The organism is Leptothoe sp. ISB3NOV94-8A, from assembly GCF_043421595.1.
Taxonomy (GTDB): domain Bacteria; phylum Cyanobacteriota; class Cyanobacteriia; order Phormidesmidales; family Phormidesmidaceae; genus Leptothoe; species Leptothoe turfae.
The window spans coordinates 1-115343 of record NZ_JAXSQW010000001.1 but is presented as its reverse complement, the minus strand read 5'-3'; the positions used below and the strand labels follow the sequence as shown (position 1 = coordinate 115343).

The window sequence follows — 115343 nt, the reverse complement described above, 5'->3', positions numbered from 1 at the left end:
CATAGGGCAAAATCAAACGGATCACGTTTCTTCTGGTCTGGAGCATCAGCGGCAACTCGTCCCCCTGCCCCCGCCTGCAGTTGATCCAGATTTCGTCCAGAGAGCTTGCCATACTCCGCAAACTGCCGCACGCTGTAGTACACATCGCCATCGACTGCATAGGCGTATCCTTTCTGTTCTAGCGCCTGGATCAATTGATGAATGGCAGGGATATGCTCCGTCACACGGGGATAGTCATCGGCATCGAGAATATTGAGTCGGCGAATATCTCGAAAATAGGCGGCAATGTTGCGATCGCTCACCTCCTGCATCGTTACCCCTTCCACACTGGCACGATGGAGAATCTTGTCGTCAATATCTGTAAAATTTTGCACATAGCGCACTGTGTACCCACACCAATGCAAATAGCGTCGCAGCACATCCCAAACCATGTACGAACGAGCATGCCCTAGGTGGCAATGGTCATATACTGTCACACCACAGCAATACATCACCACTCGTCCGGGATGAATAGAGATAAATGGCTCTTTTCCACATGTCAGAGTGTTGTGAAGGGTGAGGTTCATAGAGAGTGTTGCTAACTAAAAATTGTGATGGGGCCGCAGGGGGTGAATCAGGATAGATCTCCAGTTTTATGATAATGATTATCGTTCTCATTTTATCATAAACGGTCAAAACATTCCCGCCCCTTACTCTCTGGGTGCGGAAACTTGTCGAACCCGACATTAACCCTGATGACAGTTATCGAGTCATACAGTTATTCAGCTTTTGCATCAACGAGATCACATCTAACTGACGGCCAATCCACACCATTTCCGTTTTCGGAGGTGTTTTCCAGTCGCTGTCATCTATCGTAAATCGGCTCCCACTGAGTTGGAATAGATGGCGCTTTTCACTCTCTGCAAACCAGACAATTCCTTTAGCCCGGAATACATTATTAGGAAGCTGATAGTCGAGAAATTGCTGAAACTTTTTGAGGGCAAAGGGGCGATCGCCTTTAAATGAAACAGACATAAACCCATCATTTTGAAGATGCTGGGTAGAAGAATCGGCAGCCGACGCATTCCCTTGGACCAGAGCAGCATCTGTTAGTTGAACATTTAGAATCAACGATAGTGGAACCTGACCATGGGTTGCTTCTAATACCCTGGCTCTATCCTTAATGGAAAGAACGTGATGTTTTAACTTCTGAACTCGAGGTTCAGGCACTCGATCGATTTTATTCAAAAGAATAATATCACCATAGAGAATTTGACTCATCGCCGCGTTGCTTTCATAGTGATCATCTGGGTCAAAGGTTTCTACATCGATTAAGGTGATTACGGCATCCAACTGGGTCAAGTCTCTCAGTTCTGTGCCAAGAAACGTGAGCATGATAGGTAACGGATCGGCGACGCCCGTGGTTTCTAGCACCAGGTAATCAATGCGATCCCTCCGTTCTAATACACGATAGACCGCATCCGTTAGATTGTCGTTAATGGTGCAACAAATACAGCCATTGGTGAGTTCTATCATGTCCTCTTCCACCGCAATCAAGAACTGACTGTCGATGTTAATGTCCCCAAACTCATTCACGAGAACTGCTACCTTAAAATCCTCAAAGTTTTGGAGAATATGATTCAGTAACGTTGTTTTCCCACTACCTAAAAAGCCAGTGATGACCGTCACGGGAAGCTTCTGAAAATCAAGAGTGGGAGCCATAACGCTCATAATATAGATGTGTCTGTATAAAGGGGAAGAAGTGGAATGCTACTGGAAAACGATTGACCTGTTGTTCTACTTAAACCCTTTTCCTTTAGTCGTTTCAGTCCATACAAACAGCTCGCCTCCACTACCACCAGCGGCTAACATTGTGCCCTGCCCAGACCAGGCCAGACACGAAAATCCGCTGGAAGCACCCTCCAACTTTTGAGCAATCCGACGGGCCTTCTGCCACAAATACAAACAACCATCCTCAGCGGCAGTGGCCAATAATAGGGTATCGGGCTGAAACGAAATGGCCCGCACCATTCCCTCATGGGCATCCAACACCTGAGGATTCCAACCCTCCGATGGATCAGCTGCTTTTGTCCACACAACGATTCCTTCAACACTTATTGATGCCAGCAACGGCGCATCCCGTACCGCCGGTTTCGACCAAGCCAACTGTCGCACCTTGCCAGGAAATCCCTGCATCCGCCAGGGAGCGGGATGATCTTTTGCCCACACCAAAACCGACCGATCATTGTTGCCCGAAGCCAGGTAATTACCATCCGGCGACCAGGCAACTGCCACACTAGCCCCGCCTACTTCTCTCACCGCTGGGTCCTCATCCCAATCCTGATACTGCCAGGTTTTAATACTCTGGTTACCCCCCAGCGATAGCCTGGTTCCCTGGGGGTTCCAGGCGAGGTCTAATACTGAAGACTCTTCAAAATTCAAGGTGGTGACAACCGTTTGCTCAACCGCATGCCACACCTGCACATAACGGCCAAAACTAAAGGCCAGTTCTGGAGAACTCGGGTGCCATTGCAGCCGATCAATCCAGGTACGGGCATGTTCCAAAGTTGTTAACAGTGTGGGTGAATCACGGTCAATTTGCCAGATCCAGACTGTGCCGGCCTGTCCGCCAGCGGCTAGAAATTGACCATCGGCGGAGATGGCCAAAGCATCCACAGATTCGCCCTGGGAGCTTTGTAAGCAGGTGGATTCACCCGTTGCAGGGGTGTAGAGTGCTATTTCTCCTGCGCCAGAGCTGACAGTGAGTTGAGTGCCGTCGGGTGACCAGGCAATGGCGGTTACATAGTCGGAAAGACGGGTGTCCCACAGCGGTTTCAGTACAGTTTGTTTATGCTTTTTTACTTTCAGCATGTTTCTGGGTATTAGTGGCTAGAGAGGCTGTTTAGGACACTTAGCGTAAAATGTTGGTGGAGAGTTTCAAGATGTTGCTTGGGGTCCCTCCGAGTTCCCCAAACCCCCTGGCTAGGGCCAGGAAGCTGCCCTAGGACCCAACGTACTAGGTTGTTCTTAATGGCATTAAGTTTGAGGGTTACGGCGGGGTCGATTATAAATGTTCTGGATCGATTCCTGCGGCAAATTTAGTGCATGAAATTCAAATGATGAAGTTGTTGCCTAACGACTCGTTACCAAACAATCGCGAAAGCGCTCGCTTAGATTTAGCTGCTCCAGGTTACGACCGATAAACACCAGTTCATTTTTACGGGATTCGTCTGGTTTCCAGGGGCGGTCCTGGCGACCATCGAACAACATGTGCACCCCCTGAAAAACAAAGCGATTGTCTTCTCCAGCCATGTTGAGAATGCCCTTCATGCGAAAAATGTCGGGTCCGTGGTCGCGCAATAGTTCTCCTATCCAGGCGTCAAGTTTGTCGCCATCGAGTTCTCCTGACTCCACCAGGGCAATGGAGCCGACGGTTTCGTCGTGCTCATGGGCGGTTTCATCAAGGAAATCGGGGTCGATTTTTAGGGCGTTATTGAGGTCAAAGGCGCTGACGCCGAGGAGGGCATCCATTTCTATTTGGGCATCACGGGTGCGATGGATTTTGGCCAGGGCATTCATTCCTCGAATGCGCTGTTCTAGTTGGGTTAATTGGTCTTCTGTAACCAGGTCAATTTTATTGAGCAAGATTACATCGGCAAAGGCAATTTGCTCTACGGCTTCCTCTGCTTCCCAATGTTGCCAGATATGGCGCGCATCCACTACCGTCACCACCGCATCCAGACGGGTTTGTAGCTGCACTTCGTCATCCACAAAGAAGGTTTGGATCACTGGGGCCGGGTCTGCCAGCCCTGTGGTTTCAATGACTAGATGGTCAAACTTGTCGCGACGCTTCATCAGGTTGCCAATGATGCGAATCAGGTCGCCCCGCACGGTGCAACAGATACAACCGTTGTTCATTTCAAACACTTCTTCATCGGCATCCACCACCAGTTGATTATCGATGCCCACTTCGCCAAATTCGTTGACGATTACTGCAACCTTTTTGCCATGTTCATGGGTGAGAATGCGATTTAGCAGAGTGGTTTTGCCCGCGCCTAAATAGCCAGTTAAAACGGTTACGGGTACGGTGTTGTAAATGTCGTTGATTACCATGAATAGTCTCCTTGAGTGGTGTTTGCCTAGGCTTGAAAGTGGGCAAGCGCGATCGCACCCACCTCAGCGCCATATTCTTCGTATAGCCCCAGCGAACCAGGTAGATGGTCGGTCTGGATGCCAGGGAGTTCTGACAGCGCCTGCATTTCAGCTTTAGACTGGGGTGGTGCCTGGTCCGCCAGGATCACTCGCACAGAATTATTGGGGTCCGCTGTGACCGCCGTTGCGATCTGGAGCCACTCGGTGCGATCGCCCATTGGATCTAGGGCCGCTGTCACAAAGGCAGCAGGAGCAAATCGGGCTCCCGGTTGCTGGGTAATGCGGTGACGTTGCTGAATAAATGTGGGAGTGAGCCGCGTCTGATCCACAAACACATGGCGCTGATACATCCATTTAAGAAAGGCTGGATGGGTATTTGCGCCATAGAGAGCAGACCCAACGATCGGCAACCCCACCAGACTGCGCAGGCTGGCCGCTAACCAACCGGGTGCACCCATGGCCCGCAGGGGACCTTTCCAGGTGGGTGCCACCAGCAGCAGTCGGGTGCTTATCTGGTTCTGGGTCAGGTGGTTCTGAGCCAGATGGAGCGCATACCCCGCCCCATGGCCTGCTGCCAAAATCCCCACCGGCCCTGGACAGCAGTTTTGTACAAAGTCCTTGAGCAATGCCTGATACAGCGATCGCTTGTAGGTGAAAGCAGGTCGCTCAGATTCACCAAACCCTAACCAGTCCAGGGCTATAACCTGAAATTGAGACGCCAGCACCTGAGCAATTTGGGCCAGCTCTGCCCGAGTTGAAACGGTACTAAACGCGGGTAGCAGCAACACCATTGGCCCTGCCCCCGACGTTTCGTAGGCGAGGGTTACCGTTTGCCCCTGATAGGTCCAGTCATAGTGCTGCACCTGTCCGCCTAGGGTAGGGTGGGTTAATTCTTGATAGGGACTGACTGTCATCGCGCTTCGCCTTTTATCTGGGGACGCTGCCAGGGTGCTCACCTGGTTATAATTACATAAGAATGATAATCATTCTTGCTACTAAAACGTTGAGTCGTTACCCTTTATTAACGTTTAGGAGCGTTTAGGAGCGATGGAGATTTGAGTGTGGCCAGTCATAGATCAGTAGAATGAACCCATAGCACCTGATGACCCCTGCAAAATCTGTGACCAAACCTAGTGATGTCTGCCAAGTCCGCTGCTTCAACGAAGAGTTAGTTCATCAGATCGGCCAGGTGCTCCCCGGCGACGACCTGTTGGAATCTGCCCAAGTTTTGTTTGGTGCCCTGGCCGATCGGTCTCGGCTAAAAATTTTGTACGCCCTGCGCAATGATGAGGAGCTATGCGTCTGTGATGTGGCTTCCCTATTGAACATCAAGGTGGCAACGGCATCTCACCACCTACGGAAGCTGCGCGACCTCAGTATTTTGAAGTATCGCAACGACGGTAAATTGGCCTACTACTCCCTAAAAGATCCACGGGTTGCTGACATTCTTTGCTATGCACTAAGGCAGCTGGTCGAGTAAGGGATCAGGATTTTATCAGATCCAAAAATGTTGTCTGCAGAGGCGCTCCATGGAACGCCTGGACGGTAAAAGATAGAACCTAATTGAATCCTCATTCTGAAGCCATCGGGGGCATTCTGCTGTCATTCTAATGATGGTTTGAATGACGTCTTTTTTCGTGATAACGTTCTAATACTTGCTTGAATGTTTGAATGACTGAATGTTGGAGGTTACCATGGCTGATGATTGTTGTCAGGCCAAAGCTTACGAAGTTTCCAAGCTAAAAGAGCGGCAGGCAAAGGTACTTTGGTCGGTGTTGTGGATCAATGCTGTGATGTTTGTTGTCGAATTTGGCGCGGGTATTCGAGCAGCTTCTCTGTCGTTAACTGGGGATTCGCTGGATATGCTGGGAGATGCCCTGGTGTATGCCAGCAGTTTGTATGTGATTCACAAAAGCACAAAAGCTCAGGCGGGAGCGGCTCTGCTTAAGGGTCTGATCATGTTTTTGTTTGCCATTGCCGTATTTGCCAGAGCCACCTATCAGCTATTTGCAGGGGCCAGTCCCGAAGGCTCCATCATGGGGGCAGTGGGCGTATTGGCGCTACTGGCCAACCTGTTGTGTTTATTGTTGTTGACACGGCATCGCAACGACAATCTAAACATGTCATCGGTATGGCTGTGTTCTCGCAATGACATCATTGCCAACACGTCTGTTCTGGCTGCGGCAGTCTTAGTTTTACTTACTCGCTCAATTTTGCCCGATCTGGCGGTTGGATTGTTGTTAACCGTTGTCTTTGCGAAATCGGCTGGAACCGTGCTTTCTCAGTCCTGGAGAGAGCTGCAACAGACGTAAGGGGATTATGTAAAAATTAAGCTCATTCTTTGACTATAACTGTTTGGCCTAACATGAACTAGATAACGTCTCTTTTTAGAATTTTGTCGTTCATCATTAGTGATTCGGGCGTAGTTGGGTTATGGCAAGGTCAGGGGTCAGGTTATCGCAAATCATGAAATAGGTTTTTACAGCCCCTGATATTATCTTTTTGTTGCACCAAACCCCTTCGCCTTCCCATAATTCACGGTTCTAAAAGAAAGCTGCCCTTTTTCAGGACTGAATAGTGTATACGTCGCCTTTCCAGACGTGCGACCCACCGAGCCAACACCCACAACCTGGCGGGGTGTTTTTCCATAATCCTGAGGCTCTTGCTCACCGTCCAGGGTGGTCACTGTCGAGCGTAGCCCCACCGGGGTAACCCAGCATTCAAAGGTAAGGCCAGAGCGGCCACAAAAGAGATGACGGGCATCGGCCCGAATTAAGCGATCGCACAGTTGAATTGCCGGGGTATCAGGGGTAAGTTCATCGGCATAGCTAACGGTGCTGCCGTGGATCAGTAAACAGTTGTGTTCATGGAAGCCAAAGTGTTGCGATCGCAACCACCGCACCGATTCCCGTGACACAGATTCCCACATAGTTTTTACCCCATCACCTCCAAATTTCTCCATCAGCTCCGGCGCATCCTGCAAGCCGCTCACCCCGTGCAAACTAAAACACTGCTCTTCCCACCAGCCCACACATACCTGGGGCACTAACTCACCAGTTCGAGGAGACTGCAACCGTTGAATCACCGCCTCATTATCTCCCTGCAGGCCCACTACATCCCCCAGGATATAGAGATCGCTCACCGACTGCCGCCGTACATCCTGCAACACCGCTTCATAGGCCGTTAGATTCCCTTCAATACCACTTAAGATCGCCCACTTCACTTAGTTATCTCCCCGTTATTTTAGTGTCTAACGCTCACACACATGGCTCGGATCGTCCGCCCGTTCCGCAAACTCCATGCCCCGTGCTAATCGCCATGCAAAAATAGCAGGCAATCCCTTTTCGAGGATGGCCAGACAGGTCTTGGTATAGTCATAGGCAACTTCCCGTAGGGTTACCTGGGTTGTCTCCGTGTCGTAGAGAACATAGGTGGCATTGGGTCGACCGTGGCGGGGTTCCCCCACAGAACCTGCATTAATAATGCGTTTCAGTTCTGCCTGAAACTGTTGAGAACCCTCAGTTTGAGCCGGACTTTTCACCGTGACCGACAGTTTGGTATCCGCTAACTCTCGCACATAGGGAACATGGGTATGACCACAGAACAACACATCGGCATCGGTAGAGAGAACTCGCTCCAACGCGGCAAAGCCATCCATGCTGGGCAACAGATACTCATGCTGACTGTTGGGACTGCCATGGACAAAACACAGATTGTCCCGTTTTAACGACAGGGGTAATGTGGCCAAATACTCCCGCACGTCGGGGCGAATCTCAGTATTAGTCCATTCATGGGCCAGTTTGCCCCGCTGCTCGGCAAGCTGTGAGGGGTAGCTGCATTCACAGGCATTTAACCCTTCCACAATGTCCTCATCCCAACATCCCTGGCAGGTGGGAATCTCCAACGAGCGAATCCGATCCACTACCTCATTAGGATAAGGGCCATAGCCCACCAGATCTCCGAGACAGTAAATCTGATCAGCTTTCTGGGCGTCAATGTCTGACAACACGGCATTCAGTGCCTCGTAGTTGCCGTGAATGCAAGAAATCACCGCGAGTTTCATGCCATCACCTCTTGCTCAGTCTCTTCTGCTACAGTCTCTTCTTCTAACTGCAATTGTTGGTACTGTCGCTGATATTGGAACAACACATCATCGGCTAAACAACATGCCAGCAATGTTTGAGCAATGGTCTTTTGCTCTAAATTACGACCCACGATTTCCACACCACTAAAGCGATCGGGATGGCCCTCTAGCCACCGGGGCAACTTGAGGTCAGTGTATTCAATGCCCGGTAACCCTTCGACAAAATCAATATAAAATGCCTGACCATCTGGCAGTTCAAAAATACCCTTTAAGCGCATTACCTGACCGTAAGCTCCCCCCGTCAGCTCAATTAACACTTCATCCAGGCTAGGGGGATCAAACACTTGCCCCGTCAACGGCGATCGCCATAGGGCCGGTAGCTTGCCAGCACTCGATAATTGGCTATGGTTACTGGGTATCACCTCGTCTGCCCAGTCGTGCCATTCAGACGTCTCCAGTCCGGGGGGCACAATGGCGATCCGCCGCCCAGGCAACGCTGCTAACAACGGTGATTCTAGATCCAGATGAAAACCTAATTCCATAAAAACCTGGGCCTGGTCGGGCAAGTCAGTCAGCACGGTCGCAGCCCGATCGTCCGCAATGATCGACACCCAGGGAAAGCAATAGCCAATCCGAGCCAAATCGACAGATTCCGCCTGTGACCCCGGATACAAATAAAACAGAGGACGTGAAACGTCTTTGAGAAACTGACTAATCCAGGTGGTTTTACCCACCCCAGGAGGACCAGCCACCAACGTCAGTTCGAGGGATTGCATAGGGCACTAACAGTCTTTAAGCTCAGGGGTTTGGTTCAAAATCTGACCGCGTACTGAGATAACGTCACGATACGCGTCAGAATCCAATGCATCACGGTGAAATGCTGCCAGCCTAGGGCAATTCTGCAAGGCTAGCTTGACGGTTTACAACTAGGTTTGCATTATAATACTAGAACGATAATCATTCTCATGTTTTGATTTTAGTTAGGGTTGATGCCGTTGCGCCACCCACGACTGTTGTTGTTCACGCGGCATCGCAACGACAATCTAAACATGGCATCGGTGGATGGTGTTCTCGCAATGACATATTTTTGCACAAACCCTTAACAGACAAGGGGATGCCCCGACGAAGGGTATCTATTGATTATTTTCCATGATCAATTAAATTAAATCTCTATCGTAATTTCGGAAATGGGTTCGCTGCAATAGATGGAAAGCTTGCAGGCCACTTCGACGGCTTCGCGGGGACTATGGCCAAGATGTAGTGCTGCTTTGGCAAAGTCTTCACCAGCGCCAACGGCTTCAAATTCGGGCACTTCGTAGATGTCTAGCCCACCGTAGGTACGGAATAATTTCTGATCGTAGGCAATCAAATAATCATTTTCTGGGGAATGACTAGAATCGCGCTTGTTGATCCATTCACGGAATTCAACAAAAAAGTCAATGACTGCTAAACGACTACCATCCACTGGCCGATGATTACGACTAAACAACTCCATCATGGTGCCTTCATAACCGGTACCTGTACTACCAATAACCATGTCATTTTGCTGGAATAGCTTGTTGTAAATCACTTCCTTATCGGTGGCTTTGAGATACCCAGCTACCAAAATGGAGTCAGACGCAAAGGTAATGACGTCTTTAGTTTTACGAGCAGCAATCACAGTCATATAGAGGTCAAGCAGTACGAACGATACTTTACCAGCTAGCCTGGGCCTATGACCTAAGACAATTGTCACAACAACTGTCACACATATACGATCTCGCCCTAGTTAAACAGCTTAAAATCCTGACAGCGTAGCTGTCGTAATTAAGATGACGCCGGAGTCCCTGGATCAGTTTTTTTCAAAATCACAGCAGCAGGAGTATGTGCACCATTTGTTGGGTCGTGTCGGCCTCACCAGACGGCGGGCAGATTGCTTTGTGCGGCTGTGGGCTTACTTACAATTAAAACAAGCGGACATTTCTGAACCTTTGCAGCAATTAAAGCCTATCGACAATTGGGTGGATTGCACCTGCCGTGAGGCAGCCGCACTGTTTTATGCCGAGTCTGAGCGGGGCAGTGAACGTTCGGCTGGGATGATGCTGGATAAGCTGATGGCGTTGGGGTTAATTCAAAAGCAGTTTGATGGTAATACCATTGCGATCGCAATTCCCAAACCGCCAGAACTTATCCAAACACAGCCTAAACCAGCCCATGTCATCGCCGACCAGTTTGACCCACGCTGCGACGCTATTCCCATCGCCAACCTGCTGGCCAGCCGCTATAACTGGATGAACAATAGCAACACCGCTGTGCCTTATCGCATTACTGAACTATTACGACAGTGGGCTGCAGGCTATAACCGTGGTATGCGCGTATTACGTCGCAGCGATAACCTCAATCCGGTAGGGTTCTGTCTGCTGTATCCCACCACTCGTGATTCCGAAATTCACTTTTTTGGTTCCCCTAACAAGGGCTTACATCTCAGCGGCATTTCTGATGAAGACCCGTTTACCCTAGCCAAACCAGGGGATGAATCCTGTCGTTCCATATTTATCCGTAGCTGGAATATTGCCCCTGAGTATGAAGACCAGGCACTGATACTGCTGCAAGATAGTCAAGTCATATTAAAGGCTATGCAGCAAGACTTTCCAAATCTGTGTGATCTCCACACTCTGATTATTCATCGCCATTATGAACCCCTGGCCACTGCCCTTGGTTTTCAAAAAACAGGGTTAGATAACCAGGCTGCCATTTATTGGATGTACTTGGCCTTGGATCGTTTTCTAGCCATTGACATGGAAGACTTGCCCCATGCATCTTTGCATCTCTCATAAAAAACCATCTAAACAACAACCGTGTAAGTCATTGTTATCCAGATACAAGAGAGAGTTTTTTATGCCAAATCTGACTTTTTACCCCAATTCAAACAAAAGGCTCCTGTAGGGGCTGTGCCTTGTGCCAGTCCCGTGATACCGGATGCTACCCGTCAAGATTCGTACAGGATTGGTGATCAGTTTTGATAGAAGTCTGCACCTTTATTAACAAACTCCAGAGTATATGCCTGGGTATAGTCAGTGTCGGCACTAAAGATACCTGCTGTAGCCATGTCTTCAAAGAACGTTTTCCAGCGCTCATCGGTCATAGCCCCAATGCCTTTGGCCTCCGAATCTCCAGATATGGCAATGCCATATTCCTGCATTTTCTCAAGGCTATAGGCCAGCTGTTCATCCGTCATTTCAGGGTTGTCTTGCTTGATCAGCTCATTGCCCAGGGAAGGATCTTCAAAGTAGCTATACCAGCCCTTGATGGACGCATCGACAAAACGCTGAACCAAATCAGGATCGCCATCAACAATCTCCTGACGGGTTTCAATCGTAGTTGCGTAGGCCGTGTAGCCATAGTCAGCTAGCAGGAACACCATGGGTTCAAAGCCGCCTTCTTTAGCAATGGCTAATGGCTCAGAACTTAAATATCCTTGCTGTACCGAGTTTTTATCAGCCAGAAACGGACCGGGGTTGAAGTTGTAGTTACGCTTCATATCGTCGGTAAAGCCATATTTAGCTGCTAAAAAGGGCCAATAGGTAACGTTGGCTGCCTTTGAAATGAAGATGGGTTTACCTTTGAGATCAACCAGGTCTTTAATTCCTTGGTCAGGGTGAGCGATCAGAATTTGAGGGTCTTTTTGGAAAATAGCCGCCACGGTAACTTTGGGTATGCCTTCTTCAACGGCTTTAATCGCATCCGAAGCGTAGCCCATAAAAAAGTCCACAGCGCCCCCCATCAGCAACTGGGTACCGTTGACCTGGGGACCCCCCATCTGAATGGTGACATCCAGACCATACTCCTTATAAATATCTGCTGCGATGGCCTGATAAAAACCACCATGTTCAGCCTGGGCGTACCAGTTGGTACCAAAGGTAACCTTTTGCAATTCCCCCGCTGCTGATGGTTCAGCCGGGGTGTCAGTAGTCGTTTCAGCTGTGTTGCCACAGGCAGCAAGCAGCCCAGTTCCAGCCGCTAAGGAACCGTACTGGATAAAGCGACGGCGATTGAATCTAGCCATTACAGATACCTCCGTATTGTTTAGGACGTTGTACCCCCAGAGAGCACTCCATCCAGCTACTTGGTCAGCCATTCTATGACTTGGTGTCCCAGTTTTACCGTATTCAGGCGATCAATTTCGCGAATTCCGGTGGGGCTGGTGACATTTACTTCGGTCAGGTAGCCGCCAATGATGTCAATGCCGACAAAATATAAGCCATCACGCTGTAGCGTGGGTGCCAGCTGTTTGCAGATTTCCAATTCTCGCTCGGTAATATCCACCTTGGCAGTGCGTCCACCAACCGCCATGTTGCCACGGAATTCTTTGCCGGTAGGAATACGGTTTACGGCCCCTTGCGGTTCGCCATTGAGCAAAATAATGCGCTTATCGCCGTCTTTGGCAGCGGGCAAGTAGGTTTGCACCATGACGGGCTCTTGCCCTTGTTTGGTGCTGATTTCAATCATGGAGTTAAAGTTGCGATCGCGACTACTCAGAAACAAAATTCCTTCACCAGCCTTACCACCTAAAGGCTTAAGCACAGCTTCCCCACCCCATTTTTCAACCGTCTCACGGATAACCGTTTTATCCTGGCTGACGATGGTCTCTGGAATCGCCCCAATAAATTGCAGAGCATACATTTTCTCATTGGCAGCCCGAATCCCCCGAGGCGAGTTAATTACCTTGGTTTTCACTGGATCGATGTAATCGAGGATGTAGGTAACGTAGAGATAGGGCACAGTGACCGGCGGGTCAAGGCGCATAAAGACGGCATCCATGGTGTCTAGAGGTTGCCACTGGGTATCGCCGAGGGTATACCAATCCGCCACAGCATCCCAACGATTGTCGCCGAGAGTAACAGGAACCAGGGTCACAGGATTCAAATAGGCCATAGCCTGACCCGCAACCACACCCATGTGCTGGGCCTCAGTAATGTAAACCTGGTGACCTAGCTCTTGAGCAGCTTCCATAATGGCAACACTGCTATCGTGGCCGGGGTCTAGCTTAGCAATGGGGTCAATGATAAACGCAAATTTCACGGGGTAGACAAACAAGTAGGTCAGTCTGATCTTGCCATGGGGTGGGACACAAGATAACAGGTAACGTAGGGCCAGTGTTCTGAATTCTGCTGCGAAGTCTAAGAATTTGTAGCGATCACTTACCTACAGAGCATTGACAGAGCATTGACAGAGCATTGTATGTACATAAATCTTGGCCAGAATTGCATTAGAATCCAGAAATTGTGATTTATGTGTCCAATGTCAAACGATCAAACTGCGGTTCTGGAAGCCAATCACGCGTTTTATCGCGCCTTTGAGAAAAAGGATATTGAGGCTATGGAGGCAGTTTGTTCTAAAGGCATTGGCAGCCTTTGTATTCATCCAGGTCGTAAGGCTATTAAAGGCTGGGAAACCATTCGACAATCCTGGATGCAAATATTTAAGGCGACTCGCTACCTGGAAATTGATCTGGATGTAATTTCCGTAGAAACCTCAGGCGATCTGGCCTATGTGGTTTTAGTAGAAAACGTGATGCAAGTTGCTGGTAGTCGACGGTTAGAAGCTAAATCGATGGCAACAAACACCTTTGAGCGTATGGGTGGCCAATGGTATCTGGTGCACCACCACGGTAGCCCGATTGCGGGATAACGTTTTGCCAGATTCCACAAAACTATGATCAAAGGTGTGATTTAGATGGCAGAAAACTGCAACACGGCCACCTTCAAGAAAGGCTAAACTTGGCCCCAATGTGAAAATTGCCAGCGTTCTACACCAGATGGTTGAGGACGAATCAGGCAGCACATTGAGCGTATCCAATGGGCTGATTTCCTGTGAATACCTTATGGTTAGGGGTAGCAATAATAACAATGCTCGGGTGGACAACCACCCTCTATTTTGCTAAGCAGCGACAGGCAAACCAGCAACAGGCATGGCTGTGGTGGCATGGGGCGCAAGCATCTCAACTGCATAACCAAGCAGAATCTATTCGAGACGATGTATTGCAACAAACATTCGCCTTTCGACGTTATTTGGAAAATACCCTCATAGGAAAGAACAGTAATCAGACCGATGCAGCGCAGGCTGAACAGTGGCTAGGGCGATTGCAAGCACTTTATCAAAGCTTAGAACAGCTCAGTAATCAACTATCGCCGCCATTTATAACAGATAGCCTGCCACTGGCGCTCCAGTTTATCGTGACTCACTGGCAACAAACCCATCCTGGGCTCATAGTCCAGCTAAAAAACTCCCCTAGCTGGACGGATTCATCCCTTAATAACAATCAAATAATTCTCTCAATCACCATCAGAATTCTAGAGCTGTTACCCAATGGCGACGACAGCGACGAACAACGACTAGACATAGCGCTAGACCATCAGCAAAATTCTCGCACCCTCACATTGACCCACAGGGGTGGCCAGCCTCAAAATGCAAAATCCTTAGATGTCAAAAAGATTACACACCTTAAAGAAATCTTTCATACTTTAACAAGTGGCAAACTAGACGTTAGCAACCAGGGAAATTCGGTCACTTGCCAGCTCAGCTGGCAGGATCAAGAGAACGGTTAATTGTTGAAAGCTCGCCAACTATAGCAACCTGCTAATGCATATCGCCCAAGGAAAGGCTACGCCAACAGCAGGCTGCTGCGCCCATAGCTTTTTCTATGTATAGCTTTCAGCAATACCTGGCACTGTGAACTACGGGCGCTAAGCTATATTTTGTAGATAAGATAAAACCTCATGCAGTGAGGAAACAGTGGCTAAGGCGTGCTTTTTTGAATAGTCCGTAGGCGTTTGCAAATCTGGCACCATAATGACCTCCATACCAGCGGTAATGGCAGCCTGCACCCCAGCGTTAGAATCTTCCAAAACCAGGCAGCGGGATGGCGGTATATTTAGCGACCTGGCTGCAGCCAAAAAGATATCTGGTTCTGGTTTGCCCACTCCAGCTTTATCTACGGTGACGATGGCATTAAATCTTGACCAAAGCCCTGTACTTTGCAAACTCAATTGGGCTTCACGGTCACTACTAGACGTACCGACGGCTTTTGGTAAGCCAATCTCATCTAGCCAGTTTAAGAGGGAGTCTAAACCTGGCTTAATCGGGATACCTTGGGCCGCAAGGATTTCCCATCGAGTCATCCAGCCAGTACGAAATTGATCAACAGGAAACTCAGTGCCCAATAGCTGTAGCAACATTTGCTCAGCTAAATCGTTACTACAGCCAACCAGCTGTAGATAAGCGGCCTCATCAATAGCGCCATAACCCAGGTGCATTAACTCATCCTGCCAAGCTTTATGGAAGATGATCTCGCTGTTCAACATGAGGCCATCCATATCAAAAATGATGGCGGCAGGAAAGGTAAATGCAGTACTCTCCATGGGAACCGAGTCAGACACACCGCCATCCAGTGTAGGCCTAACTGAGGCAACAAAACCGTACTGTCAAGGTTGACAGTACGGTTTTATTCCCCACGGAAATCAGTAATTAGGATTGTTTATCTTGAATATGAGTCTTTTTTTGACAGGGAACTAATTTAGCAGGCTAATAATTAGAGAGATAGGTCTCCAAAATATTGAACTGCTCAGGATTGAGACTATAGTACATCCAGCGGCCCTGCTGACGAGCGGTGACAAGTCCCGCCTGTTTAAGCGTTTTGAGGTGGAAAGACAGTTTCGACTGAGCGATACTGAGACGTTCACACATATCGCCAACACAAAACTCTCCTTCGCGTAGAAGCTCTAATACTTGAATGCGAATTGGTTCTGATAGCGCATGAAATCCTGAAAATACGTGTTCCTGATTAGCTGAACTATGCATGGTGATCGATTGAATAAACACTAAACCCCATATCCAAACGCAGGTAAAGTTGATAATACTCACCTAAATCGTTTGAATTTTTTTCCAAATTAGCCAAGGTTACGACAGCAGGCCATCCGGACAAATACGCGAGATTTGTTTATATCAACTGCTCTCTAACAGATGAGATAATCGCTAAGGCGGTAAGCGAAGCTGTTGTTGCGCGTAATATCCCGGATCCAAGAGAAACTTCTTGGTAGCCATGTGCGATCGCAACCGCGATCTCCTCAGACGTCCAGCCCCCCTCCGGACCAACCACCACTCGAATCGATTGCTGAGGAGAATCGGTCAAAAGTGTCCGCACACAAGGCAATAGCCCAGGTGCATTGACCCTAGCAGCACAGAAATAGTTCCCTACGGACACGGGTCCGGCTTTGATCCATTCAGCAAACTTGATAGGTGGCTCAAGCCTAGGTACATAGCCACGTTCGCATTGTTCAGAAGCTTCCTGAGCGATCCTCTGCCAACGCACCAGCTTTTTAGGACTGGGGTTAAGCAGGGTGCGATCGCTCAGTAGGGGTTGAATATCTGTTACACCTAACTCCGTGGCTTGACGCACCACATCATCAAACCCTGATTTGGGAAGAGCTGCCGCCAACTCTAGTGTTGAGGGTCGAGTCGCTGTCACCAGTGTGGAGAGAATTTGGGCCTCCCCTGAGATGTCCGTTAACTGACTCTGCCATTGTTGCCCCTCTCCATCCTGGGCAATAAACAGATCGCCAGACTTTAATCGCAGCACCCGCTGTAGATAATGAATTTGCTCATCGGTCAGTTGAAAAATATTAGTATTATCCACCCGTTGGGCTGAACTAATGGTAATGCGCTGCATTCGACAACTGTGGCTGATTCCAGCTCTTCTGACTGACAAAATTTGTAAGCTGGATAGGTCTTAACGTACAGGAACAAAGCCCGCCTGCTCAATCAATGTTTGCCCCTCAGACGATAGCAGCATATTCACGTAGGCACGCCCAGCGGTTTCATCGGTGCCACCATCAGCCTTAACAATCACAAATAGACGCCGGGTCAACGGGTAGTTGCCATTACGGAATCCTTCTTGATTAACTGTATTGGCACTATTTAGACAAGCCTTACCAGTTCGCCAGGGTGCGGCAAATGGCGGAATAAAATTATCAGGCTGCTCTTGGGATGCAACCGGAATGGCATAAATTGAACACTGGTTAACGATTTCAGGAGCTGAAGCATAGTAAATGCCCCCTCTATCACCCAGCACCTGGCGCAAACCTGCAGTGGTATCCCCCACAAAGACAACGTTCTCACCATAGGCATCTGCATTGATGACTGACTCTAAGAAATACTTGGCTGTCCCTGCCGCCTCTGGCGAGCGACTATAGGCCTTAATGGGTAGATCAGGACCGCCCACTTCCGACCAATTGGCCACGGCACCCGTGTAGATTGATTGAATTTGTTCAATTGTCAGTCCCTTCTCTAAGTTAAGGTCTGGGTGAACCGCCAGGGCAATTCCATCGATGGCAGCTGGAATTTGCTCCAGACTAAAACCGCGCTGTTGAGCTGCTTGGTACTCCTCTTCTTTTAATGGCCGAGACGATTCTGAAAAGGATAATTGGCCATCTAAAAGCATCTTGATGCCAGTGCCTGAGCCAGGTGCATCGGTAGACGGCAATGTATATCTCAACTGAAAATCTGGAAAAGCATTAGTAATGGCTGCATTGACGGATGCGTGCACTGGAATCCAGGTGGTACTGCCACCATAGCTATATAACCCCTGAGGTACATTCTCGGCACCGCCTAACTGACCTGAATCGGCAGCAGACACAGCACTGACATCACTGCCGTTATCGCTGGACCGGACCACCGGGCTAGAACCACTCCGACCGCCCACCATCCATGCGGCCAACCCAAATATCCCAGCTATCAGCCCAAGGCCAGCCAGGGTAATGACTATCAGCGTTCTATCTTGTTGCTGTTGCATAGCGAAAATAAACCTGTGCCTCAATGGCGATAAAAAATTCCGTATAAGAGCTGCAGATAATCATAAAAGCTCAACTGTGCCCAATTAATCAATAATTATCGAGAAATTATGATGATCGTTAAGAATTCAATACGAATTAAAATATTCACTGGGCTCAAATAGACTATCGATTCAGGGATCAGTGGCATAAATGTACGGAAAAACAACCGGAATAAAAAACCTCTTTGTGAAGAACTAGTTAAATGCACCCAGCAGCCCATGGGCTGCCGGAGTGAAGCTAAATTTAATATGAACTTATTGTATATGTCTGACTTCCGTAGCTCTATATCCCTGCCAGGACTGGCTCTCTCTCCATACCTAATCAATAAATTCTATTGAGTAGATGATTATTACGTGATTTTAATGAAACAGCTTAATCAAATTCCTGTTTTACTAATCTATAAAATTATCTCAAATCTATAAAATAACGACCGCGATAATTTTTGCGGGTGATAGTTTGGAATGGTCTCAGCAATGGGAATTTTCTCTGATGCTAGTTTTAAGCTGCTAGTCCATACAGATTCATTATTGAAACCACCGCCTATTGACTTAATTTCGTACACTTACCAGTCAGACACAATGATACAGCGCTTAGTCCATCAGGGTTTTAATCATGGCAGCAGTTTTGAAAATTGGTAAATCAGAACTTGATATTCGTACGCTGCTAGAGCAGTTACATCAACATCAGCTTTTGCCCAGACTAGTGCAGGAAGTAGTCGTAGACCAGGCGATAGAGGACATTGAATGTGAGCCCGAAGCAGCCTATAAAAAATTTTGTAGTCAACGGAACTTGCTCACTGAGGAGCAGCAACAAACATGGCAAGATCAAAATAACCTGACTCAAGAACAGGCTTATATGCTGGCTTTACGAGAGGCCAAAATTGCCAAATTTAAGGAAGATACCTGGGGGAATCAGACCGAGTCTTACTTTTTAGAGCGCAAGATTAATTTAGATCGGGTGCTCTATTCATTGATTCGCACTAAGGATCCCAGCCTTGCCCAAGAGCTCTACTTCCGCCTCAATGACGATGGGGGTTCCTTTGCGGATTTAGCTCGACATTATTCTGAAGGTCAAGAAGCTCAAACAGGAGGGTTAATTGGACCTGTTGAGCTGAGCGTGCCCCATCCAATGATTGGCCGGATGCTTTCTGTGAGCCATCCTGGACAGTTGTGGTCTCCCACCCCCATCGGCGAATGGTACGTGATTACTCGGCTAGAGAAGTTTGTACCTGCACAGTTTGATGAGTCCATGCGGCAGCGCCTCTTGGATGAGCTTTTTAAAAAATGGCTCCAAGAAACTACGCAGTCTACAGCCGTCGAACCCCTTTTAGATTGAGGCATCAGCTGCTTACGCACGCAGAGTTCGTATTAAATTATGACTTATACCGCTAGTCCTATCCATCAACAGCTAAGCGACACTAGGCCTTTTGACCAGTTGCCGGCAAAGGTGCTACAGGATTTGGCTGACAACAGCCAACTGTTGCGCTATCGCATGGGTCAGCCCATCCTCAGACGGGAAACTATGCCGCATCAGGTTGTCCTCATTAAAGAAGGACAGGTGCGCCTGCTGGGATACGACCCCTATACTAAAAATCCAATTACGCTAAAACTCTTGGGTCCAGGAGATATTTTGGGTCTGGCAGGCCCAGCTCGTGGGGTCGCCTGTGAGAGTGCGATCGCATCCACTGAAATTGTGGCCGTGGCGATCCCTGTGGCCGCTATTAAACAGCTGGTTCATGACCATCCCAACTTTGGCAACGCCATTCAAAATCATTGCTATTTGGCAGAGCTATTTGAAATCCTCAGCAAATACTTTGAGAAGCAGGCCCATAATGCCGGTGACATAGCTGAGCTTACGGCAAACATTCAAGCGTCAGGTGTTTCCGTTAAAGAAGTCCCCGCCGGTCCCTTAAAGCACAGCGACCTTGACAGCCACAATCTTTGGTTCATTAGTCGGGGCAACGTTGCCTTCCATGAGCAGGGTGGCCAGTTGAGCCCCACCATGGCCTCAACCGAAGTGCAAAGTGCCAATGGTGCTCGTCTGCTGGGGATTCCCCATGCCATGATTGCGGCCCAGGTTGAAACCAAGGCAGCAGAAATCGTCGAAGATGATCCCTGGGAGGCTGAAACAACGGCTACAGCGATTCCCTACGCCGATGCGCTCCCCCAAGACCTGGGTCCAGAAACAGAGCCCAGCCGCCGCAATCAGACCTATCCCCACATTCGCGCTCGTGGCGAAATCGACGCCTTAATTGCATGCTTTGAAATGTTGTCCAAACATTTTGGCATGCCCTTTAAAAAAGATGTGGTACGCCGAGTCCTGGTTAACCAAAAGGCTCGTTTGGGTCAGGTGTCACTAGCATCCTGCGGAGCCGTGGCTGACATGTTGGGCCTAAAACCCCAGTTGGCTAAGGTACCCGCCAGTGCCATTGGACGACTGCCAAAGTTAGCGCTGATCAAGTGGCGCGATAGCTACGCCCTGCTATATGAAACCTCAGCGAAGAAATACGTCATCGGCTGCCCTGAAGATCGGGAAATCGTCCACCATTCTCCCCAGGCCTTTGAGGAAATTTGGGGGCAAGAGGGTGAAGTTCTGCTGCTAGAAACCACGGCCCAAACACCCCAGCAGCGTTTTGGTCTGTCCTGGTTTGCCCCCTCCCTACAGAAGTACAAGTGGATTTTGATCGAGGTCCTAGCCGCCTCATTCTTCTATCAAATCTTTGGACTGGCTAATCCCCTGATGATTCAGGTGATTATTGACCGGGTTATTGTGCAGCAAAGTGTCGATACGCTCCATGTGCTGGGAATTTTCCTGGTGATTGTGGCAGTGTTCGAGGCGATTCTAGGCAGTCTGCGCACCTATCTGTTTGTCGATACCACTAACCGGATCGACATGACCCTGGCATCCCAAACCATTGATCACTTACTGAGGTTGCCACTCAAATACTTTGACCGGCGGCCTGTGGGTGAACTGTCCAGCCGTGTTAACGAGTTGGAAAATATCCGGCAGTTTCTCACCGGTACCGCCCTAACCGTAGTGTTGGATGCGGTTTTCTCCGTGGTCTACATCATCGTGATGCTGATCTACAGCATCAAGCTGACGGTGGTGTCCCTGGCGACCATTCCTCTATTTTTAGGTCTTACGTTTTTTGTTTCACCCATTGTGCGCCGTCAGCTACGGGCTAAGGCAGAGCAAAATGCTAAGACCCAATCGTTCTTGGTGGAGGCGCTATCGGGTATTCAAACGGTTAAGGCCCAAAACATTGAGCTCAACACCCGTTGGAAATGGCAGGATCGCTACAGCCGTTATGTCAGCGATGGCTTTAAGACGGTACTCACATCCACCACTGCCAGCTCAGCCAGTAACTTCCTCAATAAAATTTCGGGTTTGCTCGTCCTCTGGTTTGGTGCATTTTTGGTGCTCGAAGGTGATTTGACCCTGGGTGAATTAATCGCCTTCCGAATCATTGCAGGCTATGTAACCCAGCCCCTGCTCCGCCTGACTCAGCTATGGCAGAACTTCCAAGAAACTGCCTTGTCCCTGGAGCGTTTGAGCGACATTATCGATCATCCCCAGGAGCAAGAGGAAGAGCAGCGTAGCCAGATTCCCATGCCGGATATCAAAGGCCATGTTCGCTATGAGAATCTCTCCTTCCGATTCGGTGCATCGGGTCCGCTCCAGCTATCTAATATTAATGTGGAGTTTCCGGTGGGGCAGTTTGTCGGCTTAGTGGGTCAGAGTGGTTCGGGTAAAAGTACCATGATGAAACTACTGCCCAGACTTTATGAACCTAACTCAGGCCGGATCTTGATTGATAACTACGACATCAATAAGGTTGAGCTGTATTCGTTGCGTCGGCAGGTGGGTATTGTGCCCCAGGATAGTCTGCTGTTTGAGGGCACCATCCAGGAAAATATTGCCCTGACAAATCCAGAAGCCACTACCGAAGAAGTGATTCAAGTGGCCAAGATTGCCTGCTGCCATGATTTCATTATGGGTCTACCGGTGGGATACAACACTCGGGTGGGTGAGCGGGGGTCTTCCTTATCGGGGGGACAGCGGCAGCGGATTGCGATCGCACGCACAATTCTGCAAAATCCCCGTCTATTAATTTTGGACGAGGCCACCAGTGCCCTGGACTATGACACCGAGGCCCAGGTCTCCACTAACCTGATGAAATGGTCTAAAGGCCGTACAGTCTTCTTTATCACCCACCGACTAGGGGCATTACGGACAGCCGATAACATCCTAGTCATGGACCAGGGCTCTATCGTTGAAGAAGGTACCCACAACGAGCTTCTTGCTCTCAAAGGGCGCTACTACTGTCTACACCAGCAACAAGGGAACGGTTAGTTAAATGACATCTCAACAAATACCCAACAGCGGTGTCCCGAATGCTCCCAGCAGTCAGGCCCAGCCTTTTGATCAGCCCGTCATCTTACGTCAATCGCCCCTATGGTCACGGGCAATTGTGTGGGCCATCCTGGGGGTCACCAGCATCAGTGTACTCTGGGCCTTTTTAGCCAAGGTAGAAGAAACCATTCCTGCCCAAGGCAAGTTAGAACCCGTGGGTGTGGTGCAGCCCGTACAAACCCCCAGCGGTGGTGTCATCGAAACAATTCACGTAAAAGAAGGTGACCTGGTAGAAAAAGGTGATGTGCTCATTACCTTTAACCAATCAGCGGCCAAAGCTGAACTAGATTCTTTATTACGCATTCGTGGCTACCTCGCCGACCAAACTGAAATTTATCGGTCCCAGAATGGCAATGGTAATGGAGAAGCAGTCAGTGGCATGACAGCGAACGATCTACAGCAGCGACTAGAAGAAAGAAATCAGCTAGAAGCTAGCAATCGTATCTATCAAGCTCAAATTGATGGCGATACCAGTGGTTTATCCGCCGAGGCTGCGGCAGACGTTAGCAGTGCCATCGGGGAATCCCAAGCACGGCAAACCCAAAACCAAGAGCAAATTAAAGACCTCAAAGCTCGTCTCAGCCAGGCTCGTTCCGAACTGGTTAACGCTGAAAATGACTTGGACACGAACGAAGAAATTCTCAGCCGATTACAGTGGCTAGAAAAAGAAGGAGCCGTAGCCGAACTAAGCCGATTGCAACAAGAGCAGGAAGTCAGCACTCGAATTACCCGAGTCAGTACTCTCAAAGATGAAATTAGCCGTCTTGATGCCCAAATTAATCAAGCTGAAGCCGAAATTGAGCGGGCCGAGTTCGAATTTGAGCGCAGCCGCCGCGATCAGATCCGCAATAACCGCGAGCGGATTTCATCGATTGACAGTGATTTAGGGCAAACCGTCTTGCAAAACGAGACCCAGCGTCAGGAGCTAGGCAGCCGCATTGCCCAACTGGAAGAGCAACTACAGTTCCGCGAACTGACGGCTCCTGTCAGTGGTGAGGTATTTAATTTAAAAGCCAACCAACCAGGGTATGCGGCCAATTCAACCGAGCCGATTCTAGAAATTGTTCCTCAAGATAACCTGACTGCCCGCGTCTTTATCCCCAATAAGGACATTGGCTTTGTACAGTTGACGGATGATTGCCGTACCGCCGTCCGGGCAGAAGACCAAGCCGGGATCGAAGCTGAATGCAAGCCAGTGGATGTCAGAATCGATGCCTTTACCTACAGCGAATATGGCGACATTGACGGCCACTTGGTCAGTATCGGCTCAGATGCTTTACCTCCTGATGAAATATATCCGTTCTACCGATTCCCAGCTGAGATTCAGCTTAAGTCCCAGGTATTGGAATCCAGAGGTGAGACCTATACGCTACGGTCTGGCATGTCGCTCAATGTCAATATTAAGACCGAGAAGCGCACGGTGATCTCGTTCTTTACAGACTTGTTTGTGCGCAAGAAGGATAGCTTCTTCTCGAAGTAAGCAATGATCGATTTTGTCTATCTCTAGGTCGTTTGGCTGCATAAAGATAGTCCCTACTGGTAAGGTCTCCCGTAGGATTTTAGCCCTCATCCTAAATCCTTCTCCCCCAGGGAGAAGGACTTTGAGGAGTACTCAGGAAAAGGTGACTCTTCTCTTTTCGGGGCATTGTCTTTTTGGGGCACTGTCTTGCGACTACCGCAGTACCCGGCACAAAATACCGTAAATCACAGCTGCAGTCACAATTCCATTGACTGGACCAATGCCTATACCAGCATTACCCGTCACGTAGGCCACAATAGACCCGATTACATAGGCGATCACACCGGTCCAGTTAAAGGCAGGTAAACGGGATGACAGCTTAGGAAAACGGCCCCCATGGCGCAGCCAGAAGTCCACCATAATGATGCCGCCTACGGGGGGAATCACAGTACCCAGAAAAATCAGATATTGGGGTAATAGCTCGTAAATACCAGAAAGAGTAAAGGCCAGTGCTAATGTTGCCCCACCCAGTACAAACCCATGACGTTTGCGAGTGCGGAACATATTGGCCCCTGCCACTGAAAAGGCATAGATGGTGTTGTCTTGAGTGGTCCAAACGTTAAGGATTAAAAGAATCACACCGCCTGCCAAAATGCCCTGGGTCGCCATCGCCTTGATCAAATCTTCTGACCCATAGACCAGGGTGCAAAATGCGCCTGCAAACACCAAAATGCCATTGACCACCATAAAGGCGCTCAATGTGGAAATGATGGCACTTTTACCAGAATCAGCAAAGCGGCTCCAGTTAGTGGATTGGGTTCCCCCTGAGATAAAGGTGCCAATGACTATGGCCAAGGCAGCTCCCATATTAATCTCACCCGTAGGCTCAGGGAGAGTGCCATTAAAGTCTCTAAATGCTAGAAACAAGCTAAGGGCTACCAAGATCAACATGGCAGGCACAGCTAATCGACTCAGCCAGTCAATGGCTCGATAGCCTACATAGGCAGTGGCACAAAAGGCATAGTTAAAAAACAATACCAGCACCATATACAGAAAGCCCTGGTTCGGTACCCCCAACAGCTCTAATAACACCTGCACCACAATGGCCGTGGTAAAGGCATACCAGCCAATCTGGGTAAAGCCCATAATGAAATCTACCCAGCGAGAGCCTACGTTACCAAAGCTAAACCGGGCCATAAGTACCGTGGTCAGACCGCTTTGGGAAGCAATGTAGCCCAGTGCTGCACAATAGCAGCCGAGAATCAGGTTGCCAATGATAATGATGGTCATCAGCTGCGGGACACTAAATGCCGGTCCGAGGGCACCCCCTGCAAACAGAGTGGTCGATGTCAGGGCAAATCCCATCAGCAATAAGCACAGCGACCAAAAAGGTTTACGTGCTGTTTTAGGTACCGCACTGAGCGGATAGTCCTCGGCCACCGAGGTTTCGAGTACATTCGGTTCTGTAGATAGAGACATTAAGTTACCTCACCAGTAGAGCGTGAAGGTGTTTCTAGTTAGTCTCTATTCATACGGGTTTTTACGGATTTAGATAGTATCCATTGCAACGATCTATGGAATACACCTAATGACATCCCCTAACCCAGCATCTGCCTCCAATTCAGGCAGTAGTGGGTATGGATTACGGAGCCAATTGGACTTTGTTGAGCCATCTGATGCAACAGAGTCAGATGAAACGCTTGAGGTGGTATCTTTTTGGCGCTGATAGTAGACGGCCCGAGCCTGAGGGCCAAAGATAATTTCATCCTCGTTTTGCAGATCATGGGACTCGAGCTTACGGCCATTGACTAGCATGCCGTTAGCACTGGCTCTACCCTGGAGGTTGCCATCTAAAATTCGATAAAACAAACTCCCATCTTCCTTAGGAAGCTGAACTAAGGTGGCATGGTGTCGACTAACAAACTGTGACGTTAAGCGAACATCGCATTTAGTATCACGCCCGAGAGAGTAGAGAGAATCATCAAGAACAATCTCTCTTCGGCCTTGATTATCTTCAACGATAAGAATACTGGAGAGACAACTGGATTTCATTAATCTTTAATGGTAATGATTAAACTCTTATAAGAAGTAATTTTCCTAATGCGATCGGGCATTAGAAACTACTGAATAGGTCTAGTTTTACAACTATTTCGCCCGTCTCCCCCGTAATAGTCTTTGGCTTTGGAGAAGCTTTAACAAAAATGTAGTCTTGCCCTAGTTTGATAGACAGAATCAATGAATTTGATGAACAGAATCAATGAAATAGAGCGATCGCAACTGCTGCTGCCATCACCCCCAACATCAAGCTATGACTTGAAATAAATAGCACCCATAAGCAGGTGGCTGCCATCAACACCCGTTGTAGCCAATGGACCTTAGACAGTGCCGGTATCTTTGAATAGTTCCATGGCGGACTGTATTCAGAAATGAGTCGCTTTTCTAGGGTGCGTGCAGCTTGCTTGGGCAATGGCAAATAGTGCAGGCTAGGACGCCCGAGTTTATCGGCTTGAGCAAACCGATGATGTCCTTTACCCCGCCATCTTCGATTTAGATTACTGGAAAAGCCAATGTAGTAAATTTTCTTCTGTTTAATGACCGCATAAACACCTGATGTCTGAGGCAAACTGCGTCGCTCCTCTAGCAGTACAGAGGCCCAACGCCGTGGGTGAGGGTGCGCTCTCATTCAGTAGGGATTTAAACGGCAACCCCCATTTTAGTATCTTAGTATCATCAAAAAATGGTCTAAGGGCTCCTATCTGAGACCCCTAGACCATTTTCATCAGCAGCATTTAGTGAGTTAACGATTCTAGAGCTGCTACCAACAAAGCTTTCTAAATCTTAGTGACCAAAATGTAGCTCAGCAGCTTATGTAGCTCAGCAGCTTACCAATCTTCGCGAAGAATTACTTTGGAGCGTACCCAGGCAGCCCATAGAAACGGCTGTAAAACTATTTTTACCACCCACTTACGCCAGGAACTTGGCTGCCGCGTTGGCTCGTCGACTACAACAAGCATTTGATCTTGGGTCAGGGGTGAGGCTACTGTCGTCATCATTTGCTTGAAATTCCCTATATATAGAACTTAAGTCTCCGTTGGTTATTTCCCCTGATGTGTGGGCGTCACAACGAGCTTAAATCTAATGGTAAATAGACTGATACCTCAGCCATTGATCGCAGGTTGCTAACGCCCTCCTAACGTATCAACCTTGCCAACGGCCAATGTGCCACCTTTGGGGTGTTGGTTTAAGTGGCACACTCGTTTCCTTCGCATCAACTTTACATTCACCCACTATACGTTCACACGTACATCAACCAAAATCCTCTTGAGTATTCAGACAGGCCGTAGTTTTAAGGGACAGCCATTTGCATAGCATTGCGATCGCAATTATTGACGCCCTCGCGACCAACTTAAATAAGTGGCACATTACTTTCCTGGCAAAAAAGATGGTTTTAGGCCCCTATAATCTCCAACATCTAGCCACCAAATATGATCTTTTTATGTAGCTCTCCGTTCAATCTTTAGATCAAAAGGCCGATCTGGGTCCCAGTTTTTCCTGGACAATTCTGCAAAGTATCCCCGTAAAAATCCTTACACATCAAGCCTTTACTCTGATGTCATCCTCTGAAACCCTTGATCTAAGGGGCTTCAGCGACGCTCGTATTCATGAACATTTATGTCAAAGTACCGGATATACATCTAGTTCAATTGGCTGATGCTTTTTACTCCTTTTACAAAGATTATGTGAATATGTTCCCCAGACTACATTTCTATGTGGATACTCAGCACGTTACTAGAGGGCGGCAGTATAGAAGACGCCATTGTGAAAACCGTGGTTATGAATGCTAAGCGCCCAAGCTACTTCCCCCCCCAAGGGTTCGTTCTAACAATGTTAGAAAGCCTTAGCCAAGTGAATTCAGGGTTATCCAATGCCATCGATGTGTGTGTGATTGAAGGTGGTCGTAACTCCTAACCTGGCACTCAAACGTAGTGAGTCAGATCAGAGGATTTACCGCAAAGCAGCATCTACTATTGCCATTGGATCCATGATTTTGACATTTAATAGTACTTAAACCCCGATGTCCTTATCGACATCGGGGTTTTTAATACCTATCAAATTATGATTAACCCGCCTAAGCAGCCTTGTCGTCTAAGGCATCAGCTTTTTTAACCTGAAACTTGAGACGGTCTTCGATGTAATCGATAACGACTTTGCAGCCTTCAACAAACGTATTTTCTAAAATTTTGGTGGCGATGGGATTCTCCAACTCCCGCTGGATCGCCCGCTTCAGCGGTCTGGCTCCATAAACAGGGTCGTAGCCCTTATCCGCCACGTAATCAATGGCTGACTCTGAAACATGTAAGGCAATTTTTTGATCTGCCAGGAGTTTATACAGACGCTTCAGCTGAATCGACACAATAGAACGGAGTTCATCTTTACTCAATGGATGGAAGATAATCAAATCATCCACACGATTGAGAAACTCTGGACGAAAATGACCACGCAGGGCACCCAGCACTCGCTCCTGCATTTCTACAAACTGCGATTCATCTCCCGCTACATCAAGAATGTGATCGCTACCAATGTTGCTAGTCATGACAATGACTGTGTTGCGAAAGTCCACCGTTCGTCCTTGAGAATCGGTAATCCGACCATCATCGAGTACCTGTAGCAAAATATTAAATACATCGGGGTGGGCCTTTTCCACCTCATCCAGCAGCACCACAGAATAGGGATGACGTCTGACAGCCTCAGATAGCTGCCCACCTTCTTCATAGCCAACATATCCAGGCGGTGCACCGATCAGTCGAGCGACGGAATGCTTTTCCATATACTCCGACATGTCCACCCGCACCAGGGCCTCCTCGGTATCAAACAAACAGTCAGCTAACGCACGGGCCAACTCAGTCTTACCCACCCCTGTCGGTCCCATAAATAAGAATGAGCCGATGGGTCTGCCCGGGTCTTTCATGCCTGCGCGGGCCCGGCGAATAGCGGCCGCTACAGCAGTCACCGCTTCACTTTGCCCAACCACACGCTGATGCAAATATCCCTCTAACTGCAACAGCTTTTGCCGCTCAGTTTCCATCAAGCGATTGACGGGAATACCCGTCCAATTGGCAACAATCTCGGCAATATCCGCCTCACTTACCTGTTCACGCAACAGAGTAGATCCCTTATCCTGCATCTCTTGCAGCTGCCCGTCTAAAATCTCCAGCTCCTGTTGTACAGCTTCCAAACGTCCATACTTAATTTGGGCAGCCCGATTCAAATCATAGGCCCGCTCAGCTTGCTCCACTTGTACCCGCAGCTGATCTTCTTCTTGTTTCAATGCCTTAATGGCATCGAGGGCTTGCTTTTCAGACTGCCACTGTGCCGTAAATTTCTGTTGTTTAACAGAGAGTTTTTCGATCTCTTTATTAATGCGAGATAACCGTTGTTTCGATGTGCGGGATGTGGACTCTTCCCCTTGTAAGGAGAGTTTTTCCATTTCTAGCTGCCGTAATCGCCGATCAATGGTCTCCAACTCCACCGGTTTGGACGTAATCTCCATTTTGAGCTTGGCAGCCGCCTCATCGATCAGATCGATCGCTTTATCGGGTAAAAAGCGATCGCTAATGTAACGATCCGATAGCGTCGCTGCAGCCACCAACGCCGAATCCACGATCTTCACACCATGATGGGCCTCGTAGCGTTCTTTTAAACCACGCAGAATCGAAATGGCATCTTCCACACTAGGCTGACCAATGTAGACCTGCTGAAACCGTCGCTCTAGGGCCGCATCTTTCTCAATGTGCTTACGATACTCGTCGAGAGTCGTGGCACCAATACAGCGCAGCTCTCCCCGTGCCAAAATCGGCTTGAGCAGGTTGCCAGCATCCACATTACTATTACCACCACCCGCGCCAACGACGGTATGCAGTTCGTCAATGAAGAGCACGACCTGACCATCAGACTCAGCCACTTCCTTTAGCACTGAGCGCAGCCGTTCTTCAAATTCACCACGGTATTTAGCTCCAGCAATTAGGCTACCAATATCAAGAGAAATCAGCTGGCGATCCTTAAGGGATTCGGGCACATCGCCATTGACAATACGTTGGGCTAACCCTTCCGCAATGGCGGTTTTACCCACACCGGGTTCACCAATTAAAACAGGGTTGTTCTTAGTACGTCGTGAAACAACCTGAATCACCCGCCGAATTTCTTCATCACGGCCAATAACCGGGTCAAGCTTACCGTGTTTAGCCTCTTCCGTTAAATCGCGACCATATTTCTCTAACGCTTCGTAAGACTCCTCCGGGTTCTGACCGGTGGCTTTTTGCTTACCACGCACTTGATTAATGGCCGCACGAATGCCAGATACATCTAACTCAAAACCACGCAGTAGCCGTCGACCAATGCGCTCGTCCTCAGCAAATCCCAGCAGCACATGCTCAACAGAAATGATGTCGTCCTGTAGCAGTTGACGAGCTGCCTCTGCCTGATCGAGCATCCGGTCCAGACTTTGCCCCAAATACAAGCTACTATCTGCTGACACCCTGGCACGCGCCTGACGCTGGGCAAACGCTTCCAACTCTTGCAGCACTAGCTCAGGATCCAAACCAGCTTTGGACAAAATGGTATCCGCCAACCCCTGCTGCTCAATTAGCGCCACCATGACATGCTCAACCTCAAGGTATTGCTGACGAAAACGTCGTGCCACATCTTGAGCTTCAACAATGGCATCCCATGCCTTAGCGGTAAATTTATCAGGATTAGATGGCTGCATGGGGTCTAAATGGTTCGGCAGGGAAACGAGTAATCAGTATATCAATTGGGGGTGGGGGGCGTTCGCTGCGCTGGGGGAGTAGGGGGCGCTGAGCTAGGCAGTAGGGGACACGAGAAAGCCCGCAAGTCTCAAACAAATGGAGCCGTAGTTCAACCTGATAGTGGGTTGCCCCCCATTCCCCACGGCCTATTTCCCGCTCTCCGCTCTATATCAAACCGTTGCCGCTGCCGTTGGCACCTCAGTCTCAGCCCCTTGCTTTAGCTGAATCAACTCAACCTTATAGCCATCAGGGTCAGTCACAAACGCAATCACAGTTGAACCATGCTTCATCGGCCCAGGCTCACGAACGACTTGCCCGCCCCGTGCTTTGATCGCTTCGCAGGTCTGATAAATATCGTCTACCCCAAGGGCGATATGGCCATACCCTTCACCGAGATCGTAGGACTCTACGCCCCAGTTATGGGTTAGCTCGATGACGGTATGATCGCTTTCATCGCCATAGCCCACAAACGCAAGGGTAAACTTCCCACCTGGGTAGTCCTTCTGGCGCAGTAGGGTCATACCTAAAACATCGCAATAGAATTGCAGGGATTTTTCTAAATTGCCAACCCGCAACATTGTATGCAATAAACGCATGGCCTTTCTTTCCTTAAGCTCAGTTGGTTCTAATCCTAGCGTTGGTTAGTTTCTATGATGGCCTAGACCGGTATATCTAGGCAGATTGATGTGCTTTTCCTTACATTTTTGCTCTGCAACCCTATCGTTGATGCAGGATAGCACCGTATGCTTGTTTATCGTGCAATCGTTCAGCCGTCATCGGCATTGAAAGATTGGACATAATGACCAGTGAGTCCTACACCCCCATCGTTTAACCGTAGTTAATCCACAAGGAAGCGTAGATTTGATGATTGACCTACTCGAAACCACTATTGAAGAGATTCGCGCCCGCGAAATCTTGGACTCTCGGGGTCGCCCCACGATTGAGGCTGAAGTTTATTTATCGGTGGGTGCAGTGGGCCTCGCCCAAGTCCCCAGTGGAGCATCCACAGGCACCTTTGAAGCCCACGAACTCAGAGATGGTGATACTCGCTACGGAGGTAAGGGGGTGCTCAAAGCGGTCAACAATGTGCATGAAGCCATTGCTCGTGAGCTGATGGGTCTAGATGCTTTAGATCAGGTGGTCATTGATCGCACCATGATTGCCCTGGATGGCTCAGACAATAAGGCAAATTTAGGTGCCAACGCTATTCTGGCGGTATCTTTGGCCAATGCGAAAGCGGCGGCTCAAGCATTGGGACTACCGCTCTACCGGTATCTGGGTGGACCATTAGCCAACGTACTCCCCGTTCCCCTGATGAATGTGATCAATGGTGGAGCCCACGCCAATAATAATGTAGACATTCAAGAATTCATGATTGTGCCCAGCGGTGCTAGCAGCTTTAAAGAAGCTCTGCGTTGGGGTGCAGAAGTTTTTGCTAGTTTGAGCAAAGTTTTAGATCAAAAAGGTTTGCTTGGCGGTGTGGGGGATGAAGGCGGTTTTGCCCCTAATCTGGGTTCAAATCAAGAAGCGCTAGAAATTTTGATCGCTGCCATTGAGTCAGCAGGGTACAAGCCGGGTGAACAAATTTCCTTGGCTTTGGATGTAGCTGCCAGCGAATTCTATAAGGATGGTAAGTACACCTTTGATGGTCAGGCTCACTCTCCGGCGGAGACCATCGAGTATCTCGATAAGCTAGCCAGTCAATACCCCATTGTGTCCATTGAGGATGGTCTCCATGAGGAGGACTGGGATAGCTGGAAAGCGCTAACCACCAAGATGGGCAATCGGGTACAGCTAGTGGGCGATGATTTGTTTGTGACTAACCCCACCCGCTTGCAAAAGGGCATTGATCAGGGGGCCGCTAACTCCATCTTGATCAAGTTAAACCAGATTGGCTCGTTGACTGAAACCTTGGAAGCCATCGACTTGGCGACTCGCAACAAGCTGACATCAGTGATTAGCCACCGTTCTGGTGAGACTGAAGATACCACTATTGCTGATTTGGCAGTGGCTACCCGTGCAGGCCAGATTAAAACAGGTTCCCTATGCCGTAGTGAGCGGGTTGCAAAATACAATCGTCTGCTACGCATTGAAGACGAGCTAGCAGAACAAGCCGTCTATGCTGGTGCCGTTGGCATGGGACCCGGTCAGGGCTAATTTCTCTTCGGGAAATTTATAGTTTGGCGCAGCCTCTCCTTTGGAGATATGCATTCAGCAGATTGCTATAGTTTCGAACCCACAACGGTTACCCCGTTGTGGGTTCTCCTTAAGAAATAGTGAGAGTAAACGTTTTGAGGGTTATTCGTCGTCGGTTGGCAAAGGAGATGGGCTGCTAGGCGTGAGTGAGCTGTCTGGTAATGAACTGTCCGGTAATGCACTGCCCGGTGTTGTTGGGATGGGCGTAGTGGTGGATGGATTCAGGGGATCGCTGGGTAATTCACGCCCTGGCAGACTGGAGTCTGAACCGTTGATTAAGTCTTGAATATCAGCCGGTAGTTCACCAGGCAATGTATCTTGTGACGACTGCGTACCCGGCGGTAACGTTGCCAGAGCCACACGGTTCCCCCCCACCGTCCGCAGGATGTCTAGCACTCGCACAACATCGTCATAACGAGAGTCTTTGGCTGCATACAGCACCACAATCCCCTCCGGGTTACCTGTATAAAAATCACCCACAAGCCCCAAGAGGTTCTGTTCCAAAATGGGGTCTTGGTCAAGATATATGCGGCCAATGGGGTCAACACTCACATATAAGCGATCGCGACCAGTGGTTAAGGCCGCAGGCGGTAATGCCGACCCGGTATTCGCATTGGGCAGATCTAAACTAATCGCCTGTTGGCGGCTACCCACTGCCGCCAAAATAAAGAAGGTCAGAATACAAAAGACAACATCGACCAGGGGAAGTAGTTCGATGACAATGCCGTTTTGTTGATCGTCTAGGTCTAGTTTCATGGCGATGCTCAGGGGGTTGGGGGAGATTGGATTGGAGGGGGGAAGAATAATTTTGAGGTGATTGCTGTTTTATCAGAACGACCCAAGCCGCAGGTTTTGAACTTAAAATTCAGAATTCAAAACCTATTCCACCTTAATTAACTGAAGCACCCAGTTCGCTGGGCTTACCCCCGCTTAGGGACCAGGCCTGACGGTAAAGTAACTCTAGCTCGCTACCGGACTGACGAAAGACTTTGGCTTGACCAAACACCAAACCTTGAAAGAGGCGATAAAACATCAGGCTAACAATGGCAATAATCAATCCAGTAGCCGTGGTGATCAAGGACTGACCAATACCTTCAGCAGCACCACTGGTTGCACTACCAATGGCCAAATCATTGAGATTGAGTGACCCAAGGGAATTCATCAAACCTAAAACGGTACCTAACAATCCCAACATTGGAGAAACAGCGATCACGAGTTCTAGCACCTTATCGCCTCGACGCATAGCGGCTAATTCTTCATTGGCAGCTGTTTCTAGGGCCAGACGAAACACTTCAGGATCTTGATCTTTGAGCTTCAAAGCAGCATAGAGAAAACGCCCCATGGGCAAACGGTGGGCCCGTTGAGCAATTTCAGTGGCGGCAGTCCATTCTCGCCGGGCGGCTTCGAGCACACGACCGGCGATCTCCCGCTCGCGGGTAATGATGCGCGACCAAAACCAAATACGCTCAATAATTGTGCCGAGGGCAATTACTGATAGGACTAGCAGGGGCCACATGGCTATCCCACCTCTGGCAAATAAGTCAGTAATGTTCACTCGTTTTCTCCCCTACGCTTTCTCAGACGCATGTTACCTGCTCGGGTCCCAGATCGGCCACTATCTTTTAGCACAAGCTGCCTTGCCGGTGGCCAAGGCTAGAATTTCGTTGGCGGCGCGATCGCAAACTCCCACGGAGCCCAAATGCTTTCGCATTGTCCTGTAGCCCTCCACCATTTTTTGACGCTGATCCGGATTGTTCAGTAGATTTAGCGCCATTTGGCTAATGGTGTCAGGTTTGGCATCCCACTGCACAAACTCTGGCACAATCGGCTCCATATTAACCAGATTTACAGGTGAAACGTAGGCCACCGAAAATTTAAGCACAAACTCCGCCACCCAGGCAGTTAAACGATTCAGCCGATACATCACCACCTGAGGGACTTCCATCAAGGCGATCTCCAGATTAGCGGTGCCTGACTTAGCAATGGCTAAATCGGCAGCGGCAATGGCCAGGGCCTGTTCTTGCTGAGCCACAACCTGCCCTTTCAAACCATACTCTTTCAGTGCCGCTTCTAGCCTTGAACGAAAGGCTTCCCGAGCCAGCGGGATTAAAAACTTGATCTGAGGGATTTGGGTCTGAATCTGCTGAGCCGCCGTCAACATGATCGGCAGCACATAGGTTAACTCCTGGGGGCGTGAGGCGGGCAACAGGGTAACAACACAATCAGAGCCAGCTACCCCCAACTGTTGACGAGCCTGTTGTTTTTCAGATGCTGGATGATAGTCGGCAAATTTATCCAAAAGGGGATGACCCACCCAGGAGACCTGGCCACCTTTTTCACGATAGTAGCGAGCTTCGCCTGGAAAAATGGCCAAAACCCGATCAGAAATAGACAAGATCTTCTCGGTATCGCCCGGCATCATGGCCCAGACCCACAGCTGTGGTGCAATGAAATAGGTAATCGGCACCGTAGGAAACTGTCGACGAATGAACTGCCCAATGGCGACATTAGGCCCCATGTAGTCAATCAACACGACTACATCGGGGGGCGATTCCAGTAAATGCTGCTTAGCCTGGCGCTGCATTTTAATCGCTGCCCAAGCATGGGGTAAGGCTTCAAAAATGCCGATAGAGCTCACGGGCACCGTATTACCAATCAGTTTCGCCCCAGCAGCAGCCATGCGGTCTCCCCCCATGGCACTGATTTCCACCTCAATGCCCTGCTGAGCAGCTTGGCGTTTAAGCCCCTCCACCAGCAACGCTCCTTGTAAATCACCAGAGACTTCCCCAGTGTGAATAAACACCCGAACAGGAGACGCAGGGGCACGTCTCACGGCAACGGGAATGTTGGTGTCAGTATTGTCGTTATGCTGCATGCTAAGACCGGTTGTAGCACCGAAGATTTAGGGCCAGAACCTTATTTGCGTGAGATATGTCGTCCTGGAATAACACCTCGTCGGCTGTCGCCTTGGGAAGCCACTAAGAATCTATGGAGATGTTGCACATACTCATTGTTAGCAACAGAGTCCAATTTATTGAGAGCCTCGCTAAATGTGAGCCCCGAGCGATAAAGCAAACGATAGGCCTGTTTGAGACCATCGTATACACGCCCAGATTCTAGATCGCCAATGCCTGATCGCTTCAGACCGACCTGATTGAGTCCCCTTACCCTTGATGGATTGCCTTCCACCATCATGTAGGGAGGCACATCGCGCTCAATCCGACTCATGCCACCAACCATGGCATGGCGACCAATGTGAACAAATTGGTGAATGCCAACAAGACCGCTGATGCGGACATTAGATTCAATGTGAACGTGACCGGCCAGTGCCACCGAATTTGCAATGATAACGCTGTCTTGAATCAGGCAGTTATGGGCTATGTGCACATAGGCCATCAAAAGATTGCCATTGCCTAAACGGGTAATTTCACCAAATCGAGTGGGTCGGTTGATGGTGACATATTCACGAATGTTGTTATCGTCGCCGATGGAAACCAAGCTCTCAGAACCGTCATACTTGAGGTCCTGAGGCTCTAAACCAATGGCAGCTCCAGTAAAAATGCGATTGCGCTGGCCAATTTCGGTGTGCCCATCCAATACCACATGGGGACCAATTTCGGTGTCTTTACCAACACTGACTTTTTCCCCGATAACAGCGTAGGGGCCCACTTTCACACTAGAGTGGACCTGGGCCCTCGGATGAATGACCGCCGTGGGATGAATCAGAGCAGTTGGGAACATTGGTTATTTGTTATTCCACCACAGAAAACATCAGGGTACCTTCGCACACCAGTTGACCATCAACTTCAGCCTTAGCCTGCATTTTGCCGAATTTTAGCCCGCGAACGCTAAGCAACTCTGTTGTGATAACCAGCTGGTCACCTGGCACAACTGGTCGCCGAAACCGAACTTTATCGATACCAGCAAACATACATAAGCCATTCACACCAGGCATTTGGGTCAGTACAATACCGCCCACCTGAGCCATGGCTTCAACAATCAGGACCCCGGGCATAATAGGACGCCCCGGAAAGTGTCCTTGGAAATGGGGTTCATTGAACGTGACATTTTTTAAACCAACTGCCTGTTTGCCAGGAACATAGTCGATGATGCGATCAACTAGAGCAAACGGATAGCGATGGGGTAACAACGCGTGAATCTGCTCTAGATTAAGGGTAATAGGGGTAGGATTCTCGTCGGCAGTCGGTTGAGATTCCTGATTGGTAGGATGAGCTTTATCTTTAACAACGGTGGTGGCCATAGACGTTTTTGAACAGCAACGGCGTAGGTGCTCTCGGCTAAGCGGGAGCCGATGTTTCTGACAAACAGATAGCGGCCAAATGACGAGCTAACTGCACGTGCAAACTATGACTAGCTCGATAAGCTGTCACATGCATCGTAGGGAGAACACCTAATAAACTGAGATCCCCTACTAAGTCTAAAAGTTTATGACGTGCCGGTTCATTTGCAAATCGCAGCGGGGGATTAAGCCAGCCCTCTTCATCACAAACTAGGGCGTTTTCAAGACTGCCACCTTTAATCAGACCTTGCGATCGCAAACCGTCAATTTGATGGGCCATGGCAAATGTACGGGCCGGAGCCACCAGCTCAACAAAGTCTCCAGCCATGGGAGACCAGCTATGCCACTGATTACCAATGGCAGACATCGGAAAGTCAATGCCATAGCTAAAACGAAGCTCTGAAGCGGGCAACGCCATCACATAGGCATCCCCATCCCGCACAATAACAGGCTCAGAGAGTATTCCACCGCCGCGTGGGGACTCTTGTTCCACCGTTCCCACCGATTGCACAAGGCGACTCCAATCAAGTGAGGACCCGTCCATGAGAGGCACTTCTGACCCGTCAATTTCAATACGGGCATTGTCCACCCCGGCAGCCCACAATGCTGCCAACAAATGCTCCACCGTTCGCACGTATGGCCCTTCAGGGCTGCCCAACTGTGTTGAAAGACGAGTTTGACTCACAGCTGAGACATCAGCTGGAATCAATTCAGCACCTGCATCTGTGCGAACAAAATGACGACCCACATTAGTAGCGGCAGGCAACACCGTTACATGGGTTATCTGCCCTAAATGTAGCCCCACTCCCGTAGCAGTAACCGGAGCAGCCAAAGTATGTTGCATGCCTGCTCCCTCTGTCATTAGAAGCGTTCTCCAATCCCAAAGTGAATGCGACCATCACCGCCGTCACCTAAGCCATAGTCAAGCCTGAGCGCACCTAACGGTGTTTGTACTCGAATACCGGCACCGTAGCCAAAGCCATCTCCAGGCTTATCACGAATAATCGCCGGATCGCCAGGGACATTATCCCCTGAACCCAGGTCAGTACCATAGTCAACAAACAAAGCGCCGCCGAGAAAAGACGTGAACAATGGGAAGCGATATTCAGCAGTTGCCTGCACAAAAGAACGACCACTCCCTAAATCACCCTCATCAAACCCGCGCACTGAGTTGGTTCCCCCGAGAGAGAATGCTTCATAGGGAGGCAAGTCACCAAGCACGGTTCCCCCTTGCACATTAAAGGCAATGGTTTGGGGACCATCACCCAATTTGATGAAATTAACCGGCACATAGCGACTATAGCTAGCCCGTAATCGATTAAAGAAAATTGTGCCTTGACCAACCGGAATAGTCTGTTCTGAACCAAGCCGCAGCAAACTGCCACTAGTGGGAGCTAAGGGGTTATTACGCTGGTCCCAAACAAAGCCGATGGGAATACTCAAGAGATCATCACGACCATCGCCACTAAAGCTTAGATCGTTACCAAACTGGTCTTCAGGAGATAAATCGCCATCGCTATCTCGAATGGAAACACGTTGATATTCCAGACCAACTGAACCACTCCAACCGTTATCTAAAGGACGTCCAAAGGTGACACCCCCACCCAAACGGTTAACCCGAGGAGTATCCCCATTGGGCAGATCAACATCAGTATCTCCCCCGTCAAAGATGAGAGAAATTGAGCGACGATTAAAGCCATTCACCGTGTAGGACGTGCGATGGGGGTCTCCAGCAATCCAAGGATCCGTAAAGCTGACATCAAACAACAGCTCGCGTTCACTTAGCTGTACTTCGGTGCGCAGCGTCTGATTATTACCGCCCAGGTTGTCCTGCTGATAGCTGACACTACCAAAGACATCGCCACTGAGGTTAAAGCCAACGGCAGCACCGACAGATCCTGTATTGCCTTCATCAACATTGACGACCACCTTGACTTTTCGAGGATCTTCATCACCTGGATCCAGCGAGAGACGGACGTCATCAAAAATCCCTAGACCAAACACTCGCTGCAGATCCGACTGGATTCTGTCCTGCCGGAAAACATCACCAGGCTGGGTTTCGAATTCTCGGGTAACGATAAACGGGCGGGTTCTACCGTCGATGGGTTCTCCCTCTGCATCAACGCTATTACCATCCGCATCGATGTAGCGAACTTCGATAGATTCAATCACACCCTCAGCAACGACCAGGGTGGCCACACCATCGTCTGAAACCTGGGGAGCCGCCGTCACCTGAGCCAGTACATATCCCTGGTCACGGTACCACTCGTTCAATTCTAAAATACCGTCTTGGAAATCAATCAGATTGAGGATTTTGCCATACTGATCGCCAAAAATTTCATCAATTTTCTCATCCGGCAACACACTTGCTGTTTCAGCGTCAGTGCGCACATCTACACCCGTTAGTACTGGGTTGGGTTGTACCCCAAAGGTAACCCGCACCCCCAAATCAGTATCCTCGGGTCTGGCCCTAACATTGGCAAAAAACCCCGTGGCAAACACATTGTTAATGTCTTCTTGCAGCTGGCTACGGGTGGCTGTACGACCAGGACGCAGGTTGATTGCCTGATAGACAATGTCTTCAAGTTCTGGATCGAGGGGACTACCGTCCAGGGTAATGACATCTAGCTCAGCCACAAGCACCTGAACTTCTTCGTCTGCGGGCTCCTCTTCTACAACCTCTTCATCGGGTGTTGGACTCTCAGGACTCTCAGTCTGTGGCGTATCCTCAGGTTCTGGCGCTGCCTCAACGGGTTCGGCTGGTTCGGCTGGTTCAGAGGGTTGATTATTAATGCCGTCTAAAAGGCGATCTAACGTTTCTTCGGGGGTTTCTTCAGATTCTTGAACCAATAAGGTAGCGCTATCAATCGATTCGGCTGCGGCCACGGGTAGATCAACAGCCACATCCTCAGAGGTTTCAGAGGCAATTTCTGTTTGCTGCTGAGGCAAAACCTCTGTTGAGGTTAGCTCTGACTGACCAGCAACCGCTGATTCTGCGGCATCATCTGCCATAGCATCAACTGTGGAGGTGTCCACTACGTCAGCCGCATCGGCTGCGAGTACGGGCAACCCAAACAATGTCGCAACGGTGCAACAAGCCAATAGAGTCGGCGAAAAGCGCATAGGCAGAAAACGTACTCCTTACACCAAATAGGAACAGACGCTCTTAAAAAGCCCCTGTTAATGACATACACTAAATCCGGCTTAGGGGTCTATAACTAAGGTTCTAGTAACCCTTTACTTTTCCAAACGCACGTCTGATTGCGCTGGAAAAATGTGAACAGAATTTAATATTTTTCTGAAAGATTCTACCGCACCGCATCCCTCAGTGCTCAATTTGTATGTGCCAGAATTCGATCCAACACCTGCTGATATCCTGACTCCACATCCCCTAAATCCTGACGAAATCGGTCTTTGTCCATCACTCGACGGGATTCATCCGTTTCCTCTTGATTCCATAGGCGGCAGGTGTCGGGGCTAATCTCATCGGCCAAAACCAGGGTGCCGTCAGCAAGGGTGCCAAATTCAAGTTTGAAGTCAACCAGGGTAATACTACAGCTATTGAAAAAGTCTTTGAGAATTTGGTTAATACTGCGGGCCATGCGATCTAGCTCAGTCACAGTATCATCGCTGGCGATATCCATGGCACGGATGCGATCGCAAGTCAGCAGCGGATCCCCCAGGTCATCATTCTTGTAGTAAAACTCCACCAGCGGCGGCGTCAGCGGTGTGCCCAGGGCTAACCCCGTTTGCCGACAAAGACTGCCAGCCGCCAGATTACGCACCACCACTTCCAGGGGCACAATGGTCACCGGCTTCACCCACATCTCCCGCTCATTGGGAGAAGCAATCCAATGGGTGGTCACGCCCTGGGCTTCTAGCAGCTTAAACAAGTGGGTGGACACGGCATTGTTAATGCACCCTTTATTGGCAATGGTCCCTCGCTTCTGAGCATTAAACGCCGTGGCATCATCCTTGAAGTACGTCACCAATACCGCCGGATCCTCAGTGGCATAAAGAATTTTTGCCTTGCCTTCATAGAGCTTCTTTCGCTCAGCCATGGGGCCTCCCAAGGAAAATTTGCATCGCTCATTTTAGCGTGGATGGGTATTACAGGGGCGTTCCAAAAATTTGTAGAGGCGTCCTAAAAATTTGTAGAGGCGTTCCATGGAACGCCTCTACAAATTAAGGAAAAATGGCAAACCTAATTTTTATTTAGTGGTCATGACATATACCCCATCCCAATCCGCTGGCGGTGGATTCTCTAAATAGGAATGAATACGGGCAATGTGCACCGATACAGCTTTATCCTGAGGTCGCATCACCTTTGCCCGCGTGAATAGGTCTAATGCCCGCGTAAACTTTTGCGAGGTGTAGGCCTTACGGGCTTGCTTGTAAAGGTCTAGAAAGTCCTGGGTTGCCTGATCTAACTGGTGATTTTGTCGGCTGCCAATCAGCTCATAAATTTTCACAGGCTTTGTCTTACCCTTCACACGGGTTAGATCCAGCTCTCGCACCCAGACTAAGTCACGACATCGAGCATAGGTATGTTCGCTCATGACAATGTCACAGCCATACTGTTTGGTCACCCCTTCCAACCGAGAGCTGAGATTCACACCATCACCGATCACCGTATATTCCATCTTGCGACGGGAGCCGATATTGCCAGACACCACCTCGCCAGAGCTCAGACCAATACCGATGTTGATTTTGGGTTGGCTATTCGCCTGGCGTGACCGGTTAAAGTGCACCAGCCGCTCCCGCATATCGAGGGCCGCTTCCACGGCTGACCAACCATGGTTTTCCAGGGGCAACGGCGCACCAAACACAGCCATCAGGGCATCACCGATAAATTTATCTAAGGTGCCTTGGTGATTAAAGACGGCTTCCACCATGGTCTCAAAGTACTCATTCAGCATGGAGACCACCTGAGATGCCTCCAGTCTCTCGGTCAGGGTGGTGTAGCCACGAATATCGGAAAATAGTACAGTGACATCCCGACGTTTACCCACCATCAGGGAATCTTCCCCAAGGGCCATGACCTGATCCGCCACACTGGGGGTCATGTAGCGATACAACGTCGTTTTCATCCGCTTTTCCTGGCTGATGTCTTCCAGAACCACGAGGCCACCCCTGACACCGCCACCGGGATCGGTCAGGGGATTGACCGTGAGGTTAATGCTATGTTCAAGGTGGTGTACGTTCTCATAGGCCTTGATCGCGTCAGACCGTTGTCCCCAGAGATAGTAAGTCTGGTTAGTATCGTCATGTTCTCGGGGAATAAACGTGGAGGATTTGCGCCGGATTTCGGCAGGCACTAACATAACCAACTGGTCTTTAACCGTAGTTAGCGCCACCTGTAGGGTTTGCTCAGGTACATACTGATGTGTACCAAACTCTAAACTATCAGCCAGGCGCGATCGCAAATTCTCAATCGGCACCACTTCCCAAAGCAACCGCCCGATCAGCTTTTCTTCCCAGGTTTTCTGTAACGCCTCCAGAGATTCACCCTCAACAATCACTGACTCGTCCATGGGACACCCCAGCAAGCTCAGGGCTGTTTCATTGATGGTGACGATCCGGCCCCCCATATCTGTGGAAATAAAGGCATCCGAAAGACTCTGAAGAATATCCTTCTGATATTGCTTCTCCACCAACACATTTTCAAATAGCTGGGCATTTTCTAAAGCAATCCCCGCCTGGGTATTAAACGCCCGCATAAACGACTCATCTGAGCGAGTGAAGGCCCCCTGCATCTTATTAATCAGCTGGGTCACCCCCATAATTTTGCCCGATGAGTTAAACACCGGCATGCACAAAATACTGTGGGTGCGATAGCCAGTGCGCTCGTCCGCCGAGCGATTAAACCGACTATCCTTGTAGGCATCAGGAATGTTCAGAGTTTCGCCAGTAGACGCCACATAGCCCACAATGCTGTCCTTATCATTGGCCTGGCGTAACTCCATCAGCTCTGTACCATCGGCACTTTGCACTTTAGACCATAGCTGATTACCATCCATCAGCCACAGGGTGCTGCGATCCGCCTGCATGAGTTTTCGCGCTTCAGCCATGACCGACTGCAGAGTCACTTCCAGCTCCAAACTCTGCTCTAACGATGAAATGGCATTGAGTAGCGCATTGAGGCCTTTCTGGGTGCGGGCAGCCGTATAAAACGAGTTACAGCTTTCTAGGAGTACACCAATGGAGCGAGCAAAGGATTCAAACTCCTTTTCATCCTGGAGCGTAAACCGGTTACCGCCAATTTTATTGAGCAACTGCACCACCGCAACGACGTTGACACCGTCGCTAAAGATGGGCATACACAGAATATTTTTAGTGTGATATCCCGTTTCTTCGTCCGTTGCCCGGTTAAATCTAGGATCATCATAGGCACTGGGAATGTTAAGGGTTTTTCTAGTCTCAGCAACATAGCCAGCAATCCCTTTACCCATTGGTATTCTGATCTCGACCGCCTTCTCCCCCGCACCCTGAGCAATTTTTGACCAAAGTTCTTGATTCTCTTCATCGACGATGAAGATAGTAGTGCGATCGGCCTGTAGAATCTGACCAATTTTTAAGGTAAACGCCTCCAACAGCTCTTCCAGAAGCGTTTCCAGCGATTGATTATTAATCAAGTTGATCGCTTTGAGAAAATACTCAAATTCTTGAATGATCAACTCTAAAAGCTCAATAAATCTAGGCTTAGATAAATGCCGAACCTGAGCCTTAAGACGACCGGGCATGGTGCCCTGCGACAAGCGGGCCAACGTGCTATCTGCAGATGACTGAGCCATAGTTATTTATACGGGTTAGCCAAAATTATAAATTAACGGGAGTTATTGAGCCTTTATGGTGCAGAAACTCGGAAAATGCACGGGTGCATTCTCTAAATACTGACAGAAGACTGCAATTACAATAGTTTGCCCTCAACACCTTCCCCTATAGTTTAATCAGTTTGGCAAGATTAACTAATCACGACTTCCTTGCTCAGGCTTCAGCAAGGGAAATGCAATCACATCCCGAATGCTGGGCGAATCCGTCAGGAGCATCACCAGCCGGTCGATCCCCATGCCCATCCCCCCTGTGGGTGGCATACCATATTCTAGGGCAGTAACAAAATCTTCATCTAGGCTATGGGCCTCCAAGTCACCCGCTGCTTTTTTAGCCGCCTGGGCCTCTAGACGCTGACGTTGATCCACAGGATCCGTAAGCTCTGAAAAACTATTAGCGGTTTCTCGACCAACGATAAACAGTTCAAATCGTTCCACCAGACCAGGCTTATGTCGATGGGGTTTAGCCAATGGAGAAATTTCCACCGGATAGTCGGTAATAAAGGTGGGCTGAATCAGCGTCGGTTCCACTGTCTGCTCAAACGCTTCATTTAAGACATGGCCAATGCTGGGGCAGTCATCGATACCATGCAAGCCCGCCGCTTTTGCCGCCGCTTTCGCCTCATCTAGATCAGTGAACTCAGCAAAGTTAACCCCAGTTTTTTCCTGGACGGCATCATGCATCGTGATGCGCTTCCAGGGAGTGCTGAGGTCAATGGCATCACCTTGATAGGTAATTTGCGTAGTGCCCAGCACCTCTTCCGCAGCATTAATGATCAGCGCCTCGGTGATATCCATCATGTCGTGGTAATCAGCGTAAGCCTGGTACAGCTCAATCGACGTAAATTCTGGATTATGACGGGTGGAAATGCCTTCATTCCGGAAAATGCGACCCATTTCAAACACACGTTCAAAACCACCCACAATCAGGCGCTTCAGGTGCAGTTCCGTAGCAATCCGCAGATAGAGCTGCATGTCTAGCGTGTTGTGATAGGTCACAAACGGACGGGCATCGGCACCACCAGGCTCCGCCTGTAAAACCGGCGTCTCAATTTCAATAAAATCTTGCTGGTCCAGATAGCGACGAATTGAGGCGGTAATTCGCGCCCGCTTCCGAAAGGTATCCTGAACCTCAGGGTTCACAATCAGGTCAACATAGCGCTGGCGGTAGCGCTTGGCCACATCGGTGAGGCCGTGCCATTTATCTGGCAGCGGCAGCAGCGCCTTGGTAAGAATGGCATAAGTGCTCACCTTCACCGACAGCTCCCCTTTATCCGTGCGCTTAACGATGCCCTTCACCCCAAAGAAATCGCCCACATCCGTCAGCTGTTTGAGATGGGTAAATGCTTGCTCATCGGTGTCGGCCATCCCCGCTTGGATGGTCTTTTTATCTAGAAATAGCTGAATTGAGCCCGTTTCATCCTGAAGCGTGAAGAACGCAAGCTTACCGAATACCCGTCGGCCCATGATGCGACCGGCAATACTGACCTCAACCTCGGTCTCTTCTCCTGTGGGCAGATCAGCAAATTTCTTCTGAAGGATGGCAGCCTGATGGGTCACATCCCATTTGTAGGCATATGGATTGAGTCCCAGTTTTTTTAATTCACTTATTTTCTGTAAGCGAGCAGCGCGAATTTCGCGAGGACTTTGATCGTTGGGCTGGGAGCTAGCCATGCGTTAAGGGTCAGAAGTAATTGTGCAGTTGTTAATTGTATGGGGGGGATGGGTAATGGGCAATCCCCCATTACCGGGCATCAGAAATATACTTATCCAGCAGCTGAGCTACTTTCTCAGGCGCTGGCGGTTTGGCTAAAAAGTCATCTGCACCTACCATTTTGGCCCGCATCCGATCAATCATGCCGTCCCGTCCCGTCAAAATGATAATGGGTGTTTTATAAAATGCTTCAGTCCGACGGAGAAACTTGCACAGTTCATAGCCGCTGATATTGGGCATGGTGATATCCAAAAAAATCAGGTCAGGCCGGTGCTGGGTCAAGATGGAAATTTGCTCAACGGGCTTGGTTACGGGCAGCACTTCGTAGCCTAGGGGTTGCACCAGCTCTGCCATGACTTTGCTGACTAAGGGGCTGTCGTCAATACAAGCAATCAGCCCTTTGGTCAGCCCCTGGGTGGCTAAGGAGCGGGGGGGGACATAGGGGGCAGGAATATCTTGCACGGGCTGTAGATCGACCCAACCTTGATAGATCAGTGGCAACAGCAGCTTAATCACATCCGGCAGTGAATGCTGGGTTTGGGCAGCCATATCCCAAAGGGTAATGTTGCCCTGCATCCAACGACTCAAACGCTTATATCTAGCCGCTGTCAGATGCACCTGTAGTCCCCGTGGATTGATCACAACAGGGGATAGGTAAGGCAGGTCGTGAGGGGCAACGGTGGTGAGGGGATCGTTTAATTTTTTGGGCCACTGATCATGGTTTTTTTGCGATCGCACCAACGCCCGCTGCACCGACAAAAACACCATCTGCTGAGCCACCATACGATTTGGGTGCCATTGCACATCATCGGCTGGAGAGGTAAGCAATGTCAGGATCACCTCATCCACAATGCTTTGGATGGCGGCCTTAGCCTGATTGAGGGAAATGTGTTCACACCGGACGGCTTGATTAATAAAATCCACCTCCCAGTAATCATCAGGGGTGCGCATCGCCGCGAACCAGCTACTGGAAAACTGTTCACTATGGCGACGCAGGGAGCGATACCAGCGTCGCACGGGATGCGGCCCTCCCGTGGCATAAATCAACCGTCCAGAATAAAAGTAAAGCTTCCAGGGTTCAGTAGTTTTTGCACCGATCACCAGCTCACCCGTGCGATGTTGCTGAGCAAGGGTGAGTAAATACTGGGGTAAGGATTGGGCCTGGGTCAGCATATTTAATATACTTGGAGGCTTCGGGCTCGCCTCTAGTACGGCGTCAAGCTAATGAGTTTGAATAGGGAGCGATTTTCCCCATCATGCACCTCAGGCCTAGTTTTCCCAGAGTTAGGAAAACACAGCTATTATGCTCCCCAGACTATGACCTGATCACTGGACTAAAAATTACATGTGCCCCTACAATGCACCCCTACGTGGAGCGGGCCAGTTCTTTAGTGGGTTGATCAACAGCAGAGGAGTCAGCCAGCACACTCACATCTGACGTGCAGCCATTTTGCAGTTCCCAAACCTTAAGGGTGATCAAATACTCATAAAATGCCTGGAGCATACACCAGGTAAATCCAGCCCGACCGTCTAGAATGCCGCCCAGGACAAAGTACATGTAGATAAACCGCACCAACGGGCGTAGGGGCAAACGCAGGGACAGGTCCTTCAGGGCGCGACGGCGTTCTACTTCGGAACGGCCCAGGAATAGGGCACGCCAGTCTACGCCATGGTCCGATAGTTGCTTAATGGTTTCGGCAGCTTCGTCACTGGAATAGCGGTTATGCTTTTCAATCCAGCGGTCAAAGCCTTTGCTACAGGTGTAATGGGGGTAGGTGGCCTGAAGAAAATCGGTGGACCCCTCACACACTTCGCGTTCGGTGTGGCCGTAGTCGTCGAACCATACGTGCTGCTTGTCGAGCAGCCGTAGCTGGTAGCGGGGATACTGGGTGCTGTGGCGAATCCAGTGGTCCATGAACATGACGCGCTCGGCGGCATAATAGCCCACATGCTGGCCAGACTGGGCGGCGGCGATACATTCGTTGAACAGCTCTGGCGTCATGCGTTCATCGGCTTCTAGAATGTAGACCCATGGGTGCTTGGTGGGGACATTGCGCAGCATCCAGGTGCGTTGTTTGCCATGGCTTTCGAAGGCATGCTGCACCGTACGAACAGGATAACGCTGAGCGATTTCTAGGGTGCGATCGCAACTAATCGAGTCGACCACAATGACATCATCCGAGACCAGAGCTGACTCTATGCATGCGGCAATGTCTCGTTCTTCATTGTGAGTCAAAATAAAAATCGAAATCATCGCGATATCCTAGAAATCACTCAGCGATCAACTTATCAAGAAACACTCAACCAGCATTACTGCCAGCTCTTCTGCTCAGATTGCCCTGAATTGGCTATGGGCAAGTCAAAAAGACAGACTTACTACAGAATATTTGGTTTAGGTTGACGAACCCATAAAGGCATCCGTAAATTCAGCCAAATTTAATGTACTCGTACTAGGCATCAAGGTGTGGAGGTTTGCACTAGCAGATTGGGGGTGGGAGTTATTGGGTATTGGGTATTGGTGCAGGTCAGTCGGATGTTTTGAGGCGTTGATAGGCTGCAACTGTAGGATTAGAGGCTTCATAATCGGAGCAGTCGATGGCGTCTTCTGACAGTGCGGTGGTGGGATGGAGCGAGCACTTGAGGACGGCTTGATTGGTAAAGAATGCACAGTCAGGGCAGGGAATACGGTGCATTGTCTGGGCGCGCTGCACGCTATCACGGGTGGCGGCAATCATTTGCCAGAGACCCAGGATAACGACGGACCAGGCAAGGACAAAGCAAATGGGTCCCAGGTATGGCTGCAGCCATTGCATAATGTGCAGCAAAATGAAGTGAACCAGTTCTAGTAGCTGATACATGCGACCCTGTCAGTGTGATTGGGTATCAGCTTAGGCGACGGATAAAATTCGTTGCTCAGAGTGAAAATATTTGTAGCAAAGGGGTGGGGGTGAAGAATAAACTGGTTCCCCTTGGTAAGGCTACCGTGTACACACAAGTATTGGAAATTAGCGTTTACGGTTGTCTAACCCCCTCTAACTCCCCCTTGGTAAGGGGGAGAACCGGAGTTACCCCCCTTACCAAGGGGGGTAATGCAGGATTGTGAACTCCCTTTCGAGATGTGTGTACACGGTAGCTTTGATAAGGGGAACCCTCAGGGAGGGGTGATCGATAACGCTAATGATCGAGACCCCTCCGCCTACGGCACCTCCCCTTGGGAAGGGGAGGATGGTCACCATTGATGTTTAGCATTCGCGCCAGTTAAGTTTGGAGAGCAAGAACCTTTTGCAAAATAGTACGTATTACGCCGTCAATATTTTGGTAAATATCTCGGTTCGTGAAGCGTAGAAACTGAATATCTAATCCTTCGATACTTCTCTGTCGAAACCGATCATAGTCCTTTGCTTCAGCACTGTAATGAGTAGGACCATCAATTTCAATGGCTAGTTTCAGTTCAGGACAGTAAAAATCTAGAACAAAGCGAGCAACACTGTATTGCCTACGAAATTTGACACCTGCTATCTGTCTGCGGCGAAGTCTAATCCACAAAATGACCTCTGCCTTCGGCATTTGACGACGTAAATTCTGGCGATTCAGCTTTTGAGAGTTTTTGTTGTAGATCTTGGTCATCAAACTAATTGCTTAAAGCCGACAATCCCAGGGTTCCCCTTGGTAAGGGGAACCGTCAGGGAGGGGTGATCGACAACTAGCGCTAGCGATCGAGACCCCTCCGCCTGCGGCACCTCCCCTTGGTAAGGGGAGGACAGTCATCAAATAATTGCTTAAAGCCGACAATCCCAGGGTTCCCCTTGGTAAGGGGAACCGTCAGGGAGGGGTGATCGATAACTAGCGCTAATGATCGAGACCCCTCCGCCTGCGGCACCTCCCCTTGGTAAGGGGAGGACAGTCAATCACCCCAACAATCCCCCTTGCAGGTACCTGACAAATATCAATCAGAATTGCTAAAACGTAGGTGCCATCACTATCTGTAAATGCCTTATGCTCGAAGCGCTTTCCCTAACCGCTGCCACTGCCTTAGCCAAAATCGTCCTCGATAAGTTCTTTGACGGTGCTGGACAAAAGCTTGAAGAAACCGCTACGAAGTTGGGCAGTACCGTGGTTGAGAAAGCCAATGAAAAGATCCTACAGCTGGGTAATTTGGTTTGGCAGCGCTGTTTCAAAGGAAAAGGAATCGATCAACGATTAGAAGCGGCGGCTGAAGGTTCTGAAACAGATATTAAAGTTCTCAAAGACTATATCGACCAGGAAATTGCCAGTGATGATGCCTTTGCCAACAGTGTTAAGCAAATGGCTGGTGAGATTCACCAGGTTATATTTGAGAATCAGGACATCAGTGCCCGCAATGTGCAACAGGTGATAGGCAGTCAGGGATTACAGGTGAATGATGCCCAAGCGCCGGTAATCCAGGCAAAGGATAGCCCCATCAATATTACCTACAACAACACTTAGCTACAGCCGCCGGGACGGGAACCGCCAAGGAAAACTACCCCAGATTTTGGTCTTGAGAACTTAGTCGCCCGAGAGTTTGTCGGGCGACGTGCTGAGCTGCAACAACTTTCGCAAAAGCTGAAAGGCTCTGACCAGGTGGCGATTACGGCTGTGTCTGGCATGGGCGGCATTGGTAAAACTGCACTGGCGCAACAATATGTGCGGGAGGCGAAAGATCAGTATCCGGGTGGGCGCTGGTATTTTAAGGTGCGAGGCCAGGGGTTGGTGACGCAGTTGGTGAATGCGGCAACAATTTTTGGCTGGCAGTTGCCGGATGGTTTGACGGATGATGGGGCGCGGGCGCAATGGTGTTATGAGCGTTGGTGTCGCCAATATCCAGGGCCAAGACTGTTGTTGCTGGATGATGTGCCACAGTATAGGGATATAAGAGATTTTTTGCCCGCGGAAGATGCTAGCTTTCGGGTGTTGATGACGCCGCGACGGCGGTTTGGTAGGCCGGTGGAGCGGTTGGACTTGGGGCTATTGCCGCTGGGTGAGGCGATAGCTTTGATGGTGCAGCTAATGGGTGACGAAGACCGGGTTAGGGCACAACAACCTGAGGCAGAAGAATTATGTGAGTGGGTAGGACGGTTGCCATTGGGGGTGGAGCTAGTGGCTCGATATCTGGCACTGCACCCAACGATTACATTTGCCAAGTTGCAAGAGAGACTGCACCGGAAACGTTTAGAGACTAAGGCCCTAAAACAGGCATCGGCAGAAGTGGCCTATGACCAACTAGAAGAGTATGAAGAACCTATCAAAGCGGCGTTTGAGCTGAGCTGGCAAGATTTGAAAGCTGAGGCAAAAACACTGATGGGGGTATTGAGTATTTTTGCAGCAGCGCCCATACCCCAGGGGTTGATTGCGGGGGCACTGCCGGAGTGGGATGAGGAAGATTTGGAAGAGGCGCTGGAAGAGGTATTGGTACAGCGCAATTTGTTACAAGGGAATGAAGATGGAAGTTATCAATTGCATCAGTTAATCCGTGAATTTACGGTGGATATGTTAGAAACTGAACTCAGTACTCAAACGTATGCATTGCAAAAAGGCGTGGCCAACTCGCTAGTTAATTTTGCTCAGCTAACACAGCAGACTGTCACTGTCAGCTCACGGCAGGCATTGAGTGAAGTGGTTCCCCATATGGAACTGATAGCTCGGGAACTGAGTCATGTTATTGAAGACGGTACAGATAGTCTGTGGCCATTTGTGAGTCTGGGTCGGTTTTACCAAAGTCAGAGTCTATGGTCAGAGGTACAACATTGGTATCAATCTTGTCTGAAAATAGCCGAAGAGCGACTTGGCTCCGATCATCCCGCCACCGCCACGAGTTTGAATAATCTGGCTGGGCTGTATCGATCTATGGGCCGCTACACCGACGCCGAACCGCTCTATGCGCGATCCTTAGAAATCCGCGAAGCCCAACTCGGTCCTGATCATCCCGCCACCGCCACGAGTCTGAATAATCTGGCTGGGCTGTACGACTCTATGGGCCGCTACACCGACGCCGAACCACTCTATACAAGATCCTTAGAAATCAGCGAAGCCCAACTCGGTCCTGATCATCCCTCCACCGCAATAAGCTTGCATAATTTTGCTTACTTTTATGGACAAATGGAACGTTATAGTGAAGCCGAAAAGATGTATGTTCGAGCTTTGATCATTGCCCAAAATGTTTTAGGTCAAGACCATCCACACACAACAATCTTTATAAAAAACTTTGTTAGTTTCTTACAAAAGATAGTTGAAACAAACCAAACACAACAACTTTTCGAGCATCCCCTCACCCAAACCATTCTAAAAAATCTGTTGTCCAACAGTTCCGAATAATTCACCTATCCCACAGCTACGCTACAATACCCAATCCTATAGGGTCCATATCCCCACAACAATCCGACCCCAGGTCTCCAAAAAATAACGCGCCTACAACTACGGATCACCTGATTGGGTGACCCAATCGCATGATGTGAAAGCGGTCTTGTCATTGCCAAACTAACAATCACACATGCCGCAAGTTCATTATGTTTATCCCTGAAACATCTCAGACTGTTACACCTCCGGTTGTAGTCGGTGCTGACCTACTCCCCTCAACAGCCCATAACAGCATTACCCCCATCCCCCACCCCTCCATACCGCTTGCCCTCTATAGCCCCATGGTTGCCCATGAAATTAACCATGAAGCTGCCCCTAGTTTGACGGCCAACCCTAAACAGATCCATCGCATTAAGGGCACCGTTAAAAACGACAACCTGGTAGGCACCGCGAATAATGACATCATTCAGGGTAAAGCCGGTGAGGATCACCTGTTGGGTAACGCCGGTCACGATCGACTGCTGGGGGGCCAGGGGGATGATTATCTCCACGGTGGAGCAGACAATGATCGACTGCTGGGAGAAGCGGGACATGACCAGCTTATCGGCGGCAGTGGCGACGATGTCTTGCTGGGGGGCCAGGGAAATGATCGCCTATTTGGGCAAGCGGGTCGCGATCGCATGCGCGGTGGTCTCGGTGACGATCAGCTCGACGGTGGCACCGGGCAAGACCGCCTGTTTGGCGGAGATGGTCGCGATCGCTTAATTGATCGCGATGGTGGTGATGTACTCGTGGGCGGGGCCGGGGCTGATGAATTTTGGATCGGCTCCGGGACCAACGGCATCACCCGCATCCGAGATTTTCAAAGGGGTCGCGATCGCATTAAATTTACCCAATTAGGGCTTACCTACGACAATCTTAGCTTTGACCGCCAGGGCCACCATACAATTATTTCCCACCAGGACCAGCAACTGGTAAAACTCCACAATATTCACCCCCATCAGCTCAAGGCCAACAACTTTGAATTTGGCGATGCCAGTCTGATTGCCACCCTGCAAGCGGCCCTGGAATCCAGCGAAGCCCCCGGTGCAAACCTGCACATCATCACAGGGGACGGCTCGGTTTGGAATGGCGCAGCTGGTCTTGCCAACCTGGAAAATGGCACCCCGATGCCTGCGGATGCCGCCATGGACATCGGCAGCATTACCAAACCGATGGTGGCCGTTATCACCTTGCAACTGATGCAGGAAGGCAAACTCAGCCTGGATGATACCCTCGGCCAGTGGCTGCCCAACACCATCGGCAAAATTGAACACAGCGAGACTATCACCCTGCGCCAGTTGCTTAACCACAGCAGCGGTATTCCAGATTTTTTAGATGATGATTTTGCAGCGGCAATATTGTCAGATCCTCATCACATTTGGCAACCGGAAGATTTTTTGCAGTTGGCCTATGGAGAACCTGGCAACTTTACACCAGGGGAACGCTACAGCTATAGCAACACAAACTATACGCTGTTGGGGCTAATTATTGAGGCAGCTACCAGTGATAGCTTAGGGGGACAATTGCGATCGCGTCTCTTTGAGCCCCTGGGCATGGATGCATCCTCGGTGGTCTATGACAATGAAATGACCGATAACGTGCTGCGCGGGTATGTTGACATCCAAGAAATCGACCCATCGGCAGAATCACAACTTGTTCCCGTCTTCTTTCATCCCACTGCCCAGGGCTTTGGCGAAGGGGGTGTCATTTCATCGGTGGCAGACCTGGCCCGCTTTTCTGAAGCCCTGCACAATGGCGAACTGTTAACCCCTAACGCCTTTAATCTAATGCAGCAGGAGAGTCTCGTGGTTGAGGAAGGCGATCGCGATCGCTATGGGCTCGGTCTGGAACTACGCGATACCCCTGGCGGTCCCCTGCTGGGTCACAATGGTGGTTTTCCAGGCGCTGGCAGCTTTATGTACTTTCTGCCAGAACAACAGCTAACCATCGTCACCATTGAAAACCAAGAGGAAACCTCAGGACAACCGTTTATCAATCTCTTCAAGGCATTGTTAACAGCAGAGGAATAATAATATCCAGATGGTGGGCATAGCCCACCGTCCAAGTCAAAATGAATCCTTCAAAATCAATATCACGGTTGCTGCGTCGCAATCCCCAACCGTACACCTGCCAAATTCCGAATCCGATCCATCACCGCCACCACCTGACCATGGGGCGTCGCCGCATCGGCCCGGATGGTCACCATGGCAGGCTGCCCCGGTGCAATTAGCGCCTGCACATCAGCCGGCAAGGCCTCTAGCGTCACTGGCTCATCCCCCAAAAACAATGCCCCCTCTGCCGTAATCGTTAGGATCAGCGCGGCCTCATCTTGACTGACCGAAGTGGTTGCTGTGGGTAGCGTCACCGGCAAACCCTCCGCCCGTGTCAGGTACAGCGTAGAGAGAATAAAAAACGCCAGAATCGCAAAGACCACATCGATCATCGGCACGATGTTGATAGTCAGACGAGATTCTTCATCAGGGGGAAGATGCATAAATCGTAGGATGGGCACGGCCCACCGGAGAATAGGTGGCATTAAATGCAGCAGCAGGGCAACCACAAGGGTATGCCCCTACATTTTGCCCCCTACCCCAAAGCCTCTGCCAACTGATGCTTCGCAGCATCCAATGCCTCGGGCAATTTCGATGCATCGCGACCGCCCGCCTGGGCAAAGTTTGGCCGACCACCACCGCCACCGCCGGTAATCTTGGCAATACCGCCGATAAATTTACCAGCCTTCAAACCTTTATCCATGACAGGCTTACTAAAGGTTGCCACCAGACTCACCTTGCCCTCAGCGGGGATAGACCCCAACACCACAGCACCATCGCCTAGCTTCTGTAACAAACGCTCAGCCGCAGTCTTCAGAGAATCTGCATCCACTTCGCCCATGTTGGCCACCAGCACCTGGAAGTCACCCAGGGTTTCTGCTTGGTCTGACAGCTGATCAGACTTCAGTAACGCTAACTCAGACTTAAGGCCATCAACGGTTTTCTGTGTGGCCTTAAGCTCACTCTGTAGGTTAGTAATTCGGTCCACCAGGTCCTCAGGCTTGGCCTTAAACCGATCGCTCAGATCCTTCACAATCTGATCGCGCACGTTTAAGTATTCCAGCACCGCCGGACCAGCCACGGCCTCAATGCGTCGCACGCCAGCGGCAATCCCTGATTCGGCAATAATCTTAAACACACCGATCTCAGCTGTATTGCCCACATGGGTGCCGCCGCACAGCTCCATGGATACACCAGGAAAATCGACAACGCGCACCTCATCGCCATATTTTTCGCCAAACATAGCGGTCGCCCCCTTAGCCTTGGCATCGTCAATGGGCATGACGTCCACCTGGGCACCATGGGCCTCAGCAATCCAGGTGTTCACCTGGGCCTCTACCTGCTGCACCTCAGCAGCCGTCAAAGCACGGGGGCAGTTAAAGTCAAACCGCAAGCGGTCAAAGCTCACCAGTGAACCCGCCTGGGAAATGCTATCGTCCACTAGCTTTTTCAGGGCAGCCTGTAGTAGATGGGTGGCGGTATGGTTGGCCTGGGCACGACGACGGCAGGCGCGATCAATCTGAGCACTAACGCTATCGCCCACCTTCAGGGTGCCACGCTCCACTCGACCTAGATGGATATACAGGGTATTGTCCTTTTGCACATCCTCAATGCGTACCACCAGGGTATCGCCAGCCAGAAAACCGCGATCGCCAATTTGACCACCGGACTCGGCGTAGAAGGGAGTCTGATCCAGCACCAGTTGCACTTCAGTCCCCGCTTCTGAGGTTTCCACCGTTTCACCATTGACTAAAATGGCCCTAACCGTACTTTGGCTAGTGGCATCGGTATAACCCAGAAAGTCAGTAGAATCGATGCCCAACTCGCTGAGGTTGCCCTGGGCCAGCAGGTCAATGGTTTCATGGGCACTCTTAGAGCGCTCCCGCTGGGCTGCCATTTCTATTTCGAACCCTTTTACATCGACGATTAGGCCATTCTCTTCGGCAATTTCTTGGGTCAATTCCAGGGGGAAGCCAAAGGTGTCAAACAGCTTAAAGGCCTCTGCACCAGAAATCTGCTTGGGCTTACGCTCAAGGATTTCAGCCAGTAGCTTTTCACCCCGCTCCAGGGTTTTGAGGAACTGGTCTTCTTCACGCTGTAGCTCAGCTTTGATGATGTCTTCTCGCTCCCGCAGGTCAGGATAGGCGGACTCACAAAGTGCGATCGCACTCTCCGCCACTTCATTGATAAAGGCACCTTCGATACCCAGCAGGCGACCATGGCGCACCACACGACGGATCAAGCGGCGCAGAATATAGCCCCGACCCACGTTGGATGCGGTAATGCCATCGGAAATCATATGCACCACGGACCGCACATGGTCACCAATCACCTTCAGCGAGACCTTGGCAGACTCATCCTGCTTGAAGTAGTCCACCTTAGCGATGTCTGCAGCCGTCTGAATAATCGGAAAAATTAGATCCGTTTCGTAATTATTGGGCTTCTTCTGAAGGATTTGGGCCATGCGCTCTAGCCCCATGCCGGTGTCGATGTTCTGGGCCTGTAGCGGCGTCAGGTTGCCTTCGGCATCCCGGTTGTACTGCATAAATACCAGGTTGTAGAACTCGATAAACCGGGTATCGTCTTCGAGATCAATGTCATCATCCCCTTTTTCAGGGTGGAAGTCATAGTAAATTTCAGAACAGGGGCCACAGGGACCTGTAGGCCCCGACTTCCAGAAATTATCCTCTTCACCCATGCGGATGATACGTTTTTCAGGCACACCGACCTGGTCGCGCCAGATGGCATAGGCCTCGTCATCTTCGCGAAAGACACTGACCACCAAGTTCTGAGGGGCGAGTTTAAAGACTTCAGTGGAAAGTTCCCAAGCCCAAGCCACGGCCTGCTCTTTGAAATAATCGCCAAAGCTAAAGTTGCCCAGCATTTCAAAGAAGGTGTGGTGGCGGGCGGTGCGGCCTACGTTCTCAATGTCGTTGGTGCGAATACATTTCTGAGACGTGGTAGCTCGGTCTACGGGTGCCTGGCGCTGGCCCAGAAAAATGGGTTTAAAGGGCAGCATACCGGCAATGGTCAACAAAACCGTGGGATCTTCGGGCACCAGTGACGCACTGGGCAGGATCTTATGACCTTTCGCTTCGTAAAACTTGAGAAAGGCCTGGCGAATCCCAGCGCCAGTGGTAACTGATTTTTTTAACCCAGGCTTTGACGTAGACATTTTTTTAACAGGCGCGCTTGGCGGACTTAGGTTTGCGTGGATAAGGGGTTAACAACTTAAAGGTGAAAGATATCCTAAGGAAAGTCGTTAGGAGCCAGTTCACCCTGACTTCTAACTCCTAGATTCTGATTTCTCACCTAATCAGGCTTTTCGGCTCAAGTTGATACCAGGCTTTACTATTCTGACCGATGTTGCATCAAGTTTGATGAAACGGCAATGGTTTTGTAGGTATTCATTAACGAATGGATGTGTTCCGTAGAACGAGGGGTTAGACCTCTGCCGATTGCAGATGCTGCTCAATCAGCTCGCAACACTCGTTTACGGGACGACGCTCGGCCATGGCATCGATCAAGGCCCCGTAGGCATCAGATTCTTTTTCAATGAGGTTTTTGGCCTGGAGCATGGACCAGCGCTGCTTTAGGGGCACTTCCGCTAAGGGGCGATTTATTTGCCGCCACAATACATTTAGTTTCAGCCGATCGTCCCGACCACCTTGGGCGGTACCATAGGCGATTTCTTCGGCGGCAATGCCGGCCATCCAAACGGTGCAGTAGCGATCGATTTCTTGCTGGCTGATTTTGCCGTTCTCCACCGCTCGGTCGATGCCGTCGGTTTTGAAAATCACGCCGCCACTGCCATCAACTCCGGAACGCAGGGTTTCCCAGGCTGTCAGGGTGTAGGCATCAATGGGAATGCCCAACAGATAGGCGGTTAAAAAGTGGCCTGCTTCGTGGCGGACAATGCGATCGCAATATTCCGGCGACCGCTGTGACAGCCAATCCACCAGCAGACGACCACCGCGCCCTTGCCAACCCAACTGATCAATGGTGATCAAACCCAATAGAGTCGCCGTAACTGTGGCTAGCCCCTCCGGCGAAATCGCCAGTAATGGACCTAGCAAAATTAACATCGTCACCGAAAAAACCGAGACGGCGATGAGATTTAGGGTGATTTCACTCATAGTTTGACCGATACAACTGGGACAATGCGGGGGTGCAACCAGGGCGTCCTCAGACCTCGACCTGCCGGTTTACCATAGCGGCAATGCTGGGTGAGGACGAGGACAGGATTTAGACCAGAATTAGCAGTTGCGATCGCCCAAGGTGCCATCGGGTAGCACCGTGTCACAGATAATCGCCTCTGCCCAGGTAGCCCCACGCAGATTTGCGCCCTTGAGATTGGCTCCACGCCAATCAGCATCACCAATGACGGCAGCCGTCAGGTCCGCCTTCTGAAGATTCGCCCCCTGAAAATTCGCCCCTTCAATATTGGCCTGGGTCAGCACAGTCCCCGTCAGATCGGCCCCGCGCAGATCAGCGCCCTGTAAACGGGCACCGTTCATAGAAGCACCCGCAAGATTCGCCTCACGCAGATCAGCGCCCTGTAGTGCCGTCAGCATCAAATTAGCTTCTTGCAAATTGGTCTTGCTTAAATTTGCATCGGAAAGCTCTGCAATTTTGAGGTTGACCCGAGCAAAATCTTCCCCTGACAGATCAGCCTCATTGAGGATGCAGACAGGACAGTCCCTCAGCTCTAACAGCATGTCCACATCATCTTGAATGTACGCCCAGCCAGGAGACGCAAAACTCAATAGCCCCAAAAAAATAATTGATAGTGCCCCAAAGACCGCACCAAAGCCCGTCGCCAACGATTTTAAGTTCATCCTTTTTCCAAGTGTGAATTCAGACTGGTTCCAGACATCGATGTCACCTACTCCATCCTAAGAGCTGACGGACTTCTCAACCAGCAACCCTATAACAATGGCACCAGACCCATAGTATTTTCCCATCCTATGGCAGCCGATATGCATGGCCGCCATAGGAAATCTCAGCCATACCCAGTATCTGAAAACACCTACAAAAAGCAGCATTCCGTGCATTGCCAATGTGCTAGCCAAGCCTAGACTCCGATGGGTGTTGAATTTTGTTTACGTTCAAAGTTTTTGTGCATTTTTTACAAAAATCTAAGTAAAGTAAAGTACAACCGTCTATCTACGTAGGTGTATCTCATCCCGTTGAGATACGACCATAGGGTGCTTCTACTCGTTCAGATTCACAAAATCTAATATTTATAACAGCAGGTTTGTGTCATGACCGGGGTTAAGCAACAGCTTGTCCTTATCTACATGATTTTGGGCACAGTTATACTCTCGATGTTTGTTCCCATCGACTGGCAAACCCAAGCTAAAGTCCTGCGGGACTGCATTATCATGGCTTGGGTGGTGGGTGTTGTTAATTTTGCCTACCTAGGAGGTGGCTTAAATCGGTTACTGGGCATTCGTCCCCGTGCACCGTTAGGGCTATTGGGTATTGTATTTTCCCCTCTCCTCCATCGCAATGCTGGGCATTTGATTGCCAACACACTGCCCTTTGCCATTTTAGGTTGGCTCGTCCTACTGCAAGGTATCGACAATTTTTATGCCATCAGCCTGGCGATTTTGTTGGTAAGTGGCTTAGGCACCTGGATTTTTGGCCGTTCTGCCATTCACCTGGGAGCCAGCGGTTTAATTTTCGGATATCTGGGCTATTTAATCGCGCGAGGATATCTAGAAGTCACCCTTATGACTATTGGATTAGCATTTGTCGTCATGCTGCTCTATGGTGATCAGTTTTGGACCATGCTACCAGATTCAGAAGAGACCACATTGTCGTGGGAGGCTCATATGTTTGGTTTTTTAGGAGGCGTACTTGCGGCCTATAATCCTATTTTTCTAGAGCAACTTAATAGATTTCTAGCAAGCTTATAAAAGCTTTTTATAAGCTCTTTTGCAACTTTCTATAAACCTGTCAAAAAACGGCTATGACAGCACTTCAACTGTCATAGCCGTTTGTTTAGTTGTAGTTTAGATTGGTTTAATCAATCTGTTCCCAGTATTGACTACATGACTTATTTGACGCCTAAAAATCATTTTTTTGAGTAGGCGCTATTAGCCATGGGTTACATAACAGTTAATGTGTCCCCCTTACCCCTTATCAACCCAGGGATTAAGTAGATGGGTTCCATAACTTGCTCATTTTTGTAGTAAATACTGTGTTAGAAAAGGCCAAGTTAACCAATGGGGGTATCCACCATGAAGGCTGTTGCAATTGCGAGTGCGCTCATTTCTCTCGGTGCCATCATTAGTCCGGTTCTGGCTCAAGAGACTACTGTTGAGCAGACTGAACCCGTTATTGTCGCCCAGACCGAGCAAACCCTGAACACTACCGTTAGTAGCGACGAAACACTTTACCTAAATAAAGATGAAGTCCATGAATACAACCTCGTATTAGAAGACCGCACGTCCATTGGCGATCGCTTCTTGCCAGAAGGCAGTATTATTCGAGGGCAGTTTGAGCCAGTGGATGGCGGACTCCGCTATGTGGCAACGTCTGCCGAGGTAGGAGACCGCATCTTTGACATTGATGCCACATCTGAAACTCTCGCCGATCGCAAAGACCCACGCCAAACTGACGTTGGCGACATTATCGAAGATGCAGCCATCGGTGCAGCAGGGGGATTGATTGTGGGTGAAATCCTTGGGGATATTGACTTCCTAGAGATTTTAGGGGGTGCCGCAGCGGGGGTTGTTGTGGGCAACGTCACAGCACCTAGCGTCGTTGTCATTGAGCCTGATCAATCGATCCTGTTGTATCAAGACTAGGCAGGGTTAATGAAGCTTGCAACTTAGCAGAATGTTATCTTTCGCAAGCTTAATTAGTGCTCTAGCATATTTAGATACAGACTATAACTGCGGCAAAAATCTTCTTTTGCCGCAGTTTTTTGCCATTATTGATTTAGACAATAAATCTAGCTACAAGATACCCTAACGGTCTGGGTTCAACCGATAAAGTCACCCCAAAAATCAACCAGGCCGTTAATGATTTTCACCTTTAGTATTCTCTGTTAAGAGTATAAAACCTTTATCTGTCAGAGAGCTACACTGGAAGTCTGGCGGGCAAAAATCGTTAAATCGATTTTTATATGGTGAGAGATTGTTGTTTATCCCTCACCACTCACCATTCACCACTCACCACATAGGTAACTGTGAGTCACTGGTATCAACTGGAAGCCGATGTCGTGGCACGGCAGATTAACAGCGATCTAGAGGACGGATTAACCACTGCAACAGCTCAACAGCGGTTGTTGCGAGATGGTCCGAATGAGCTCATGGCGGCCAAGGGTAAATCTCCCTGGCAGGTACTGTGGGGTCAGATCAGTGAACCCCTGGTGGTGATGTTGATTGTGGCAGCAGTTATTTCTGGAATAGTGGGGGATTTACGCGATGCGATCGCAATTCTCGCCATCGTCATTTTTAATGCAACCTTAGGATTTCGCCAAGAACGCAAGGCCGAACGCGCCCTGGCTGCCCTCAAAAAGCTAGCCGTACCAACAGTGCGTGTCAAACGGGATGGTCAGATCCAGGAATGCTCCATGGCCTCTGTTGTACGCGGCGACTTAGTGCTTCTAGAAACTGGCAACGTTGTTCCTGCCGATGGACGCTTAGTGGAAACAGTGAACCTCCAGGTGCAAGAAGCGACCCTGACGGGTGAGAGTGCCCCCGTAGACAAACAGGCATCCGCTGTGTTGACGGAGGAACAACCCCTCGGTGACCGCTGCAACATGGTTTACCACAGTACCACCATCACCCGTGGTCGCGGTACTTTTGTGGTGACCGAAACCGGTATGGAGACTGAGATTGGCCACATTGCCCGGATGCTGCAGTCAGTTGATGTGGAGGCCACACCTCTACAAAAACGTTTGGCCCAGCTTGGCAAGGTTCTCGGTGCAGGAGCCATTGCCATTTCCCTGGTGATTGCCACCATGGGCTTTATCCAGGGAGAACCGCTACGGCAAATGCTGATCACCGCCGTTAGCATTGCCGTAGCCGCTGTGCCCGAAGGACTGCCAGCGGTCGTCACCATTGCCCTGGCCCTAGGGGCAGAGCGTATGCTCAAGCGCCAAGCACTGATTCGCCATTTACCAGCGGTCGAAACGTTGGGTTCGGTAACAACAATTTGTTCTGACAAAACCGGTACCCTCACGGCAAACCGCATGACGGTCACCGTATTGGACATGGCTGGCAAACCAGTGGCACTGGAGGATGCCCTGAATAATCCGTCCCTGAGTCTGTTATTGCTGAGCGGTGCCCTATGTAATGACGCCTCTTTAGATAATGACCAAGCCATTGGCGACCCCACTGAAGCTGCCCTAATCACAGCTGCCGCTCAATTGGGATTACCCAAACGCAAGCTCGATCAGCTGTGGCCCCGCATCGACGAGGTCCCCTTTGACTCAGACCGCAAGCGCATGACCACCTACCACCGCTGTGAACAACCGTTGCCAACCTTCCTACAACAGACATGGCAGCAGGTAGCCCCCAGTAATACCAATACCGTTGTTTTTAGTAAAGGAGCACTCCACAGCCTCATACCCACCCTAGATCGGGTGTGGGTTGATGATCAGGTACAACCCCTCACAGACGATCTGCGCCTGCAAATTTGCAGTGCCCATGATCATCTAGCCAATCAGGGGTTGCGGGTGCTGGGACTGGCCTTCCGTCCCTTGGCCAGTGCTCCAGAAAAACTGGAGCATCAGCTGGTATTTCTCGGCATGATGGGTCTGATGGATCCTGCCCGTCCAGAGGTTAAGGATGCCATTGGCCTCTGCCAAACCGCTGGTATCCAGGTGGTGATGATTACCGGCGATCACCCCTTAACGGCCAAACACATTGCCCAGAACTTAGGCATTGGCAGCAATCCCCTACTCACAGGCCAGGACCTCAGCAAAATGCCCGTCGATGAATTGGAGACCGTCGTCACCAAGATCGGGGTCTATGCACGGGTCACACCAGAAGACAAGCTGAAAATTGTTCAAGCTCTACAGCGACGCGGTCACATTGTTGCCATGACGGGCGATGGTGTCAACGACGCTCCGGCCCTAAAACAGGCCGACATTGGTGTCGCCATGGGTATCACCGGCACCGACGTCGCTAAAGAAGCCGCAGACATTGTGCTACAAGACGACAACTTTGCCTCCATTGTTGCTGCGGTCAGGGAAGGGCGGGTGATCTATGACAATATTCGCAAGTTTATCAAGTACACGCTGGCAGGGAATGTGGGCCAGTTATGGTTGTTGTTTTTAGCACCATTCTTGGGGATGCCGATTCCGTTGGTGCCCATCCAGATTTTATGGATCAACTTAATTGCCGATGGTTTATTAGCCCTGGCGCTGAGTTTTGAACCAGCGGAACAACGCGTCATGGAAAGACCGCCCTACCATCCCAATGAAAGTATTTTTAGCCGAGGCATGGGAACGGATATCCTATGGATTGGTTTATTCTTGGGTCTGATTTTAATTCTCGTTGCCTATGACTACCAAAGTAGCGGCAACCCTGCCTGGCAAACCATGGTATTTACAACCCTGGCATTTTCTCGCATTGCCCTGTCAGAGGGAGTGCGTTCTTCATCAGAGTCTCTGTTTCGAATTGGTCTACTATCCAATACAAAACTTTTAGGGGCAGTGATTGTCACCTTCTGCCTACAGCTGGTGGTAATTTATGTGCCCGTATGCCAGGTCTTTTTCTCAACCGTAGCTTTGAATGGACAGGAATTTGCGATCGCACTTCTCCTAGGCACAGTCATTTTCTGGGCCGTAGAATTTAAAAAGGCATTATTTCGATAGAATTTTCCCTATAGGTCTTCAGTCCCATTGTCATTTCTTAGAAGACATTATGAGATTTTTTTTAAAATCACAATCATAGCCATCTCTTCTTATATTCGTTCTGAGTTCTTAATTATGCACTTTCGTACATGTTAAGATTAAACATATTTACGCGCTAACATGAGTGGCGTTTCCATAAAGAGAACGAGTATTTTGAAAATCATGCCGTCTGTTTAGCATAATTTAGACAACGCACAAGGTTTTCTGTAGGCAAAAGATTAATAGAGAGGCCAAGTAGAACTGTGATCTACTTTATTGCGGCATGGGGCATTTTATCCGTTATCAGTTGGCTTATTGGCATCGCGATCATTATCGGATTACGAGCAGATTGTTTTGATCGCATCGATGATCGCATTATGGCAGCCTTTTGGTTAGGGCTTGTTTTATTAGCCAATGGCCTACTTTTAATCTCACTAGCGCTACCACTTTCTCCCATCGCTGGTTTAGCCGTTGCAATGGGAGTGGGTCTACCGCTACTCTGTTGGCCCGCCATCAGGGCCGAAATTTATCACCTCTGGCAAGCCAGATCGCCAGCTATGGTTTCAGCTGTCATGGGCTGGACCGTTCTGATAGCCATCTACATGACAACAAAGGTGACCTGGTTTGATACAGGGCTCTATCATTTTGGAGCGGTTCGCTGGTTATCCAAGTTTGGCACCGTCCCTGGCCTGGCCCTAGTGTTAAACAATCTTGGTTTCACGTCCTCATGGTTTGCCCTAGCTGCCCCCTTAACCCTGGAGTCTGTGGCATCTCGCGTCACCGCTGTGGCTAATGGCTGGGTGTTTTTGATCATTACCTGCCATGGGTTTCTTTCTTTGGGGCGTTGGTTCATGGGCAAGGCAAGAATCACCGACAAGTTTATGGTGATTTTTCTGGGGCTAGTCCTACCAGCCATGATCCTGAGTCCATTTTTAGAAACCATTCTCATCTCCTCTTCACCCGACATTCCGGTCATATTTCTCTCTGGCATTATGGCCTGGAGCATTCTAGCAGTGGTGAACCGACCTCAGCCCTCTGGGAAAATAACAGATGCCAATCCTTGGAATGCCTCTCTCATTCCGTTATTCCTTGCCTTGGGTGCAATAGCCATTAAACTATCGGCACTGCCGCTCTTGCCCGTTGCACTGCTGTTTTATTGGCAGCGGCAATTCCCAAATTTTCGGCGTTTATTGATTGGATGTGTGCTCTCGTTGCTACTTTTAACGCCGCTCATAGTAGTCAGCATTGTGACTTCAGGATGTCCTCTTTACCCGTCTTCTATGCTGTGTGTAAATGTACCCTGGCGGGTACCCACAGAAGTCATCGACAAAGCGGTAGAGGTGATTACCTTTTGGGAGCATAACTTTGGAGATATTCCCCCTGGCCCCAGCCGTTTTCTATGGCAGCTATGGGAGTGGCTAAAATTCTCCCACTTTAATATTGTCATGCTGATACTCATGGTACTGTCAGCGGTTCTGGCATTACCCACCTTCGTGTTAGCGCGCAAACAGAAGATTTATGGTACCCCATGGCTGTTGTGCTGCAGCGTCATCGGCATGGTATTCGTCATGGTGCGTGCCCCAATGGTACGCTTTGGTTTGGGTTATTTTGTAACGATTCCAGCCATCGGCACGGCTGTGCTGAGCACCGCCTATATTGCCAAATCTAAGTGGCAGCTAGATTTCTCAGGGTTTAACATCCGCAAATATTTGCCCCAAGCCTTGTTTGTAGGCTTAGGATTGATTGCAGCTCTAATTCTATTTAAGCCAGCGATCCAAGCTCGTTTGCTACTGCCACCAAAGATGCCGAGTACCGGTTTACAGGCAAGGCAATCCTATGACGTTCAATATGTAAAACCAGCGAATGACAACAGCATTAAATGTTGGGATGCGCCCATCCCTTGCACTTACAATGAGCTTAATATTCGCTTACGCAATCCAGCTCGTGGTCTGCGAGGGGGATTTATACCGGCAGAGTAAGGGTTCTGGACAGTGCGAAGTTAATCTCCACTAGATGAGAGTTTCTAGAAAAAGAACATCCCTGTAGCCAACTGGCAAGGAATGTCCGAAACTGGCTGAAATCATACCAATCAGCCGGTTTTATTATGGGGTTATATGAGCGTGTAGAGCAAATAGTTGTAACATTACGTCCGGTCTTTAGCCGTGACGCTAGTTTCGAGTGGTTTGTCTTGCTGCTATGGGGAGTACTCTTGACGACTCAACCGGCTGGGGTAACCAGCTATGTCAATGGGATTGGTCTGAGCGAAGGCTATTATCATCAGGCTCTGCACTGGTTTCATTCCAGTGCGTTTAGTATTGATGGGCTGTGCTATCGCTGGGGGTGTTGGCTCAAGACTCATTCTCATCGCCACCAGTTACGCGGCCAGTTAGTGTATGTCGGCGATGGAATCAAGGTGAGCAAAGAGGGGTGTAAGATGCCGGGTGTTAAGGCACTGCATCAAGACTCGGAGAATGTAAGCAAACCGCCGTGGATACGAGGTCACTACTTCAGTGCCCTTGGCATGCTTTTGGGGACGGGGAAGGTGCTGTTTGCTACCCCCATGATCTTGAAACTGCATGATGGGATTCCCCCGGTTGCAGGAGATACCTCTGCTACGTTAGTTGAGAAGATGGCGTCGTTGTGTGTTAGACACATGGTCAAGGGGAGTTATGGGCTACTGGATGCTTACTATGCCTCTGTCAAAGTATTAAAACCCTTTCGAGAGAACGGCATCCACCTAATTAGCCGCGCCCGAAGCACCACCGTTGCGCGTGCACTCTTCTGCCCTCGTCCAGGTAAGCATGGGCCAGGTCGGTCTCGCCAATGGGGCGGCAAGATTAAACTCAACGACTTATTTGCACCGATTGAGAGCTGTTTGAAGACCTCCGTACGGCTCTATGGCGAGACCGTTACCGTCCACTATCAGGAATTCCGATTTCACTGGGATGCTCCCGATGAACTGGTTCTGTTTGTCTTAACTCAATTACCCGGTGGCAAACGGATAATTCTACTCTCTAGTGATATCAATCTCACGGGAGCCGAGGTTATTGAAGCCTATGGATGGCGGTTTAAGATTGAGGTTACTTTTCGCACTTTAGTCCTTCTATTAGGCGGCTTTGCCTATCAATTTTGGCTCAAGCTAATGGACCCAACGTCACGGTGGCCAGAAACCTTTGAGATGACCCACTACCATTGGGCTGAGCGGATAAAAATCCGGCAGAAGGTAGAAGCTTTTGAGCGCTTTGTTAATCTCAATGTCATTGCCTTGGGCGTACTCCAGGTACTCTCTTTAGAACTTCCTGAGCACATTTGGACACACTTTCCTCGTTGGTTTCGAACAGTGCCTAATCATGGGTACCCCACTGAACAGATTGTCAGAATCGCACTTCAGCATCTGCAAGCAAGTGTTTTATCAGAAAGTAGACCAGCTCTACTTTTGACTAAATTGCTAAACAAGAAAACTGAGGGGACCAAAGCCTTTGAGTTATCTGACTTGGTAGCTTGAAGGAGGCGACTGAAGAGAAACAAAACTATTCACTGGCCAGTAAGGGTTCTTCTAGGAAGAAGAAGTTGCTGTCACTGTAGAGGTGGTAGACCGCTGTTTATATTTCTCCCAGGCAAAGCCAACCACATTGGCTACTTGAGATATGAAGAATAGTCCTGAGAGACTAAAAGAGCGCAATCCTTGATCCCTGGTGAACGGATAGGTTAGCAGTTGAAAATAAAATGTCAGTGGCTCCACCTGCATCGGTTTGGCCTGACGCTGACTGCGAACTCTGTTAAAATGGAACGCCCCGCGACCATAGTTAAAATGTTGCCGCCAAAAGGACGCTAAGGTGAGATTGTGGGCATGCTTTAGCTGCATTTCGGGGGCATAGTGCATAAAAAAGCCGTGGTGCCGCCAGCGATCGCAAAATTCTCGATCTTCTCCAGCCGCTAACGGAAAGCTGGTGTCAAAGCCCTTGAGCTGTTGATAGATATCCCGGGGCATCGCAAAGTTATTAGATGCAAAAAATGTAGCTTCCCCTTTTCCCGGGTTGTAATAATCGTAAATGTAGTCAATCAGCAACTGACTCGCCGTCGCGCACAGGTTATCGGGTAGAGCATTCAGGGTACGTCCACCAATCAGAGCATTGGGCACCTGTTTACAAGCAACTGCAAGAGCCGTAAGCCAGTCAGGGGCGGGCTGACAATCATCATCAGTGAACACCAGATAATGTCCCTGGGCAGCAGCAGCCCCAGTATTACGGGCAGCGGCAGGACCTGCATTTTGCTGCTGAATCAAGCGCAGTGACAGCAATGACGAGAACTTCTCAGTCACTGAAGTTAAGGGCATGCGACTGCCATCGTCAACCACAACAATCTCAAAACAATCCCTTGGATAGTCCAAGCGAACAAGGCTATGCAGACATTGCTCTAAACAGTCAGGGCGATTATAGGTCGGGATAATAATAGAGAATTCAGGGGAACTCATAACAACAACGATGACGACAACGACGATTACTGTTCTAGAGAGCTATCACTCAAAACTAAACACTCAAAACTCAAACTTGCCCCTAGCTTAATGAGTGCTGCCAACACCGACAGCCGTAGTTTGTAGCAAATGCTGCCCCAAACGGCGAGCCAGGGCCAAGATGGTAAATGTAGGTGAATAGGAGGGGCCAGTGGGAAATACCGCCGAGCTAGCAACATAGAGATTCTCCATCCCGAAGACTCGACAGTTAGGATCAACCACACCTGCCTCAGGGCGACTGGCCATGCGCGTAGTCCCCATCTGGTGGGCGGCATCTGTCATAGTTTCTAAGCTGGGCGGATCATCACCAAAGTCAAACGTCCCTAAACCTACGTCAGCAAAGCGTTTGGTTAAGAGCTGTAGGGTCTCTGCCATAGAACGACGATCGTGATCGGTGAAGCACCAGTCCACCTGTAGCTTACGCTGACCGAGCACATCACAGTCCGTGGCCAATTTCACGCGACTGCCCTGCTGTGGAGCCTGCTCAGTCACGAACTTGACGCGATAATTGGCGACAATGCCATTACCATCTCGACAGATCGGACGCCCCCGCAAGATGCGTCCTAGACGCTCTCTCACCCCTTCATAAATCGGCTGTAGATACAACACATGTTCCAGCAGTTCTTGCTTACGCTGGGTCTCATCATCAAGGGCAAAGCATACACAAAATCTTGGTTTCGGGGCATATTGCAACTCGTGGGCATAGTGTTGGGCTAAGGGACCCGGTCGTAATTTACCAGTATGGTGCTTGGGGTGATCGGTGTAGAAGCGCCCAACAAGGTCATGGGTATTACCAATGCCACCGGGGATTTGCCGGTCAGATGCCAATAACAGGCGCGCTGTTTCAAATGCCCCGGTGGCCAAGACAATGGAATCTCCCTTTACCACCCGTTCTCGGCCTTCGAGGGACCGACAAACTACGGCTGACACCCGCTGGCAAGCGTCATCGAGTTTTAGCTCCGTGGCCGTTGCCCCCAGGACAACTTTTAAATTTTGGGATTGCCGCATCTCATCACCAAACCGGATGGCTGTGCGGGTGGGGGTTTCCTCCCAATAAAAACTGCTCATTTTCAAACCACCCGCCGATAGTTTGGAACGAAAGGCCATAATCTCAGGCCGGATGGCCTCTGCCTCTAAATCACCAAAGCCATAGTCCTGGGCAGCAGAACGGTAGTGTTCTAAGAGATCGTCATAACGAATGGGCCAACCGCTGTTAGCAATCCAGGATCTGCCTTCAAAGTCCCAGGGCTGTAGATATTTCCATTTACCTGTCCACACATTACTGGTGCCACCAAACTGACGTACCCGACTGACGCCGCGAAGCTCAGGCGGCAGATATTGGTGGTAGTAGGTATTGGGGTTTAATTCGCGATGGCGTTTGCCCAGGAAAATAACGTTGTTGAGGGCCTGGATTGAGGGATCAAATTTTTCCCGTCCGCTTTCTAACAGAATCACTTCTTGGCCGTGGCGGGCCAGGTGGGTAGCCACTTCAGAACCAGCTATCCCAGAGCCGACGACAACAACTTGCCCGTGCGTTTGTTCACCTAGTTCGAGAATATCGGTAATCATATAATCTCCGTGTGAAACAATTTGGATAAGGAACGCTTACTGCAGCTTGTTGAACAATGCTGAAATGAAAAATTTGCCTTGGGTATACCCTCCGGGCAATGCCAGCCAAATACAGATGTAGATTAAGGAATAAATCAGACCGGTGACCAGCAGCCTCACAATTAACAGAGCGATGGTCGGCATGGGCAACTGCACCAGATAAAGCAGAGCTGCTGAGAGAAGAGAGGCGATGGCAGGTCGCCACACAGTCCCCATAAAGTCGCCCAGGGTAATGGGGGATTGGTGCACACAGTAAACCACTGCAGGGTAGCTCAACAGGCACATACCGACGGTATACCCAACGGCAACGCCATAGGCTCCCCATTGGACACCGATTGCGATCGCAACAATCATTACCGGCGTGTGGATCAGACTCCAGCGAAACTGTCGTTGGGTTTTGGCAGCCGACACATAAATCCACTTAGTCACACGATAGATGCAGCCCACAAACACCGCCACAATTAGAACGCGAAACATGGGCACAATCTCCAGCCACTGTTCCCCCAGCATCAACAGCGTGACATCGTCAGCGGTCATAAACATGTAAGCCAGCGCCGGCAGACAGACAGCAAAGATCAGCAACAATCCCCGCCGACAGTAGAGGCGATAACGCTCCGGCTCGGATAAACTGCGGCTCAAACTGGACACTGCTACATCAAACAGCGGGTAGTAAATCTGCCAAAACGGGAAATAGGCCCACTTATAGGCCATGGAATAAAATCCCAGGGAGCTGGCCCCGCCCACATAGCCTAACAGTACCCGATCCATCTTCATGCCCACGCGACTGATGCAGCGAAACCCGGTCAGATGCAGCCCATAGGACAGGGTAGAACGCAGATCTTTTTGAAAGTGGGCAGTATTGACCGTGCGCTGGGGACGCCAGTCACAGTAAAGCCAGTAGGCAATGCCTTTTGTCACCTGCAGGGTGGTCAACTGCAGCACTAAGGCCCAGTAACCCAGTCCTAGCCAGGCGGTTGCGATCGCAACCACTGTACTCACCCCTAACGCCACCAACTCAATGGTGGTCAGCAGTTCAAACTGCATTTGTCGTTTTAACAGCGATAGATGCTGAAACGACAAACACAGACTGGCCACCCCAATGGCCAGACACAACAGGATATGAGTTATTTCTGGCTGACCATAAAACTGGGCAACAAGGGGGGCCGTCAACACCATGCCACCAATGATTAGGGCATTGATTTTCAAAGAAAGCCAAAAGATGGCACTGGCCTGCTCAGGATTAAACTCCTGTCGCTGAACCGTAGCGGTTTCTAAGCCCATGTTGCTGAGACTATCCACAATACTCAGCAGTGGCTGCACCATCGCCAACAGGCCAAAATCAGCTGGGACCAAGAGACGGGCCAGCACCATGGTGCCACCAATGCCGATGCCCAACTTTAGGGGTTGAGCCGCCACGGTCACCAAACCAGATCGCAGTGAGCGCTGATTTAAGTTGGCTTTCAGGTCCGTCGTTTCAAAGTGACGATTGGATTTGGTCATAGGGCTACGCTCCGGGCATACACAGCCTAAAGCGAGTTTTTAGAAGAGAGAGACGCTTCAAAAACTGCCTTTTGTAGGGAGACCCCAACCGCAGGAGGATGTGTATGGGGTGAATCATCAAAGCGCGCCCCAGCGCCTTTGCTGCCAGCCAAGACTGACCGCTTCTTTGCAGCATATCGGCATGGTTAAACACAAAATCAGCGACTGTTTTGCGAGAATGGCTGGTAAACAGGTCATGGTGTTTTGAGAGAAGCCGCTCAAAATTATGCTGTCGACGGCGTGAATTAGACGACACCCGCACCCCAGCATGGGCCGATAGATGATACGTCACCTCTGGAATACCCCATAGGGAACAGACAGGATTGAGTCGTAAAAACAATTCAGTATGCACCCGTGAGCTAAAACTCGGATCAAAACCGCCCATCCCCAACAGCACCTCCCGTTCTACCACCAGGGTTTGCTTTGAGAAAAAGGACTCTCCCGGTTGAATCTCTTCTAAACAAAAGTGGGACCCTCGGGGCAGCGTTGGCGGTAGGTGAGTTTCGATGCCATTGCCCTGGGTGTTGACAATGGTCAACCCAAATAACAACGCAACCGGCTCAGGCAAATCTTGGGGTATGTGCTGTGTCGCCGCCATCGCTTTTTCAGCCATATCCGGCAGCAAGACATCATCGTCATCTAAGTAGGTAATCCAGCGCCCCCTTGCTTCCTTAGCACCGTGGTTGCGGGCAGCGGCTCCCCCTTGATTGGGCTGACGCACTACCCTGAGACAATCCTGTGGTGGCAGCACCACCGCTGGTTTAGAGCCATCATCCACAACAATGACTTCCATATCCGTGAGGGTTTGGTTTAAGGCACTATTAACAGCCCTAGATAACAGCTCAGGGCGGTTGTAAGTAGGAATAATGATGCTGAGTAATGGGGCGCTCATGACGACAATACCTCCGGATAAACCATGGCATCATCGGCATATGTGGCCTGTACCTGCTGGTAGAGAGCAATAAACCTTTCGGTGCGCGCATTCTCACTAAAGTGAGCCAGGGCTCGGGTTCTGCCCAAATCCCCCATACGTTCTGCCAAGTCTTGGTTCTGCAATATCTGGGTGAGATAGACAGCCATCGCCTCCACATCCCCAGGCGGGACCGCAAAGCCGGTGACAGAGTGCTCAATGATTTCTGGCTGTGCCCCCACCGCACTAACGATAACGGCGGTCCCCCGCATCATGGCTTCTGTGGTCACATTGCCAAAGGGCTCTGACCACAAGGACGGCACCACCTGTACCCAGGCCCGATCAAACTGACGCTCCATGTCTGAACGCGACAGGTGACCTAGCCAGGTAATGTTGTCGGCCACCCCCAGCTCCGTAGCCAGGTCTCGCAGCTCAGGTTCTGACTTGCCCTGGCCAGCGATCAGCAGACGGGCATGGGAGACTTGGGTGGTTGCGATCGCAAATGCCCGAATCAAAACCTGAATCCCTTTTTCAGGGACTAGTCGGCCTGCATAGGCCACAGTGGGTGGAGCACTCAGGGGCGGTCGCCGCTCTCTCACTGGGACACCGTTGTGAATCACCTCTGCTGGTAACCCAGCCTGCATAAGCTCTGCTTTCATCGCATAGCTCAGGGCCACAATCCGGTCAATGGCAGATCGCCATCGCTGCCACAGCCGCCACTGCACCATCAACACCAACCATGTTTTCGGCGTTAAACACCCTGATGACAAACACACTCGACCTGGAGAAACCTGACAGGGGTTTCCATCTGGTAACAAGTTAGTCCCCGCCGGGCAAATGGCCTTGTAAACAGCAGTCTGATAGATACAGGGAATCCCCTTAAGCAAGGGCAAAATCAATGGCGATAGCTGCCAGAGAAACATGCGAATATGCACCACATCGGGCTGAAACGATTGCAGCACCTGCCGCAACTGCCAGTAAGCAGATGGATTAGCCGTCTGGGTCAACACTTGAAGTGTAGAATTCGTGCCAAAACAAACATCATCCGCCAATTGAGGATAGCCCTCAACTGGCATGGCATTACTGGCAAACAAACGCACCTGATGTCCGCGCTCAGTTAACCCTTGACGCAGGGACAGCATCTGCAATTCCGCGCCACCCGTTGCGGTGCCATAGTCATGCAGCAGAAGAATTTTCATCAATTTTATTTTGGAGAATTCCTAATGATGGCGTTGTCGCAACATGCAGGCCCTGATCCCCCATGGAAAGATTTAACCATTTGCGAGCATGGCGATCGGTTAAATACTTGTTGAGGACACGATCAATAGGTGTGAATAGGCCATACATAAAGATCTTTTCTAAAAACCGATCCTTCACCAGCCCAAACGTTGCCTTCTCAAAAAATCGATGCTTAAACATCCCCAGCGTCAGACGGTCTAATAACGGTGAGAGAATCATCCGCCGTCGCCGCCAACCCAGGGCTTTATGCTTCTGCGTAAAGTACGCATCTTCAGATAGATTCCACTTCTGCTTCAGATGCTCTAGGCTGATTGTTTCCCAAGTATCACTCCAGCGCAGCATATAGAAGTGCAAGTCCGCCCAGTTCCAGCTAATCCCTGGTACATAGGTAATCACAGAACTGGGCTCAAAATAAATGGATCTGCCTGCCTCTGCCACTGCCATACACAGGTCCACATGTTCCTTGGTGTTGAGAAACCTCTCATCCAGAGGCCCCATTTTTTCAAAGACATCCATGCTAACTAACATGCAGTGAAACTCCACCAGTTCCGCCGTGCTTCGCTGCAGTTTAGACAGAGTGTCAACTACCCGCTGCCCCTGGCGAGTCATCTTCTCGCGCAGTCGCCGTCGCCCTTTCACATCGATAATAATGCGAGCCACACCATTGGCAAAGTGAATGGTTTCATGCACAGGCTCATCCTGGCAGGTGAGGGGGCCCACAATGGCAGCATTGGTTTCTTCAGCGCACTGCACCAAAGCCCCTAGCCACCCTGGAGAGACCACAACATCATTGTCAACAAAGGCTACATAGGGCGTCTTGACCTGGGCTAAACCAATATTCCTCGACTGATTAGGCGTGAGCATATGATCTACACGAATCAACTCAAAGGATTTTTCCTTAGCTTGAATCTCCAGGTACTCTTGGACGGGCTTTGGGGAACCACCATCTACATACACCAGTTCAAACGGCAGCTGAGTGTGCTCATAAATACTTTCTAAAGAGGTTTGAGCATAGCTAAACCGTTCTCGTGGCGAGACCACAATTGTGACATTGGGTTGATTCATAGATTCAATATCTTCCAATTTTTCAGTACTCCGATAAAGCATCTATCGCTTACCCTCCTTAAGCTGCACGGGATAGCGGTTTAAGTTCGGCCACAGGCTGGGTCGATTTTTTCTTGAGCTGTGACCACTCCTGATCGGTAAAGTTCTCATGGTAAGAGCGCTCTACGTTGATATTCCAGATATCATGCTCCTCACCGAGAATATTCCTCGCCGCCAGCAAAGCTGAGAGCATGGAATGATCCTGATTGTTATAGCGGTGCATACCGTTGCGTCCTACGGTTTGCAAATTCTCAAAACCGCGAATATAGTCTTCTAGCACCTTTAAGTGACGGCGATACTCGCCGTCATACACCGGATATGCCTTATATTGACGAATTACACACCCATCCTCCACATCACGTGCTTTCACTCCCAAATTAAGCTTTGCGATTTCCCGAGAAGCAAACTCAATCATCTGGGAGTCGGTCATCTCCCAAATCTCATCCCCCTGGCTGCAAAAATATTCCATACCTAAACAGGTTTTGCTGGGGTCAGGCACCATCGCCACACTCCAGTTTTTGAAGTTTTGAATACGACCTACCTTAAATTCAGGGCTGTGAATATAAAGCCAGTTGTCTGGAAAAAGCCGAACCCGATCGATGACCAAGGAAACAATCAGAAAGTCACGGTATTTTAGGCCACGCGCTGCCTCTAAAACGTAATTAGGGGGCGGGGGATCCATTCGATGGACCAGTGCCGTAATCGGCATTGAACTCACAAAGTGATCGCCCACTAGCTCAAAGTTGCGATCGCCTTGTTTCGCTAGCACCCTAGTCAAACGATTGCCTTCTCGTTCAACGCGCACTACTTCTGTATTAAGATGCACCGGAATCTCATTATCTTCTAAAATTTCTTGGCACCGCTCCCACATCATGCCAGGCCCCAAACGGGGATAGTCAAATGTTTTAATAAGACTTTTCGAATTCTTACTACCAAACAGTGCGTTAATGACAGCTTCCTTCAAAGACAGATTCTTAATCCGCTGCGCCGCCCAGTCTGCTCGAATTTGGTTACAGGGAATCCCCCACACCTTCTCTGTATAGGTCTTAAAAAAGATTCGATACAGCCTTGCTCCGAAACAGTCCGTCACCCAGTCTTCAAAAGTCTGGGGTTCTCCACTCAACCCTAAATATCTTTTGAGCTTTGCTTTCAAATAGCTCATTACAATTAAAAAACTACGAATGAATCCTAAATTTCTCAGGGTCTTGAAAATGGAAATAGGATAATCATAGAACTTACCATCGTAGTAAATTCGGGATAGCCTCGGCGTTTGAATAAAGTCATCCCCTAAAATCTCTTGCCAGATAGCCTTCACTTCACCCACTTTAGTGAAGAAACGATGCCCACCAATATCAAACCTATATCCTTTATAGCTTTCAGTACGGGAGATACCGCCTACTTTATCAGCCTTTTCAAGCACAATAGACTTAACATTATGCTTCATCAACTCGTAACTAGACGTCAACCCTGCCGGTCCACCACCAATAACGATTACAGGAACGGTACTATCTTCTACAGCTCTGGGCTCCATCGGTTATAAACTCCAAATTAGCCAAATATATGTGTGTTCTTAAATCTGTGTTCAACCGAGCCCCGGTTTTCGCAAATCTCGCACTTGTGCTACCTTGAACGACGAACTCCCGACAACACTAAAGGCTCTGGCAGTCGTAGGAAACGCCCTAAACAATGTTGCAATAGGACAAAGGCAAATGCACCTCCTCCATAGAAGAAGTAAAACCAATGCCACGGGATAACGCGTAAGGCAAATAGCAAACCCCGCTTAGCATAGAAAAATCGATAGACATCAACGTTAATCAGCAGTAATCCCAATGCTGTTGCTGCTGTCAACCACCAAAGCCAGGGAAAGAACAAACCAGCTAGCGACGTGCCTATTAGGCCAAATACACCGATCACACTCAAACGATTGGCATAGCTGAGATTTAAATCAGCATCAAAACGGTTTTCACTCAAAAGCAGAGCTGTCCAAGGAAGCGCTCTGTAAAAAAAATCTGCTTTGAGTAGGGATATGGGCTCCCATCGCTTTAGGTGCTTGACTTGAATATCCTTAAAGAGGCGAATATCATAGCCCATTTGCTTAAGGCGATAGCCTAGCTCGATATCTTCAATACAAGGCTTGACATAGTCCTCATCAAAGCCGCCAACTGCTAGAAACACTGAACGGCGAATAGCACCACAGGCCCCCCAAAATGTTGAAGCAATTTCAGAAGAAACTTGATGGGTATAATGATGAAAGAGATTCTTATATTGAGATAAAAAGTTCTCTGCACCTGGCGAATCATCATAGGAGCCAATCAAGGCTGCTAAATCAGACCGCTCTTGAAACCGCTGCTCCACTAAGCTCAATGTGTCTGGATGCAGGGTTACATCCGCATCCATGAAAAAGATGATATCGCCGTGAGCAGTCTGTGCACCAATATTTCTGGCTCGAGCTGGGCCTCCTGACTGCGGCAATCGCAACACCATCGCGCCAAAGTTTTTAGCCACTTGCCAAGAGCCATCCGTATCTCCATCAGAGACAACAACAATCTCATCTGGAACTCGGAGGCTTTGTTTTATGCTAGCCAAACACTCATAAAATCCTTCTCCACCATTATAGACAGGAATTACAACTGAGATGTTGATTGAAGACATGCTCACCTTGAAGCGTCAAATATCAAAAAAACAAATCCATCATTTAGCAAACAAGCTTATTATTTTCTACAAATGAGCAAGCTGAAATGACACTCCATCAAGGAGAAGACTCTTCCGAACCAGAGCCTTCTCCTTAGCTCAAGAGCAAGCAAAGGGCCAAAACACCTTTTTTTTGCGATTCAAAGATGTGAAATCTTGAAATCAGACACAAACGCCATTCTCATCAGAGTGAATAGCGTTAACTCTAATTCAGAGTTAGAAATTTTCTCCTTACTAATATATCCACTTTTATGGCCTTAAATGGACTGCTTGACCAGAAGAAGACTTTTGACAGCCAACAATCAAAATTTAGAACCTTCCCAAAAAGAGTTCACTTCTAGCTAAAAAGCTAAGAAGAGGCCTAAAGCCAGGTTACCTAGAACAGCAAAGATGCACCCAGACAATTTTCTCCATAGAACTAGTAATTATTAAAATCTACTCCATACAAGTTGTATGGTTAGCAGAAGTATTAAAGAACTAATGAATCAAGTTCTTTCGTTGATAATAGGATGACTGAATCGGACTTTCATGAATTTGAGATGAAAGTTCTCTCATCTCAAATTTACAAGCCTATTGCTCTAAAAAGCCGAAAAACACATATCCATAGATATCTTCAGACTTCTGGCAGGACATCAATGAACATTTCGATGCTGCTTATATTGACCTATCTGTAATACTTCGAGTATGGGAGTATTACAATGAAAAAGCTATGGCAACCATTATGACATCTGTCGTATTCTTCAACTCGACCTTACCCTCAGCTGAAGATTATTACTGATATCTATAAACTACATAAGCCTATAAAACAGTGGTTTCGGGCAATTTAACTTAGGGATTATCAGGTAAAAAAATTATGAGATTTTTTATATTCACCCTTGGCCCAAATATTTTTTAGACTAACTCCCTATCTTCTCTGCAATAGTTAAGGGAATTTCGATACAGAAGGTTGTGCCCTGGCCTACCGTAGATTGGCAATATAGTTTGCCACCATGCATTTCCGTTACAATTTGGTAGCTAATGGACAATCCTAACCCAGTCCCTTTACCTACAGGTTTTGTCGTGAAAAATGGATTAAAAATACTTGCCAAGACATCCTCAGGAATACCACGACCATTATCTGAGATTTCTACCACTAAAGTATTCTGACTCTCCTGCCAACGGGTAGAGATCTCAATTTCTGGCATCTGACCATGGTAATGCTCCAGATCATCAAAAGCATCAACAGCATTCACTAGAATATTCATAAATACCTGATTGAGATGGCTAGCATAGCAATGAATAGTTGGTAATTCGCCATAGTATTTAACAACATTGATGGTAGGTCGTTGTTTACAAGCCTTTAAACGGTGCTTCAAGATGAGTAAAGCACTATCAATTCCTTGATGGATATCCACATCTTTGATGGCAGCTTCATCCACACGGGAGAAGTTCTGCATACTCTGAACGATATCGACAATGCGGTTGGTGCCCATTTTCATGGACGCCATGATCTTAGGTAAGTCCTCTAGGATAAAATCCACTTCAATATCATCGATTTTGTTTTGAATCAGCTGTTCCGGTTCAGGGTAATGCTGTTGGTACAGCGTTAGTAACTCCAGAAGTCCCGTAATATAGTTTTGCATTGGCTCTAGATTGCTAGAGATAAAGCCCACTGGGTTATTAATTTCATGGGCAATACCCGCTGCTAACTGACCCAAGCCAGCCATCTTCTCACCCTGCACCAACCGAGCTTGAGTGCCTTTTAACGTTTCTAAGGTTTGGTTTAATTTTGCAGTCTGCTGCTGTGTCTTCCTCAACAGCTCTGCCTGCTGTAAGGCTATACCCAGTTGAGTGCCAACTTGGGCCAGTAAGCCCACCTCATCATCATCCCAATAGCGAGGCTTAGACGTTTGATAGGCCACCAGCAAACCCCAAAGTTTTTCACCTTGGGAAATGGGCACAAAAACCTCATTACGTGGTAGCTGACCGTCTTGATCAGGTCTAGAAAATACATCTTGAATGATGGCCTGATTTGGCACAGCAGGTTGCCAGCCAGCCACAATGGAGTCGGCGACAAAGGCCCCGCTCCAGTCAGCATTAAACCGATAGATAGCGACTCGATCTACTTCAAGCAGTTGACGCACCTCTTGGGTCGTTGTCGTGAAAATTATGTCAATGTCTAACGATTGACGAATTTTATCAATGGTCATGGTCAGCGCGCGCTGACGGTCTGTGGCTTTTTGTAAAGCTGCGGCTTGATCACGCACCCGGGCAACGGCCTCTGCTTGATTCAGGGCCACCCCTAACTGAGTACTTACTTGAGCTAAGAAGTCAATTTCATCGGTTTCCCAATGGCGCGGGCGAGAATTTTGACAAGCGGCCAATAACCCCCACAGCCGATTACCTTCCATGATCGGCACAATCATATAGGCACGAGCATCGGAATCAGCCAACAGTCTCATGTGGTGGGCTTTATAGTCAGTCTGATAGATATCATCAACGGCTAATGTTTCTTGGCGCGCATAACGACCTCCCTGGGTCTCCATTAAATAGGGATCTTGATTAATCCCTTGCGATCCGACTAACACAGGCCAGCCATCGGCTACAGATTCCGCCACAAACTGACCACTCCAGTCAGCGTTAAATTGATAAATAACAACTCGGTCAGTTTTAAATAATGATTGGATACTTTTGGTCGTCGTATCAAAGATCTCTTCAATTTGCAGAGAATCACGAATTGCGTTAATCGTCTGGGACAATAGCTGCTGTTGTTCAAGCGCTAGCTCACGCGAAGAAACATGAGCCAACTGAGCTGCTTGCAACCGTAACCGCTCCACCTGACTCCATTGCTCAAGGGCCACACCCAAATGCTTAGCAATCTGATCGATAAATTCAATCTCAGACGACTGCCACTGTCGAGGACCTTGACAATGATGAATACAGAGTAGTCCCCATAATTCATCACCATTCATAATGGGTGAGACTACATTGGCCTTAATACCCAAACGCTCTAATTTTTGAACATAGCTATTTTGGATATCACCCTCAAAGATGTTATGGGAGATGTACATGCGTCCTTTTTGATAAAGTGGAGCATATCTCTCACCAAAATGTCGATCATAGACTTTCTCTTCTAAGATCGATGAAATGCCTTCACCACAGTCTTCAGCAACAAACTGCCCTTCCCAATATTGTTCGTTTTGGAAGAAGAAAATACCCACCTGATCTGCTTTCAGCAGATGCCTAACTTCTTGAGCAGTGGTTTGGAAAATGGTTTCTAAATCCAGGGATTCACGAATACGGGTAATCACACCTGTCAGAGATTTTTGTTGTTCAGTTTGATAACGTAGCTGCTCTAGCAGCTTAAGCTGTTGCAAGGCAAAGCTTAAATACTCAACAATTTTCTGAACAAATTTAATATCATCTAAACTCCAATGGCGAACATGCTCACACTGATGAACGCACAGTAATCCCCAAAGCTGCTCACCTTGCGAAATAGGAACAGCAAGGCTTGCCCTGACCTCAAATCGTTCTAAAACATTGATATAGTCGCCACTCAGCTGAGTCGTGTAAATATCGGTTATGATCTGAACTTGTCTTTCATCATACTGATCGGCAAATTGTGTCTCAAAGCTATGCTCATATACTCGCTGAGTTAAAACAGAGCGCCAATCCTCTGATACATCTTCAGAGACAAACTCTCCCTCCCAATCTTGATCAGGTGTGAATTGGAATATAGCAACTCGATCGGCTTCTAAAAGCTGTTTAATTTCGGTAGTAACAGATTGAAATAAGACGCCTATATCAAGGGACTGGCGAATCTTGCTAATGGTTTTAGCAATAGCTCTTTCGCGATTAATATTATTGGAAAACACCTTCGCTTGAGAATACGATTGAGAAATATTCTCTTTCTGTTGTACTGCACTCTTGAGCCGTTCAACAATTTGCTGAACCAAACCAATTTCTTCAGCAGACCACAATCGGGGAGACTGGCAGTGATGCAGACACAGTATCCCCCATAGGGACTGATATTTGAGAATGGGCACCGCCAAACTAGCTCGCACCTGTAGTTGTTCTAGAATATCTACATGCTGAGGGCTTAAATCAGCGGTGTAAATATCTGCTACAGCCTCTATATGCCCCAGATGATACTGGACTTGTCCATCTCTAAAATATTCATAGAATTCTTCTGTGAGTATGGACACCCCCCCTTCAACCACAGCTTCAACAATGAACTCACCCTGCCAGTTTGTATCTGAATAAAACCGAAAAATAGAAACGCGATCTATATTCAGAAGCTGTCTAACTTCTGTTGTCGTATCTTTAAAGATAATGTCAAGATCTAATGGCTGACCAGAATCAAAAAGGTTGCCTGCCAAATCCTTTTCTTTCTGGGAGTCCCCAGTAGCAATCGTTTGGTAACTGATGGGTTGTTTTGCGTTGCTAAATCTGGGGATGGATTGCATTTCATCCGAGCCTGTTAATACCTTTTTCCTTAGGGATGTAGATATTCAGAGAATTTACACTATAAAGTGTTAGCCAAAAAAGTGTTAGCAAACTCACTCATTGTAGATTCAAGCATCCCAATAACCTGGCAGTGGCACCTTTGGACAGACTTGATCAAAGCGTTGATAGTTCCGTAATTCGTAACCCTAGACATTCGGGTGACGAAAGGTCAGTGGGAAGATCCAGTGGGCAGCACCTCGGTAAAATAGGGCCTCAGTCTGCTAAAACGATGCGATGATTAGGATGATTTGACTATGCAGCCTCATTAGTATGGTGATTCGAAAAACCGTCTCCTTCAACCAAATTGAACTGTCATATTTAGACTGGCAAACTGATGGTGAACCTGTTTTACTGCTCCATGGGTTAGCAGATCATGCCCTGGTTTGGTCAACAGTGGGAGAGCACATAGCCCAGTACTATCATCCGGTTGCTGTGGATATGCGAGGACATGGGCAAAGCAGTAAACCCAATGACGGTTATGACTTTGATACGGTGATGGGCGATCTGGTACAGCTGATGGAGCATCTGGGCTGGTCAGCAGCCCACATTGTCGGACATTCCTGGTCAGGAAAGGTGGCTACCTACTGGGCCACCCGTCAACCGAAGCACTTTTTGACGATGGTGTTGGTAGACCCAATTTTTGTATATGGGATGCCAGGCATTTTTCGATTGACGTTTCCACTATTTTATGGGATCCTGCCGTTTTTAAAGGGCATGGGACCGTTTGCAGATTGGGATACGGCTATCCAACAGGGTAAACAGCTGAAGCAGTACCGAGACTGGAATAGTTTACAGGAAGCTGTTTTTCGGGAGAGTTTGGCAGAGAACCCAGACGGGACTGTAGGCAGCAAGTTTACTAAGGCCGCACGGGATGAGATTTTTGATGCGGTGTTGCGAGTACCGGGACTGACCCAGGAGATTCAGGTGCCCAGTTTGTTTATGCAGCCGCAAGCTGGTGTAAATCGGTTTGACTGGCAGCTAAAGCCTTATCGGAAATATTTAAAGAATTTGAGGGTTGAGACAATTCCTGGAAATCATTGGGCATTTTTGGTGGAGCCAGAGGGTTTTAGCAAAACATTGATTGATTTCCTAGCGTAAAAGATTTTTTGTAGGGACGCCCCTACTGTGCACCCTTACAATCCTGGCTATGACTGAATGCCAGCTGTGGCTCGTTGACGCTGGCGAATGTCATCAAGTTGAGCATCGGGAATCGCGGCAATCAGTTTCTGGGTATAGGGCTTTTTCGGGGTGTTATAAATCTCCTCAGCGGGACCAATTTCTTCTACTCGCCCCTGATTCATGACCATGATGCGATCGCTAATAAATTTCACCACACTCAGATCGTGGGAAATAAAGATGTAGGTAAGCTTAAAGTCCTTTTGTAGATCTTTGAGGAGGTTAAGGACCTGGGCCTGTACTGAAACATCCAAGGCGGAAACCGACTCATCACAGATGATAAATTTAGGTTCACAGGCCAGGGTACGGGCAATGCAGATGCGCTGACGCTGACCACCGGAAAACTCATGGGGCATACGACGCAGGGCACTGGCATCCAACCCCACCCGCTCTAACAGATGGATAGCCCGTGCTTGGCGCTCCGCCTTAGTGCCCCCCAAACCGTGAATTTGCATGGGTTCTATGATGGCGGCACCGATCGTCTGGCGGGCGTCTAAAGACCCGTAGGGGTTTTGAAACACAATTTGCATTTCTCGACGGAGACGACGCATAGCCTCAGCATCAAGATCTAGAACAGACTGTTTATCAAATTCAATCAGGCCGGATGTGGGGTCAATAAGACGCAACAAACAACGGCTCAGGGTGGATTTACCACAGCCGGACTCCCCCACTAAACCTAGCGTTTCGCCAGGGTAAACCTCAAAGCTGACAGCATCCACAGCACGAAACTCTTCTCTTTTCCCAAACAACCCTGCCCGCATGGGAAACGCCTTGGTTAAGTTCTGGACCCGTAAAAGAGGCGTTTGCTGCACCAATGTTTGACGATGCTGTTCAATTTCGTGGGGGCTGACCTCAGCTAGTAACTCAGCTTTCTCAGCTTCTGTCCTCACTTTGGCAACAATTTTCCCAGCCTCTGTCCCTGACCCCACTTCCATAAAGTCGCTTACGGTTGGCAATCGACGCAGCTGTTGCTGCGGTCTGGGTCGACAGTTTAATAACCCTTGGGTGTAGGGATGCTGCGGGTTGGCAAACAGATCATAGACTGGGGCAATTTCCACCAGGTCACCCTTGTACATGACAGCGACCCGATCGGCAATCTCCGCCACCACCCCCATATCGTGGGTGATAAACACAATTGCCGTTCCCCGCGAGGCTTGTAAATCCCTGAGGAGATCAAGAATGGTGGCCTGAATGGTAACATCCAGAGCTGTGGTGGGTTCATCGGCAATGAGGACAGCCGGATCGCCTGCAAGTGCGATCGCAATCATCACCCGCTGCTGTTGCCCACCCGAAAGCTGATGGGGATAGCGCCCTAGTATCTGTTCAGGCTCAGGCAGTTTGACCTCGGCACATAGCTCCAGTGCCCTAACCTTAGCCCCTTGACGATCGAGGTCCTGATGTAATCGTAAGGCCTCAATCAGCTGGTCCCCACAGGTATATACCGGATTGAGGGATGTCAGCGGCTCCTGAAAAATCATGGACACCAATTTGCCCCGATACTGTCTGCGCTCTTCACGGGAAAGCTTAAGCAGATCCACCGGTTGCGCATCCGACAACGAGGGATCTCGAAACCAGATTTCTCCCGATTGTCTTGTGCCTGATGCCAGCAGCCCAATTAAAGCTAGGGATGTCACCGACTTACCCGACCCCGACTCACCGACAAGACTCAATGTCTCACCTGCGGTTAGGGAAAACGAAATAGACTTAACCGCTGACACGTCACCGGCCTTGGCTGGGAATGTCACAGAGAGATTTCTAACATCAAGAATGGGAAGAGGCATATCGAGTCTGATAAGTAATGGGCAGAGACCAGGGCGACTTTTTCATTACCATTACACAATGTTTAAGGCGTTATTTATGTATTTGTTGTCCCGATTACAGGCTCTTTTTTTACTTTTGTCATAGAAATACGAAAAATTTGACATGTTGTTACGTGTATAAATTTACTCATTCTTTCTGAGATAGTTAATGTAGCGTTTGTTCTCAGGAACCACGTTAAAAGTTTAGGGTTTTTACACACGTCTCCCTAAAACTCTTCTCTGCTACTAGGAGTCATTTATGATTCGTCAACGATTTTTTTTCAGGCGACGCTTCCGCAGAATGCTGGCAATTATCTTTGCCCTCACACTCACGGCTGTGTTAGTCAACTGCGGTGGCACTCCCGATAGTGCCGGTGATACGCCTGGGGGTGACGAAGTAACCGCTACAACAACAGATACAGGCACCCTAGTGTTTGGTTCAGGAGGGCAGCCCGATAACCTCTCTTCCGGCGATGTTACGGATGGGGACTCCTTATATGTGCAGCTACAGATTTACAACCACCTGATGGGTAACGAGCCAGGCTCAACCGAACTTGTTCCTGAGCTAGCCACCGAATGGACCGCGTCTGAAGATGCCTTGACCTGGACCTTTAAGCTACAGGAAGGCATTAAATTCCATGATGGCACTGATTTTAACGCTGAAGCCGTAGTTTTTAACGTCAACCGCTGGTGGGACCCTGATTTTGAGTACGGTTTCCGCGACGAAGGTAAGCTATACGAAATTTGGAGCTACCTCTTTGGCGGGTTTAAGGGCGACGAAGCATCCGTTCTAGCCGACGTCAGCGCCGTGGATGACATGACCGTTGAGTTCAAGCTAGTTGAACCCTTCGCTGCGTTTCCAGCTGCGATCGCATCCGCCTATTTTGGCATTGCCAGCCCCGCCGCAATTCAAGAATCTGGAGCAGACTACGGCACCCCCTCTGGTTTAGCCGTGGGTACCGGACCGTTTGTATTTGAAGAATGGTTGAGCGGCGATCGCATTACCCTGACTAAATTTGACGACTATTGGCAAGAAGGACTGCCCAAAGTTGATCAGCTCGTCATTAGCTTTATTGAAGATCCTGCGGCTCGACTGGCACAGCTGCGAGCCGGAGCCCTTGACTTTACCGTTGACCTCACCCCCGACCAGCTGGCAGAAATCGAAGCAGATGCCAATGTGGAAGCGGTGTTCCGTCCCTCCTTTAACGTAGGTTTTCTAGCGCTGAATCCCAGCTACGAACCGCTATCAACACCAGAGGTGAGACAAGCCATTGCCCAGGCCATCAACAAGCCTGCCATTGTCGAAGCATTTTGGGGAGAGTTGGGTGTGACTGATGCCCATTTTGTCCCCCCCTCCATGGAAGCCTTTACCAGCGATAGCGTGGGAGATTATGAGTACGATCCGGAGGCAGCTAAGGCTGCACTCGCAGCAGCAGGCTATCCCAATGGCTTTGACCTGGAACTGTGGTATATGCCAGTCAGTCGGCCCTATTTCCCTAATCCGAAACCGATCGCCGAAGCCTTTGCCGCAGAACTCAGCCAAATCGGTATCACAGTGAATTTGCAAACCAAGGACTGGGCAGCCTATTTAGAAGATCGCAACACACCACCTGGGTATCAATCCTTTATGCTAGGTTGGACCGGTGACTACGGTGACCCTGACAACTTTCTGTACTCTCACTTTGGCCCTGGCGCAACGCAAGATTTAGGTAACTACGAGAGTCCTGAAATGTTTGAGTTGCTTAACAAGGCCCGGGCTGAAACGGAACCAACAGAGCGCGAAAAACTGTACCAAGATGTGGACACCATGTTGTTTGATAAGGCATTGCGGATTCCCATCGTGCACTCTCAGCCGCTACTGGCTCAGCGCGTGGGTCTAGAAGGCTGGAGTCCCAGTCCACTGGGGAATGAACCTTTTCCTGCGGTGGAGAAGCCTTAGGGCAGTCTTTAAAGACAATGACCCGAAAGGTGGTCTTGATCTTAAATTAGCCCACTCTACGAGAAACCGCTTTGGCGTTTACATCCTAAGTCCTTCTCCCTGGGGGAGAAGGACTTTGAGAGTGATCTTCAAAAGCTTTTCCCTAAGATAGAAGCATTGAAGTCATCTCCCCTTCTCCCTAGGGAGAAGGGGTCGGGGGATGAGGGCTTATCCAAGGTAGACATACCTTTCAAAGCATTACCTGCTTCAAAAGTAAGACCAGCCCCATCCACTTTACTCACCCCACGTACCCTCAACAGAATCTCCATGGGTAGATATATTCTCAAACGCTTACTCCATCTAGTCCCAGTACTGCTGGGCATTTCACTCCTAGTCTTTGCTTTTTTACATCTGATTCCCGGCGATCCGGCCTTAGTTTTATTGGGTGACCGCGCTAACCCTGACCAGGTCGCCGCTCTGCGAGAGCGCATGGGCCTCAATGAACCGCTACCGCTACAGTATCTGTCCTTCCTGGGCAGCTTGTTAAAGTTTGATTTAGGCGAGAGTATTTTTACCGGCATCCCCATTTGGGATGAGATTAAGCTACGATGGCCTGCCACATTTGAGCTGTCCGTCTCAGCCATGCTCATTGCTCTTGTATTGGGTATTCCTGCTGGAGTAATCGCCGCTGTTCGCAAAAACAGCTGGATCGACAATCTCACCATGAGTGGCTCGCTGCTAGGAGTCTCGATGCCAGTGTACTGGCTGGGATTATTGCTGGTCTATCTCTTTGCCGTCAATTTGCAATGGCTACCACCCAGCGGTCGTATTGGCATTGAGACAGGTTTAGCCTTTGAACCGATCACCGGCTTTTTTATCTTTGATGCCCTGGTTCAGGGTGACTTTGCCGCATTAAAAAACATTTTGTCTCATCTAGTGCTGCCTGCTATTACCCTCAGCACCATCCCCCTTGCTATTTTGGCCCGGATTACCCGCAGCGCTATGTTAGAAGTTCTCTCTCAGGACTATATCCGTACAGCTAGGGCTAAGGGGTTGGTAGAACTGTTTGTCATTGGTAAACACGCCCTAAAAAATGCCATGCTGCCTGTGGTTACAATTGTGGGTTTGGAGTTTGGCACCCTTTTAGGGGGAGCAATTTTAACAGAAACAATTTTCTCTTGGCCCGGTATTGGCAAATGGATTTATGAGGGCATTTTGCAGCGCGACTACCCAGTAGTCCAGGGTGGTGTTATATTTGTGGCCTTTGTTTTTGTCTTGGTGAACTTGATTGTGGATATTTCCTACGCCTTCCTAGACCCCAGAATTCAATACAAGTAGAGACATTTCCATCAGTTTTTTTGTACCAACACCCTGTTTTATCCCACCATCATGACGCCCGTTACCGCCACTAGACGAATTCCCAAATTCCTCAAAAATCGTGCCGTGCAGCGATTCTTGGAATCAACCTCTGGACTCATTGGTCTAGGCATCACAATTTTTATTGTGCTGGCTGCCCTATTAGCTCCAGTGCTCAATCCCTACGATCCGGCCTCCGATCGCAACTATGCCATTCGGTTACAGGGGCCTAGCTTAGAGCACTGGTTTGGAGCGGATGGTCTGGGACGGGACATTCTCACCCTAGTCTGGTACGGTCTCAGGACATCGCTGGTGATTGGCCTGGTGTCGGTTCTGATTGGTTTATTGATCGGGGTGACGCTGGGGTTATCAGCCGGTTACTTTCGGGGGTGGGTCGAAACGGTGATTGGCTGGATCACGGATGTACTGCTAGCGTTTCCGTCAATTTTGCTTGCGATCGCAGTCGTCACCGTCACTGGCCCTAGTGTCCTCAGCGTCATGTTTGCCGTTGGCGTTGTTCAGGTACCCAAGTTTATACGCCTGACCCGTAGCATGGTGCTTTCGCTACGGGAACAAGAATTTATCCAAACTGTTCGGGCATTTGGCGCTAAGTCACCCCGAATTGTTTTCTTGCACATATTGCCTGCCAGCTTAGCCCCCCTCGTAGTACAGGCAACATTGGCCATTGGCACCTCTACTTTAGAAGCTGCCGGTTTAGGTTTTTTAGGGTTAGGCGCTCAGCCCCCTACACCAGAACTGGGCACAATGTTATCCGATGCGTTTAAGGGTGGCTATTCCCTCTCAGCCCCCTGGACCATTGTTTTTCCAGGGTTGTTTATTACTCTGACCGTTCTGGCCTTTAACCTACTGGGCGATGGGCTGCGAGATGCCCTTGACCCCAAAGGTAGTCGTTAGGCTTTGATGGCATCTGCCTTAAATGAGACCAAGTCTGAGATTTCAGCATCAGTCTTTATCTCAAGTGCTAATAAAGCCTTATATGGATCACCCTCTAACCCTAACGCAAAGGCAAATGCAGGTTCTGTTTTCATGCCGTCTTGCTTTAGCTTTTTGACTACGCTTTTTAGACGAGGTTCCGTTTCTAGCAATCTGCGTTCAATCAAAAAGTGTTTTACTCCCCATTGTTGACTAGTCGGAACAGATTGACAAAAGAGTTCGATTTGCCATCCATGGGACTGGAAAACAGCACATGCAGCCGGTTTGCCCTGTGCACTGATTGCTTTGGTTTTGAAGCCAGATAAATTGCCAAACTTGGCGGTAACGCTTGCTATGAAATGGTCTAAGTCTGGCGCATAACATGCTATGTCAATATCGCTGGATGAGATCGCAATACCAAGGGGCGGAGTGCCAATAACAAATGGTTGAAATGCTTGAAGCCTCGCCATCAGGTCAAGCTCCTCAAGCACAGACACAAAATCAGATCTCATTACGGGTACAGTAGTTACATACGTCAATTATCCCTTGGTAGCTCATTCACAGAATATCGGCACTTTGCAGAAGACTATCGACCAATTCTCGGTTTACCGCAAACGTCTTCCAGACTGAAGCACACCAATTGTGAATCATTTGATCGCGTTCTACCCCTGCTACTGCCATTAGGGCATCGGTAGCATTGATTTCACCACAGTCCTTTGGGATTTGAAAGACTGGCCATTGAATTTTATTGCGGGCAAGCTTCGCATGGGCCTGCTGAATCTGTTTGCCTGTGAATCCCTTCTCGACATACAAATACAAGCCAACCAGAGCAAACGTCAATCCGATGGACCGATCATTCTCAGATGCATTTTGTGCACCAAAAGCATCAACCACATGCTGATGAATAAACGATGGATCACTGTGTGCAAGCGTATAACAGTACAATTTGTGGTATGCATCTTCATGGGGACTCATAGCTTATCGTAATGTTTTCGTATCCAGGAAAGCGGCATAACAACCTGCGCTAACAACTGTATGAACCAACCAAGGGACTCTATTGGTGGAGATTCAACGGGATTGTTGAGCTAATCAAATCTTCTAAGATTTCCTATATCCGTCCAACCATAAGCCACCTCAATCAACGATTTTCCGCCAATTTCAAGTGCTTTTTCATGCACTGGAGTACCTCCCAGTGCAGCATAAAATTGACACGCAGGGTTATCGAGCAAAACCCATACCAGCATAGAATTAATTCCCAACAGATGGAGCCTTTCCGCAACTGTCTGCACTAAGCAATGCCCGATTCCCTTACTTTGATAGCCTTCTAGAATGTAAATGGCCATCAGCTCGCCTTCATATACAGGATCATTGGTACGCTCTACCCCTCCGCTTGCAAAGCCAACAATTTCACCAACTTCTTCCTCAGCAACGTAAGTAAAGGTGCCATCTTCCGAAGCACGATTCAAAATTTGAGACCAGCTATTGACTCGACGCTCATAAGATAACTTCGCTAAATGCTGATCTGGCACAATACCTTGATAGGTTGTTCGCCAAGTATCTACATGAACTCTGGCAATGGCAGGTACATCGTTTCGAGTTGCTTCCCTGATCATCATCGGCACTCTGACTAAAGTTTAAGGTTAGTAGTTGTCCAACTATTTGGAGTCAATTCATTGACACTATTTTGCGGAATCTTTAGCTGTGAGCATCAGAGACTATGTTAGCTGTCATACCTATTTGGCAGTTTCAGCACCATAGGGATGAAGCCAATACCGTTTTTGACTTGTCTCTCCCCGGCTGAACGAAAGCCCAACTTCTCGTAAATCGGCACTGCATACGACGACGAATTTACGCTGATTTCTGAAAGCCTTGACCGATTGGCTCGGCAAATCTGCAAAGCCTGGCGCAGAAGTTCTTTGGCAATTCCCCGATGCTGAAATTCTGGCGTGACGAAAAGCAAGGAAATATGATTATGGTCTCGCATTTCAATCACCCCCACAATCTTGTCTTGATCCAAAGTGATGAGGCTGAAATGATTGGTTTGAGCACGTGTTCGAAAGGCATTCGACTGAATATAGCGGTGAAACTCTTGAACCCCTTCAGATGAACATTCCGGGGCAACAAACTCATTGAAACCACGAGCCACCAATTCACTGACTTCATGTGTATCTGTTACGTTCAAAGGTCGGTAAGTAAGCGCCTTATCCATCGCTGGTGAGAAAAGCCTTCCATTTGGTATGCTCAGGCTCTTATACGGCAAACATTTGCCATTAATGCATACAGCTGAATCAACTTTTTTACCGTCAATAGTTTTGAGACTGACCATGCAGGCAGTTGGCCATGGGTCTAACTCAAATGTAAAGAGTGCGATCGCAATATCAAGGGGCGGAGTACCAATAGCGGGCGATCAACCTAAAGCGGGACGTTTTCCCAAGGATATTAGTCAGGTATCAGGTGCCGGTGAGGGACTTGATTCTGATACCGGAAACCTAACCTAGCCTAGGTTTCCTAGCTTCAGTTGATGCCCGTATCCTGATCTTCTAGGCGTCTAGATATTGTGTTTCGATCTCTTCCTCTATAATCTGCCCATCCACGTTAGCAACTTTATAAACTTTAGCGTGAGGGCGTGAACTAACCGCACAAGCAAACTCACCATCAATAAAATGGACTGCTGCTCCATCATCTGCTGCATACCCACTCGTGATCTTATCTTCACTTAACAACTGATGTAGAGAAGGTCGTCGCTCAGTCTCTCCATCATAATGAGGACAAAAGCTTCCACGGATAATTCCTAAACATGGCAAAACAGTAAACTGGCCAGGGAGCGAATCTGTACTGCACTGGTCAAACCAACAGTTTGCACCCGCGCTGACACCGGCCAAAACTGTGCCATTTTCATAGGCGTTACGTAGGAACTTATCCAATTCCCACTCACGCCATAACGCCATCATGCTTTTTGTGTTGCCTCCACCCACATAGATAATATCTTGCTCTATCAAGAATGATTCAAGGTCTACTATCTCAGAACCGAATAAGGACAAATGGGTAGGGTTTACGTCTAGCTGCGTAAATGCCTTAAAAAATTTGAAAGTGTAACGGATGGCATCATCTGTAGCATGAGGCAGAAAACAAACAGATGGCTTAGTTTGACGAGCTTGCTTAACAACATATTGATCAAGGAGTGGGTTCTCAGGTTCCATAGAGAACCCACCTCCACCCATTGCTATTACTTGACGCTTGATATCAGTCATCAGTAGCCCAGATCCTAACGACACCATCATCGCTTGCTGTAGCGATGGTTTCACCATTAGCAGAATAGCTTACTACCCAGACTTAAGCAGGATGCTTGGGTAACTGATTCACTTCAATGCCTATGAGCAGCAATTCCAAATTCAAAACGAGTTTGCGTCGTTTCAGCCGATCAGAATCTCTCTTAGGAGGCAGAGCTGAACGAAAAATCAAGGGTTTCAGACGTCTGTAAGCTGGATTTTTTTATTGCTGGCCTATGAGAGATCTGTCTCCTTCGGCAAATACAACAGTAGGAATATCGCTGTCATAACCATGGAAAGTTTGCAAAACTTCTTGCATGTAATATCCCAAAGCTCTGCAATACGGTCGTCGCTGACACTTTTCTACCTCCCAAAGTTTTGCAGTTTTATCATAACTACTGCTACCAACATCATGAACTTATTACTTTACATCTAAAATCTGCTTGATTGTATATTCAGTTTTACAAGCTGCTTTTCTAAGTTTCTCGTGGTTCGATTTTTGTAATTTCTCTAAGGCATTGACAATTTCTTGATCGTCTGGATAAATCACTTGAGCAAGATTCTCAGTAGCAAGAAGCTGTTGCTGAGACATTCCTTCACTTAACGTATGCAACACAAAATTGCGATAGATAGTTAAGTAATGGTTGCTGAAATCAAGGGCATCCTGACATAGTGATTGCAATATCTGTCGGTCTGCTTCTCCTTCAGGGATGAGATAGTGCCAACAATTTCGACATTGTTCATATACCTGCTCGACTAGGGTTGTCCACTGATCATTGATTTGTGTTTTATATAATTGCACTGCTTCTCCCTTACTGCCGACATACTGTTTTGTTCGGTGGGCTACCAGCGCGGTTGCGATCCATCCCACAGTCGCAACTAACCATTTACTACTTTGACGGTCAACGCCGTCGGCATTGGGAATTGTTTGGCGCTCGTAACCATAAAACTCTGCTTGAGTATCTGGTTGTTGCAAAGGAAAAATCAAAACCTTTGCCGACCGTGTGACTCTCAAGGACGCCTGAGGTGCTTTCATAGCCCACCATACCCAGGCATCGGAAGTAAAAGTAGGGATTTGGGCACGAATATCCTCACCGTAAAGGAACTGGGTTGAATATTTGAAATTTAAGGCAATTCCTGCATGTTCAACCCGATAAAGATCAAGCTCAGCTCCAGGTTTGATTTCCAAAAGTAACGGACTGATTTGAGCACAGGAGCGACTGACGCTCAACGCTGTCATGGCTTCATCCGAACTGCTAAAGTTCTCTTTGAAGATGACATACATATCGAGATCGCTGTTAGTGACTGTGCTCCGGTTCCCAAAGCTGCCCTGCAAGTAATAGCCTCGAATCCGCCCTAAAAAAACTTTTTCAAATACGCCGATCACACCCTGAAGAATCTGGTTGATTTTAGGGTGTTGAGTGAGATAGGCAAGTGTGCACAGCTCATCGCTCATGAAGTGCCTATCTATTAACAGTTCTCTAATTTTAAGTGAATCATCATTGCCTCACCAATTATCGCAAAATCTGTGTCTGATTACTTAGGCAGCAAAATCAATCAACTTCCATATTTTGGATGTACAGACGTTCCATGGAACGTCTCTTCAACATTTACTTTAGTGTGCCAACTAACCTCCGACCGAATGCCTCCTCGCAACTGGACGAGCAATTTCCCCTTCTCGGGCTAATGAGGAGAGAAAGAGTGTAGGTTCAGAAACGTTATAGTGGCGAGAAGTATCTAACAAAAAATCAAGCCTACCATCGCGATCTAAATCTCCAGCCCAAAGCAAACTAGGTCCGGTCCAATCACAACAGTTGTCCAACCTATATTCCTGCTTCTTGCCCTCCCCATCCTCAGAAAACGTCAAAATAGTCTGTAGCGTGTCTGCTGAATCAACCTCAGTCAATTGAAATCGATAGTGAATGGGTATTTTCGATGCTTCATCAGCATTTAGAACAACGCTTAACGAAGACAGACGATCTTGCTGTGGTAAATGTCTAGGAACCGTGACGGATCCGGCAAAAACTGTTTTAACCATGCCAGAGGTTAAAAAGTCTGGGCCTTTGACCAGAAACATTGACATCGCATCGTTATCGGTGACAATCTCCTTACCTGTAAACTCATCTCCTTCCATATCCAGAATGCCATCTCGGATCGTATTGACAGTAATGGTTGTCGGCAACAACTCAAACCCATCATCGGTGACAAATAGGCTCCACCACTGCTCCCCAGATGTTGCGACGACTTCATCACCATGGTATTTGCGCACTTGCAGTAGCTCATAGGGCAGCGCTTCAGCATTGAGACTGGGCAAGGATGATGCAGCGATCGCACCATCAATATTTGCTGGAAAACCTGCTGCTGCCAGGGAAGTATCCAGAGATAAACTCGTTATCGCTAACATCGGAGTGCTGGAAGCGATTTCTTGGGCTGAGACATGGCTACAGGCCGCTAGCCCCAGACACCCCAGGCCAGCTAGTAATTGACGATACATTTATCTACCTCATTAGAGCACTCTTAATTGGGTACCGATGCAGCCTGATAAATTGTCACCTAATTAGCTGGTTGAGCGGAGTCGAAACCAGCGGTGTTAGGGACGTTTACTTTTGGCTATCTACTTATTTTCAAATGTAACTTTTTAATCAACAGCCAGCTCAGCGCAATAGTAAACAACTTTTAAGACAATTCTAATCTGGGCTATATCTCAAATCTAGAGGGTCACGTTAATGTGGGAAATAACTGATTTGGTATTGTACGCGGTGAAATAACCATGGTTGTAACCTCGTCATCCCCGTCCATTGCTGAGTGGCTGGGTCCAGAAGCTGATGATCTGCTGGGCTACACAGCTAAAATTCCTAAAAGTCAACTACATCTGCCTGGAGCTGACTGGGTAGATCGCATTTTTACCCAGACCGACCGCAATCCACAGGTATTGCGGAGCTTACAGCAGCTATATAGTACTGGACGCCTTGCAAATACAGGCTACCTGTCAATTTTGCCTGTAGATCAAGGCATCGAGCATTCAGGAGCGGCCTCGTTTGCGCCCAATCCCATTTATTTTGACCCACAAAATATTATTGAGCTTGCGATCGCAGGCAGCTGCAACGCCGTTGCCACTACCCTGGGTGTCCTGGGCATGACATCCCGCAAATATGCCCACAAGATTCCCTTTATCGTCAAGCTTAACCACAACGAACTACTCACCTACCCTAACCAGTTTGACCAGCTGATGTTTGCCTCTGTGGAACAAGCCTGGAATCTGGGAGCCGTTGCCGTTGGCGCAACCATCTATTTTGGCTCACCTGGGGCGGCAAAACAGATTCAAGACGTTAGCAAGGCCTTTGCCCGCGCCCATGAGCTAGGTTTAGCAACAATCTTATGGTGCTACCTGCGTAGCAGCGTTTTTAAACAAGATCAGGACTATCACCTCTCCGCTGACCTGACTGGGCAGGCAAACCACCTGGGCGTCACCATTGAAGCCGATATTATCAAGCAGAAGCTACCGCTCAACAACGGTGGCTATAAAGCAGTTACCCAGGCAACCGGCGAAAAATATGGCAAAACCCACGATTTAGTCTATTCAGAACTGACTACGGAGCACCCCATCGACTTAACTCGCTACCAAGTACTCAACTGCTATGCCGGTCGTGCTGGGTTAATTAACTCAGGCGGTGCATCAGGGGAAAATGACTTTGCTGAGGCCGTGCGGACTGCAGTCATTAATAAACGAGCCGGTGGTTGCGGACTTATTTCTGGACGTAAGACATTTCAGAGAGATTTCAAAGAAGGAATCAAACTGTTTCACTTAATTCAAGATGTCTATCTAGACAATGACATCACCATCGCATAACAACATCAGATAGGTGCAATGGCATTGGCCGATGAGTTTCTGATCAACCAATGCCTCTCATCTTGTAAGCGTCCCCTGAGCGGATAAGTGTCCCCTGAGCGGAGTCGAAGGGGACTTTTTCGTGGGGGTTGGCTTCGACTTCGCTCAGCCAACATTCAGCCAACATATTTTCTGGGACGGTTACTTAATATTTATATTTGTTCCCCAGATCTACAAAAAATCTTAGACTCTTCACAATCTTAAGCAAGCGGCACATTTTCTCAAATAAAAGGGTAAATATAGGGTTTTATCTATGTATTCTTGATTCTTTCCAGATATTTATCAGGGTTGTATGTATTTATATTTGTATTTACCACAATCACCACTAATTAAAGTAATTCCCATCAAGTCCGATCCTCACAGTAGGCGCTTGCCAGTTCATGCTTAAGCAGCCAAAATCATGTTCCAGTGTCCATTTGTCCATATTCTGAAACAAAAGGAATTGATTAGGACTCTGTACCCCCATGCTCGCTGCTCATTAGTCTCCTAGGGAATGGAGTATGAAATACAAACCAATCATACTGTCAGCTGCAATTGGCGCACTGCTAGTTTGGATAGGGTTGCTAGTAAAAGGGCGTTCAGTTAATGGTGCCCCCCATGTGCTCTATCAAGGGCATCTATCGGAGCAACTTCAACAGGATTTAAGTGTCAACGAAACTGTTCTTAAAAACCGACAATCGCTACAACCGTCTTCTAAGGAACTCGCCCAAGAATTAAAGCAGATAGATAAACTGCACGGTGAGCTTCAAAATATTCCTAACTTTCTGAGCAATCGGAGCAGTCAGCAACTGCAAGGAATTTTGGATGACTATGGCGACAGTGTCACTGCAAAAGCTGAACTTGCAGAACAGTTTCAAGCACAGAACTTAGTTATAAAAGATACGCTATCGGCCCTACTCACCTTAAATAAAGACATTAAGACAGCAGGTTCTGAAAAGGTGGGAAAACAGGCTTATCCCGCTGTCACAGACCTGCTCGAACAGATCGTGATCTATACTTTTGCGCCAAGCGAGGTATCACTCACTGAACTTCAGGGCCAAATTGACCAGTTGCAGGCGTTGGTGGATGCTGGCAATGTTCGCGATCGCGCCACCGCCGAGAGGGTGCTCAATTACTCCCGCATTATCTTAGAACAGAAACCTCAGATCGATCAGCTTAGCCAATCGCTATTAGCATTACCCACCACACAACAGTTACAGAATCTATCTAATACCTATGAAGACGCTTACTCTAAAGCACATACCAGGGCTAAACTGTTTCAACTAGCCGCTCTGCTATGGAGCATCGGCATGGTGGGGGTTCCCATCTATTTCAAGCTGAAAAAGCAACAATCCCATAAAGCTGAAAAAATCACCAATTTTCTATCCGAGAGCCTGGATGATGCCTTTATCGATGTCGATAATCAGTGGGTCATAACCTATGCTAATGCCCATGCCGCAAAAGATTTAGACAAGTCACCAGACGAACTCATCGGCCAAACACTCTGGAGTGCATTACCACCAGAGCTTGGCAAAGACCAGGAACATTACTACAAAGAAGCGTGTAATCAACAGTCTACGGTGACATTTGAAGCTCGCCTCATCTTGAAGTCTCGCTGGCTTGAGTTCCGCCTTAGCCCTAGCATGGATGGGCTTTCGATATTTTGGAAAGATATCAGCACCCATAAGAAGGCCGAGTTTCAACTGGCCCTGAGCCTTGAAGCCAATGATGAAGCCCTAAGAAAAGCTCACGAAGCCCAGAAAAAAGCAGAAGCAGAGCGGCTAAAAGCAGAAGTAGAGCGGCTAAAAGCGGAAGAAGCCAGCCAGGCCAAAAGTGAATTTCTTGCCAATATGAGCCATGAGCTACGCACACCGCTCAACGCTATTATCGGTTATAGCGAAATGCTTGAGGAAGATGCAGAGGATTTGGGTCAAGATGGCTTTATCCCTGAACTACAAAAGATTCATGGTGCTGGCAAACATCTCTTGGGCCTGATCAACGATGTTCTAGATCTCTCTAAAGTGGAAGCTGGTCGCATGGAGATGTATTTAGAAACATTTAACATCAAACCTTTGGTGCAGGATGTAGCCGCAACAATGCAGCCGATGATCGCAAAGAATAACAATACTTTAAAGATTCAATATTCAGATGATATTGACAAGATGCATGCAGACCCAGTTAAGGTCCGACAAAGTCTCTTTAACCTGTTGAGTAATGCCAGTAAATTCACTCAAAATGGCACCATTACCGTCAATGTGACTTCAACCCAGACTGACAATAACAGCTACATAGACTTTTGCATCCAAGATACGGGTATTGGCATGATGCCAGAGCAGTTACAAAAAGTCTTTAATGCTTTTTCTCAAGCAGATTCTTCAACCACCCGAAAATATGGTGGCACCGGACTTGGGCTCACGATCACTAAACGATTTGTCCAGATGATGGGAGGTAACGTCAATGTCCAAAGTGAAGTTGGCAAAGGCACAACATTCACGATACAAATCCCGAAAACTATTCAGGAAATAACCCGCCCCTTATCGGACAAAATTATAACTGAGCCAACCATAGAATCCACCAGTCCGCCCCCACATACCAATGGACATAGCCCAGAATCGACCGCTGACATTTTCAATTTCTCTTTAATAAAAGCACCCTGTTCGGGATGTGTATTGGTTATCGATGAGGATACAACAACCTGTGAGTTGATTTGGAAAACTCTAGTTAGTCAAGGTTTTTTTGTTGTTTTAACCCACAATAGTCGCAAGGGGGCAAAAATGGCCGATCAGCTCTTACCTGACCTGATCATCCTGGATCCAATGATATTGGATATGAATGGTTGGCGAATGATTGAGGCCATCAGACAAAATTCTAACCCCAGGAAGACGCCTATCATTTTACAGACTTCAACAGCAGCGCAGAATCATGGTGTTTCTCCAGATGCTGCGGATTATTTATCTAAACCCATCAATCCTGAAATACTATTAACGGTCGTTAACAAGTACCTACAGGAAAGCGACCCAACCATTCCTGCATTAATTTAATTCTCTCTCACTGCAATCGCATGACTCAGACAATCCAAAATAGTGGGTGTAATATCTGTGAGATCATCCACATGACTAAATTTGTTAGCCGCAGGGCCAACCACCCATAACGGTACGGCATTGAGGGTATGGCATTTTGTAGATAAGTCTTCTACATTGCCATGGTCACTGACCACAATGAGTGTTGCATCTGCGGCTAAGGCTGCAATGACGGCAGCCAGGAACCGATCAATCCGCTGCAATACGGTTACGGCTCGGTCATAGTGTTGGGCATGGCCTGCATAGTCGCTGAGATAGCACTCAAACAAGGTGACGCTATGGCTGTTGCCCAGTGCTGCTAGATAGTTACCCGCCACCTCAGGGGTAATGGGTGGTGTAGCCACACCCCGAGAGCTGGCGATTTCTCCCGTAATATCCCAAAAAATTGCTTCTCCTGCTTCATATTCGTACTGCATACGAAACGGCAGCCCTGCGGTCATATTCAACAGCGTACAGACGGAATAGCGCCATCGCCGCTGAGCAATGGCTTCAAAGTAAGCTGGAGAATAGAGATTCGCTAGGGTGGCTGTTTCTCCCAGGGCGAGTACCTGTTTGAACAACCCATAGGGTTCAATCAGCTGACGGAGGGAGCCATTGGCAAAACCGGTCTGGTGCTTCCCGCGAAACTTAGCGGCATTGTGGCCTGTGTAAATGGTGGTTTGTCCGGTGGCACTCTGGGGAAGTCCTGGCACCCCCAGGGTGGCGTCTATGGGTTTGAGCAATAGGTTAGGGCGTTGGGCATAGGCCCCAGCCAGCAAGGGTTGGCTGCACAGGGATTGCCAGTGGGGCATCGCGGCAGGATTACTCACAGGGTTATGGGGTCCAGGGGTGCCTAAACCTAGACCATCTAAAAACAACAGAATGAATTGGGGTTTGCCCATTGTCTGGTGTTGGGTGAGCCTATCCCCCTCCTATGCTGTTGCCAGTATCGGTTTCTTTAAGTGAATTTGATTAGCCTCGGCCCAGGTGTGGAGATCGGAGAAGCTGCGATCGCGATATTTCCCATACCGTTCTCGCTTATTACGAATCCGCTGGGGTAATGCTGGAAAAATACCAAAGTTTGGCGGCATCGGCTGAAAATGCTTAGGTTCTGCAGAGCTAATAAAGTCAAACAGCGCCCCCATCATTGTCGTCACCGGCAGCGACACCAGGGGCAGCCCCAACACAGACCGAGCGGCATTGGTGCCCGCTAACCAGCCCCCTGCACAGGCGGCTGTGTACCCTTCAGTTCCCACCAGCTGACCGGCTGCAAACAAGTTGGCCCGCTGATGAAACTGCAGCGCACTGCTCAACAGTTCCGGTGAATTGATAAAGGTGTTGCGATGCATCACCCCCATGCGGACAAATTCAGCATTCTCCAGACCTGGAATCATGCGAAATACTCGCTTTTGTTCGCCCCAGCGCAGATTTGTCTGAAACCCAACCATATTCCACAGCTGACCACCTTTATCTTCCTGGCGCAGCTGCACCACCGCATAGGGTTTTTTAGTTTTATTTTCCGGTGCATCAAACGCACCATAACGCTGAGTATCAAACAAACCGACAGGCTTTAGAGGCCCATAGCGCATGGTGTCTTCACCGCGACGTCCCATTTCCTCAATGGGCAAACAGCCCTCGAAAAACTTTGCCGTTTCCTGCTCAAAGTCCTTTAGTTCTGCCTGTTCTGCCGCACATAAGGCTGTCCAAAACGCCAGGTACTCCTCCTTATTCATGGGGCAGTTGAGATAGGCCGCCTCACCACGGTCATAGCGGGAGGCCATAAACGCAACATCGCGATTGATGGACTCGCCTACCACAATTGGGCTGGCCGCATCAAAAAAGCTCATGTAGTCCTGGCCTGTAAACTGGCGCAGGTCCGCCGCCAGGGCGTCGCTGGTCAGTGGCCCTGTGGTCAGCACCACCGGGCCATCGGTCGGAATAGCTGTGACCTCATGACGACGCAACTCAATTAATGGATGCTGCTCTAATGTTTCTGTCAAGTCGCGACTAAAGACGCCCCGATCCACCGCCAGGGCACCGCCGGCAGGGACCGCATGTTCATCAGCCCGGGCAATCACCACTGAGCCGAGCTGTCGTAGCTCCTCATGCAGCAATCCTGACGCGCGATCGGTGGCCTTGGCCCCAAAGGAGTTACTGCACACCAGCTCTGCCACATGCTCTGAGTGGTGGGCCGGACTGAGCTTGACCGGACGCATTTCGTGGAGCACCACGGGAATTCCTGCCTGGGCAATTTGCCAGGTGGCCTCAGTACCGGCAAGGCCACCGCCAATAACGTGGATAGGTTTTGTAGGGTGATCCGTCATAGCGCAAGTAGTGCAGAATTCATCATTGTAGGTTGGGTTGAGCCCGCGAAACCCAACAAATCGACATTGTGATATTTCGTTGGCCTTGTTGGGTTTTGCGTTGATTGGGCTTGGTCAGAGGCGAGGGATATCGCTTGTTGGGTTTCCCATGATAGGTTCGGGCAGAGGCGAGGGGAATTGTGGGGGAGCTCAACCCAACCTACGAGGGGCTGGTCCACTGGGGATAGCCTGCTTCAATCAGGGCCTGATCGCGAATGCGGCAGGAATCACATTTTCCGCAGGGGGTATCTCCACCGGCATAACAAGACCAGGTTTGGGGAATTGGCACCTTTAGCGCCACCGCCCGCTTCACAATATCAACTTTAGAATCCATCACTAAAGGTGCCTTCAGCGTAATCGGGGTTCCCTCTACACCCACCTTTGACGACAAATTTGCCAGGGTTTGAAATGCTTCTAGATACTCAGGTCGACAGTCTGGATATCCTGAATAGTCCACCGCGTTGATCCCTAGATAAATCGCTTCAGCCCCTTGAGCTTCAGCCAGCGATAGGGCCAGGGAAATAAACACCGTATTGCGCCCTGGCACATAGGTAGATGGAATCACATCCGGTGCCACCCCATCTTGAGGCAACGTTTGCTGAGTATCCGTAAGGGAAGAGCCCCCCCACTGGGATAGATTCACATCCACAATAAAATGCTGGTTAATCCCTAGATGACTGGCAATTACCTTAGCCGCCACTAACTCGCGACTGTGGCGCTGACCATAGCGAAACGATAGGGCAATGACGCCATAGTCATCTGCGATCGCTTGGGCAGCGACAGTGGCAGAATCTAACCCACCGGAGAGTAAAACAACGGCCTTTTTCATCTCATCTCCCCTACTCCTACCTAACTCCCAAGAATTTGTGGGTTTGCAAGCTCATACGCCAGCCAGAATGCCGTTTGACATAGTCAAATACCAGCCGCTGACTATGGTCACTGGTCCATTCCGGCTGCAGTAGCTTAATGGTGGTCACCGGCACCTGGGCCGCTTGCTCTTGAGCCCAAATCAGATCGTCTTCGGTGCTAATCACCACTTTCAGTTCATCTGCCTGGGCATAGATACTGGACTGGGGTGGCTTAAAGCGTTTCGGAGACAATGAGACCCAGTCAAACTCACCGCTAAAGGGATGGGCCCCTGAGGTTTCTAGATGAATGCGTAACCCTGCCTGTCGCAGTGCCTGGGTGAGGGGGGCCAGATCGTGCATCAGGGGTTCGCCCCCAGTAATGACCACCATGAAGGGCTGGGCTGTGTGCGCCTGTTTGACCAACTCACCCATGGTCTGCTGCGGATGGGGCTTGGTGCTCCAGGAAATTTTGGTATCACACCAGGGGCAGCCCACATCACACCCAGCCAAACGAATAAAAAATGCGCTGGCCCCGCACCAGGTTCCTTCGCCTTGCACAGAGTGAAAAGTTTCAACTATCGGGTAAGTAGTTTCGGCAATATCTGCCGTAAGAGACAAGGTTAGTTCGCTCAGCATCATGCACCCTCATCGTATTCAACCCAAGAATCGGGAGTTTCGGACACCGCCACCTTTAAAGTGACCCCGACAGGTAGCGACTTACAGGTCTTGTCGTAGATGTATTTGGCAATCATCTCAGCGGTCGTTTCATACCCCTCCGGCAGCACCTCATTGAGTAGGCAATGATCCAGCCCCCCTTTTTCCACATCGCGTTTAGCCCAACGCAGGGTCCGAAAATCTGTCACCATCACCTCATGGGGACAATATTCAGAGCTGTGGAGCTTAGCGGCAGCCGCTTCCATACGAACTCGATAGGTGTGGCCATGCATACGTCCGCAGGGGCCGTCATAGTCTTTGATGAAGTGCGCAGCATCAAAGGTAAATTCTGTTTTGAGAGTCCACTTGGCCATGGGTGCTGGAAAACTGATAGGCAGTTTCCCATGATAATTCAGAAATCACTACAACCTGAGTTGTAAGGAAAATATCAGACGCTGAAAATCCAAGAAATCTAAAGTATCCACGAGCATGGTAAATCAAGAACCTAAAAACCTGGCAGAACAGCAGTTAATCCAATCGTTAGATTCGCAACAGTTAGCCCTGGTAGCAACCTGGCTATTATCCGAATTAGAGCATCGGTTTGAAGAAGGCTATAGGCATCCTGATATGGTCTGGTCACTAGCCTGGATGAGTCACAAGCTTTGGATCTTGTCATCTAACAAACAAAATCCCCAATAGCTATATGCGGTCAGCTATCGGGGATTTATTGTTGGCAAATGCAAAGATTAGCAACATCCTAAGTACATAATTTGCGTAGTTTTACTGTACTTTTTACGTACATTCTTCCTATTTTTCCAAACATAACGACTCAAAAAACTAGACTTAATCTTAATCCCCCGTTAATTTCCCCTTGAACTATGCGTACAGAGCCCCCTCTTCATTCCAGCGAGCAGGTACTGCTCAACTCGCTGACGCCAGAACAAATGATGGCGGTCGCCGAATGGATGGGTATAGAAACAAAACTGAGAGCCAAAGAAGGCTACAGCCAGCAAGTAAAAGACACCTTAGAATCCATGGCTGAGCGGCTACGAGATCTAGCTCCACAAAGTAAGTTTTTTACCAAACCCAGTCACAAAAAGGAACCTAAAGGATACGTCGTCAGTTACCTGGAATTCTTGTAGAACCTAAGATTAAGGCGCTTGCCCCCCTTCAACCACGGGAACCTCAATCGACTCCTGAACTTCTGGCCTCGCCTTACTGATCCTGGCCAACATCGCCAGCAAAAACCCTTGGGGAGGGAGATGGCTTGGGCGCTTGGCATTCATAGCCATTGCTTTAATAATGGCTTCTTCTATATCGCCACCGTCTAGAATCGTGGTGATTATCCACATGCGTGCGTATTTTTTAGGCAACATTGTTCACATAATCTTTGCAAAGTAACTAAAAAGCATCAGCAAATTTAACTAGATACTTATCAGGAATTTTTACCAGGTATTCGCAAATACGTACTCTTGTGTTGGTAAGTGCATGGGTGATATAGGGGTCATTAGCGTCTTATAAATTGAACAGTTACAGCGAAAACAATTGATACATAGAGCTTGCAGCAACTATACATTCAGCATGAGCCAATGCTCAGCCGTACTCACCAGAAAAAGTAAAAAATCCGTCAACTGCCAAGGGCAAACGATAAACTACATAAAATTTTTACATTTGTTTGACTAGGTAACGGAGTGTTGACTAAGCGATGTGGCTGAACGTTTGCCTACATTCCACATCAAGATCTTAGCGTCGAGCTAGACACCAACATTTGAGCAACCAAAGCTTCCCTCAGACCCAAAGCTGAATTTCTATGACTGAAAGCCTCGGTGGTCTTATAGAATCTTTCAGAAGTGCTTGATGCTAGGTCAAGCTGACGACATTCTAATGTTGGGTACCCCCTTTATCTTGGGCGTAGACATTTAAGTCTTGTCCTGCCAAAGACTACCCACGGATCAGAACCGCAATTTTCTCCATCCCCTCATCCATGACTAAAAAGCGTATCCTTTCAGGCATTCAAACCACTGGCAACTTGCACTTGGGGAACTATCTCGGCGCAATTCGTAACTGGGTAGAGATGCAGGATGAGTATGATTGCTTCTTATTTTTGGCCGACCTGCATGCCATCACCGTTCCCCACGATCCAAAACTGCTGGCAGAAAATACCTATAAAGTTGCGGCGGCTTACTTGGCCTGCGGCATTGATCCAGAGCGCTCAACGGTCTTTGTGCAATCCCACATCAGTGCCCATAGTGAACTGGCTTGGCTGTTCAACTGCATCACCCCCCTAAACTGGTTGGAACGGATGATTCAGTTTAAGGAAAAGGCTGTCAAGCAGGGAGAAAACGTTAGCGTCGGATTGTTGGATTATCCGGTACTACAGTCTGCAGACATTTTGTTGTATGAACCCGACCTGGTGCCCGTTGGTGAAGACCAAAAGCAGCATATTGAGCTCACCCGCGATATCGCGGTCAGACTAAACCATCAGTTTGGCAAGAAAAAAGAACCGGTACTCAAAGTGCCCGATGCCTTGATTCGTACTGATGGAGCACGGGTCATGAGTTTAACCGATGGCACTAAGAAAATGTCCAAGTCAGACCCATCTGAACTTAGCCGCATTGAAATTGGCGATACCCCTGATTTGATTAAGAAGAAGATCAAAAAATGTAAGACTGACCCCATGCGTGGGTTGGAGTTTGGTAACCCAGAGCGTCCCGAATGCAATAATTTACTGACGCTGTATATGCTGCTATCGGGTCAAGAAAAAGCAGCCGTAGCAGAGGAATGCGCCGATATGGGTTGGGGTCAGTTTAAGCCGTTATTAACGGAAACTGCGATCGCAGCCCTACAGCCAATTCAAGAAAAGTACCAGGCCCTGATGGATGATCGTAGCTATCTTGAATCGGTGCTCAAAAAGGGTAATGAGAAGGCTACAGTTATTGCCAATAGCACCTTAGCTAAGGTTAAGGACGCGTTAGGCTATTCAAAACCGCTATAAAGATTACTGTCCCACTGTCCCGTACCATGGAGGATATCCACTGGACATCTGTTGACTATTCCCCAGGTGAAGCATTTCCCAGGGGAGCGATGTTCTATCTCTCTACAATCTTGCTTAAATAATTTTTTTCGATGAGCACATCTAACGGCTTCCATTCAGCACCTTCGCTGTTGCGGTCTGCGATCGCAAACCATAAATTTATCATTACCGCCGAGGTGATGCCCCCCAAGGGCGGAAACCCCAGCCACATGATCAAAATGGCGCAGCTGCTAAAAGGACGGGTGCACGGTGTCAATATCACCGATGGCAGCCGGGCCGTGTTGCGGATGTCCTCGCTAGCCTCGGCAGTATTGCTTAAGCAAGCGGATGTTGAACCCATTTGTCAGATGGCCTGTCGCGATCGCAACCGCATTGCCCTCCAGGCTGATCTGATGGGAGCCCATGCCCTGGGCATTCACAATGTTTTAGCCTTAACCGGTGACCCCGTTAAAGCGGGCGACCACCCTAAAGCGCGAAGCGTTTTTGATCTCGAATCTGTGCGGCTGTTGCGAACCATTGGCCAGCTCAACCAGGGGATTGACCTCAACGAGAAAAAATTACCCGACGGTCCCCTGAACATTTTTGCCGGAGCCGCCATTGATCCCCAGAGCCCCAGCTGGTCTGGCTTACAAAAGCGCTTTGAGCGTAAGGTCGAAGCTGGTGCCCAATTTTTCCAAAGCCAGCTAATCTCTGACTTTGAGCGTCTAGAAAAGTTTATGACCCAGATTGCAGCCCAGGCCCAAAAGCCCATTTTGGCTGGCATCTTCCTGCTCAAGTCGGCTAAGAATGCAGCTTTTCTAAATCGCAATGTGCCTGGCGTTCACATTCCAGATGACATTATCAACCGTCTGGCCACAGCGAAAGAACCCTTGCAAGAAGGAATTGCGATCGCGGCTGAGCAAATCAAACTGGCTCAAAGTCTGTGCCAGGGTGTGCATATTATGGCCATTCGTCGCGAAGATCTGATTCCAGAAATTTTGGACCGGGCAGGCATTGGCCCGGTTGACAAACCGAAAACATCGATGGAAACGCCTCAGCCATTAGAATTTCCAGTGTTGCAAAACTAAACCTGATCTATGAATTTACAGCCTCAGCCCATGGCAGATCGTGGGAGCGGTTAGGCCTGACCATTGTCCCAAAAGCATCATGCCCTGCTTACGCCACACCCCTAGGTCTGCGCAGAAATCCCCACCAAGGATTGCAAGTCATAGTCGCGATCGCAATCCCTCAGGCAAATTCCCGCACTAATCACCGCTAGATCCTCCTTAGCAATGGCACTCGTATGGGACTCACCATCCGCCGTAGTCCAATGAGCTGACCAAAAGTCTCCTTGCTCCTGACAATGTTGCAAATTACCATCGCCAGTTTTAATCGCTAAGCTATAGGCCGTAAGAGCCTCTGGGGTTAAGCCTGCCATATGCAGCTCATCGGGCGCAGTACCCCCAGCAAGCGATTGACAAAGGTAGGGTGAGATTGCATGCTCTGCTGACCGCTCTCCCTGCTCAAACCAGAAAGCATTGCCATCCCAGCGAGCAATCACCTGATCAAAGGCAAACGCATCAGTCACCAAATGCACCACCACAGGCCTCACTTCCCCTAGCTGCCGGTGCACATCAGCTTCATTAATTGGATAAGCTAACCAGCTACGATGATATAACCGATGCACTAAATAAAATCGAAACGGCTGCAATCGCCGTAAATATTGCGCTATCTCAGGTACTCCTGCTTCCTTAACCAAGGTAACAGTCTCATAGGTCGTCGGGCGAAACAGTCCCCAACCTTCAAAAGGCCATCCCTTTAATGTAAATGTATACACCAATCCGTTCACACGGGTACGCAAATAGCCCTGGCGTACACAGGGGGCTAAAAAGTCTGATTGACTAACAGTCTGTTCAGTCTCGATTAAGTGATTCAGTAGCTGATGGATACTTACCATGGGGTCACCTCCTGAATATCTTTAACAGTGACCCCGGTGTGAATTCCTAACGGATATCCCAAGCTATACGGGATCTTGCTTAATTGCCTGGACAAATTCCACAATTTTCTGCGGAACGTCCGGAAAAAGGCTACCGAGTTTTTTAATAACGTTATGGATGCCCTCACTGCCTCCAGCAATTAAACCGGCTGTTAATATGACATCCAACACTCGAAACAAATAGAAGCGAAAGATCTCCAACACAGACTCTGGTACTGGAAAGTTGAATGCATTTTCTAGCGATCGCACACCCACTAAACTAATCAGCGCCCCAAAAACAATAGCCACTTGCAAAAGATTCTGGCGCATGTAGGTTCTATAAACCCGAAGCTTTTCCTCTGCATTAAATAAACGCAGCTGAGTTGCTTCAATAACTACACTCTTCAAACTCGCCTCAGCCTGAGCCAATAGCCCCTGAAGCTCTAGCTGCATCTGCTCTACCTGAACAGCTAATCGCTCTTTCTCCGGTGATAAATATGAAAGCTTGTATACCTCTAGGGCACGCTCTAAAAAAAGAGCTATAACTATCAGGATTGTCAGCTGCTGGATAACAATCTTAAGAATAGAACCCTGCAGTGCAGGGGGATCCATTGGAATCAGGATATACAATAAACCACATACTAAAACCGTATAGAACGCATAACGAGGAAATTTTAGTAGGGATTCACGGTCCATAGAATTACATCCAGATAGCTCTCTGTTTGAGCATTCCATTATCTATGGCTGCTTGTCTACAGTTTCTATAGATTCTTCACTGCCCCAAAATAACGTGGTCGCCAATAAAAGCATGGGCTAGAAGTTATTAGTTATTGGGTATTAGGTGTGCGGTTAAGGTGCATGGCATAAAGCTAAATGTAAGACCCACAATGCTAAATCCAAAACTCATAACTAAGCCCTCAGGTTCTCCATCTAAGAGAGTAAGTCACGAACTTTTTTCAGGTCTCGCTTACTACACTGACGTTTCTTTGCAGCGTAGATCCTTCGACCATATGTTCGCAAAGCTTTTTTGGCATCAATTGTCTCTTTGAGTAACATATCCCAGACAAAGGAAGATGATAATACCTCAAAGGTAATGCGGTACCAGATATTCTTTATTTGACGATACTGTTCATAAGCATTGATTTCAATCTCATGTTTAGGAGGGTTAGATTCACATCTGCGACATACCAGGGGAGCCACACACAGCAATCCCGTTTCAGGGTGCACATAGAATTTTGTTCCATAGCTGTCTGCTAAAGAAGGCCGTTCGCCACGCCAGGACCAACGGTTATTTTTGGCATACGGTAGACCATCAATAATTTCCACATGCTGTTCTACAAAATCCCAAAGGTGATCAATCACATGCTGACCAGCCATGGTACGAGGATTAAGATCACGACAGAGACGACTATACACCTGATCCCAGGGTTGACCCACTTGCGATTGCAACAACTTACGCAACGGTCCTAGATGATCCGATAACCACTTCGATTTCCGTCGTGGCTTAATCAGATATGGGCTCAGCAACCCATCTTCGGTTGCTACCCGCGTAATCTGCTCCAGCTCTTTGCGATATCCTTTGAGTTTTTTAGAACTAATACGCATCCCACCTCGGGGACGCTCAATCACAATTTCACTCAGTCGATGTTCGCTCATAATGCAAACTCAATAACAATCTTATGTAAGGCTTTTCCTTCTGGGCATTTTTTATTACACCCATGCCAGGTAAGACTTTCAACCGAATATGGGCCATTTCGGCCTCCAACGATAACAACTAATGGAGAGGACGGGACTCGAACCCGCATCGACCAACGATAACTTTCAGGAAACGCGCTTCCTTACTACCCGCAGGCAGATGGGAACTTCCCCCATCTCGGACAATGAATTCCTTTTAGTGCTTCTGCAACCTGTTATCCGTTTACGGTTTTCGGGAAACGTCGCGATGCAACTATGAACCTTACTTTGGTAAACCTGGTCGTCCTGATGGGAACCGTCTTCTAACGTTTTTACGGTTGCCTTGTCCAATTTAGGCTACCTCCCCTTGGGTTGACCGACGGGGCTTGAACCCGCTAACACTGGTTTCACAGACCAGCTCCTCGTCCACTTCGGATTCGGCCAACATAATAAATTCGAAGAGATTATTTGGTGGACACTGGTCGGAATTGTAGGCGTAAGCCTTCTCGCTAGAGTACCGACATCTTTCTGCTTGCAAGGCAGATGCTTTTCTAGTTAAGCTACAGGCCCATTGTTTGCAGTGGCAGGAGTGGTAGGATTTGAACCTACACAGATCGAGTTAGAAGATCGATGCCCATCCTCTAGGCGACACTCCCTTGCTAAGCTGTTGCTCGAATTGTTGACCTCACAACTTCTAAAATTTGACCTAATTTGTTCAGACCGCTGCCATCTTTTCCACACCCCCAATAGTAATCTCCAGGAGCATTTTCAACCAATGTCTCATTGTCAGTCCCTAGCAAAATAGCTTGGATATCCGCATGTGTGCGAAATTTAGTGAGCACGGCTCGATGCATAATGTCATCTTTAACCTGTTCCCAATCAGGACGAAGGGGATGGCTTCGGTTTCGACCCATCACAGCCGCATCCTTGGGTGCTTTCGCATTGCCAATTTTGTCGGCCCAGCTTGGATCGGTTTCTATGAATTTCTGAGCCTGGAAGTAATGTTCTGTTGTCGGCCACCATCGACCATCTAACAACACACCATGTCTCGAAAAATTTGAGAAACACCCGTAAGGTTCTTCGCGATTGCTATAAAAATAAATCGTCATAAAAACCTCCACCTTCATTCAGGAAATCCTTGTAGGGGCAGCGCCTTGTGCCTGACCTGTTGCAGAATCTTGTGATGAGTTTTTACACACTCCTTAGAGGATGGCTACTTTAAAGCCGACCTTTCAGATTCTTCGCGATCCCTGTTTGCAAACGCACATCGTTTTGGTATTACCGTTACTCTCGTACTTAAAGTATGTAGGCTCTAACCGTGAGGGCACGCATTATGATCCTGGCCTCCTGAAGAGACGTTCTATGGAACGTCTCTTCAGGGTAATTTCTAAATAACATAAACTTCAATAAAAACAACCTCCTTACTGGTTAATAACAAGCACCTCTACTAGGCTTTGTAGGCTTTACCTTCTCGAAAAGTACCTAGGACCATCGCCTTCGAAGGGCGCTGCTCTGAATCCGCTGGGCTATGGAAGCAAGTGGTAGTCCCGATAGGAATCGAACCCGTAACCTTCTGTGGGTAAAACAGCTGCTCTGCCAATTGAGCTACACCAGCAATAGTCCCCGAACCCACCCTCACTAAATTCAACCGATCAACACAAGGTAGTAAGCAGTCACAATAGGATGTGCACTTGTCACAATGCTGGGCGTAATTTATAAACGGGAATCGAACCCATTTGCACTTGCCCCCAGCGCACCAAGGAATCGTTTGCGAGACGATATGTTCCAACTTGCCCAGTTGGCGGGTTGTGTTCGCTTCTGTTGAATTTAGCTACCGACTATTTGCTTTAACCACCTAACAGGTCAATTTGCCAGTTCAGCGATTGAATCTGCGCATCTAGTAAACGATAATCCCGTGAGATACTGTCTAACTGACGCTGTAGACTGCCAATATCTACTGTACTCACAAATCTCACCTCTGAACGGCTATACCGATCGTGGGTAATGGAGGCGGCTTGGATTAGGTTTTCCAAAACACTTCGCTTAGTAAGTAGAGTATCCCGCTGAGCCAGGGCATCTGATAGAGAACCCTCAGCAAATACTGTATTAGCATTAGTCTGATTAATCCGCTGCACCAAACGGGTAAGTTCAGTAATTGCGGCATCCACATCCGACAGCAGCTCTTGAGGATTCTCAGGGGGCTGTTCACCTTCCTGGACCTTGGCACTGCGGGTCAAACGCTGACGCAGCTGAGCAATTCTCTTCTGACAATCTGCCCGTTGCATTAAGGCTTCTGCAAGCTTCATCGGATTCACCTCCTTTTGTAAGTTTGTTGCTATTGGCATTACTGCCATACCCCTGACAGGAGTCGAACCTGTAACAAATCCGTTTTAAGCGGATCATGTCTACCAGTTGCATCACAGGGGCAAGGGACTTAAAAGTCCATGGGCTGTGTAGGATTCGAACCTACGCTCTTCCGTTTAAGAGACGGCTGCTGTACCACTTAGCTAACAACCCAGAAAACATATGTAGGGTGAGCAATGTCCACCATCCGAAATTTGGTGGGCCGCCAGAGATTCGTTCGCAAAGCGTCTCCGCTAGGAGTTACTCTGATCTGTCTGCTTAAAAGGCAGCCACTCTACCATTGGGCTAACGACCCTGGTACTCTCGGTGGGAGTCGAACCCACAACAACTAGATCCTCGGTCTAGTGCGTATACCGTTCCGCCACGAGAGCATATTTGGGCAAACGCCCAGTACCCTTGGTGGGAGTCGAACCCACAAAATCTGGCCTCTGAAGCCAGCACGTATACCGGTTCCGTCACAAGGGCAAATGGTCGGGATGGCAGGATTTGTAGACGCCAGGCTTCTCGAAGAGTACCTGCGGCTCCTTGTCCCCAAAACAAGGCTTCTGACCACTGAATTACATCCCGATTTGGTACCCTTGGTGGGAGTCGAACCCACAACAACCGCGTTCTAAGCACGGCATGTCTACCAGTTGCATCACAAGGGCAAATGGTCGGGATGGTAGGATTTGGTACTCCTGATGGGAGTCGAACCCACACGTAAGCTGGTTTTGAATCAGCCGCCTCTTCCAGTTGGGCTACAGGAGCAAGAAATGGAGAAATTAAATCGACCCAAGCATGATCAAATCTCTCCAATTCCCCCGCTAGGGTTTGAACCTAGAATCTTCGCAGTCAAAGTGCGAGATGTTGCCAGTTACACCACAGGGGACTGGATGCCGAGGTAGGATTTGCACCTACAACCTCCTGATTCAGAGTCAGGCGACTTGCTAATTCGTCCACTCGGCAATAGTTGCTGCTGATTTGAAGCATATTCTGTCATTAACCTCGTCACTAGCGGAATATGTTTAACTTGACTTAATCGGGGATCAGCCACACCCGACAATCAATGGCTGGGGCGAGAGGAGTCGAACCTCCAACTTCCTGGGTAACAACCAGGCGCTCTGCCAATTGAACTACACCCCATTGAGCACCCATGATTGAGTGCAAGCCCCCCAGATCCGATTTGAACGGATGACCTCTTGTTTTTCAGACAAGCGCTCTTACCTGACTGAGCTACCAGGGGATTCAATATATGTTTTTCAAACTCATTGAAAAACAACGAGAACGGCAGGACTTGTAGACGTAAGGCTTCCCGAAGGGTATCTGCAATCTTCGGTTCCGCAAACCGACGTGTTATCCATTGCACCACGTTCTCTGGAGGAGAGAATGGGAGTCGAACCCATAGTGAGATTTGTTATCCCACGACTGCTTAGCAGGCAGTTTGCTTTACCAATGACGATCTCTCCAAAGAGGGTCGGGTGGGAGTCGAACCCACAGTGTTAAAGAACTCCGGTTTTACAGACCTTTACCTGCGCCCATAGGAGCCGACCCTTGGCAGTGGCGACGGGAGTCGAACCCGCAAACACACGAGTGAAAGTCGTGGGGCTTTACCAATTTGCCTACGCCACCCTAAACCGCAGAGACTAGAATTCGTAGACGACAGGCTTCCCGAAAGATACTCAGATCATCGGGTTTGGAGACCGAGGTGCTAGCCGTTACACCATCTCTGCTTCTGGTTGCAGCGGTGGGAGTCGAACCCACATATTCTCGCTTATGAGGCGAGCACCTTAACCACTTAGGTTACGCTGCAGTGGAGTCCAGGACGGGGGTGACGAGATTTGAACTCGCGACATCCTGTTCGACAGACAGGCACTCTAGACCACTGAGTTACACCCCCAGAAAGGGAAATATTTAGTTTTCAAGGTTCTGGCTTGAGTCTTGATGATGTGTTAAGCACTTATCTTTGAGACTTAAATTCGTAGCACTCCTGCGTTATTTATATACTACAAAATACACTACACAATGTCAAGGGTTTTCGAGAGATTTTTAGAGAGATTCTTGAAGCCATGTACAGAAAGGGTTTGAGCGCCTTAAAGGATTTTCAATAAAAATCAACAAGATAACAAAAAATCTTATTGGAATCTTCTCGAATTTTACACAAAGGGGCCACGCTCAAGGAAATAAAGCCGTTTCACTTTTTGCACTTCACTTACGGCGTCAACATGATGTTTATCAGTAGACACCGTCAAGTTTCTCTCATTAGATGCACTGAAATTGGATGGTTGTTGTCGCCGAGGAAATCGCCAATATTTAAATGACTTACGACTCCAAGCAAGAAAAAATGGTGAGACAAAATACATGGTAATGCTCCTGGTGGGAAAGCAGATTTTTACAGTTATGCGATCGACAAACTAGATGTATGAAATCCGTGGAATTGGAAAATGTAGAATTTTGAAATTCCAAGGTATAGCGATATTTCTCGATTATTTTCTGGCGCTGTAAGCCGTTGTTTCACAGCCCATATGCCCAACACAGAGCAAATTTAGCCCAGCTCAAAGCCTCCCTTCTATGAAGGAGATGTAGGAGGGATCTCACCTTACATTAGTGATTAACAAGCCCTACTAGCCCCTTTGGCAAGGGGCCTTACAAAAGGACTTTTACCAAAGGGGGAGACTCAAAGTGTTACTCAACGTGGCACAACGTTTACTGATTTTCACAGCAAAAGACTATTTTTAAGTCTCCATGCAACAACTACATGAAATATGCCGTCTGTCGGTGGGTTACTCGCCACAGTTCGTAGATAAGCATTTCACTTTCAGGTGTAAGGGCAGTTATAAAAGTGCCAGATTCAGCGTTAGCACTATTTGCAATCCAGGTTCCCTTAAGGCTTACTTCAACAAACTCGTCATCAACACTTGCTAGATCAATGACATCTGTTACATT

Annotated in this window: 96 protein-coding genes, 21 tRNA genes and 3 pseudogenes (1 of these 120 running past the window's edge); 29 read left to right on the top strand and 91 right to left on the bottom strand. The window is 48.8% G+C overall.

The window, feature by feature from the left end; all coding sequences use genetic code 11:
• The 5 genes from cysS to SPB21_RS00580 all read right to left on the bottom strand — a co-directional run.
• Positions 1-566, bottom strand: partial view of a cysteine--tRNA ligase gene (cysS, locus tag SPB21_RS00600; protein ID WP_499865003.1) — the 5' portion only. Its footprint begins 925 nt before the window's first position; only the first 566 of its 1491 coding nucleotides appear in the window; the start codon lies at positions 564-566; its stop codon lies off the left edge, out of view.
• 175 nt (positions 567-741) lie between these two features.
• Entirely contained in the window at positions 742-1701 is a 960-nt protein-coding gene (locus SPB21_RS00595) for a CobW family GTP-binding protein (RefSeq protein ID WP_499865002.1), read from the bottom strand.
• Positions 1702-1776: 75 nt separating this feature from the next.
• Positions 1777-2850 carry a WD40 repeat domain-containing protein gene (locus tag SPB21_RS00590; RefSeq protein WP_163659676.1) on the bottom strand — a complete coding sequence of 358 codons (1074 nt, stop codon included), beginning with the start codon at positions 2848-2850 and terminating at the stop codon, positions 1777-1779.
• A 261-nt stretch (positions 2851-3111) separates the two neighbouring features.
• Positions 3112-4092, bottom strand: a complete 981-nt coding sequence (locus SPB21_RS00585; protein WP_163659674.1) for a CobW family GTP-binding protein — start codon at positions 4090-4092, stop codon at positions 3112-3114.
• Positions 4093-4118: 26 nt separating this feature from the next.
• A complete protein-coding gene (locus SPB21_RS00580; protein ID WP_499865001.1) occupies positions 4119-5045 on the bottom strand; it encodes an alpha/beta fold hydrolase in 927 nt (308 codons plus the stop codon).
• Positions 5046-5233: 188 nt separating this feature from the next.
• Between SPB21_RS00580 and SPB21_RS00575 the strand changes: the two genes are divergently transcribed.
• Together SPB21_RS00575 and SPB21_RS00570 are read left to right on the top strand one after the other, a co-directional pair.
• Positions 5234-5611: an ArsR/SmtB family transcription factor gene (locus tag SPB21_RS00575; protein ID WP_499865000.1), complete on the top strand. Its 378-nt coding sequence runs from the start codon at positions 5234-5236 to the stop codon at positions 5609-5611.
• A gap of 214 nt (positions 5612-5825) precedes the next feature.
• A complete protein-coding gene (locus SPB21_RS00570) occupies positions 5826-6443 on the top strand; it encodes a cation efflux transmembrane domain-containing protein (protein ID WP_499864999.1) in 618 nt (205 codons plus the stop codon).
• A 182-nt stretch (positions 6444-6625) separates the two neighbouring features.
• On the opposite strand, the gene SPB21_RS00565 is transcribed toward SPB21_RS00570, so the two are convergent.
• The 5 genes and pseudogenes from SPB21_RS00565 to SPB21_RS00545 all read right to left on the bottom strand — a co-directional run bounded on the left by SPB21_RS00565 (position 6626) and on the right by SPB21_RS00545 (position 9881).
• A complete protein-coding gene (locus tag SPB21_RS00565) occupies positions 6626-7354 on the bottom strand; it encodes a metallophosphoesterase family protein (protein ID WP_499864998.1) in 729 nt (242 codons plus the stop codon).
• Positions 7355-7381: 27 nt separating this feature from the next.
• Positions 7382-8194 (bottom strand): metallophosphoesterase family protein, encoded by an 813-nt coding sequence (locus SPB21_RS00560; RefSeq protein ID WP_163659666.1) that lies wholly within the window; start codon positions 8192-8194, stop codon positions 7382-7384.
• Complete coding sequence (locus SPB21_RS00555) at positions 8191-8991, bottom strand: GTP-binding protein (protein ID WP_499061482.1); 801 nt, start codon at positions 8989-8991, stop codon at positions 8191-8193. The genes SPB21_RS00560 and SPB21_RS00555 overlap by 4 nt, the downstream gene beginning before the upstream one ends.
• A 6-nt stretch (positions 8992-8997) precedes the next feature.
• Positions 8998-9132: pseudogene (locus tag SPB21_RS00550) on the bottom strand (SCO5389 family protein); the annotation flags it as partial.
• Positions 9133-9377: 245 nt separating this feature from the next.
• Entirely contained in the window at positions 9378-9881 is a 504-nt protein-coding gene (locus SPB21_RS00545; protein WP_163659662.1) for a hypothetical protein, read from the bottom strand.
• A 145-nt stretch (positions 9882-10026) separates the two neighbouring features.
• Here SPB21_RS00545 and SPB21_RS00540 point away from each other — a divergent pair, with 145 nt between their 5' ends.
• Positions 10027-11031, top strand: coding sequence for a hypothetical protein (locus SPB21_RS00540; protein ID WP_163659660.1), 1005 nt, complete (start codon positions 10027-10029; stop codon positions 11029-11031).
• 176 nt (positions 11032-11207) lie between these two features.
• On the opposite strand, the gene SPB21_RS00535 is transcribed toward SPB21_RS00540, so the two are convergent.
• Together SPB21_RS00535 and gshB are read right to left on the bottom strand one after the other, a co-directional pair.
• A complete protein-coding gene (locus SPB21_RS00535; RefSeq protein WP_499864997.1) occupies positions 11208-12260 on the bottom strand; it encodes an ABC transporter substrate-binding protein in 1053 nt (350 codons plus the stop codon).
• Positions 12261-12316: 56 nt separating this feature from the next.
• Complete coding sequence (gene gshB, locus SPB21_RS00530) at positions 12317-13276, bottom strand: glutathione synthase (protein ID WP_163659656.1); 960 nt, start codon at positions 13274-13276, stop codon at positions 12317-12319.
• 219 nt (positions 13277-13495) lie between these two features.
• Between gshB and SPB21_RS00525 the strand changes: the two genes are divergently transcribed.
• Positions 13496-13885 carry a nuclear transport factor 2 family protein gene (locus tag SPB21_RS00525; RefSeq protein WP_163659654.1) on the top strand — a complete coding sequence of 130 codons (390 nt, stop codon included), beginning with the start codon at positions 13496-13498 and terminating at the stop codon, positions 13883-13885.
• A gap of 218 nt (positions 13886-14103) precedes the next feature.
• Positions 14104-14802: a hypothetical protein gene (locus SPB21_RS00520; protein WP_499864996.1), complete on the top strand. Its 699-nt coding sequence runs from the start codon at positions 14104-14106 to the stop codon at positions 14800-14802.
• A 138-nt stretch (positions 14803-14940) separates the two neighbouring features.
• Here SPB21_RS00520 and SPB21_RS00515 read toward each other — a convergent pair whose 3' ends face one another.
• The 4 genes from SPB21_RS00515 to SPB21_RS00500 all read right to left on the bottom strand — a co-directional run bounded on the left by SPB21_RS00515 (position 14941) and on the right by SPB21_RS00500 (position 18044).
• The gene (locus SPB21_RS00515) at positions 14941-15633 is read right to left on the bottom strand and encodes an HAD family hydrolase (RefSeq protein ID WP_499864995.1); all 693 of its coding nucleotides are present in this window, start codon (positions 15631-15633) and stop codon (positions 14941-14943) included.
• Between the two features lie 145 nt (positions 15634-15778).
• Positions 15779-16054: an ArsR/SmtB family transcription factor gene (locus SPB21_RS00510; protein WP_006518885.1), complete on the bottom strand. Its 276-nt coding sequence runs from the start codon at positions 16052-16054 to the stop codon at positions 15779-15781.
• A 139-nt stretch (positions 16055-16193) separates the two neighbouring features.
• Positions 16194-16922, bottom strand: a complete 729-nt coding sequence (locus SPB21_RS00505; RefSeq protein WP_499864994.1) for a 16S rRNA (uracil(1498)-N(3))-methyltransferase — start codon at positions 16920-16922, stop codon at positions 16194-16196.
• Between the two features lie 60 nt (positions 16923-16982).
• Positions 16983-18044, bottom strand: coding sequence for a PstS family phosphate ABC transporter substrate-binding protein (locus tag SPB21_RS00500; protein ID WP_499864993.1), 1062 nt, complete (start codon positions 18042-18044; stop codon positions 16983-16985).
• Between the two features lie 652 nt (positions 18045-18696).
• Here SPB21_RS00500 and SPB21_RS00495 point away from each other — a divergent pair.
• From SPB21_RS00495 to SPB21_RS00485, 3 genes are read left to right on the top strand one after another with little or no spacing between them, the layout of a single operon-like run.
• The gene (locus SPB21_RS00495) at positions 18697-19419 is read left to right on the top strand and encodes a peptidylprolyl isomerase (RefSeq protein ID WP_499061476.1); all 723 of its coding nucleotides are present in this window, start codon (positions 18697-18699) and stop codon (positions 19417-19419) included.
• A 39-nt stretch (positions 19420-19458) separates the two neighbouring features.
• Positions 19459-22437 (top strand): peptidase domain-containing ABC transporter, encoded by a 2979-nt coding sequence (locus tag SPB21_RS00490; RefSeq protein ID WP_499864992.1) that lies wholly within the window; start codon positions 19459-19461, stop codon positions 22435-22437.
• A 4-nt stretch (positions 22438-22441) separates the two neighbouring features.
• Positions 22442-23977, top strand: coding sequence for a beta-barrel domain-containing protein (locus SPB21_RS00485; protein ID WP_163659641.1), 1536 nt, complete (start codon positions 22442-22444; stop codon positions 23975-23977).
• Positions 23978-24169: 192 nt separating this feature from the next.
• Here the strand turns inward: SPB21_RS00485 and codB are convergent, their stop codons facing one another.
• The 4 genes from codB to SPB21_RS00465 all read right to left on the bottom strand — a co-directional run bounded on the left by codB (position 24170) and on the right by SPB21_RS00465 (position 27009).
• A complete protein-coding gene (codB, locus tag SPB21_RS00480) occupies positions 24170-25435 on the bottom strand; it encodes a cytosine permease (RefSeq protein WP_499864991.1) in 1266 nt (421 codons plus the stop codon).
• A gap of 93 nt (positions 25436-25528) precedes the next feature.
• Entirely contained in the window at positions 25529-26008 is a 480-nt protein-coding gene (locus tag SPB21_RS00475; protein WP_163698930.1) for an FHA domain-containing protein, read from the bottom strand.
• A gap of 202 nt (positions 26009-26210) precedes the next feature.
• Positions 26211-26639: a GIY-YIG nuclease family protein gene (locus SPB21_RS00470; RefSeq protein WP_163698928.1), complete on the bottom strand. Its 429-nt coding sequence runs from the start codon at positions 26637-26639 to the stop codon at positions 26211-26213.
• Between the two features lie 199 nt (positions 26640-26838).
• Positions 26839-27009, bottom strand: a complete 171-nt coding sequence (locus tag SPB21_RS00465) for a hypothetical protein (protein WP_156828462.1) — start codon at positions 27007-27009, stop codon at positions 26839-26841.
• Positions 27010-27724: 715 nt separating this feature from the next.
• On the opposite strand from SPB21_RS00465, the gene SPB21_RS00460 reads away from it, so the two are divergent.
• Positions 27725-27925: a hypothetical protein gene (locus SPB21_RS00460; RefSeq protein WP_163699299.1), complete on the top strand. Its 201-nt coding sequence runs from the start codon at positions 27725-27727 to the stop codon at positions 27923-27925.
• 160 nt (positions 27926-28085) lie between these two features.
• Here the strand turns inward: SPB21_RS00460 and clpB are convergent, their stop codons facing one another.
• Together clpB and gloA are read right to left on the bottom strand one after the other, a co-directional pair.
• Positions 28086-30722 (bottom strand): ATP-dependent chaperone ClpB, encoded by a 2637-nt coding sequence (clpB, locus tag SPB21_RS00455; protein WP_163659632.1) that lies wholly within the window; start codon positions 30720-30722, stop codon positions 28086-28088.
• A 210-nt stretch (positions 30723-30932) separates the two neighbouring features.
• A complete protein-coding gene (gloA, locus tag SPB21_RS00450; protein WP_163659630.1) occupies positions 30933-31358 on the bottom strand; it encodes a lactoylglutathione lyase in 426 nt (141 codons plus the stop codon).
• Positions 31359-31626: 268 nt separating this feature from the next.
• Here gloA and eno point away from each other — a divergent pair, with 268 nt between their 5' ends.
• Entirely contained in the window at positions 31627-32919 is a 1293-nt protein-coding gene (gene eno, locus SPB21_RS00445; protein WP_163659629.1) for a phosphopyruvate hydratase, read from the top strand.
• A gap of 141 nt (positions 32920-33060) precedes the next feature.
• Here the strand turns inward: eno and SPB21_RS00440 are convergent, their stop codons facing one another.
• The 14 genes from SPB21_RS00440 to SPB21_RS00375 all read right to left on the bottom strand — a co-directional run bounded on the left by SPB21_RS00440 (position 33061) and on the right by SPB21_RS00375 (position 49429).
• Positions 33061-33714, bottom strand: coding sequence for an ExbD/TolR family protein (locus SPB21_RS00440; protein ID WP_163659627.1), 654 nt, complete (start codon positions 33712-33714; stop codon positions 33061-33063).
• A gap of 133 nt (positions 33715-33847) precedes the next feature.
• A complete protein-coding gene (locus SPB21_RS00435) occupies positions 33848-34513 on the bottom strand; it encodes a MotA/TolQ/ExbB proton channel family protein (RefSeq protein ID WP_163701158.1) in 666 nt (221 codons plus the stop codon).
• Positions 34514-34573: 60 nt separating this feature from the next.
• A complete protein-coding gene (gene lpxB / locus SPB21_RS00430) occupies positions 34574-35833 on the bottom strand; it encodes a lipid-A-disaccharide synthase (RefSeq protein ID WP_490793610.1) in 1260 nt (419 codons plus the stop codon).
• 41 nt (positions 35834-35874) lie between these two features.
• On the bottom strand, positions 35875-36699 hold the full coding sequence (lpxA, locus tag SPB21_RS00425) for an acyl-ACP--UDP-N-acetylglucosamine O-acyltransferase (protein ID WP_006518869.1): 825 nt from the start codon (positions 36697-36699) through the stop codon (positions 35875-35877).
• A 10-nt stretch (positions 36700-36709) separates the two neighbouring features.
• The gene (fabZ, locus tag SPB21_RS00420; protein WP_163659621.1) at positions 36710-37219 is read right to left on the bottom strand and encodes a 3-hydroxyacyl-ACP dehydratase FabZ; all 510 of its coding nucleotides are present in this window, start codon (positions 37217-37219) and stop codon (positions 36710-36712) included.
• 37 nt (positions 37220-37256) lie between these two features.
• Positions 37257-38120 (bottom strand): UDP-3-O-acyl-N-acetylglucosamine deacetylase, encoded by an 864-nt coding sequence (lpxC, locus tag SPB21_RS00415; protein ID WP_250564664.1) that lies wholly within the window; start codon positions 38118-38120, stop codon positions 37257-37259.
• Complete coding sequence (locus tag SPB21_RS00410; RefSeq protein ID WP_499864990.1) at positions 38120-40381, bottom strand: BamA/TamA family outer membrane protein; 2262 nt, start codon at positions 40379-40381, stop codon at positions 38120-38122. The genes lpxC and SPB21_RS00410 overlap by 1 nt, the downstream gene beginning before the upstream one ends.
• A 209-nt stretch (positions 40382-40590) precedes the next feature.
• A complete protein-coding gene (gene purC / locus SPB21_RS00405) occupies positions 40591-41319 on the bottom strand; it encodes a phosphoribosylaminoimidazolesuccinocarboxamide synthase (RefSeq protein WP_163659617.1) in 729 nt (242 codons plus the stop codon).
• A gap of 150 nt (positions 41320-41469) precedes the next feature.
• Positions 41470-44052 carry a GAF domain-containing protein gene (locus tag SPB21_RS00400; RefSeq protein ID WP_499864989.1) on the bottom strand — a complete coding sequence of 861 codons (2583 nt, stop codon included), beginning with the start codon at positions 44050-44052 and terminating at the stop codon, positions 41470-41472.
• Between the two features lie 174 nt (positions 44053-44226).
• Entirely contained in the window at positions 44227-45762 is a 1536-nt protein-coding gene (gene lysS / locus SPB21_RS00395; protein ID WP_499864988.1) for a lysine--tRNA ligase, read from the bottom strand.
• A gap of 70 nt (positions 45763-45832) precedes the next feature.
• Positions 45833-46975 carry a response regulator gene (locus tag SPB21_RS00390; protein WP_163659612.1) on the bottom strand — a complete coding sequence of 381 codons (1143 nt, stop codon included), beginning with the start codon at positions 46973-46975 and terminating at the stop codon, positions 45833-45835.
• Between the two features lie 193 nt (positions 46976-47168).
• Positions 47169-48056 carry a glycosyltransferase family 2 protein gene (locus SPB21_RS00385; protein ID WP_163659611.1) on the bottom strand — a complete coding sequence of 296 codons (888 nt, stop codon included), beginning with the start codon at positions 48054-48056 and terminating at the stop codon, positions 47169-47171.
• A 271-nt stretch (positions 48057-48327) separates the two neighbouring features.
• A complete protein-coding gene (locus SPB21_RS00380; protein WP_163659609.1) occupies positions 48328-48660 on the bottom strand; it encodes a hypothetical protein in 333 nt (110 codons plus the stop codon).
• Between the two features lie 400 nt (positions 48661-49060).
• Positions 49061-49429, bottom strand: a complete 369-nt coding sequence (locus SPB21_RS00375) for an endonuclease domain-containing protein (RefSeq protein ID WP_499864987.1) — start codon at positions 49427-49429, stop codon at positions 49061-49063.
• A 369-nt stretch (positions 49430-49798) separates the two neighbouring features.
• On the opposite strand from SPB21_RS00375, the gene SPB21_RS00370 reads away from it, so the two are divergent.
• The 3 genes from SPB21_RS00370 to SPB21_RS00360 all read left to right on the top strand — a co-directional run bounded on the left by SPB21_RS00370 (position 49799) and on the right by SPB21_RS00360 (position 54189).
• Complete coding sequence (locus SPB21_RS00370) at positions 49799-50269, top strand: hypothetical protein (RefSeq protein ID WP_499864986.1); 471 nt, start codon at positions 49799-49801, stop codon at positions 50267-50269.
• Between the two features lie 96 nt (positions 50270-50365).
• Entirely contained in the window at positions 50366-52135 is a 1770-nt protein-coding gene (locus SPB21_RS00365) for a tetratricopeptide repeat protein (protein WP_499868647.1), read from the top strand.
• A gap of 191 nt (positions 52136-52326) precedes the next feature.
• Positions 52327-54189 (top strand): serine hydrolase, encoded by a 1863-nt coding sequence (locus SPB21_RS00360; protein WP_499864985.1) that lies wholly within the window; start codon positions 52327-52329, stop codon positions 54187-54189.
• Positions 54190-54251: 62 nt separating this feature from the next.
• Here the strand turns inward: SPB21_RS00360 and SPB21_RS00355 are convergent, their stop codons facing one another.
• From SPB21_RS00355 to SPB21_RS00340, 4 genes are all read right to left on the bottom strand, one after another.
• Complete coding sequence (locus SPB21_RS00355; RefSeq protein WP_499864984.1) at positions 54252-54695, bottom strand: ExbD/TolR family protein; 444 nt, start codon at positions 54693-54695, stop codon at positions 54252-54254.
• Between the two features lie 50 nt (positions 54696-54745).
• Positions 54746-57385 (bottom strand): alanine--tRNA ligase, encoded by a 2640-nt coding sequence (gene alaS / locus SPB21_RS00350; protein ID WP_499864983.1) that lies wholly within the window; start codon positions 57383-57385, stop codon positions 54746-54748.
• 268 nt (positions 57386-57653) lie between these two features.
• The gene (locus SPB21_RS00345) at positions 57654-58346 is read right to left on the bottom strand and encodes an ATP-dependent Zn protease (protein ID WP_163665911.1); all 693 of its coding nucleotides are present in this window, start codon (positions 58344-58346) and stop codon (positions 57654-57656) included.
• A gap of 120 nt (positions 58347-58466) precedes the next feature.
• Entirely contained in the window at positions 58467-59048 is a 582-nt protein-coding gene (locus SPB21_RS00340) for a pentapeptide repeat-containing protein (RefSeq protein WP_163665913.1), read from the bottom strand.
• A gap of 426 nt (positions 59049-59474) precedes the next feature.
• Here SPB21_RS00340 and SPB21_RS00335 point away from each other — a divergent pair, with 426 nt between their 5' ends.
• The 5 genes from SPB21_RS00335 to SPB21_RS00315 all read left to right on the top strand — a co-directional run bounded on the left by SPB21_RS00335 (position 59475) and on the right by SPB21_RS00315 (position 67568).
• The gene (locus tag SPB21_RS00335; RefSeq protein ID WP_163700117.1) at positions 59475-60131 is read left to right on the top strand and encodes a rhomboid family intramembrane serine protease; all 657 of its coding nucleotides are present in this window, start codon (positions 59475-59477) and stop codon (positions 60129-60131) included.
• 324 nt (positions 60132-60455) lie between these two features.
• Positions 60456-61025 (top strand): hypothetical protein, encoded by a 570-nt coding sequence (locus tag SPB21_RS00330; RefSeq protein ID WP_250565847.1) that lies wholly within the window; start codon positions 60456-60458, stop codon positions 61023-61025.
• Positions 61026-61408: 383 nt separating this feature from the next.
• Positions 61409-64045, top strand: coding sequence for a calcium-translocating P-type ATPase, PMCA-type (locus tag SPB21_RS00325; RefSeq protein ID WP_499864982.1), 2637 nt, complete (start codon positions 61409-61411; stop codon positions 64043-64045).
• A 281-nt stretch (positions 64046-64326) separates the two neighbouring features.
• On the top strand, positions 64327-66042 hold the full coding sequence (locus tag SPB21_RS00320; protein WP_499864981.1) for an LIC_10190 family membrane protein: 1716 nt from the start codon (positions 64327-64329) through the stop codon (positions 66040-66042).
• 125 nt (positions 66043-66167) lie between these two features.
• Positions 66168-67568, top strand: a complete 1401-nt coding sequence (locus tag SPB21_RS00315; protein ID WP_499864980.1) for a transposase — start codon at positions 66168-66170, stop codon at positions 67566-67568.
• A 51-nt stretch (positions 67569-67619) separates the two neighbouring features.
• Here the strand turns inward: SPB21_RS00315 and SPB21_RS00310 are convergent, their stop codons facing one another.
• The 9 genes from SPB21_RS00310 to SPB21_RS00270 form a co-directional block, all read right to left on the bottom strand.
• Positions 67620-68537 carry a glycosyltransferase family 2 protein gene (locus SPB21_RS00310; RefSeq protein WP_499864979.1) on the bottom strand — a complete coding sequence of 306 codons (918 nt, stop codon included), beginning with the start codon at positions 68535-68537 and terminating at the stop codon, positions 67620-67622.
• Positions 68538-68624: 87 nt separating this feature from the next.
• Complete coding sequence (locus tag SPB21_RS00305; protein ID WP_163665925.1) at positions 68625-70145, bottom strand: FAD-dependent oxidoreductase; 1521 nt, start codon at positions 70143-70145, stop codon at positions 68625-68627.
• A gap of 36 nt (positions 70146-70181) precedes the next feature.
• On the bottom strand, positions 70182-71684 hold the full coding sequence (locus SPB21_RS00300) for a lipopolysaccharide biosynthesis protein (RefSeq protein WP_499864978.1): 1503 nt from the start codon (positions 71682-71684) through the stop codon (positions 70182-70184).
• Positions 71685-71688: 4 nt separating this feature from the next.
• Complete coding sequence (locus SPB21_RS00295) at positions 71689-72615, bottom strand: glycosyltransferase family 2 protein (protein ID WP_163700105.1); 927 nt, start codon at positions 72613-72615, stop codon at positions 71689-71691.
• A complete protein-coding gene (locus SPB21_RS00290; RefSeq protein ID WP_163700103.1) occupies positions 72612-73832 on the bottom strand; it encodes a glycosyltransferase family 4 protein in 1221 nt (406 codons plus the stop codon). The genes SPB21_RS00295 and SPB21_RS00290 overlap by 4 nt, the downstream gene beginning before the upstream one ends.
• Positions 73810-74937, bottom strand: coding sequence for a glycosyltransferase family 2 protein (locus SPB21_RS00285; RefSeq protein ID WP_499864977.1), 1128 nt, complete (start codon positions 74935-74937; stop codon positions 73810-73812). Before SPB21_RS00285 ends, SPB21_RS00290 begins: the two co-directional genes overlap by 23 nt.
• Positions 74938-74995: 58 nt before the next feature.
• Entirely contained in the window at positions 74996-76507 is a 1512-nt protein-coding gene (locus SPB21_RS00280) for an NAD(P)/FAD-dependent oxidoreductase (RefSeq protein ID WP_163665934.1), read from the bottom strand.
• Between the two features lie 89 nt (positions 76508-76596).
• Positions 76597-77628, bottom strand: a complete 1032-nt coding sequence (locus tag SPB21_RS00275) for a glycosyltransferase family 2 protein (protein WP_163665936.1) — start codon at positions 77626-77628, stop codon at positions 76597-76599.
• Between the two features lie 935 nt (positions 77629-78563).
• A complete protein-coding gene (locus SPB21_RS00270) occupies positions 78564-82112 on the bottom strand; it encodes a GAF domain-containing sensor histidine kinase (RefSeq protein ID WP_499864976.1) in 3549 nt (1182 codons plus the stop codon).
• Positions 82113-82422: 310 nt separating this feature from the next.
• Between SPB21_RS00270 and SPB21_RS00265 the strand changes: the two genes are divergently transcribed.
• A complete protein-coding gene (locus tag SPB21_RS00265) occupies positions 82423-83250 on the top strand; it encodes an alpha/beta fold hydrolase (protein WP_499864975.1) in 828 nt (275 codons plus the stop codon).
• Positions 83251-83297: 47 nt separating this feature from the next.
• Here SPB21_RS00265 and SPB21_RS00260 read toward each other — a convergent pair whose 3' ends face one another.
• On the bottom strand, positions 83298-85109 hold the full coding sequence (locus SPB21_RS00260; protein ID WP_499864974.1) for an ABC transporter ATP-binding protein: 1812 nt from the start codon (positions 85107-85109) through the stop codon (positions 83298-83300).
• Between the two features lie 277 nt (positions 85110-85386).
• Between SPB21_RS00260 and SPB21_RS00255 the strand changes: the two genes are divergently transcribed.
• The 3 genes from SPB21_RS00255 to SPB21_RS00245 all read left to right on the top strand — a co-directional run bounded on the left by SPB21_RS00255 (position 85387) and on the right by SPB21_RS00245 (position 89316).
• Positions 85387-87066: an ABC transporter substrate-binding protein gene (locus tag SPB21_RS00255; protein ID WP_499864973.1), complete on the top strand. Its 1680-nt coding sequence runs from the start codon at positions 85387-85389 to the stop codon at positions 87064-87066.
• A gap of 306 nt (positions 87067-87372) precedes the next feature.
• The gene (locus tag SPB21_RS00250; protein WP_163665946.1) at positions 87373-88383 is read left to right on the top strand and encodes an ABC transporter permease; all 1011 of its coding nucleotides are present in this window, start codon (positions 87373-87375) and stop codon (positions 88381-88383) included.
• A 51-nt stretch (positions 88384-88434) separates the two neighbouring features.
• Complete coding sequence (locus SPB21_RS00245; RefSeq protein WP_163665948.1) at positions 88435-89316, top strand: ABC transporter permease; 882 nt, start codon at positions 88435-88437, stop codon at positions 89314-89316.
• Here the strand turns inward: SPB21_RS00245 and SPB21_RS00240 are convergent.
• From SPB21_RS00240 to SPB21_RS00225, 4 genes are all read right to left on the bottom strand, one after another.
• Positions 89313-89846, bottom strand: coding sequence for a DUF4269 domain-containing protein (locus SPB21_RS00240; protein WP_499864972.1), 534 nt, complete (start codon positions 89844-89846; stop codon positions 89313-89315). The two genes, SPB21_RS00245 and SPB21_RS00240, sit on opposite strands and share 4 nt — an antisense overlap.
• A 46-nt stretch (positions 89847-89892) precedes the next feature.
• Complete coding sequence (locus SPB21_RS00235) at positions 89893-90309, bottom strand: DUF5946 family protein (RefSeq protein WP_499864971.1); 417 nt, start codon at positions 90307-90309, stop codon at positions 89893-89895.
• A gap of 110 nt (positions 90310-90419) precedes the next feature.
• Positions 90420-90950, bottom strand: a complete 531-nt coding sequence (locus SPB21_RS00230) for a GNAT family N-acetyltransferase (RefSeq protein ID WP_499864970.1) — start codon at positions 90948-90950, stop codon at positions 90420-90422.
• A gap of 104 nt (positions 90951-91054) precedes the next feature.
• On the bottom strand, positions 91055-91660 hold the full coding sequence (locus SPB21_RS00225; RefSeq protein ID WP_499864969.1) for a GNAT family N-acetyltransferase: 606 nt from the start codon (positions 91658-91660) through the stop codon (positions 91055-91057).
• Between SPB21_RS00225 and SPB21_RS00220 the strand changes: the two genes are divergently transcribed.
• Complete coding sequence (locus SPB21_RS00220) at positions 91659-91832, top strand: hypothetical protein (protein ID WP_163699878.1); 174 nt, start codon at positions 91659-91661, stop codon at positions 91830-91832. The two genes, SPB21_RS00225 and SPB21_RS00220, sit on opposite strands and share 2 nt — an antisense overlap.
• 42 nt (positions 91833-91874) lie before the next feature.
• On the opposite strand, the gene SPB21_RS00215 is transcribed toward SPB21_RS00220, so the two are convergent.
• The 4 genes and pseudogenes from SPB21_RS00215 to SPB21_RS00200 all read right to left on the bottom strand — a co-directional run bounded on the left by SPB21_RS00215 (position 91875) and on the right by SPB21_RS00200 (position 95097).
• Entirely contained in the window at positions 91875-92585 is a 711-nt protein-coding gene (locus SPB21_RS00215) for a Type 1 glutamine amidotransferase-like domain-containing protein (protein WP_250565833.1), read from the bottom strand.
• Positions 92578-92658: pseudogene (locus SPB21_RS00210) on the bottom strand (WD40 repeat domain-containing protein); the annotation flags it as partial. The pseudogene SPB21_RS00210 and the gene SPB21_RS00215, both read right to left, overlap by 8 nt.
• Positions 92659-93024: 366 nt before the next feature.
• Positions 93025-94059, bottom strand: a complete 1035-nt coding sequence (locus SPB21_RS00205; protein WP_499864968.1) for a hypothetical protein — start codon at positions 94057-94059, stop codon at positions 93025-93027.
• Between the two features lie 171 nt (positions 94060-94230).
• Entirely contained in the window at positions 94231-95097 is an 867-nt protein-coding gene (locus SPB21_RS00200) for a hypothetical protein (protein WP_499864967.1), read from the bottom strand.
• Positions 95098-95373: 276 nt separating this feature from the next.
• Between SPB21_RS00200 and SPB21_RS00195 the strand changes: the two genes are divergently transcribed.
• Positions 95374-96453: a class I fructose-bisphosphate aldolase gene (locus tag SPB21_RS00195; RefSeq protein ID WP_499061456.1), complete on the top strand. Its 1080-nt coding sequence runs from the start codon at positions 95374-95376 to the stop codon at positions 96451-96453.
• 539 nt (positions 96454-96992) lie between these two features.
• Positions 96993-99512, top strand: coding sequence for a DAHL domain-containing protein (locus SPB21_RS00190; RefSeq protein WP_499864966.1), 2520 nt, complete (start codon positions 96993-96995; stop codon positions 99510-99512).
• On the opposite strand, the gene SPB21_RS00185 is transcribed toward SPB21_RS00190, so the two are convergent.
• The 5 genes from SPB21_RS00185 to SPB21_RS00165 form a co-directional block, all read right to left on the bottom strand.
• Entirely contained in the window at positions 99509-100432 is a 924-nt protein-coding gene (locus SPB21_RS00185) for an alkaline phosphatase family protein (RefSeq protein WP_163699887.1), read from the bottom strand. The two genes, SPB21_RS00190 and SPB21_RS00185, sit on opposite strands and share 4 nt — an antisense overlap.
• A 30-nt stretch (positions 100433-100462) precedes the next feature.
• Positions 100463-101854 carry an FADH(2)-oxidizing methylenetetrahydrofolate--tRNA-(uracil(54)-C(5))-methyltransferase TrmFO gene (gene trmFO, locus SPB21_RS00180; protein ID WP_163699889.1) on the bottom strand — a complete coding sequence of 464 codons (1392 nt, stop codon included), beginning with the start codon at positions 101852-101854 and terminating at the stop codon, positions 100463-100465.
• Positions 101855-102053: 199 nt separating this feature from the next.
• Positions 102054-102722: a 7-cyano-7-deazaguanine synthase QueC gene (gene queC / locus SPB21_RS00175; protein ID WP_499864965.1), complete on the bottom strand. Its 669-nt coding sequence runs from the start codon at positions 102720-102722 to the stop codon at positions 102054-102056.
• Positions 102723-102738: 16 nt separating this feature from the next.
• On the bottom strand, positions 102739-103377 hold the full coding sequence (locus SPB21_RS00170) for a 7-carboxy-7-deazaguanine synthase QueE (protein ID WP_499868646.1): 639 nt from the start codon (positions 103375-103377) through the stop codon (positions 102739-102741).
• Positions 103377-103769 (bottom strand): 6-pyruvoyl trahydropterin synthase family protein, encoded by a 393-nt coding sequence (locus tag SPB21_RS00165; protein ID WP_163699893.1) that lies wholly within the window; start codon positions 103767-103769, stop codon positions 103377-103379. Before SPB21_RS00165 ends, SPB21_RS00170 begins: the two co-directional genes overlap by 1 nt.
• A gap of 115 nt (positions 103770-103884) precedes the next feature.
• Here SPB21_RS00165 and SPB21_RS00160 point away from each other — a divergent pair, with 115 nt between their 5' ends.
• On the top strand, positions 103885-104094 hold the full coding sequence (locus SPB21_RS00160) for a hypothetical protein (RefSeq protein ID WP_163671163.1): 210 nt from the start codon (positions 103885-103887) through the stop codon (positions 104092-104094).
• 179 nt (positions 104095-104273) lie between these two features.
• A complete protein-coding gene (locus SPB21_RS00155; RefSeq protein WP_163699895.1) occupies positions 104274-104537 on the top strand; it encodes a hypothetical protein in 264 nt (87 codons plus the stop codon).
• Positions 104538-104546: 9 nt separating this feature from the next.
• Here SPB21_RS00155 and SPB21_RS00150 read toward each other — a convergent pair whose 3' ends face one another.
• Positions 104547-104771, bottom strand: a complete 225-nt coding sequence (locus tag SPB21_RS00150; RefSeq protein WP_006518826.1) for a hypothetical protein — start codon at positions 104769-104771, stop codon at positions 104547-104549.
• Between the two features lie 608 nt (positions 104772-105379).
• Here SPB21_RS00150 and trpS point away from each other — a divergent pair.
• Both trpS and SPB21_RS00140 read left to right on the top strand, forming a co-directional pair.
• Positions 105380-106390 (top strand): tryptophan--tRNA ligase, encoded by a 1011-nt coding sequence (gene trpS, locus SPB21_RS00145; RefSeq protein WP_499864964.1) that lies wholly within the window; start codon positions 105380-105382, stop codon positions 106388-106390.
• A 131-nt stretch (positions 106391-106521) separates the two neighbouring features.
• Complete coding sequence (locus SPB21_RS00140) at positions 106522-107496, top strand: methylenetetrahydrofolate reductase (RefSeq protein WP_499864963.1); 975 nt, start codon at positions 106522-106524, stop codon at positions 107494-107496.
• Positions 107497-107597: 101 nt separating this feature from the next.
• Here the strand turns inward: SPB21_RS00140 and SPB21_RS00135 are convergent, their stop codons facing one another.
• The 27 genes and pseudogenes from SPB21_RS00135 to SPB21_RS00005 all read right to left on the bottom strand — a co-directional run.
• Positions 107598-108365, bottom strand: a complete 768-nt coding sequence (locus tag SPB21_RS00135; protein WP_499864962.1) for a hypothetical protein — start codon at positions 108363-108365, stop codon at positions 107598-107600.
• A gap of 63 nt (positions 108366-108428) precedes the next feature.
• The gene (locus SPB21_RS00130; RefSeq protein ID WP_499864961.1) at positions 108429-109079 is read right to left on the bottom strand and encodes a hypothetical protein; all 651 of its coding nucleotides are present in this window, start codon (positions 109077-109079) and stop codon (positions 108429-108431) included.
• A gap of 234 nt (positions 109080-109313) precedes the next feature.
• Positions 109314-110039: a hypothetical protein gene (locus SPB21_RS00125; protein WP_499864960.1), complete on the bottom strand. Its 726-nt coding sequence runs from the start codon at positions 110037-110039 to the stop codon at positions 109314-109316.
• 386 nt (positions 110040-110425) lie between these two features.
• Positions 110426-110502: transfer RNA gene (locus tag SPB21_RS00120), tRNA-His, on the bottom strand.
• Between the two features lie 24 nt (positions 110503-110526).
• Positions 110527-110627: transfer RNA gene (locus SPB21_RS00115), tRNA-Ala, on the bottom strand.
• Between the two features lie 11 nt (positions 110628-110638).
• A tRNA-Arg gene (locus SPB21_RS00110) sits at positions 110639-110713 on the bottom strand.
• Positions 110714-110716: 3 nt separating this feature from the next.
• A complete protein-coding gene (ybiA, locus tag SPB21_RS00105) occupies positions 110717-111166 on the bottom strand; it encodes a riboflavin biosynthesis intermediates N-glycosidase (RefSeq protein ID WP_163699904.1) in 450 nt (149 codons plus the stop codon).
• A 330-nt stretch (positions 111167-111496) separates the two neighbouring features.
• Positions 111497-111593, bottom strand: a tRNA-Arg gene (locus SPB21_RS00100).
• Positions 111594-111596: 3 nt separating this feature from the next.
• Positions 111597-111669 (bottom strand) — tRNA-Val (locus tag SPB21_RS00095).
• Positions 111670-111904: 235 nt separating this feature from the next.
• On the bottom strand, positions 111905-112363 hold the full coding sequence (locus tag SPB21_RS00090) for a DIP1984 family protein (protein WP_023076738.1): 459 nt from the start codon (positions 112361-112363) through the stop codon (positions 111905-111907).
• A 47-nt stretch (positions 112364-112410) separates the two neighbouring features.
• Positions 112411-112484, bottom strand: a tRNA-Leu gene (locus SPB21_RS00085).
• A gap of 18 nt (positions 112485-112502) precedes the next feature.
• A tRNA-Lys gene (locus SPB21_RS00080) sits at positions 112503-112574 on the bottom strand.
• 42 nt (positions 112575-112616) lie between these two features.
• Positions 112617-112716, bottom strand: a tRNA-Lys gene (locus SPB21_RS00075).
• A tRNA-Leu gene (locus SPB21_RS00070) sits at positions 112717-112792 on the bottom strand.
• A gap of 20 nt (positions 112793-112812) precedes the next feature.
• Positions 112813-112886 (bottom strand) — tRNA-Leu (locus SPB21_RS00065).
• Positions 112887-112889: 3 nt separating this feature from the next.
• A tRNA-Pro gene (locus SPB21_RS00060) sits at positions 112890-112988 on the bottom strand.
• A 3-nt stretch (positions 112989-112991) separates the two neighbouring features.
• Positions 112992-113068, bottom strand: a tRNA-Leu gene (locus SPB21_RS00055).
• 22 nt (positions 113069-113090) lie between these two features.
• Positions 113091-113168 (bottom strand) — tRNA-Leu (locus SPB21_RS00050).
• A gap of 48 nt (positions 113169-113216) precedes the next feature.
• A tRNA-Gln gene (locus SPB21_RS00045) sits at positions 113217-113289 on the bottom strand.
• Between the two features lies 1 nt (position 113290).
• Positions 113291-113366, bottom strand: a tRNA-Gln gene (locus tag SPB21_RS00040).
• A gap of 101 nt (positions 113367-113467) precedes the next feature.
• Positions 113468-113543, bottom strand: a tRNA-Asn gene (locus tag SPB21_RS00035).
• A 25-nt stretch (positions 113544-113568) separates the two neighbouring features.
• Positions 113569-113643 (bottom strand) — tRNA-Phe (locus SPB21_RS00030).
• A gap of 132 nt (positions 113644-113775) precedes the next feature.
• Positions 113776-113866: transfer RNA gene (locus SPB21_RS00025), tRNA-Ser, on the bottom strand.
• An 86-nt stretch (positions 113867-113952) separates the two neighbouring features.
• Positions 113953-114029, bottom strand: a tRNA-Glu gene (locus SPB21_RS00020).
• 104 nt (positions 114030-114133) lie between these two features.
• Positions 114134-114210 (bottom strand) — tRNA-Ile (locus tag SPB21_RS00015).
• A 13-nt stretch (positions 114211-114223) separates the two neighbouring features.
• Positions 114224-114297: transfer RNA gene (locus SPB21_RS00010), tRNA-Asp, on the bottom strand.
• 854 nt (positions 114298-115151) lie between these two features.
• Positions 115152-115343: pseudogene (locus tag SPB21_RS00005) on the bottom strand (alr0857 family protein); the annotation flags it as partial.

Coding starts and splice junctions, on each gene's coding strand:
- SPB21_RS00490 (WP_499864992.1), top strand. CDS start 19,459: ATGACTTATACCGCTAGTCCTATCCATCAACAGCTAAGCGACACTAGG.
- lpxC (WP_250564664.1), bottom strand. CDS start 38,120: ATGACAGAGGGAGCAGGCATGCAACATACTTTGGCTGCTCCGGTTACT.
- SPB21_RS00140 (WP_499864963.1), top strand. CDS start 106,522: ATGAGCACATCTAACGGCTTCCATTCAGCACCTTCGCTGTTGCGGTCT.
- SPB21_RS00230 (WP_499864970.1), bottom strand. CDS start 90,950: ATGATGATCAGGGAAGCAACTCGAAACGATGTACCTGCCATTGCCAGA.
- SPB21_RS00540 (WP_163659660.1), top strand. CDS start 10,027: ATGACGCCGGAGTCCCTGGATCAGTTTTTTTCAAAATCACAGCAGCAG.
- SPB21_RS00440 (WP_163659627.1), bottom strand. CDS start 33,714: ATGAAACTAGACCTAGACGATCAACAAAACGGCATTGTCATCGAACTA.
- SPB21_RS00240 (WP_499864972.1), bottom strand. CDS start 89,846: ATGAGATCTGATTTTGTGTCTGTGCTTGAGGAGCTTGACCTGATGGCG.
- codB (WP_499864991.1), bottom strand. CDS start 25,435: ATGTCTCTATCTACAGAACCGAATGTACTCGAAACCTCGGTGGCCGAG.
- ybiA (WP_163699904.1), bottom strand. CDS start 111,166: ATGACGATTTATTTTTATAGCAATCGCGAAGAACCTTACGGGTGTTTC.
- SPB21_RS00300 (WP_499864978.1), bottom strand. CDS start 71,684: ATGACCAAATCCAATCGTCACTTTGAAACGACGGACCTGAAAGCCAAC.
- SPB21_RS00335 (WP_163700117.1), top strand. CDS start 59,475: ATGACCGGGGTTAAGCAACAGCTTGTCCTTATCTACATGATTTTGGGC.
- SPB21_RS00170 (WP_499868646.1), bottom strand. CDS start 103,377: ATGCTGAGCGAACTAACCTTGTCTCTTACGGCAGATATTGCCGAAACT.
- SPB21_RS00595 (WP_499865002.1), bottom strand. CDS start 1,701: ATGGCTCCCACTCTTGATTTTCAGAAGCTTCCCGTGACGGTCATCACT.
- SPB21_RS00345 (WP_163665911.1), bottom strand. CDS start 58,346: ATGAGTGAAATCACCCTAAATCTCATCGCCGTCTCGGTTTTTTCGGTG.
- SPB21_RS00285 (WP_499864977.1), bottom strand. CDS start 74,937: ATGAATCAACCCAATGTCACAATTGTGGTCTCGCCACGAGAACGGTTT.
- SPB21_RS00570 (WP_499864999.1), top strand. CDS start 5,826: ATGGCTGATGATTGTTGTCAGGCCAAAGCTTACGAAGTTTCCAAGCTA.
- SPB21_RS00270 (WP_499864976.1), bottom strand. CDS start 82,112: ATGCAATCCATCCCCAGATTTAGCAACGCAAAACAACCCATCAGTTAC.
- trpS (WP_499864964.1), top strand. CDS start 105,380: ATGACTAAAAAGCGTATCCTTTCAGGCATTCAAACCACTGGCAACTTG.
- SPB21_RS00260 (WP_499864974.1), bottom strand. CDS start 85,109: ATGCCTCTTCCCATTCTTGATGTTAGAAATCTCTCTGTGACATTCCCA.
- SPB21_RS00375 (WP_499864987.1), bottom strand. CDS start 49,429: ATGACCAAGATCTACAACAAAAACTCTCAAAAGCTGAATCGCCAGAAT.
- clpB (WP_163659632.1), bottom strand. CDS start 30,722: ATGCAGCCATCTAATCCTGATAAATTTACCGCTAAGGCATGGGATGCC.
- queC (WP_499864965.1), bottom strand. CDS start 102,722: ATGAAAAAGGCCGTTGTTTTACTCTCCGGTGGGTTAGATTCTGCCACT.
- SPB21_RS00525 (WP_163659654.1), top strand. CDS start 13,496: ATGTCAAACGATCAAACTGCGGTTCTGGAAGCCAATCACGCGTTTTAT.
- lpxB (WP_490793610.1), bottom strand. CDS start 35,833: ATGCAGCATAACGACAATACTGACACCAACATTCCCGTTGCCGTGAGA.
- SPB21_RS00130 (WP_499864961.1), bottom strand. CDS start 109,079: ATGGACCGTGAATCCCTACTAAAATTTCCTCGTTATGCGTTCTATACG.
- SPB21_RS00315 (WP_499864980.1), top strand. CDS start 66,168: ATGGGGTTATATGAGCGTGTAGAGCAAATAGTTGTAACATTACGTCCG.
- fabZ (WP_163659621.1), bottom strand. CDS start 37,219: ATGGCCACCACCGTTGTTAAAGATAAAGCTCATCCTACCAATCAGGAA.
- SPB21_RS00245 (WP_163665948.1), top strand. CDS start 88,435: ATGACGCCCGTTACCGCCACTAGACGAATTCCCAAATTCCTCAAAAAT.
- SPB21_RS00225 (WP_499864969.1), bottom strand. CDS start 91,660: ATGGTCAGTCTCAAAACTATTGACGGTAAAAAAGTTGATTCAGCTGTA.
- gloA (WP_163659630.1), bottom strand. CDS start 31,358: ATGCGTTTATTGCATACAATGTTGCGGGTTGGCAATTTAGAAAAATCC.
- SPB21_RS00380 (WP_163659609.1), bottom strand. CDS start 48,660: ATGTATCAGCTACTAGAACTGGTTCACTTCATTTTGCTGCACATTATG.
- SPB21_RS00290 (WP_163700103.1), bottom strand. CDS start 73,832: ATGAAAATTCTTCTGCTGCATGACTATGGCACCGCAACGGGTGGCGCG.
- SPB21_RS00090 (WP_023076738.1), bottom strand. CDS start 112,363: ATGAAGCTTGCAGAAGCCTTAATGCAACGGGCAGATTGTCAGAAGAGA.
- SPB21_RS00190 (WP_499864966.1), top strand. CDS start 96,993: ATGAAATACAAACCAATCATACTGTCAGCTGCAATTGGCGCACTGCTA.
- SPB21_RS00220 (WP_163699878.1), top strand. CDS start 91,659: ATGCAGGCAGTTGGCCATGGGTCTAACTCAAATGTAAAGAGTGCGATC.
- SPB21_RS00370 (WP_499864986.1), top strand. CDS start 49,799: ATGCTCGAAGCGCTTTCCCTAACCGCTGCCACTGCCTTAGCCAAAATC.
- SPB21_RS00200 (WP_499864967.1), bottom strand. CDS start 95,097: ATGTATCGTCAATTACTAGCTGGCCTGGGGTGTCTGGGGCTAGCGGCC.
- eno (WP_163659629.1), top strand. CDS start 31,627: ATGATTGACCTACTCGAAACCACTATTGAAGAGATTCGCGCCCGCGAA.
- SPB21_RS00155 (WP_163699895.1), top strand. CDS start 104,274: ATGCGTACAGAGCCCCCTCTTCATTCCAGCGAGCAGGTACTGCTCAAC.
- SPB21_RS00510 (WP_006518885.1), bottom strand. CDS start 16,054: ATGCATAGTTCAGCTAATCAGGAACACGTATTTTCAGGATTTCATGCG.
- SPB21_RS00355 (WP_499864984.1), bottom strand. CDS start 54,695: ATGCCACCTATTCTCCGGTGGGCCGTGCCCATCCTACGATTTATGCAT.
- alaS (WP_499864983.1), bottom strand. CDS start 57,385: ATGTCTACGTCAAAGCCTGGGTTAAAAAAATCAGTTACCACTGGCGCT.
- SPB21_RS00250 (WP_163665946.1), top strand. CDS start 87,373: ATGGGTAGATATATTCTCAAACGCTTACTCCATCTAGTCCCAGTACTG.
- SPB21_RS00575 (WP_499865000.1), top strand. CDS start 5,234: ATGACCCCTGCAAAATCTGTGACCAAACCTAGTGATGTCTGCCAAGTC.
- SPB21_RS00305 (WP_163665925.1), bottom strand. CDS start 70,145: ATGATTACCGATATTCTCGAACTAGGTGAACAAACGCACGGGCAAGTT.
- SPB21_RS00385 (WP_163659611.1), bottom strand. CDS start 48,056: ATGATTTCGATTTTTATTTTGACTCACAATGAAGAACGAGACATTGCC.
- SPB21_RS00275 (WP_163665936.1), bottom strand. CDS start 77,628: ATGTCTTCAATCAACATCTCAGTTGTAATTCCTGTCTATAATGGTGGA.
- lpxA (WP_006518869.1), bottom strand. CDS start 36,699: ATGTTCCCAACTGCTCTGATTCATCCCACGGCGGTCATTCATCCGAGG.
- SPB21_RS00485 (WP_163659641.1), top strand. CDS start 22,442: ATGACATCTCAACAAATACCCAACAGCGGTGTCCCGAATGCTCCCAGC.
- SPB21_RS00470 (WP_163698928.1), bottom strand. CDS start 26,639: ATGAGAGCGCACCCTCACCCACGGCGTTGGGCCTCTGTACTGCTAGAG.
- SPB21_RS00135 (WP_499864962.1), bottom strand. CDS start 108,365: ATGGTAAGTATCCATCAGCTACTGAATCACTTAATCGAGACTGAACAG.
- SPB21_RS00310 (WP_499864979.1), bottom strand. CDS start 68,537: ATGAGTTCCCCTGAATTCTCTATTATTATCCCGACCTATAATCGCCCT.
- SPB21_RS00410 (WP_499864990.1), bottom strand. CDS start 40,381: ATGCGCTTTTCGCCGACTCTATTGGCTTGTTGCACCGTTGCGACATTG.
- SPB21_RS00555 (WP_499061482.1), bottom strand. CDS start 8,991: ATGCAATCCCTCGAACTGACGTTGGTGGCTGGTCCTCCTGGGGTGGGT.
- SPB21_RS00475 (WP_163698930.1), bottom strand. CDS start 26,008: ATGAAATCCAGTTGTCTCTCCAGTATTCTTATCGTTGAAGATAATCAA.
- SPB21_RS00125 (WP_499864960.1), bottom strand. CDS start 110,039: ATGAGCGAACATCGACTGAGTGAAATTGTGATTGAGCGTCCCCGAGGT.
- trmFO (WP_163699889.1), bottom strand. CDS start 101,854: ATGACGGATCACCCTACAAAACCTATCCACGTTATTGGCGGTGGCCTT.
- SPB21_RS00360 (WP_499864985.1), top strand. CDS start 52,327: ATGTTTATCCCTGAAACATCTCAGACTGTTACACCTCCGGTTGTAGTC.
- SPB21_RS00160 (WP_163671163.1), top strand. CDS start 103,885: ATGGTAAATCAAGAACCTAAAAACCTGGCAGAACAGCAGTTAATCCAA.
- SPB21_RS00215 (WP_250565833.1), bottom strand. CDS start 92,585: ATGACTGATATCAAGCGTCAAGTAATAGCAATGGGTGGAGGTGGGTTC.
- SPB21_RS00520 (WP_499864996.1), top strand. CDS start 14,104: ATGCTCGGGTGGACAACCACCCTCTATTTTGCTAAGCAGCGACAGGCA.
- SPB21_RS00265 (WP_499864975.1), top strand. CDS start 82,423: ATGGTGATTCGAAAAACCGTCTCCTTCAACCAAATTGAACTGTCATAT.
- SPB21_RS00535 (WP_499864997.1), bottom strand. CDS start 12,260: ATGGCTAGATTCAATCGCCGTCGCTTTATCCAGTACGGTTCCTTAGCG.
- SPB21_RS00580 (WP_499865001.1), bottom strand. CDS start 5,045: ATGACAGTCAGTCCCTATCAAGAATTAACCCACCCTACCCTAGGCGGA.
- SPB21_RS00585 (WP_163659674.1), bottom strand. CDS start 4,092: ATGGTAATCAACGACATTTACAACACCGTACCCGTAACCGTTTTAACT.
- SPB21_RS00185 (WP_163699887.1), bottom strand. CDS start 100,432: ATGGGCAAACCCCAATTCATTCTGTTGTTTTTAGATGGTCTAGGTTTA.
- SPB21_RS00340 (WP_163665913.1), bottom strand. CDS start 59,048: ATGAACTTAAAATCGTTGGCGACGGGCTTTGGTGCGGTCTTTGGGGCA.
- SPB21_RS00205 (WP_499864968.1), bottom strand. CDS start 94,059: ATGAGCGATGAGCTGTGCACACTTGCCTATCTCACTCAACACCCTAAA.
- purC (WP_163659617.1), bottom strand. CDS start 41,319: ATGGCTGAGCGAAAGAAGCTCTATGAAGGCAAGGCAAAAATTCTTTAT.
- SPB21_RS00280 (WP_163665934.1), bottom strand. CDS start 76,507: ATGGAGCCCAGAGCTGTAGAAGATAGTACCGTTCCTGTAATCGTTATT.
- SPB21_RS00165 (WP_163699893.1), bottom strand. CDS start 103,769: ATGGCCAAGTGGACTCTCAAAACAGAATTTACCTTTGATGCTGCGCAC.
- SPB21_RS00400 (WP_499864989.1), bottom strand. CDS start 44,052: ATGGCTCAGTCATCTGCAGATAGCACGTTGGCCCGCTTGTCGCAGGGC.
- SPB21_RS00235 (WP_499864971.1), bottom strand. CDS start 90,309: ATGAGTCCCCATGAAGATGCATACCACAAATTGTACTGTTATACGCTT.
- SPB21_RS00460 (WP_163699299.1), top strand. CDS start 27,725: ATGTGGATACTCAGCACGTTACTAGAGGGCGGCAGTATAGAAGACGCC.
- SPB21_RS00560 (WP_163659666.1), bottom strand. CDS start 8,194: ATGAAACTCGCGGTGATTTCTTGCATTCACGGCAACTACGAGGCACTG.
- SPB21_RS00255 (WP_499864973.1), top strand. CDS start 85,387: ATGATTCGTCAACGATTTTTTTTCAGGCGACGCTTCCGCAGAATGCTG.
- SPB21_RS00590 (WP_163659676.1), bottom strand. CDS start 2,850: ATGCTGAAAGTAAAAAAGCATAAACAAACTGTACTGAAACCGCTGTGG.
- SPB21_RS00495 (WP_499061476.1), top strand. CDS start 18,697: ATGGCAGCAGTTTTGAAAATTGGTAAATCAGAACTTGATATTCGTACG.
- SPB21_RS00545 (WP_163659662.1), bottom strand. CDS start 9,881: ATGACTGTGATTGCTGCTCGTAAAACTAAAGACGTCATTACCTTTGCG.
- SPB21_RS00195 (WP_499061456.1), top strand. CDS start 95,374: ATGGTTGTAACCTCGTCATCCCCGTCCATTGCTGAGTGGCTGGGTCCA.
- SPB21_RS00465 (WP_156828462.1), bottom strand. CDS start 27,009: ATGATGACGACAGTAGCCTCACCCCTGACCCAAGATCAAATGCTTGTT.
- SPB21_RS00390 (WP_163659612.1), bottom strand. CDS start 46,975: ATGCTGACCCAGGCCCAATCCTTACCCCAGTATTTACTCACCCTTGCT.
- SPB21_RS00295 (WP_163700105.1), bottom strand. CDS start 72,615: ATGAGCGCCCCATTACTCAGCATCATTATTCCTACTTACAACCGCCCT.
- SPB21_RS00330 (WP_250565847.1), top strand. CDS start 60,456: ATGAAGGCTGTTGCAATTGCGAGTGCGCTCATTTCTCTCGGTGCCATC.
- SPB21_RS00505 (WP_499864994.1), bottom strand. CDS start 16,922: ATGCAGCGCATTACCATTAGTTCAGCCCAACGGGTGGATAATACTAAT.
- SPB21_RS00150 (WP_006518826.1), bottom strand. CDS start 104,771: ATGTTGCCTAAAAAATACGCACGCATGTGGATAATCACCACGATTCTA.
- SPB21_RS00500 (WP_499864993.1), bottom strand. CDS start 18,044: ATGCAACAGCAACAAGATAGAACGCTGATAGTCATTACCCTGGCTGGC.
- lysS (WP_499864988.1), bottom strand. CDS start 45,762: ATGGCTAGCTCCCAGCCCAACGATCAAAGTCCTCGCGAAATTCGCGCT.